Here is a 114,071-nt window from a genome sequence, read left to right as displayed (position 1 = left end):
ACGCGACGGGCGGCACGGTCCTGGTGGACGGCGTGGACGTGCGCACCCTTGCCCCCGAGACGCTGGCCACCGCCATCGGCCTCGTCCCCCAGAAGCCGTACCTCTTCTCCGGGACCGTCGCCACGAACCTGCGCTACGGCAATCCGGACGCGACCGACGAGGAGCTGTGGCACGCGCTGGACATCGCGCAGGCCCGGGACTTCGTCGCACGCATGGAGGGCGGCCTGGACGCGCCGATCGCCCAGGGCGGCGGCAACGTCTCCGGCGGGCAGCGGCAGCGTCTGGCCATCGCGCGGGCGCTGGTCCGCAAGCCGGAGATCTACCTCTTCGACGACTCCTTCTCGGCCCTCGACTACGCCACGGACGCCGCGCTGCGGGCCGCGCTCGCCCGGGAGACCGGCCGGGCCACCGTCGTCATCGTCGCCCAGCGCGTCTCCACGATCCGCGGCGCCGACCGCATCGTCGTCCTGGACGAGGGCCGGGTCGTCGGCACCGGCACCCACGCCGAACTGATGGCGGACAACGAGACCTACCGGGAGATCGTCCTGTCCCAGCTCACCGAGCAGGAGGCGGCGTGAGCAGCCAGAAGGCGCCGCAGCAGCGCGGCCCCGCGCCGGCCGCCGGGCCCGCGCGCATGATGGGCGGCCAGCCCACCGAGAAGGTCATGGACTTCAAGGGTTCCAGCCTGCGGCTGCTGCGGCAGATGAAGCCCGAGCGGGCGGTCATCTGGGTGGCGCTGGCGCTGGGCCTGCTCAGCGTCGCGCTGAACGTGGTCGCCCCCAAGGTCCTCGGCCACGCCACCGACCTGATCATGGCGGGCGTCGTCGGGCGGCAGCTCCCCGGCGGCATCAGCAAGGGCGAGGCCGTCGCCCACCTGCGGGCGCAGGGCGAGAACGGGCTGGCCGACATGCTCGGCACGATGCCGGTCGTGCCCGGCCTGGGCATCGACTTCGGCGCCGTCGGCGTGGTCCTGCTGTGGGTCTTCCTGATCTACCTCGGTGCCGCGTTCTTCGGCTTCGTACAGGCCCGGATCGCCACCCGCGTCGTGCAGCGGACCGTCTTCCGGATGCGCGAGGAGGTCGAGGAGAAGCTGGCGCGGCTGCCGCTGCGCTACTTCGACAAGCAGCCGCGCGGCGAGGTCCTCTCCCGCGCCACCAACGACATCGACAACATCGCGCAGACCCTCCAGCAGACCCTGAGCCAGATCGTCGCCTCGCTGCTGACCATCGTCGGCGTGCTGGCGATGATGTTCTGGATCTCGCCGCTGCTGGCCCTGGTCGCGCTGGTCACGGTGCCGGTCTCGATCCTCGTCGCCACCAAGGTCGGCAAGCGGGCGCAGCCCCAGTTCGTGCAGCAGTGGAAGACCACCGGCAAGCTCAATGCGCACATCGAGGAGATGTACACCGGCCACTCCCTGGTGAAGGTCTTCGGCCGCCAGAAGGAGTCCGCCGAGCTGTTCGGCAAGCAGAACGAGGCGCTGTACGAGGCGGGCTTCAAGGCCCAGTTCATCTCCGGGATCATCCAGCCCGCGATGATGTTCATCGGCAACCTGAACTACGTCCTGGTGGCCGTGGTCGGCGGTCTGCGCGTCGCCTCCGGCGCGCTGTCCATCGGCGACGTGCAGGCGTTCATCCAGTACTCCCGGCAGTTCAGCCAGCCGCTCACCCAGGTCGCCTCGATGGCCAACATGGTGCAGTCCGGTGTCGCCTCGGCGGAGCGGGTCTTCGAACTGCTGGACGCCGAGGAGCAGGCGCCGGACGACGCCCGGCCGCAGCGCCCCGAGCACGTCAGCGGCCATGTCGTCTTCGAGGACGTCTCGTTCCGCTACGAGGACGACAAACCGCTCATCGACGACCTGTCGCTGGCCGTCCACCCGGGGCAGACGGTGGCGATCGTCGGCCCGACCGGCGCCGGCAAGACCACGCTGGTCAACCTGCTGATGCGGTTCTACGAGGTGCGCGGCGGCCGGATCACCCTGGACGGCGTGGACATCCAGTCGATGACCCGTGAGGGGCTGCGCTCGCACATCGGCATGGTCCTCCAGGACACCTGGCTCTTCGGCGGGACGATAGCGGAGAACATCGCGTACGGGGCTCCCGAGGGCACCTCGATGGACAAGATCATCGAGGCGGCGAAGGCCACCCACGTGGACCGCTTCGTACGGACCCTGCCCGACGGGTACGACACCGTCATCGACGACGAGGGCGCCAACGTCTCGGTGGGCGAGAAGCAGCTCATCACCATCGCCCGGGCGTTCCTCGCCGAGCCGGCGATCCTGGTCCTGGACGAGGCCACCAGCTCGGTCGACACCCGTACCGAGGTGCTCATCCAGCACGCCATGGCGCAGTTGCGCACCGGCCGCACCAGCTTCGTGATCGCGCACCGGCTGTCCACCATCCGTGACGCGGACCTGATCCTGGTCATGGAGTCCGGCGCGATCGTGGAGCAGGGCACGCACGACGCGCTGCTGGCGGCGGACGGCGCCTACGCGAAGCTGTACGCGGCGCAGTTCGCGGAGCCGCTGGCGGAGGCGGAGTGAGCGCCCGCGGCTGAGGACCGGCCGCCGTCAGGTGTACGTACCTGCCGGCGGCCCGTACGTACACCTGACGGCGGCCCGTACCTCTCCCGGTACGGGCCGCCGCCGTGCTCACGCCGCCTGTTCCGTCACCCGTTCGGCGGCCCACGCCGCGATCCGTTCGAGGAGTTCCCGGGGCGCCGCGTTCTCCGCGTGGCCGAAGCCGGGCTCCAGCCACAGCGCGCTGGTCTCCGGGTCGGCGGCCGCGGCGAGCATCCGGGGGTGGTCCAGCGGGAAGTACGGGTCCCGGTCGCCGTGCACGACGAGCAGCGGGGTGGGTGCGATCCGGGGGACGGCTGCCACGGGGGAGAGCGGTACGGGGTCCCAGTCCTCCGGGTGGATACGGGTGCGCAGCCCCAGACGCGACACCAGGCGCCCCGTGGGCCGCGTCACCACCCAGTGCAGCCTGCGCATCGAGGCCGTACCCCGGTAGAACCACCGCGCGGGAGCACTCACCGACACCACCGTGTCGGTATGCGCATCCGTGCGCCCCTCGCGCGCCCCTCCGTAGAGCGCGGCGTGCCGCAGCACGACCGAGCCGCCCATGGAGAAGCCCACGGTCGCGACCCGGCGGTAGCCCAGGGCGCGCGCCCAGCCCACCGCCGCGGCCAGGTCCAGCACCTCGCGGTCGCCGACCGTGGAGCGCCCGCCGGACCGCCCGTGGCCGCGGAAGGAGAACGTGATCACGCCCGCACGCTGGGCGAAGACCGCGGCCGCCCGGCGCAGCGCGGGCCGCTCCAGGGCCCCGGTGAAGCCGTGCGCGAGGACGACGGCCAGGCCGTCCGCAGGGGTGTCCGAGGGGGCGCTCCGAGGCGTGTGGACGGCGTCGATCCGGACCCCGTCCGCCGTCAACAACGACGTGCGCCGGCCACTCGAAGTGATCGACGGAACACAAGATCGCGCAAAATCCGCCTCGGGTCCGGAAGTCATGTGGGCTATTCTGCTGGGCAAGAAGGATCCGGGCAGCGTTGCCCCCGGGTCCTTTTGTGCTTTCACCCACGTTCACGCGCGGATGAGCACACCGGCGCTCCACAGGGCCCTGAACGGGGCCCGGGAGCCATCCGTACGAAGCAGTGCCGCATACGCCCCCATGGCCAGGAGCGGGCATGGGAGGGGCCCCGTTCGCAGGGACCGAGGAGGAACCAGACGTAATGGGCGAGCGAAGCGTGCAGGACACAAAGGGCAGTAAACGGCCGGCCGGGACCCGGGCGGGTGATCGGCGATGAGCTCGCTGCTGCTCCTGACCAACGCCCTCCAGCCCTCGACGGAGGTGCTCCCCGCGCTCGGCCTGCTGCTGCACAGCGTGCGGGTCGCCCCGGCCGAGGGCCCGGCCCTGGTGGACACCCCCGGGGCCGACGTCATACTGATCGACGGGCGGCGCGACCTGCCGCACGTACGGTCGCTGTGCCAGTTGCTGCGGTCCACCGGACCCGGCTGTCCCCTCGTGCTGGTGGTGACCGAGGGCGGCCTGGCCGCCGTCACCGCGGACTGGGGCATCGACGACGTCCTGCTCGACACCGCGGGCCCGGCCGAGGTCGAGGCCCGGCTGCGGCTGGCCATGGGGCGCCAGCAGATCACCGTCGACGACAGCCCGATGGAGATCCGCAACGGCGACCTGTCGGTGGACGAGGCGACCTACAGCGCCAAGCTCAAGGGCCGGGTCCTGGACCTGACTTTCAAGGAGTTCGAGCTGCTCAAGTACCTGGCGCAGCACCCGGGCCGGGTCTTCACCCGCGCCCAGTTGCTCCAAGAGGTCTGGGGCTACGACTACTTCGGCGGCACCCGCACCGTGGACGTGCACGTCCGGCGGCTGCGGGCGAAGCTGGGCCCCGAGCACGAGTCGCTGATCGGTACCGTACGCAACGTCGGCTACCGCTTCGTCACGCCGGAGAAGCCCGAGCGCGCGGCGGAGGACAAGGAGCCGCAGGGCAAGCGCGGCGGCCGGGCGGCGGCGAACGGCGACGGCCCGGAGGACGGCGCGGGCGCGGGCGTGCGCCGTTCCGCGCCCTCGCACGCCGGTGCCGGGAGGGAAGCCGCCGTGGCTCGGCCTGCCAAGAGCTGAGGCCACCCGCGTAGACTGCCGCGCGTGGCCAAGGTGACGCGGGATGATGTGGCAAAACTGGCGGGTACCTCGACCGCCGTGGTGAGTTACGTCATCAACAACGGACCGAGGCCGGTCGCCCCGGCCACGCGTGAGCGGGTGCTCGCCGCGATCAAGGAGCTGGGGTACCGCCCGGACCGGGTCGCCCAGGCGATGGCGTCCCGGCGCACGGACCTCATAGGACTGATCGTGCCGGACACCCGGCAGCCGTTCTTCGCGGAGATGGCGCACGCCGTCGAGCAGGCTGCCGCCGAGCGCGGAAAGATGGTCCTGGTCGGCAACGCCGACTATCTCGACGAGCGCGAAGTGCACTATTTGCGCGCCTTTTTGGGGATGCGGGTGGCCGGGCTGATCCTGATCAGCCAGGGGCCCAGCGAGCACGCGGCGGCCGAGATCGACGCCTGGGACGCCCGGGTGGTGCTGCTGCACCGGCGGCCGGACGCCATCGACGACGTGGCCGTGATGACGGACGACGTCGGCGGCGCGCAACTGGCGACCCGGCACCTGCTGGAGCACGGCCATCCGTACGTCGCCTTCCTCGGCGGCACGGAGGAGACCCCGAAGTCCGGCGACCCGGTGACCGATCACCTGGAGGGCTGGCGCCGGGCGATGGAGGAGTCCGGAAAGTCGCTCGAAGGGCGTTATTTCCACGCGCCGTACAACCGTTACGACGCCTACCAGGTCGCCCTGGACCTGCTGTCGGGCCCGAACCGGCCGCCGGCCATCATGTGCGCCACCGACGACCAGGCGATCGGCGTCCTGCGGGCCGCCCGCGAGCTGCGCATCGACGTACCGGGCGAACTGGCCGTGGCCGGATTCGACGACGTCAAGGAAGCGGCGCTGACCGACCCGCCGCTGACCACGGTCGCCTCCGACCGGGAGGCGATGGCGCGGGCGGCGGTCGACCTGGTGCTGGACGACGGCCTGCGGGTGGTCGGTTCGCGGCGCGAGCGGCTGCGGCTGTTCCCGGCCAGGCTGGTGGTCCGGGGTTCGTGCGGCTGCGGCCCGGCCGCCGCCGGTGCGGTGCCGGCCGCCGAGCGCGCCGCCCGTAGCTGATCTTCCTTACACCGGGCATACCTACTTCTGTCGGGCCTCTCAGGGCGTTCTCAGACGGTTCTCATGGTCAGCTCGCACAGTCGGGTACATGACCGAAACCTACCGCCGCAGCGGCGACGAGACTCCTCAGTACCAGGGTTACGCCCACGGGCCGCAGGCGCAGGGCGGGACGAGCGGGACGGGCTACCCGCCCCCGCCGCCCCACCCGCCGTATGCCGCACCGCAGCCGGCGGACGGCGCCCCCGCGGGCCCCGGAGCCCCCGGCGGCACCGCCGGTTTCGGCGGCTCGGGCGACTCGGGCGGGCCGGGCGGTCCGGACGACACCGGCACCGGTGCCCCCGCGCCGCGCCGCCGGGCCCGCCGCCCCGTCGCGCTGATCGCGGCCGTGGCGCTCGCCTCCGGTCTGATCGGCGGCGGCAGCGCCGCCCTCATCGGCAGCGCCACGGACCGGCCGCAGGCCAGTACCACCACCCCGGCCGTCAACGCGGGCTCCGCCAAGAGCAGCGGAAGCGTTTCCGCGGTGGCCAAGGCCGTCACCCCCGCGATAGTCGAGATCAAGGCGCGGACGGCGAGCGGCGAGTCCACCGGCTCCGGCGTGGTCATCACCCCGGACGGCGAGATCGTCACCAACAACCACGTGGTGGCCGGCGCCTCCTCGGTCGAGGTCACCTTCAGCGACGGCACCAAGAAGCAGGCCGACGTGGTGGGCACCGACCCGGACAAGGACCTGGCCCTGATCAAGGTCAAGGGCGCCAAGAACCTCACCACCGCCTCGCTGGGCAACTCCGACAACCTGGCGGTCGGCGACGAGGTCGTGGCCATCGGCTCCCCCGAAGGGCTCACCGGCTCCGTCACCAGCGGCATCGTCTCCGCCCTCAAGCGCGACGTGACCGTCCCCAAGGACGAGGGCCGGCAGCAGCAGGAGCAGCAGGGCGGCCCCGGCTGGCCGTTCGAGTTCGGCGGCAACCAGTACAACGGCGACACCGGTCAGTCGAAGACCACGTACAAGGCCATCCAGACCGACGCGGCGCTCAACCCCGGCAACTCCGGCGGCGCGCTGATCGACATGAAGGGCCAGGTCATCGGCATCAACTCGGCCATGTACTCGCCGAGTTCCGCCCAGGGCAGCAGCTCGGCGGGGAGCGTCGGCCTCGGCTTCGCCATCCCGATCAACACCGTCAAGGCGGACCTCGCCAACCTGCGGGCGGGCGGCAGCAGCAAGAGCTGAGCCGGCGGACCCCTCCCCCTTCCCCCGCCCCGAACCGCACGCACGAGAGGACCCCCATGGCCAGCAAGATCACCGTCCCGGTGCACCGCGCCCGCCGTGCCGTCGCCGCCGTCATCGCCTGGAGCGCGGGCGAGAAGCGGCACAGCGCGGGCGTGCTGACCGTCGACCACGGCGCGGCCGCCCGTACCGGCCCCGCCGACCTGGACCTGGCCCGCGACCTGGCCGAGGCCGACGCCCGGGTGCGGCCGGCCCGCACCGGGCGCCCCGCCGAGGTCGCGGCGCCCGCCGCCCGGCCGCGCCCCCAGCGGGGCACCGCGGCGGGAACGGCCCGGCCGTCCCGGGCCGCCGCCCGGAGATGACCGGCGCGCCCGCACACCCCGGCGCCGTCCCCCGCGCACCGGGCGCCGTGCGGACCACCGACGAGACCGTGCCGCGCGACGCACCCCGGCCGCCGGCGTGCGAGGCTGACATGCTGGACCGCGGAATCCCCGGTCAGCCGCCCGCACCCACACCCGAGGTAGTCACAGCGATGAGTCCCGCCGAGTACGGTGACCAGCCCGCCCGCATCCTGATCGTCGACGACGAGCCGGCCGTCCGGGAGGCGCTGCAGCGCTCCCTCGCCTTCGAGGGCTACGGGACCGAGCAGGCCGTCGACGGACTCGACGCGGTCGAGAAGGTCGCCTCCTACGACCCCGAACTCATCGTGCTGGACGTGCTGATGCCCCGGATGGACGGCCTGACCGCCGCCCGGCGGCTGCGGGCAAGCGGCGTGACCGTACCGATCCTGATGCTGACCGCCCGCGACACGGTCGGCGACCGGGTCACCGGCCTGGACGCGGGCGCCGACGACTACCTCGTCAAACCCTTCGAACTGGACGAACTCCTGGCCCGTATCCGCGCGCTGCTGCGCCGCAGCTCATACGCGGCGGCCGCCGGCGTGCAGCCCGCCGAGGGGGAGGCGCTGACCTTCGCCGACCTGCGGATGGACCTGGCGACGCGGGAGGTGACCCGAGGCGGGCGGCAGGTCGAGCTGACCCGTACCGAGTTCACCCTGCTGGAGATGTTCCTCGCGCACCCGCGCCAGGTGCTCACCCGTGAGCAGATCCTCAAGGCCGTCTGGGGCTTCGACTTCGAACCGACCTCCAACTCCCTCGACGTGTACGTGATGTACCTGCGCCGCAAGACGGAGGCGGGCGGCGAACCGCGGCTGGTGCACACGGTGCGCGGCGTCGGGTACGTGCTGCGCTCCGAGGGCGGCGCCGAATGAGCCACCCGTCCGCCCAGGGCGGCGGGGCGTGGCGGCGCCTGAAGCAGCGCGTCGTGCACCGCTACCGGATGCTGCCGCTCCGCTCCCGGCTGGCCCTGCTCACCGCGGTCGCCGTCGCGCTGGCCGTGGCCGCCTCGGCCGCCGCCTGCTGGGTGGTGACCCGGGACCGGCTGACCGAGCAACTGGACGACGCGCTGGCCAGGCAGTCCGTACCGGCCAGCATCGTGAACGCCCTGGGCGACAAGTGCACCGGCTCGCTGCCCGGCAACGTCTGGCTGGCGGTGCCCACCGACTACACGATCCAGATCGTGACCCCCGACGGCAACGTCTGCACCTCGTGGTCGAAGACCGCCATCCCCGCGCAGAAGTCGGACGTGGAGGTGGCCAGGGGCCTGTCCGACCAGTCGATCCACACCACCCGGACCGACGACGGCACGGAGATGCGGGTCCTCACCCGCCCCTACGGAGGCCCGCTGACCGACCGGTTCGGCCCGCAGGTCGCGATCTCCGTCGCGACCCCCATGGACCCGGTCACCGGCCCCCTCAACCAGCTCGCCCTGATCCTGCTGATCGTAACCGGCGTCGGCGTCCTCGGCGCCGCCACCGCGGGCCTGTGGGTGGCCCGGACCGGCCTCAAACCCGTGGACCGGCTCACCGAAGCCGTCGAACATGTCGCCCGTACGGAGGACTTGACGATCCGCATCCCCGCCGAGGGCGAGGACGAGATCGCCCGCCTCTCGCGCTCCTTCAACTCCATGACCGCCGCGCTGGCCTCCTCCCGCGACCTCCAGCAGCAGTTGATCGCGGACGCCGGACACGAACTGCGGACGCCGCTCACCTCGCTGCGCACCAACATCGACCTGCTGGTACGCAGCGAACAGTCCGGCAGACAACTGCCCGCCGAGGACAAACAGGCACTGCTGACCTCGGTGAAGGCCCAGATGGGCGAACTGGCCGCGCTCATCGGCGACCTCCAGGAACTCTCCCGCACACCGGACGCCGCACCGGGCGGCGGAGCCTCCGTACCGGTCGCCGCGCTGCACGACATCGTGGACTCCGCCCTGCGCCGCGCCCGGCTGCGCGGCCCCTCCCTGGACATCACCGCCGAGGTGGACCCCTGGTACGTACGGGGCGAACCGGCGGCCCTGGAGCGCGCGGTGGTCAACCTGCTGGACAACGCGGTCAAGTTCAGCGCGGCGGACGGCGCCGTCGAGGTCGCGCTGCACAAGGGCGAGCTGCGGGTACGCGACCACGGCCCCGGCATCCCGGAAGAGGAACTGCCGCACGTGTTCGAACGCTTCTGGCGCTCGCCGTCCGCCCGCAGCCTGCCGGGCAGCGGCCTCGGCCTGTCGATCGTGGCCCGTACGGCCTACCAGGCGGGCGGCACCGTCGAACTGCGGGCGGCGCCGGGCGGCGGCACGGAGGCGGTACTGAGCCTGCCGGGGGCGGGGACTCCGCCGCCGGATCTGCCGGGGTCCTGAGGAGCGGGGGAGCCGCGGGGCCGGGCCGGGCGAACCCGCCCGGCCCCGTGCGCCTGCCTACTTCCCCTTGCCCTTCGCGGCGCTGCCGATCGGCAGTCCGGATCCGGCGATCCGCACACGGATGCCGTCCTTCTCCACGGAGATGTCCCGCAGCCGCACGTCACCGGGCGTGTCGGGCAGCCGGAAGGACAGCGACAGCCGGTCGGCAAGCTGCGGCTTGGTCAGCCCGGACAGCGCGCCCAGGATCTTCGGGTCGATGCCGATCTTCTGGAGCAGCCACGGGTGGTCCACCACCACATCGACCAGGTTGACCTGCATCAACTGCTCGATGAAGCGCGGCGCGCCGGTCAGCTCGTGCAGCTTCTTCTCGTTGCGCAGCGCGTCGTCGATGGCCTGCTGCGGAATGCCCAGGCGCTCCGCGATGGCCGGGACGCCCAGCAGCGACTTCACCTTGGCGGCCTGCCGGCTCACCTCGGCCGCGGCCTTGCGGGTCAGCCGCAGCCCCTCCTCCTTGCCGGTGCCGGGCCGGTAGACGGCCACGTCGGCGATGTCCAGGCGCATCTTGCTGATGTCGGTGGAGATCCCGCGGTCCCCGGCCTGCTTGATGTGCGCCTCCGCCCGTACGCGCAGTTCGTGCCCGGCGATGGGAAGCTGCCCGACCGCCCGTACGGTGTTGGGGCCCAGCTCGCTGAACCGCACCTGGGAGGCGCCCAGTTCCCGGTTCATGTCGTCGAACGACAGCAGCACGGTGCCGTTCATGGTGCCGACCGTGGCGCCGGTGAGGGAGGCGGGCAGGTCGCCGTCGAGCCGTACGTCCTTCGCGCTCGCCTCGACCTTGGCCAGCGACACCCGGTCGGCCGCCAGGTCGGGCACGGTGACGTCCACCTGGTCGAGCCGCTTGCCGAGCACCTGCGTCAGGAAGGGGAAGCCCTTGATGTCGACTTCCGGGTTGGCGTTCAGGTGGAGCGCGTTCTTGAGCTGCTCCTCGGCCTTGTGCTGCGCGTACAGCACGGCGAACCGGTCCGACAGCGCCAGGAACGCCACACACACCAGCACCGCGATCAGCAGCTTCGCCGTCCTCGACACGGCCGCGAACCGGCGGATGCCGCGCTTGCGGCCGCGGTGGTTCGGCGGTTTCCAGGCGTGCGGGTCGTCCTCGTCGGAGCGCAGGCCCAGGCCCAGCGGGTCGTCGCTGTCGTCGCGCTCGTTGAGGTACGTACGCCGGGTGAGGGGCGCGGAGCCGGTCGTCCCGTCCGCGCCGGGTTCCGGCTCGGGGTCGGCCAGGGCGGCCAGGTCCGCATACGGATTGATCTTCTCGAACCGGGCGGTGTCGTGCATGTCGCCTTCGCGACCGCCGTTACCGGTGCCGTCGCCGCTACCAGGGGCGTCCTTACCGGCCATGTGAGCTGCTGTCCGTGCTTCCGATGTGTCCGGTGTGGGGGAGGGGTCCGAGGAGGGTGAGGGTATGCGTGTGGGGATGCGCATCAGGACATCCCACCATGATGACGACCCTCGAACGCAAGTCCTACTGGCGGTAAGTGAGGTATACGCGGGCTTGTCCCGTCTGCTTGGCCGGAACCCGCCGGTGCCGTCGCCGCTGCCCGGGAATGCCCGCCGTGTTCAGGCGTTGACCAGAGTCAGCACTCCTCTGTCAGCACGCGTACCCCGCCTCCTGAAAGGGCGCAGCGATGATCGTAGTAACCGGGGCCACCGGCAACATCGGCCGGAGTCTGGTCGGGCGGCTGCTCGCGGAGGGCGCCTCCGTACGGGCCCTGACCCGCGACCCCGAGCGGGCCGGGCTGCCGTCCGGCGCCGAGACGGTACGGGCCGACCTCACCGACCCGGCCGCGCTCGACCCGGCCCTGAGCGGCGCCGACGCGCTCTTCCTCAACCTGGCCGCGGGCGGCGGCGACGCGGGCCCCGCGATCGTGGAGGCGGCGGTACGGGCCGGTGTGCGCCGGATCGTCCTGAACTCCTCGATAGCCGTCACCGACGGCCCGGAGGACGACGACAACTTCGTCTCCCGCATGCACAGCGTCGCCGAGCGCGCGGTCCGGGCCACCGGCCTGGAATGGACTTTCGTGCGCGGCGGCGCGTACGCCGCCAACGCGCTGCTGTGGGCCGAGGAGATCCGGGAGAGCGGCGTGGTGCGCGACCCGCTGCCGGACGCCGTCACCGCGCCCGTGCACGAGGACGACCTCGCCGCCGTCGCCGCGGTGGCCCTCCTGGACCGTACGGGCGCCCACAACGGCCAGGCGTACGTGGTCACCGGCCCGGAGGCCCGCACCAGGGCGGAACAGGTCGCCGACATCGGCCGCGTCCTCGGCCGCCCGACCCGGCTGGAGGTGACCCCGGCGGAGCAGGTGGCCGAGGAGCGCGCGACACCGGTCCTGCCCAAGGAAGCCCTGCTCGAACTCTTCCGCCTCTTCGCCACCACCGTCGGCACCACCCCGCCCATCACCGACACCGTGCAGCGGGTCACCGGCCACCCGGCCCGCACTTTCGAACAGTGGGCCCGGGATCACGTGGCCGACTTCCGCTGATCCGCGCGGCGGTCCGGTCATCCGCACCGGAATCCGGGCCCGGGGGCAAGCCGGAACCAGAGCGGCTTGCCCTCCTCCCCGCGCAGGTCAGAGGCGTTGTCAGTGGTGGCTGTCAGACTGCGGTCATGACTGACAACGCTGTTAAGGGACCGGCCAGTTACTTCCCGTCGATCGAGAAGAAGTACGGGCGTCCGATAGCCGAGTGGAAGGAGCTCCTGCGGGCGTCGCCGCTGAGCAAGCACATGGAGCTGGTCGGCTGGCTCAAGGGTGAGCACGGGATGGGGCACGGGCACGCCAACGCGCTGGTCGCGCACACCCTGGCGGAAGCCAAGGGGGAGTAGGGACGGGCCGGCGTCCCGTCAGAAGTCGACCCGGGTGCGGTCGTCGATGCGGGCCACCGACTCCTGGCCGAAGCGCTTCATGTAAGCGGTGCGGATCTGCTCGATCTTGGGGTTGCTGGCGCCGGACTGAGAGGTGGGGTAGAGGAGGATCAGCTCGTACGAGCGCTCGCGCTCGATCGTGCCGTGCGCGTCGCGGTACTGGCCGTAGCCGTCCTGGACGGTGAGGCCGTCCGGGAAGCGCGGCGTGACGTACTGGTCGACGAAGGCGTGGAACTCCTTGTCGGTGACCGGCGGGCCCCCGTCGGGGCGGGCGGTGCCGAACAGGAGGCTGGTCTCGATGTACGGGCGGCCTTCCGCGGTCTTCTGGGGTGTGGCGGCGACCGTGGCCGCGGGCCGGTCCTCCTCGGCCAGCGCCGCGTACGCGGTGGGGGCTCCGGCGCCCAGGAGCGCGGCGCTCAGCACGAGCGCGGCCAGGCGCAGGCGGGGGCGGGCGGGGGACGTGCGGGGGCGGGTGTCCGTCGGCATGGGCGTGCCCTTCGAGCGTCGGGAATCGGGGGAGAGATGTGCGATCGCCGAGGGTAGCCAGCTATGGAGGGCCGGCGCGCTGTTCGTTCTGGACATCCCGTCACGGGTGAGGCGTCGAACGGATGACGTACGGCCCGGCAGTAGCGCCACAGCGCCCCGCCGGGCCGTACGTGAACCCGCCGATGCCCGTTACTTGACGACCGTGATCCGGTCCGCCTTCGGCGGCGCGAGCGGCGCGGCCGCCGAGGAGTGCGCCGTCAGGTACGCGGTCAGCGCGTCCAGGTCGGACGGGCCGACGTACTTGTCCTTGCCCTCCTTGAAGGCGGTGAAGCCGTCACCGCCGCCCGCCAGGAACTCGTTCATGGCGACGCGGTAGGACTTCGCCGGGTCGATCGGCTTGCCGTCCAGCCGCACCGAGTCCTTGGCCACCCGGTTGGCGCCCGCCTTGGTCAGGTCCAGGGTGTAGGTCAGCCCCGCGGACACCTGGAGGATCTTCGGTGACGCCTCGTTCGGGCCGCTGACCTGCTGCTGGAGCGCGGTCAGGAGCTGCGCGCCGGTGAGGGTGACGACATGGGTCAGGTTGGTGAAGGGCTGCACGGTGAACGCCTCGCCGTACGTGACGACGCCGTCCCCCTCGTTCCCGGACGCCTTGTGTGCCAGGTCGGAGCGGATGCCCCCGGGGTTCATCAGGGCGAGCTGCGCGCCGCCCTTGTCCGCGGCCCGGGTGGCCTCCCACTGCGCGTCGGAGATCAGGTCACCGAGCGGCGACTCGGGGGTCGCCGCCCCGCGGCCCGGGATGTCGGCGGTGATGTAGCCGACGGGCTTGTTCGCCACCGGCGCGGCGAGCTTGTTCCAGCGCTGGATGAGCGCGGTCATGTCCGCGGCCTTGGGCTGGGTGCGGTTGACGACGTGGTTGCGCGCGGTGGCCGACTTCACCGACGTACGGACGATGTCCTTGGTGCGGCGGTCGTACGTCAGCGTCGTGTCCGTGTACAGCTTGCCGAACGAGGACGCCGAGGTGACGGTGCGCGGCATCCCGGACGGGTCCGGGATCGTGCACGCGTACGCCTGGTGGGTGTGGCCGGTGACCAGCGCGTCCACCTTCGGCGTGACCTTCTTGGCGATCTCCGCGATCGGCCCGGAGATGCCGGCGCCGGGGCCGGGGCTGTCGCAGTCGTAGTCGTACGCGGTGGAGGCGGGCATGCCGCCCTCGTGGATCAGCGCCACGATCGACTTCACGCCCTGCCGGTCCAGCTCCTTGGCGTACCGGTCGATGGTCTCGGCCTCGTCGTGGAACTTCAGGCCCTTGACGCCGTTGGCGCTGACCACGTCGGGCGTGCCCTCCAGCGTCACCCCGATGAAGCCGATCTTGACGCCCTTGTGCTTCCAGACGGTGTACGGCTTGAGGATCGGGCGGCCGGTCTTCTCGTCGGTGACGTTCGCGGCAAGGTAGGGGAAGTCCGCGCCCTTGAAGCGCTTGCCCTTCTCGTAGCAGCCCTCGGCGGGGTGGCAGCCGCCCTTCTGGAGGCGGGTCAGCTCGGCGCGGCCCTCGTCGAACTCGTGGTTGCCGACGGAGGTGACGTCCAGGCCCAGCTTGTTCATGGCCTCGATGGTGGGCTCGTCGTGGAAGAGCCCGGAGAGCAGCGGGCTGGCGCCCACCATGTCACCGGCCGCCGCGGTGACCGAGTACGGGTGCCCCTTGCGTGCCGTACGGAGCGCGTTGGCCAGGTACTCGACGCCGCCCGCCGCGATCTTCTTCTTGCTGCCGTCGGCCTGCTGCTCCTCGACCGTGCCGGCGGAGCCCTGCGGGGGCTCCAGGTTGCCGTGGAAGTCGTTGAAGGAGAGCAACTGCACGTCGACGGTGCGGGAGGCGTGGCCCCCGCCGTGGCCGTGGCCGTGGCCGTGCCCGTGTCCGGTGGGGCGGGCGTGGGCGGCGGTGGCGGTGGCGGCGGATTCGGCGCCGGCCGGTGCCGCGGCCGTGATGCCGACGGCGGCGGCGAGCGCCGCCGCTCCCACCGTCAGTCTGCGCGTGGTGCGCCGCCGCTGCGGTCTCGGTGACATGAGGAGGGTCTCCCTTGTGGGCTGGTGTCCGAGCGGACGCAGCCTACGGTCAACGCGCGTAGCGGAACAGGGGTGACAGGTGACGGACCGGTGTGCGTCGGGTGTACCGGCGCCCGGGCCGTACGCTTCGAAGCATGACTGACGCAGCACAGGACAAGAGCCGGACGGGCCGGCGGGTCGAGGTCGCGGACGAGCTGACGCCGGACGCGGCCGCCGCCGCCCTCGCGCTGATCGAGCAGGCCGCGACGGTGGACGGGCAGTCCGCCGTGTCCGAACAGGGACGGCTCCAACTGCGTGGCGGGCGACGCGAGGGCGTACGGCACCTGCTGCTGTACGTACCGGGCGGGCCGGACGACGAGGCCGGGGTGCTCGCCGGGTACGCGCAGTTGGAGGACACCGACCCCGTGGAGGCGCCCGCCGCCGAACTGGTGGTGCACCCGTCGTACCGGGGCCACGGCCACGGCCGCGCGCTGGGCACCGGACTGCTGGAGCAGTCCGGCCGCCGCCTGCGGGTGTGGGCGCACGGCGGCCACTCCGCGGCCCGCCATCTCGCCCAGACCCTCGGCATGACACTCTTCCGCGAGCTGCGGCAGATGCGCCGCCCGCTGAGCGGCCTGGAGCCGGCGGAGCCGGTGCTTCCGGAAGGCGTGTCCGTACGGACCTTCAAGCCGGGCACCGACGACGCGGCGTGGCTGGAGGCGAACGCCGCCGCCTTCGCCCACCACCCCGAGCAGGGCTCGCTGACCCAGCGGGACCTGGACGACCGCAAGGCCGAGCCGTGGTTCGACCCCAAGGGCTTCTTCCTGGCGGAGCGGGACGGCCGGCTGATCGGCTTCCACTGGACCAAGATCCACGCCGCGGAGGGCCTGGGCGAGGTGTACGTGGTCGGCGTGCGGCCGGACGCGCAGGGCGGCGGCCTCGGCAAGGCGCTCACCGCGATCGGGCTGCGGCACCTGGCGGGCCAGGGCGTACCGACGGCGATGCTCTACGTCGACGCGGACAACGTGCCCGCCGTGACCGTCTACGAGCGGCTCGGGTTCACCACGCACGAGACGGACCTGATGTACCGCACGGAGACGTGAGCACGGGGGGACGTACGTACGCCGGGACGCCGGCCCGCGGTGACGTGCGCACGCCGGTACGTCAGCATTGGGCCGGGCCGCGCGATGACGTGGACGAACAGAACACGTCATCGCCTGTCGCACAGAACCCGGCGTACTGTCCTCTCCGTTGGGACGAATAACGAACCCAACCGATCGTCTTCCGCCGCACAGTGGTCCTCGGGCGCCGCCGTTCCGTCCTCCGGTCCGGCGGCGCCGTACGCCCGCTACCCTCCCGGCTGAGTGCCCGCACCCGGGCGCGCCCGAAGGCGGCGCGCCGGCGCCTTCGGGCCGAACCGGCGGCAGACGTAGGAGAGTTCCTTGCCCTTCCATGCCGAAGAGCACATCCGGATCGTGCCGGTGGAGCGCCTGCGGCCGGGGGACCACGCCTTCGCGAGTTACGCGGACGAGGAGACGCGCTGGTCCACGATCGGCCCGTTCGCACAGACCGGCATCACCCGCGGGGAGCGGGTGCTGCTCTTCGCCGACCCCGCGGTGCCCGAAAGCACCGTGCTGGAGCGCCTGGAGGCGTACGGCCCGCCGGTCGGACCGCCGCTGGAGAGCGGCCAGTTGAAGCTGCTCACCATGGACCGGATGTGGCGGCCGCGGGAGATCTCGGTGGAACGGCAGATGGCCGGGCTGCGGCGGGAGGTCGAGGAGGCCCTGCACGAGGGGTACCCGACGGTCCGCAGCGCCATCGACATGGCCTGGGTGGCGTCCTTCGGCGCCGACATCGAACGGGTCCTGTGGCGGGAGAGCGAGGGCTGCCACTACCTGTTCACCGACGCGCACTACACCGAGATCTGCACGTACGACGAGACCCGGTTCAGCGGCGACGTACTGGACCGGGCGGCGGCCGGCCACCCCACCGCCCTGCTGAAGCGCCCCGGGACGCTGCTCGCCCTGCCGGTCGCGGAGACCGGATCCGGCACGTACGGGGTGCGGCTCGTCGGCGAGGCGGACCTGTCCACCCGTGAACCGTTCGACGACGCGCTGCGCCGCATCGCCGGCTCGGCGGAGCCGCGCGTCCTCCTGGACCTCACCGATCTGTCCTTCCTGGACGTCTACTGCGCACGGGCCGTACTGCGGCTGGCCGCCGGGGACGGCAGACCTGTCGTCGTCCGGTGCGACGGCATACACGCCCACACGTTCCTGCTTCTGGGGGCGCTCGACATCCCGCAGTTGACCGTGGAAGGCGAGTGACGCATGGGACCGACGACCCAGGGTTCCTCTGCCGGGGGGCCCCCGAAGCTGCCGGGCCCGAGCCTGCACCTCGCCACCGACCACTGCCTGGAGACCGGCTTCACCTCGGCCGACCTGCCGCGGGTGCGCGGTGTGCTCGGGGAGTACGCGGCACGCCTGGGCCTGGCCGGTAACCGCCGCAACGCCCTGCTGCTGTCCGCCAACGAACTGGCCGACAACGCGATCCGGCACGCGGGGGGAGGCGGGCTGCTGACGCTCTACCGCAGGGGGGCGCTGGTGTGCTGCCGCGTCTCCGACAGCGGGCCGGGGTTCGACGCGTCCGTCATTCCCGAACGGCCGCCCGGCCTGGCGGAGTCCACAGGCTGGGGACTGTGGACCGTACGCCGGCTCACGGACAGCCTGGAGGTCGGCCCGGGCAGTGGCCCCGGCGCGCGGGGCGCCGTCGTCACATGCTGTGTACAAGTGGTGTCCTCGGCGGGCTGACCCCAGGACGGGCCGCTGTGGGAGAGCGCGGGTCCGCCGGTGATCCGGGCGGGCCGCCGCGCGGGTGATCCCGTACGGGCACGTATCACCGTGCGGCCCAATCGCGGGACGGCCCGTATCTGCCGAACGGCGGGGGCGCACGCCGGAGCGTCCGCGCGCCCCTTTGTGCGCCCCAGGGGGCGCGCCCCCGGAAACGCAAGGCACGGGAATGTAAACACCGGGGAGTAGCGGCCCGCTTGCCTGGCCGCCACGTCCCCGTTACCGGCGATTCAACGTCGCTTGCGAGCATCGCTGGATGCAGCCCGCTGTCCCGAATGCCGCCGGCCGCCGCCTGCGCCCCGTACCGGAACCCGTACCGGCTCCGTCCGACGGGCTGACAGAGCCCCCGGCGCGGAAGAATAAGGCCATGAACCAGCAGCCCAGCGCACAGGACACGGACCGGACCGAGCCGACCACGTCCCGCACGGCGGCCCACCTGCCGCCGTCCGCGCAGCCGTCGGTGGGCTCCATCGCGGCGCACCGCCCGCACGCGGTCGCCGTGCCGGTGCCCGAGCTGGAACCCGATCTCGACGCGGACCTGGACGACTACGAGGAGACCGGCGCGGCGGGCGCCGACGGCGCGGAGCTGCCCGCCGGGCGCTTCCTGGACCGCGAGCGTAGCTGGCTGGCGTTCAACGAGCGGGTGCTGGAACTGGCCGAGGACCCGGCCACTCCGCTCCTCGAACGGGCCAACTTCCTCGCGATCTTCGCGAGCAACCTCGACGAGTTCTTCATGGTGCGCGTCGCGGGCCTGAAGCGGCGCATCGCGACCGGCGTCGCCACCCGCTCCGCCTCCGGCCTCCAGCCCCGCGAGGTGCTGGACCTCATCTGGACCCGCTCGCGCGAACTCATGGCCCGGCACGCCGCCTGCTACCAGCAGGACGTCGCCCCCGAGCTGGCCGACCAGGGCATCCACCTGATCCGCTGGCCCGAGCTGACCGAGAAGGAGCAGGCCCGGCTGTTCACCCTGTTCCGCCAGCAGATCTTCCCGGTGCTCACCCCGCTCGCCGTCGACCCGGCCCACCCGTTCCCGTACATCTCCGGCCTCTCCCTCAACCTGGCCGTCGTGGTGCGCAACCCGGTCAGCGGGCACGACCACTTCGCGCGGGTCAAGGTCCCGCCGCTGCTCTCCCGCTTCCTGGAGGCCGCGCCGCAGCGGTACGTGCCCATCGAGGACGTGATCGCCGCCCACCTGGAGGAGCTGTTCCCCGGGATGGAGGTGCGGGCGCACCACATGTTCCGGGTCACCCGCAACGAGGACCTCGAAGTCGAGGAGGACGACGCGGAGAACCTCCTCCAGGCGCTGGAGAAGGAGCTGATGCGGCGCCGCTTCGGGCCGCCGGTCCGCCTGGAGGTCGAGGAGTCCATCGACCCGGCCGTACTGGACCTGCTCGTCCAGGAGCTGAAGGTCTCCGACTCCGAGGTCTACCCGCTGCCCGGGCCGCTGGACCTGACCGGCCTGTTCGGCATCGGCGCCCTGGACCGGCCGGAACTGAAGTACCCCAAGTTCGTGGCGGGCACCCACCGCGACCTCGCCGAGGTCGAGTCGGCGTCCGCGCCCGACATCTTCGCCGCGCTGCGCGCCCGTGACGTCCTGCTGCACCACCCGTACGACTCGTTCTCCACCTCCGTCCAGGCGTTCCTGGAGCAGGCAGCCGCCGACCCGGACGTCCTCGCCATCAAGCAGACGCTGTACCGCACTTCGGGCGACTCGCCGATCGTCGACGCCCTGATAGACGCGGCGGAGTCCGGCAAGCAGGTGCTCGTCCTCGTCGAGATCAAGGCGCGTTTCGACGAGCAGGCCAACATCAAGTGGGCGCGCAAGCTGGAGGAGTCGGGCTGCCATGTCGTGTACGGGCTGGTCGGCCTCAAGACGCACTGCAAGCTGTCGCTCGTCGTCCGCCAGGAAGGCGAGATGCTGCGCCGCTACTCCCACGTGGGGACGGGGAACTACCACCCCAAGACGGCCCGGCTGTACGAGGACCTGGGGCTGCTGACCGCCGACCCGCAGGTCGGCGCGGACCTCTCCGACCTCTTCAACCGGCTCAGCGGCTACTCCCGGCGGGAGACCTACCGGCGGCTGCTGGTCGCCCCCAAGTCCCTGCGGGACGGCCTGGTGCAGCGCATCGGCAAGGAGATCGCGCACCACCGCGCCGGCCGGCCCGCCTCCGTCCGCATCAAGGTCAACTCGATGGTCGACGAGGCCGTCATCGACGCGCTGTACCGGGCCTCCCAGGCCGGTGTACCGGTCGATGTGTGGGTACGCGGCATCTGTGCCCTGCGGCCCGGCGTCGAAGGGCTCAGCGAGCACATCAGGGTACGCAGCGTGCTCGGCCGCTTCCTCGAACACTCCCGGGTGTTTGCCTTCGGCAACGGCGGCGAACCCGAGGTCTGGCTGGGCAGCGCCGACATGATGCACCGCAACCTCGACCGGCGGATCGAGGCGCTGGTACGGGTCACCGACCCGGCCCACCGCGCCGCCCTCGTCCGGCTCCTGGAGACCGGCATGTCGGACACCACCTCGTCCTGGCACCTGGGCCCGGACGGCGACTGGACCCGGCACGCGGCCGACGCGGACGGCGCGCCGCTGCGCAACGTACAGGAACTGCTCATTGACGCCCGGAGGCGCAGGCGTGGCTCAGCGACATGACTTCCCCCCGCTCCGCTACGAGCCCGCGGGGCCCGGCGGCGCGCCTGCCGCCCTGGCCGACGGACCGGCACGGCCCGGCGGTCCGTCGTACCCCGGCGGCGGCCCGTACCCGTACGGAACCGACGGCTCCGCACTGACCGGACGCACCGCCCGCGACGTCCTCGCCGCCTACCTGCACCACCGGGCGACGGACTTCCTGCGCAGCCTGCGCGCCCACGGCGAGAGCGGCCCGGACGCGGAGAGCACCCGGGAGGCGGCCCGCCAACTGCGGTCCGCCGCCCGGCGGATCGGCGGCGCGCTGCACACCTTCCGCCCGCTCACGGACGAGAGGTGGGCCGACCACCTGCGCGGCGAACTGGCCTGGCTGTCCGGCACGCTGGCCCGCGAGCACGCCGGAACGGCACGGCTGGACCGGCTGCTGGGCGCCCTCCAGCGCCTCACCGCCCACCCCGACCTCAACAGCCCCGCCCCGCCGGCCCCCGGGACACACCGGACCCCGACGCGGCCGAGGCCCTGCTGTCCGCCGGAGCCGCGCGCGCCGGCGCCCTGCTGGAACGGCAGATCACCCTCGCCCGCACCCGCGCCCACTCCGCCGCCCTCCAGGCGCTCGGCTCCTCGCGCTTCCACGCCGTCGCCGACGCCGTGGCCGTACTCGCCTCGGAGGCGCCGCTCACCCCCACGGCCGACCGGCCCGCGCCGGACGCGCTGCTCCCGCTGGCCGATCAGGCCCACCGGCGCCTCGCCGAGGCCGTCGCGGCCCTGCCGCTGGCCCGCGCGGGCCAGGCGTACAACGGTGACGCCCTCACCGCCGCCTCCCGGCAGGACGCGCCCTGGCACCAGGTACGGCTGCTGGCCCGCCTCAGCCGGTACGCCCAGGAGGTGACCGACCCCGACGACACCGACCCGCGCCTGGCGGAAGCCGGCCGCGCACTGGAACGCCACCGGGACGCAGCCGAAGCCGCCGCCGCGGCCGCCGCGGCGGCCCGCACCCCGCGCATCGCCCCCGCCACCGCCTACGCACTCGGCGTCCTGCACGCCGACCAGCGCCACGAGGCCGAAGCGGCCCGCTACGTGTTCGGCCGGGTCTGGCTCCCCGCACCCGTACCGGAGCCCGGCCCCGCGACGCGGAAGGGGTGACGGGAGCGATGTCGGTGCCCGCAAAACCCGTCCGCGCGGCCGGCTGCGTCCTGTGGCGCCGTTCCGCCACGTCCGACGGCCTGGAGATTGCCCTCGTACACCGTCCGAAGTACGACGATTGGTCGCATCCGAAGGGCAAGCTCAAGCGCGACGAGGACTGGCTGGCCGGCGCCCTCCGCGAGGTCGCCGAGGAGACCGGGATGCAGTGCCGTCCCGGCGCCCGGCTCCCCAGCACGCACTACCTCGCCAACGGCCGCCCCAAGGAAGTCCGCTACTGGGCCGCCGAGGCCACCCACGGCAGTTTCACCCCGAGTATCGAGGTGGACCGCCTCCTGTGGCTCCCGCCGGACCAGGCCCGCCGCGTCCTGACGCAGGAACGGGACCGGCAGTTGGTGGACGCGTTGCTGGGGGCGTTGCAGAGGGGGCCCGGGGTGCCTTCCTGAGCCGGCTTTTTACGGGTGGTGCGGGGTGTCCTGGGGCGCCCCGCACTTTCCATTTCAACCAGCCTCAGAAACCTTGAGTCCAGGCTTGTCAATTTTCCTTCTCCGAGCTACAACAGAAGGCAGAAGGGCATCGCACCCAGTGCCTTCGGAAGGAGATGACCCGTGATGCTCATGCGTACCGATCCGTTCCGCGAGTTCGACCGCCTCACCCAGCAGGTGTTCGGCACGACGGCGCGCCCCGCGGCACTGCCGATGGACGCCTACCGGGCCGGGGACGAATTCGTGATCCACTTCGATCTGCCGGGGGTCGACCCGGAGACGATCGACCTGGACATCGAGCGCAATGTGCTGACCGTCCGCGCCGAGCGCGCCTCCACCGCCCCCGAGGGCGCCGAGATGATCGCGAGCGAACGTACGGCGGGCAAGTTCAGCCGGCAGCTCTTCCTCGGTGACACGCTCGACAGCGACCGGGTGGACGCGGCGTACGAGAACGGCGTCCTGACCCTGCGCATCCCGGTCGCGGAACGGGCCAAGCCACGCAAGATCGAGATCGCGGGCGGGAGCTCGCGCAAGCAGCTCTCCCACTGAGGTACGGGTCCGGCCCGGCCTGCCCGACGGGGCGGCCGGGCCGGACCCTGTCGGCCGCCGCACCTCGGCGCGCCCGCCTCACACCGGCGCGACCGCCTCCCACCGCACGGTGACCTCCCCCTGCCGCCACCGCCGGGGCCCGTCGGCCAGCGGCCACGCCGTACTCAGCGCGAGCACGCTGCGCATCCACCGCTGCCGCGCGCCCAGCGAGGCGTACGGGGCGGCCGCCGCCCACGCCCGGTCGAAGTCGCGCAGGAACGCGTGCACGGGCTGGCCCGGCACATTGCGGTGGATCAGCGCCTTCGGCAGCCGTTCGGCCAGGTCGGACGGTGTTTCGAGCGCGCTTAGACGAGCCGCGAAGGTGACCGTGCGCGGCCCTTCGGGGCCCAGCGCCACCCACACGTGCCGCCGCCCGATCTCGTCGCAGGTGCCCTCCACCAGCAGCCCGTCCGGCGCCAGCCGCGCGCACAGCCGGTCCCACACGGCGGGCACCTCGTCCTCCGCGTACTGGCGCAGCACGTTCGCCGCCCGGATCAGCACCGGCGCCCGCCGCCCCGGCAGCGGCACCTCGAAGCCGCCGTGGGCGAAGGCCAGCCCCGGGCACGCGTACGGCGCCGCGGCGGCGACCCGCGCCGGGTCGATCTCGACGCCGACCACCTGGACGTCGGCCCGTACCGTACGCAGCCGCGCCAGCAGTTCCACCGCGGTCCAGGGCGCGGCGCCGTACCCGAGGTCCACGGCGACCGGGGCGGGGCCGCGGCGCAGCGCGGCGGCGTGGTGGGCGGCGATCCAGCGGTCCATGCGGCGCAGCCGGTTCGGGTTGGTGGTGCCGCGGGTCGCGTTCCCGAGGGGGCGGGAGGGCGGGGGAGAGGCGGACGAGCTGCGGACCATGACCTGACCTTATGCGCCCCGGTCCCGGCACCACCTCCACACCCACTGCCACCACCAACCCCAACCGTCCTCCCCGCCCCCCGAGGTCACGCTTTGGCAAAGTGAAGAGAGAGCGGGCTCACCGGGAAATGGATGCGCCGGGTCCGTTGTTACGGGCTTCGGAGGCGCCGCACGCCCCGGCCCAGGCCGTACCGGCTAGGAGGTAGCCCGCAGTGAGCCAATACGTGTCCAGGCTCCGCAGCCGTTCCCACGGTCCGTTCCCGGGCCGCTCCGGGCTGCGCCTGCCGGGCGCGGTCCGCCGCCCGCGCCGGGTCGCCATGCTGAGCGTGCACACCTCCCCGCTGCACCAGCCGGGCACCGGCGACGCCGGCGGCATGAACGTCTACATCGTCGAGCTGGCCAGGAAGCTCGCCTCCCTCAACATCGAGGTCGAGATCTTCACCCGGGCCACGACCGGCACCCTGCCGCCCGCCGTCGAGCTGGCCCCCGGCGTCCTCGTCCGGCACGTGGACGCGGGCCCGTACGAAGGACTGGCCAAGGAGGAGCTGCCGGCCCAGCTCTGCGCCTTCACCCACGGCGTGATGCAGGCGTGGGCGGGCCACCGCCCCGGCTACTACGACCTGGTGCACTCCCACTACTGGCTCTCCGGCCACGTCGGCTGGCTCGCCGCCGAACGCTGGGGCGTCCCGCTCGTCCACGCCATGCACACCATGGCCAAGGTCAAGAACGCCGCCCTGGCCGCGGGCGACACCCCCGAACCCGCCGCGCGCGTCATCGGCGAGACGCAGATCGTGCGCGCCGCCGACCGGCTGATCGCCAACACGGACGAGGAAGCCGCCGAGCTGATGCGGCACTACGAGGCCGGGCCGGACAAGGTCGCCGTGGTGCACCCGGGCGTCAACCTGGACCGCTTCCGCCCCTCAGGACCCGCCGCGCCCTCCACGGGCGCCCCGGTGACCGACGAGGACACCTCCGCCTCCCGCTCCGCCGCCCGCGCCCGCCTCGGCCTCCCCCAGGACGCCCTGATCCCGCTCTTCGCCGGCCGCATCCAGCCGCTCAAGGCGCCCGACATCCTGCTGCGCGCCGTCGCCGTCCTCCTCGACGAGGACCCGTCCCTGCGCTCGCGCCTGGTCGTCCCGGTGGTCGGCGGCCCCAGCGGCAGCGGCCTGGCCAAGCCCGAAGGGCTGCAGAAGCTGGCCGCCCGCCTGGGCATCGCCGACGTCGTCCGCTTCCGCCCGCCGGTCGGCCAGGAGCAGCTCGCCGACTGGTACCGCGCCGCGTCCGTCCTGGTCATGCCGTCCTACAGCGAATCCTTCGGTCTCGTTGCCATCGAGGCCCAGGCGTGCGGCACCCCGGTGATCGCCGCCGCCGTCGGCGGCCTGCCGGTGGCCGTGCACGACGGCGTCAGCGGCTTCCTCATATCCGGCCACGACCCGGCCGACTACGCCCGCGCCCTCGGCCGCTTCGCCCGCGACACCGCGCTGGCCGGCCGGATGGGCGCCGCCGCCGCCCGGCACGCCCGGTCCTTCGGCTGGGACACCGCGGCCGCCGCGACCGCCGAGGTGTACACCGCCGCGATGCAGGAACGGCGCCGTCACCTACGATCACCCCATGGCTGAAGACCGCTCCCAGGCTGAAGACCGCTCCCGGGCCGATGTCGCGGCACGGCAGGTGATCGAGGCGGCTCTCGACGAGGCCGGCCTGACGTGGGAATCGCCCGCCGACGGCACGTACGTGGTGACCCTGCCCGGCACCCGCAAGCTCGCCACGACCTGCTCCCTGATCGTCGGCAAGCACTCCCTGTCCATCAACGCCTTCGTCGTCCGCCACCCGGACGAGAACCACGAGGCCGTGCACCGCTGGCTCCTCGAACGCAACACCCGCCTGTACGGCGTCAGTTACGCGATCGACAAGCTCGGCGACATCTACCTCGTCGGCAAACTCCCCCTCGCGGCCGTCACCCCCGACGAACTCGACCGCATCCTCGGCACGGTCCTGGAGAACGCCGACGGCAGCTTCAACACCCTCCTGGAGATGGGCTTCGCCTCCGCCATCCGCAAGGAGTACGAGTGGCGGGTCGCGCGCGGCGAGTCCACCCGCAACCTCGAAGCCTTCAGCAACTTGACGCAGCGTCCGTCGGCGTAACGCCTCCGCGCGGGAGCGCCCTTGCGCGGAAACGCCCCTCCAGCAAAGCCTCCCTCACCGCACGAACCGCACCTCCGGAAAACGTCCCGACGGCCCGTCCAGCAACCCGCTGCCTCCGTCCCGCCCCCGCAGCCACCGGTCGAAGAACGCCGTCACATACGCCCGTTGCGCCGCCACCGAGCGCGCCGGCGCGACCGTACCCACCAGCTTCTCGACGGCCGCGCGGGGCAGCCCCGCCTGCCGGGCCACCTGCGGCACCATCCACTGCGCATCCGTGAAACTCGCGTGCCCGGCACCGTTCAGGGTGAGATCCAGGTGCCACCCCGTACTGCGCTCCCACACCGCCTTCCAGGACGGAACCGTACGGTGGCTGTGGCCCTCCATGCCCATCAGGAGCAGCGGTCGGTCCACCCCCTCCGTGCCGACCGTGGACGGGTTGGCGGGATCGAAGTCGTCCTGGGTGTAGCCCATCACTCCGTCAAGGTTCACCGCCGCCTTGATACGGCGGTCGTCATGCATGGCCTGCGCTGCGGTGAACCCACCACCCGAATGCCCGAGCATCCCGACCGCCCGCCAATCCAGCACCCCCCTCAACATCCGAGGCAACGCCACCCCCCGCCCCAACTCATCCAGCACAAACCGGCTGTCGGCCACCCGTACCGCCGTCAGCTTCCTCAGCAGCGCGACGATCTGTTCCGGCCGCTGGGCCTTCCCGGCCTCCTCCCGCATCCGGCTGTACTCGACCCGCCCGTCCGGGAACTGCACCCCGGGCGGCTCATACGTGTGGTCGATGCTCACGACGACGTACCCACGGGACGCCAGCTCGTCACAGAGCGTGCTGCCGAGCGTGCGCGGGTCCCCGGCGCCGGGCGAGTACAGCACCACCGGAAATCCCCGCCCGTGGTGCCGCGCGATCGGCGCGCCCAGCCGCGCATGCGTACGGGTAGCACCCCAATCGGCCACGCTCTTCGAAACGGCCTCCGAGAAGTTGCTCCATTCCTCGAACGCGGCGGCCTCCCCGGGCAGCATCTGCGGCGCCCGAGGATGCCGGCCCCCAGCCCGCGCCGGGTAGCGCACACTGACCATCAGCTCCCGGTACGGCCGCTCCGCCACCCAGGGATCACGCCGCGCGCCGTCCACCAGGTGCAGCGAGGTGACCCCCACGGGATACGCCCCGCTCGGCGCAGGCAACATCATCCGAACCGGCGCCACGCCCCTAGCTCCGGTCTGCGCACCCCGAGTACCGGCCTCCGCACCCCGAGTGCCGGCCTCCACGTCCCGGCCCTGCGCACTCCCGCCCGCCGACGCCCCCGAGACGAGCGCCGCCGCAGCGGCCACCACACCCGTAACCACACAAGCACGCCGAGTACACATCAAACCCGCCCCGTCTCTCTCCCCTGCAACCGACGCCGCCCAGCCTCCCACCTCCACTGCGGGCCGCGGCGAGGCCATGGCCGGAAGTGGATTACGCTCGAAGGCATGGCCGACGCACCGTACAAGCTGATCCTCCTTCGCCACGGCGAGAGCGAGTGGAACGCGAAGAACCTGTTCACCGGCTGGGTGGACGTCAATCTCAACGAGAAGGGCGAGAAGGAGGCGGTCCGCGGCGGTGAGCTGCTCAAGGACGCCGGCCTGCTCCCCGACGTCGTGCACACCTCCGTCCAGAAGCGCGCCATCCGCACCGCGCAGCTCGCCCTGGAGGCAGCCGACCGCCACTGGATCCCCGTCCACCGTAGCTGGCGCCTGAACGAGCGCCACTACGGAGCGCTCCAGGGCAAGGACAAGGCCCAGACGCTGGCCGAGTTCGGCGAGGAGCAGTTCATGCTCTGGCGCCGCTCGTACGACACCCCGCCGCCGGCCCTCGCGGACGACGCCGAGTTCTCCCAGATCGACGACCCGCGCTACGCGATCATCCCGAGCGAGCTGCGCCCCCGCACCGAGTGCCTCAAGGACGTCGTCGTCCGCATGCTGCCGTACTGGTACGACAGCATCGTCCCGGACCTGGCCACCGGCCGCACCGTCCTGGTCGCCGCCCACGGCAACTCGCTCCGCGCCCTGGTCAAGCACCTCGACGGCATCTCCGACGCCGACATCGCCGGCCTGAACATCCCCACCGGCATCCCCCTCTCCTACGAACTCGACGCCGACTTCCACCCGGTCAACCCGGGCGGCACCTACCTCGACCCGGACGCCGCCAAGGCCGCCATCGAGGCCGTCAAGAACCAGGGCAAGAAGAAGTAAGCCCTCGCGCGTAAGCCCTCTACCTGCGGATTCGACGCGGGTAGGGGGCTTAGCGCTGTTCCCAGGTCTGTCCCTGGGCAGCAACGGCAGCCACAGACAGGGGCGCCCCCCTCTGCCCGGTCGGCCTGCTCCACGCACAGCAGGAGGCCCCGCTCGTCACTCTGCCGAGCGGGGCCCGAAGAGCCCAACCGCGATCGCACCCCGAGCGCCCGCCGGGACGTTCGGGCGACCGTTGCCGGTGAGCCGGTGGTGGCTGCGGCCGAGAGTCAGCCGCAGCCGCCGCACTGGCAAGGCCCGCCGGACTGGCAGCCGCAGGTGCAGCTCGGGCCGCAGGCGCAGTTGGCGGGGGACGGGTCGGGGGCAGGGGAACGCGTCATGACTTGCCTCCTCGGGGAGAGGGTCATCGGAATGTCGTCCGGTGTCCATTGGATGCCCGCCCCGCGCGGCGCATCAACGGCGCGTGGTGGCACGGCGCGCCGCTGGGCGGCTCTTGGCCGGGGCGTGCGTGCCGTGCCGTGCGCGGTGGGGTGCTGCTACGCGCCCTCCACCGGGGCCGGCGGGGCGATTTCGTCCGCGTGTTCGCCGGTGACCAGGTAGACGACGCGCTTGGCGACCGAGACGGCGTGGTCGGCGAAGCGCTCGTAGTAGCGGCCGAGCAGCGTCACGTCGACAGCCGTCTCGATGCCGTGCTTCCAGCGGTCGTCCATCAGGTGCTGGAAGAGGGTGCGGTGGAGGAGGTCCATCGCGTCGTCGTCCTGCTCAAGCTGGAGGGCGAGGTCGACGTCCTTGGTGATGATGACCTCGGCGGCCTTGGCCATCAAGCGCTGCGCGAGCTGTCCCATCTCCAATATCGTCGCGTGCAGGTCCCTCGGCACGGCCGTCTCCGGGAAGCGCAACCGGGCCAGTTTGGCCACGTGCTGGGCCAGGTCGCCGGAACGTTCCAGGTCGGCGCTCATACGGAGGGAGGTGACGACTATCCGCAGGTCGGTGGCGACCGGCTGCTGGCGGGCGAGGAGGGCTATCGCGCGTGCCTCCAGGTCCCGCTGCAGGTCGTCGACCTTCTCGTCGGCGGCGATGACGGCCTCGGCCAGCTTCAGGTCCGCGTCGAGTATCGCCGTGGTGGCGCGCCCGATCGCGGAGCCGACGAGCCTGGCCATCTCGACGAGGCTCTCGCCGATCGAATCCAGCTCCTCGTGGTACGCGTCCCGCATCAGTGACCTTCTCTCGCTTCGAGTGGTGGTGTGGGGGGCCGGAATCCCCACGCTCCCACGTTCCGGCCGGAACGCGACCGGTTCTGACCTCCGGAATGAACCGGTGCCGACACCAAGGTGAACTCTGGGCGACGTATGTTCGATCAGGCCCTCGAACGGCTGGGGAACTGTCAGAGCCGACGCATAACCTGGAGTCATGAACGTGGACGCGGCCGTCGCCGCAGTGGCAGCGATCGCCGGGCTGTGCACCGGCGTCTTCGCCATGCTGGCGTTCCGCTGGAGCGAGCGGGACCAGGCCAAACCCACGCGTACCTCCCTGCACACCGAAGCCGTCCTGCCACCCGGCGTGGACACGGTCCTGTCGGTGCTGCGCTCCTCGGCCGTCGTCCTGGACGAGGCCGACGCCGTGGTCAAGGCCAGCTCGGCCGCGTACGCGCTGGGTCTGGTACGGGGCGGGAAGCTGGCCGTCGAGCCGATGCTCCAGATGGCCCGTGACACCCGCCGCGACGGTGAGATACGCCAGGTAGAGCTGGACCTGCCGCGCAGGGGGACGGGCCGGGGCGACGCCCTGGCGGTCTCGGCGCGGGTCGCGCCCCTCGGGTCGCGGCTGGTCCTGCTGCTGGTCGAGGACCTGACCGAGGCCCGGCGCATAGAGGCGGTACGACGCGACTTCGTCGCCAACGTCAGCCATGAGCTCAAGACCCCGGTCGGCGCCCTGTCCCTGCTGTCCGAGGCCGTCATGGACGCGAGTGACGATCCGGAGGCCGTCGAGCGTTTCGCGGGACGGATGCAGAACGAGGCCACCCGGCTGACCAACCTCGTCCAGGAACTGATCGACCTCTCCCGGGTGCAGAACGACGACCCGCTGGAGGACGCCGAGCCGGTCCGGGTGGACGAGCTGGTCGCCGAGGCGATCGACCGCTGCCGCCAGCAGGCGGGCAGCAAACAGATCACCATGGCCGCCGCCGGCACCGCCGACCTGCACGTCTGGGGCAACCGCGGCCAGCTCGCCGCCGCCCTCGGCAACCTCGTCGAGAACGCCGTCAACTACTCGCCGGCCCGTACCCGGGTCGGTATCGCGGGCCGCCGTGTCCAGGCACACGGCGGCGACCTCATCGAGATCGCGGTGACCGACCAGGGCATCGGGATATCGGAGAAGGACCGGGACCGCGTCTTCGAGCGGTTCTACCGCGTGGACCCGGCGCGCTCGCGCGCCACCGGCGGGACCGGCCTCGGCCTCGCCATCGTCAAGCACGTGGCCGCCTCGCACGGCGGGGAGGTCACGGTATGGAGCGCTGAGGGACAGGGCTCCACCTTCACCCTGCGTCTCCCGGAGGCCGGTGCCGTGCGCGACCGCGCCCGTCCCGCTTCCGACCCGTCGGCGGAGGGCCTCGACGAAGAGGACCGCCCGTACGAGACCTTCAACGATCCGCTCCCTGCTCACCCTGCCCCGGAGGTCCTTCCGTGACCCGAGTGCTCGTCGTCGAGGACGAGGAATCGTTCAGTGACGCCCTGTCGTACATGCTCCGCAAGGAGGGCTTCGAGGTCGCCGTCGCGGCGACCGGCCCCGACGGCCTGGACGAGTTCGAGCGCAACGGCGCCGACCTGGTCCTGCTGGACCTGATGCTGCCGGGCCTGCCCGGCACCGAGGTCTGCCGTCAACTGCGCGGCCGCTCCAACGTCCCGGTCATCATGGTGACCGCCAAGGACAGCGAGATCGACAAGGTGGTCGGCCTGGAAATAGGAGCCGACGACTACGTCACCAAGCCCTTCTCCTCCCGTGAGCTGGTCGCCCGGATCCGCGCGGTGCTGCGTCGCCGCGGGGAGCCCGAGGAGGTCACGCCGCAGGCCCTGGAGGCCGGGCCGGTCCGGATGGATGTGGACCGGCACGTCGTCACGGTCTCCGGCGGCAAGGTCGACCTGCCGCTGAAGGAGTTCGACCTCCTGGAGATGCTGCTGCGCAACGCGGGCCGGGTGCTGACCCGTATGCAGTTGATCGACCGGGTCTGGGGCGCCGACTACGTGGGGGACACCAAGACGCTGGACGTCCACGTGAAGCGCCTGCGCGCCAAGATCGAACCGGACCCGGGCGCGCCGCGGTACCTGGTCACGGTCCGCGGCCTGGGCTACAAGTTCGAGCCGTAAGGGGCGCCGGGCGTCGCGAGGCGCCCGGGGCGCGGCCGGGTGCCGCGCGGTACGGCATACGCGAGCGCCGTGCGGACCGGATCACTCCGGTCCGCACGGCGCTCGTGGTGTTGCTGGTGCCGAGGGGCAGGGCAGCGCGGCTGCGGGTACCGGCGGGGTACCCGCAGTGCTGCGGTGCGGTCCTGCTACAGGTGTCAGCGGCCGGCTTCGGGCGACTGCGACGCGCCGTTGCTCGGCGAGGCGTTCTCGCCGGCGTCGGCCGAACCGCTCGGCGTGGGCTTCCCCGACGGGCTGCCGGACGCGGAGGGGCTGCCGGACGGACGGCCCGAGCCGGACGGCGACGGGACCTCGCTCGGGCCGAAGTCCTTGAAGTAGCTCTTGGCCGGGACGACGAACGCGCGCAGGGTGACCTTCCCGGCGGCGCTGAAGTCGAAGGTCACGGACTGCGCGTCGCCGTTCTTGACGGCCCCGCGGCCGCTGTCCAGTACGGCGGAGGCGTTGTCCTTGCCGCCGATCACGACCGAGCCGCCGGCCGGGACCACGATCGCCCCGGAGCCCTTGGCGGGCGACAGCTTCGCTTCCTTGTTCGTACCGTTGACCTTGATGGACTCCAGCGTCTGGTCCTTGCTGCCGTTGTTGAACACGGTCGCGGTCACCACGGCCGGGCCCTCGGCGTCCGGCTCGGGCTGGGTGACGACGGAGGCGTTCTGGATCTTGAGGTCGCCGACGCTGGTCGCGGCGTTGTCCGGCTTGACCTGGAGCGTCTGGGCGTCGTTCCCGGCTCCGCACGCGGAGAGCGTGGCGATCGAGAGCGTGAGAACGGTGGCGGCGAGGACGCCGCGTCGAAGGCTGCGGCTCACGGCGGCGGCATCTCCTTGGACGAACTACGGCGGCCGAACTTCGAGCCCGGTCGCGGATGGGCGGCTGGACGGCCGTGCGCGGGTGCCGTACCGGCATCCGCGTAAAGCCGCCCTAAGGGTGTGTCAGCGCCGCTAGGTTACCGAGCCGTCCCCGGGCCGCCGCACCCGACCCGCCCCCAGGACGATCACACCCTCCTCACATCTCGCTCCGGCCCGCCCCGACAGGGCGGAGCGGCCCTCCGCCGTACGTCCGTTTGCCGCATCCCGTCCGCATCGTGTCCGCGGCTCGTCGTCCCTCGTCCGCCCTGCGTGCGTTCGCCGGCCGCTCCTCGTCCGCGGCGCAGGAGTTTCCCGGCCCGCCGTACGGAATGATCACGAGCCGGGTGCGGAAGAAACCCGAATATCCGGCAAGCGGTCGTTCGGATGAAGCCCGGCCGGTTTCCCCGCAGGTAAATCGGCATTCGCAGGGAATGCGCCGGGTTCCCGGAATTGATCACATGCGGCGGTCGCGCGCGGCGGCCGTCCGGTGTTCCTGAGGTGGACATCCGGTGATCAATTCGCGAAACGGCGGACACCTGCCCTCCGGAACCGAACGGAGTAGCGGAACTGCGACATCCGGATCCCGGCAAAACGGGACGTAAAGGCGCCGCCGCGAGCCCTTCCGGGGGTGTGACGTACGTGTTTCAGGCTGCGCGCGAAGCGCCTCCGACCTGCGAATTCCTGCACCCGGAGGGCCGCCGAAGCACGTTCCGGGCGCAGTTGTCAAGCCCCGAGATATGCCCTGACCTGCGAAAACGCCATTCAGAACGGCCCGTTCCCGTGTTAGCATGGATAGCCACGGAAGGGGTACCTGTCACATGACGTTCAAGGTTGGCGACACCGTGGTCTATCCCCATCACGGGGCCGCGCTGATCGAGGCCATCGAAACTCGCCAGATCAAAGGCGTGGACAAGACCTACTTGGTGCTGAAGGTCGCCCAGGGCGACTTGACTGTTCGTGTGCCAGCGGACAATGCGGAGTTCGTCGGCGTACGCGATGTGGTCGGCCAGGACGGGCTGGACCGGGTCTTCGAGGTGCTGCGCGCACCGTATGCCGAAGAGCCGACGAACTGGTCCCGTCGTTACAAGGCAAATCTGGAGAAGCTCGCTTCGGGTGACGTGATCAAGGTCGCCGAAGTGGTGCGCGACCTGTGGCGCCGTGAGCGGGAGCGCGGTCTCTCCGCCGGTGAGAAGCGCATGCTCGCCAAGGCCCGCCAGATCCTGGTGAGCGAACTCGCCCTCGCGGAGAACACCAACGAGGACAAGGCCGAGGCTCTGCTGGACGAGGTCCTCGCGTCCTGACGACGTATGAATGCCGCGGCGCCCGAGTGGCGGCCGACTCCGGCCAGGAGCGGTCAGTTGCCGGGCGCTGCGGCATATCTGCGGCGACATGTCCCTACTCGCACCGGCCTACGCCCCGGAACTCGCATCCGCGGCGCCCGCATCCCTACGCGGCGCACCCGTACGCGGCGCATCCGTACACAGCACCTGCTCGTACGGGCCGCGCACCCGCGGAAGCACTCCTGCGGAAGCCGTGCACCACTACCGAACCGTGTGATCGTTCCCCGTGGTGACCGCCCCCGTGCTCGTCCCCGAAAAGATCCGCCGTCGTGCCCGCTTGTGGCGTGCCGGGCTCGGGCAGCTGTCCCGACCGGTGTCACGGAAGGGTCCGGATCGGGGCGTCGCGCCCGGCACACTGCGGCCATACCCATGTCGGCTCGGGAAACAAACCTGTCTGCGCTAATTCCGGGGACTCCCCGGGCTTCGGAGCAACCGATGTCAGACGTATCCCCAGATTCCGCCAACCCCTCCGGTACGCCCCGGCTCCGGACCGCGGCCGTGATCCCGGCCGCCGGCCGCGGCGTACGGCTGGGCCCGGGCGCCCCCAAGGCGCTCCGCGCGCTCGGCGGCACCCCCATGCTCGTCCATGCCGTACGGGCGATGGCCGCCTCCCGCGCCGTCTCCGTCGTCGTGGTCGTCGCCCCGCCGGACGGCGCCACCGAGGTCCGCAACCTGCTGGACCAGTACCCGCTGTCCGAACGCACCGACCTGCTGGTCGTCCCCGGCGGCGACACCCGTCAGGAGTCCGTCCGCCGCGGCCTGGACGCCCTGCCCGAGGACGTCGACGTGGTGCTGGTGCACGACGCCGCCCGGCCCCTGGTCCCCGCCGAGACGGTCGACTCGGTGGTCGCCGCCGTACGGGGCGGCGCCCCGGCCGTGGTGCCGGCGCTGCCGCTCGCGGACACCGTCAAGCAGGTCGAACCGCGCACCGGCGGGCAGGCCGGCGAGCCGGAGCCCGTGGTGGCAACCCCGGAGCGGGCCCTGCTGCGCGCCGTACAGACTCCGCAAGGCTTCGATCGGGCGACCCTGGTCAAGGCGCACGAGACCGTCGCCCTTCAGGGGGACGGCGCGACCGACGACGCCGGGATGGTCGAGCAGCTCGGCGCCCCCGTCGTGGTGGTGCCGGGCCACGAGGAGGCGTTCAAGGTGACCCGGCCGCTGGACCTGATCCTCGCCGAGGCCGTACTCGCCCGCAGGAGGGCCACCGATGGCTATGTATGACCCGCGGCAGTCGCAGCCGCAGATGATGCCGCTGGTGGGCATCGGCACCGACGTGCACGCCTTCGAGAAGGGGCGCGAACTGTGGGTGGCCGGCCTGCTCTGGGACGACGCGGCGAGCGACGGGTACGGGCTCGCCGGGCACAGTGACGGCGACGTCGCCGCGCACGCCGCCTGCGACGCGCTGTTCTCGGCCGCCGGGGTCGGCGACCTCGGCGCGCACTTCGGCACGAGCCGCCCGGAGTACTCCGGGGCGTCCGGCGTGACGCTGCTGTCCGAGGCGGCCCGCATCGTACGGGCCGAGGGCTTCCTGATCGGCAACATCGCGGTGCAGGTCATCGGCGTACGCCCGAAGGTCGGCAAGCGGCGCGCCGAGGCGCAGAAGGTCCTCTCGGAGGCGGCCGGCGCCCCGGTCTCGGTGTCCGGCACGACCTCGGACGGCCTGGGCCTGACGGGCCGGGCGGAAGGGCTGGCGGCGGTGGCCACGGCGTTGGTGCTGCCGGTGGGGTAGGGGCCGGAATCCGCAGCGCGGCGGGGGCTCCACAATCGGGGACCCCGCAGCGTGGGGCTCCGTGATGCGGGGCCCCGAGGTCCCGAGGCGCGGGAACTCCCTGGCACGTACGGGAGTTGTCCGAGGTGAGAGCCAAGATGACAGGGGCATCCGTAGCGGCTGGAGGGGGGCACGGTCGGAGCGTCCGTACCGCACCGCGGTCGCTCGGGGTGAAATGTCACGCTTCTGTGTCCGTGGCCCCGGGGGTCGCGGGGCACTGTCCGGTTCGGACTACCCTTGTTGCGTGACTATTCGGCTGTACGACACCAGCGCCCGGCAGACTCGCGATTTCACCCCGCTCACGCCGGGCTGTGTCTCGATCTACCTGTGCGGCGCGACCGTACAGGCCGCCCCGCACATCGGGCACATCCGGTCGGGACTGAACTTCGACATCATGCGCCGCTGGTTCCTGCACCGCGGCTACGACGTCACGTTCATCCGGAACGTGACGGACATCGACGACAAGATCATCACGAAGGCCGTCGAGCAGGGCCGCCCGTGGTGGGCGATCGGCTACGAGAACGAGGTCGCGTTCAACACGGCCTACGACACCCTCGGCTGCCTGCGCCCCACCTACGAGCCGCGCGCCACCGGCCACATCCCCGAGATGATCGAGATGATGCGGGGCCTGATCGACCGCGGCCACGCCTACGCCGCGGACGGCAACGTCTACTTCGACGTGCGCTCCTTCCCGGGCTACCTGGAGCTGTCCCGGCACGAGCTGGACAACCTGCTCCAGCCCTCCGGTGACAACGAGACCGGCAAGCGCGACCCGCGCGACTTCGCCATGTGGAAGGCGGCCAAGCCGGGCGAGCCGAGCTGGCAGACCCCGTGGGGCCCCGGCCGCCCGGGCTGGCACCTGGAGTGCTCGGCGATGGCGCACAAGTACCTGGGCAGCGCCTTCGACATCCACGGCGGCGGCGTCGACCTGGTCTTCCCGCACCACGACAACGAGATCGCGCAGGCCAAGGCGTACGGCGACGACTTCGCCGGGTACTGGTGCCACAACGCCTGGGTCACCATGAGCGGCGAGAAGATGTCCAAGTCGCTGGGCAACTCGGTGCTGGTCTCGGAGATGGTCAAGCGCTGGCGCCCGATCGTGCTGCGCTACTACCTGGGCACCCCGCACTACCGCTCGATGATCGAGTACAGCGAGGAGGCGCTGCGCGAGGCCGAGTCCGCGTTCGCGCGGATCGAGGGCTTCGTCCAGCGTGTGGTGGAGAAGGCCGGCCCGGTGGAGCCCGCCGCCGAGGTGCCGCCGGCCTTCGCCGAGGCGATGGACGACGACCTCGGCGTGCCGCAGGCGCTCGCCGTCGTGCACACCACCGTCCGCCAGGGCAACTCCGCGCTGACGGCCGACGACAAGGAATCGGCCGTCGCCCGCCTGGCCGAGGTCCGCGCCATGCTCGGCGTGCTGGGCCTGGACCCGCTGGACGAGCAGTGGTCGGGCGGCGGCACGGACCGCGGCGAGGACCTGCACGGCGTCGTCGACTCGCTGGTCCGCCTGGTCCTGGACCAGCGCCAGGCGGCCCGCGCCCGTAAGGACTACGCGACCGCCGACGCCATCCGCGACGAGCTCCAGCAGTCCGGCCTGGCCATCGAGGACACACCGTCGGGACCGCGGTGGTCGCTGTCCTGAGGGGCCGGTCCAGAAGGCGGTCAATAGGGGGCGGCGGGACCCGGACTGCCGGCCCTGATCAGCCGGTCTTAATGGGCCGGTCTTGATCGGCCGGAGCACGGCCCGCAGGCAGTGGCCCGCAGGCACTGGCCTGCGGGTTTCCGCCCCACCGGGCGCCGGTGCCGACGGGTATCCGCCCTGGTCGGCCCCGTCCCGGCAGGCTCCGGAACCGACGGGGTCCCCGCCCCGGCGGGTGCCGGTTGGCCGTACCGGCCGTCTCCGGGCGACACTTCTTGCAGACACACAGCAGACACACATCCGTACGTACGAATCCACTCCACGTCGCGAGACGTCGAGAGCAGTGAAGAGACAGGTGACCCATGGCCGGCAACAGCCAGCGCAGGAACCGCCGCACGTCCAACAAGAAGGGTATGCAGGTCGGCAGCGGTGGCCAGCGGCGCCGGGGCCTGGAAGGCAAGGGCCCGACCCCGCCCGCGTCCGCACGCAAGGGGCATGTGAAGAACCGCATCGCCAACGCCCAGGCCAAGCAGGCGGCCCACCGGCGCCCGGCCCCCGGCGCGGCGGCGCCAAGGGCACCTCGGAGCTGGTCGTCGGCCGTAACCCGGTCTTCGAGGCGCTGCGCGACGGCGTGCCCGCGACGACGCTGTACGTGCAGCAGTTCATCGAGAACGACGAGCGGGTGCGCGAGGCGCTGCAGCTCGCCGCCGACCGCGGCAACATCAACCTGATGGAAGCGCCGCGCCCCGAGCTCGACCGGATGACCAACGGGCTCAACCACCAGGGCATGGTGCTCCAGGTGCCGCCGTACGAGTACGCGCACCCCGAGGACCTCGCGGCCGCCGCCTTCGACGACGGCGAGGACCCGCTGATCGTCGCGCTCGACGGCGTCACCGACCCGCGCAACCTGGGCGCCGTGGTGCGCTCCGTCGCCGCGTTCGGCGGGCACGGCGTGGTCGTGCCGGAGCGGCGCGCCGCCGGTATGACGGCCGGCGCGTGGAAGACCTCGGCGGGCACGGCGGCCCGTACGCCGGTCGCCCGCGCCACAAACCTGACGCGCGCCCTGGAGGGCTACCAGAAGGCGGGCATGACCGTCGTGGGCCTGGCGGCGGACGGCGAGATGGAGCTCCAGGACCTGGAGGTGCTGGACGGCCCGGTCGTCATCGTCGTCGGCAGCGAGGGCAAGGGCCTGTCGCGGCTGGTCGGCGAGACGTGCGACGTACGCGTACGCATTCCGATGCCGGGCGGCGCGGAGTCGCTGAACGCGGGTGTCGCGGCGGGCGTGGTGCTGTGGGAGGCGGCGCGGCGACGCGGGTGAGTCCGGCCCCGGGGCGGTAGGGGGCTGGGCGGTGAGGTGGTGAGGGCGCGCGGACGGGGTCTCCGGGCCGCGCGCACGCCCCTGGCGCGCCCGTCGTCCTCGCCCCCGGAGCCGAGGGCCACCGGCGTGCCCATCTCGTACGGACGTACGAAATGTCATCCGGAAGACTGTGCGGCGCCCCGCGGCGGAACCGCGCCGCCGGTGCGCCGGAGCGGCCCTGCGGAGGTCATCCGCCGGGCCGGCGGTGATCCCGCGTTTCCTTGACGGGTCTCGGACAGTTCGGGGCGGTCAAGGCAGTGTCTTAAACGCGGGTCACTCGGTTAGATGAGCGTGGACACCAGAACACCCCGCACGCCTACGGGGGGACGCTCGCCGGGCTTCGATGACGAGCCGGTGCTGAGCTCGGTCAAGGTGCCGTGCGACCCCGCGCAGGTCATTGTCAATCACGCCAGCTTCCGCGTGCAGCTCGCCGCGCCCGCCGCGAGCGGCAACGCCATGGCCGACACCGCGCGCATCCCCGTGGTCCGGGAGCCGGCGGGCGGCAGACGCCGCGCACCCGTGGTGTGGAGCGGCCGCACCGAACCGGGCGGCACCACCGCCGCCACCAGCCAACTTCTCCATGCCGTACGGATGTCGGGCCGGACCACGGTCACCGCCGACCGGAGCGACGACGTCGGCACCACGACCCAGGTCCTGCCCAGGGTCCGGCTCGACGAGGAGCAGCCCGGTACGGGCCCGGTCCCGGGGGCCGGCACGGGTGCGGGCATGGGTACGGGCACGCTCACCGGCCCCGGCGGCCCGGCCCCGGCCGTGGTCGGCCAGCAGCGCGGCCCCATGGACGCGGACACCACCCTGCTCAAGGGCGTGCGCCCGACCACCGGCGCCTACGACCACTACGACGAGGAACCGCCGTACTCGGACGAGGAGGCGGCGGCGGCGTACGAGCGGTACGGCGACCCGGCCGGGCGGCGCGGCGGCGACCCCGCGATCCGGCACGCGTACTACCCCGGCCGCCGGATGAACCTCGGCGTCGTCCTGCTGCCGCTGCGCGTCTTCCTCGGCCTCATCAGCGTGTACGCGGGCATGGGCAAGCTCTGCGACCCCGTCTACTTCGACGGCGGCGAACGCGGCTCGATGGTCAAGTGGCTCCAGTCGCTGCACCCCTGGTCGCTGGTCGCGCCGCTGCGCGACTTCGCGCTGTCGCACCCCGTGGGGGCCGGCCTGACCGTGGCCTTCCTCCAGGTCGTGGTCGGCGTGCTGACCATGTGCGGACTGTGGCAGCGGGTCGCCGCCTCGTTCGGCGCCCTGCTCTCCGCGACCCTCCTGATGACGGTGAGCTGGCGCACCGTGCCGGTCTACGACGCGCCCGACATCATCTACCTCGCCGCCTGGAGCCCGCTGCTCATCGCGGGCGCGCCCGTCTACTCGATGGACGCCCGGCTCGCCGGCGAGGCGTGGCGGCGGCTGGGCCCGCGCGTCGAGCTGTGGGACCTGCGCCGCCGGGTCCTGCGCCGAGGCGCCGTCCTGACGGCCGTGGTCGCCGGACTGACGCTGCTGGTCGGGTCGCTGCTGGGCGGAGCCGTACGGTCCGCTTCGGTACCGTCCGTACCGAAGCCCGGCGAGCCCGCGACGAACAACCTCCCCGGCTCGCCGCTGCCGCAGCAGTCCCGGCCCGGCGGCCCGAAGGCGCAGCACGGCCCCGGGCACCCCGGCAAGTCGCCGAAGCACCCCGGAAAGCCGTCGGCGGACTCCTCGCGCAAGGCGGGCGCCCCGAAGTCGAAGACCCCCTCCGCCTCGGCCCCCGGCACGGCCCGGGCCACCGGCAGCGCGAGCGGCTCGGCACCGGACTCCGGCCGCTCCTCCGGCCGTACCCCGGCGCGGCAGAACGTCCCGACGCGGGCCCCGGCGACGACGCCCCAGGCACCGTCCGTGGGCGGCACCGCCGGCGGCACCAACGGCGGCGCGAGCGAAGGCGGTTCGAGCAGCTCCAGCAGTGGCAGGGGGCGCGGGGGCACGCTGGGCGGCCTCCTGGGGTAGGTGAGGGGCTCCTGGGGCTCAGAAAGGCCCCTGGAGCCCCGTGAGGCCCTCACAGACGAACGGACCGCCCTCATGGCATCGGCCATGGGGGCGGTTCCTTGTGTGGGGTGCTGCTCGGACGCGACACCCGAATGGACAGCTCACTGGCACTGCTCAGTGGCGCTGCCCACCGATGCCGCTTAGTGATGCTGCTCAGTGACGCCGCTCGGCGGTGCCGCTCAACCCTGCTGAGACTCCAGCTCCTTGGCGGCCTCGGTGAGGTCCTTGGCGGTGTCGATGGCGCGCCAGTACGCGCCGTGCGGCAGCGGGAAGCCGGCCAGCCGCCGTTCCCGGGCCAGCCGGGGGAACGTCGTGCGTTCGTGGTCCCCGCGCGCGGGCAGCAGCCCGGTGAAGGCGGCGGAGAAGACGTACACACCGGCGTTGATCAGATAAGGCGAGGGCGGCGACTCGATGAAGTCGAGGACGTGGCCGAACTCGTCGGTCTCCACGGCGCCCCACGGAATGCGCGGCCGGGCCAGCGCGAGCGTGGCGTCGGCGCCGCGCTCATGGTGGAAGTCCGCCATCTCGCGCAGCGAGAAGCGGGTCCAGATGTCACCGTTGGTCGCGTACCAGGGCTCGTCGGGCCGGGGCAGCGAGGCGGCGGCGTACTTGAGACCGCCACCGCGACCGAGCGGTTCGGTCTCGACAACGGTCGTGACACGCAGGGGCAGTTGTGCCTTGGACAGCCAGTCCTGGAGCACCTCGGCGAGGTGGCCGCAGGAGACGACCGCGTCCGTGACGCCCTCGGCGGCCAGCCAGGCGAGCTGGTGGCCGATGATCGGGGTTCCGGTGCCGGGAATCTCGACCATCGGCTTGGGACGGTCGTCGGTGTACGGGCGGAGTCGCGAACCCTGGCCGCCGGCCAGAATCACGGCCTGCGTGGGATGCGGGTACGGGGCTGTCATGTTCGCACCCTATGCGGTGCGAGCCGGGCTCACTGGACAGAGGCGACGCCGGTGGCGAAAGAGGTGTCACAGACCGGCCGGGACCACGCCTGCGCACGGTGCGCGGCACCGCCGTACTTGGCGACCGCGGCACGGCCCAGGGCGCGCGCGATGGCCACGCAGTGCTTGGCCAGGGAGGGGCGCTTGGTGGTCTCCTCCTGGAGGTGGGTCAGCGCGACACCGGGGTTCTTCTCCTGGAGTTCCACCAGGAGCCGGTCGCGGAGCACGTCCTGCGGTGCCCGGGAGCCCGCCTTGGTGGAGGCGTTCTCGGAGGACGCGGTCAGCATCTGCGAGTCCGTACCCGGCGACGCCCACGGGACGCGGGTGACCGCGAGCGTCCCGGACAGGACGAGCACGACGGGAAGGACAAGGGCGAGGGTTCGGCCGATACGGCGGGCTGCGGAGTTCACGGGGCGATGGTAGCGAGTAGTGATGATTTGGCGACATTTAGTCACCGAATCGAGGGATCTTTTCCTCCCAAGTTCGTGCGTGATGTTGACGTACAGGCTCGAAATGACGGCTCTGCCGGGGTATTTGTCGACACGGAGCGTACGGTGACCCGGCCCGGGCGGAAAAAACGGCGGTGCCGGCCCCGAAGGACCGGCACCGCCGTGTGCGGAAGGTATGAGGCCGCCGTTCAGCCGGTGAGCCGCTCAACCACTGCGTGTGTCACCGGCTCCTCCGGCCGGCTCTGCGAGCCGACCGCCGTGTCACTCAGCGCCTCAGGGGCTCGACGTTTCGACGCCTCACCCCTCACTCAGTCACTCAGCCGCTCACCCGTCGACGTGGAGAAGACGTGCGTCTCGCCCGGCCGCGGCACGACGTGCAGCTCGGTGCCCTTCTCCGGCACCTGCCGCCCGTTGACACGTACGACCAGGTCCTTGTGCTCGTCGCCGACGACCGCGGACCCGTACACGTACCCGTCGGCGCCGAGCTCCTCGACGACGTTCACGGTGACGGCCAGGCCCGCCGGGGCGTCCGCGGCCTCCTTGGAGAGGGACTGCGCGGCGCCGCCGTTCTGCTCGACGATGTCGAAGTGCTCGGGCCGGACGCCGACGGTGACCGTACGGTCGCCCTTGTCGGCGGCCGCGGCCAGCGCCTCCCGGCTGACCGGCACGACGCTGTTGCCGAACTTCACGCCGCCGTCCGTGATCGGCACCTCGACCAGGTTCATCGCCGGCGAGCCGATGAAGCCCGCGACGAAGAGGTTGCTGGGCCGGTCGTACATGTTGCGCGGCGAGTCGACCTGCTGGAGCAGCCCGTCCTTCAGGACGGCCACCCGGTCGCCCATGGTCATGGCCTCGACCTGGTCGTGGGTGACGTACACGGTGGTGATCCCGAGGCGGCGCTGCAGCCCGGCGATCTGCGTACGCGTCTGTACGCGCAGCTTCGCGTCCAGGTTGGACAGCGGCTCGTCCATGAGGAACACCTGCGGCTCCCGGACGATCGCCCGGCCCATCGCGACCCGCTGCCGCTGACCACCGGAGAGCGCCTTCGGCTTGCGCCCCAGGTACTCGGTCAGGTCCAGGATCTTCGCCGCGTCCTCGACCTTCTGCCGGATCTCCGCCTTGTTCACGCCCGCGATCTTGAGCGCGAAGCCCATGTTGTCGGCGACGGTCATGTGCGGGTACAGCGCGTAGTTCTGGAACACCATGGCGATGTCCCGGTCCTTGGGCGGCAGATGGGTGACGTCCCGCTCCCCGATCCGGATCGCACCGTCGTTGACGTCCTCCAGCCCCGCCAGCATCCGCAGCGAGGTCGACTTCCCACATCCGGACGGCCCGACCAGGACGAGGAACTCGCCGTCCTCGATCTCGATGTCCAACTTGTCGACGGCGGGCTTCTCGGAACCCGGGTAGATCCGGGTCGCCTGGTCGTACGTGACCGTAGCCATGGTGTGTCCCTTCACCGGCAGGAACGTGCCGGACGATCCGAGTAAAAGGAGTGGTGTAGTCCACTGCTGTGGACTGTCCGTGACGGTACCCCGGCCGACGCCCGGTGTCAGTAGCCCGCGGGTCACGAAATAGCGGCGCCAGGTAGGCTGCGAGCCTGGGTACACTGCACCAGGCGTGCCTCCTTAGCTCAGCTGGTCAGAGCAACGCTCTTGTAAAGCGTAGGTCGTCGGTTCGAATCCGACAGGGGGCTCTCGGCTTGACCAGGTAAAACGCACTGAGAACGCCCCTCCGGAAGGTCTTCCGAAGGGGCGTTTTTGCTCTCTGAAGCCCGTCCGTGGACAAACCGTGGACAGCGCGTAATCCGGGGGCGGGGGAGTCGTGGTCCCGCTCTTCTGGGGCTCTACCGAGCCAGCAAGCATGGTCCGGCAGCCTGCTGGGTCTTAGAGCCGCGCCGTGTCAGTGCCTCTTGAGGGCTCTCGTGGACAGCTGAGGAAAGCCGCGCGCCCCCAAGGTCAGGGGTGAGCAGGTGAGGGCTTTCGTGGAGTCAGGTCATGTCGGGAGGACCATGCGCTGGGTGGCTATGTCCCAGCGGCATTCGGCGTAGAGGCGGTTGAGGTCGTGGTGAGCGTCCGGGTCGTCGGCGTTGCAGGGTTTGTAGCCGTCGAGTCCGTAGCGGCAGTAGAAGCCGTATTCGGCGCATTCGGTGACGCCGGGGTAGTGGCCGGTCCAGATGGTGTTGCAGACGTTCGCAGGGTGGCAAGTGTCGCGCTGGCGGCCGGTGAGGGCGCAGCGTGCGATGTCGCAGTGGTCGGCGTGGAGGGTACCGGGGGGTGTGGAGCAGGCGGGGCAGGCGGCGTTCGGGGCCGGCTGCGGGAGCGGGAGGGGGCGGTGGGTGAGGTCGCCGAGCCAGAGGTCGCGCAGCTCGCGGTTGAGCTGGTGGGTGTCGGCGACAGTGTGGAGGTTGAGGGTGCGGTGGAGGAGTTCGCGGAGAAGGGGGGTAGGTAGTTGGGCGGTGGCCCAGTGGAGGGTGAGGCCGCGGTCGGGGTGGTGTCGGGCCCATGTGGTGCGGAGGCGGGAGGATGCGGTGAGTGTCATGTCTGGTGTGTTGGCGTATCGGGTGATATGCGGGCCGTAGACTTTCAGCCATTCCTGTGCGGTTTTGACGTGGAGATTGATGAGCTCTCGCCGTGCTTTGTCCAGGTTTAGGGACGTGGTGCGGCGCATGAGGACGGTGGCACCCGATTCGGTGTCTTCCTGCCGTGTGGCGGGGGCGGTCAGTGCGTCGTCGGGGACGATGCGGAATCGGTGCCGGCGGCCGAGGAGGGTGAACTGCTCCCCGTCGGCGAGGTGCCGTACGGGGGCGTGGGGGAGGTCTCGGCGAGGTGATTGAGCTGTCGGTAGATCCATCGGCGGCGGCGTTCGACGAGGGCGGTTGCTTCGGCGTCGGTGGTGTGGTGGGGGCCGCGGACGACGATGCCGCCCGCTTTCGTGACGTCGAGGCCGAGGGTGGTGCGGTTACTGGTTCGCACGATTACGGCGGTGCCGCCGACGAGGAGGGTGCGCTGGTGCTGAGGCATGGTTCTTTCGGGCTGGCCCGGCGCCCCCCCGCCTTCTTGGCGGTTTTCTACTATGGGCGAGGGCGGGGTCGGGGGTTTGCAGTGGGCGGGGTGTGGTGATGTGCTGCGCTGGAGTTGGTCAGGCAGCGGAACTGGACGGCCGTTCGCGTGCGGAGTCGAGCACTTCGGCTTCGATGTCGCTGAGTGCGTACTTCTGGCGCTGGAGGAAGGCCAGCCAGTTGGTGGTGTCCTTGCTGACCGGGTTCCGCCACGCCTGATCGGACATGGCCTGATGCTCGTACACCGCGGCGACCTGGGCGAAGAGCAGCCTCCAGCGTCCGGTCGCTCCGATACGGGCGATGAGCGGCCCGAAGGGGTCTTCGACTCGCCGCCACGGCTCGCTGTCGTGGTTGGGGTCTTTGATCTTCAGGAAGGCCGAGATGAGGTCGGTGCGGTGGCGTGCGATGTACTGGGAGTACATGGCGGAGGTGCCGGTGATGGTGCTGAGGGTGAACTTCCAAATTTCGTCGGTCGCGTCGCCGGGCCGGGTGCACAGATTCGCGATGAACTCCTGCCGTACAGGGCGAGCTTGGCGCCAGGCCGCGTTGTAGCGGATGGTTCTGCGTCGCTTCTCCGCCATTTCCGCGGCGTCCGGTGCTGCCGTCCCGGACGCTTCAGGGCTCAGCTTGTGCTGGCAGGCTCGCCAGTCGGTGCACAGCCAAGTCACCGTGGGCTTGAACGGGTTGAGGGTGGCGGCGTGTCCGGGGCACCGGGCGTGCTGGTCGGCGGTGATGGCCGTTCCGAGGGGGGTTACCAGATCCTTGAGGGGGCGCATGGGGGTCTCGTGCCACCGCCAGTCCCAGTCCACTAGCTTGATGCCGGCGGCGGCGAGGTCCTGCTTGAGCTGGATGCGCTTGGCCTTCTCGGCCGCCTCATCCTTGAGGCACTGGAGTGCGTGGGCCCAGTGGCCGCGCGTGCCCGCGCCGTCGTTGCGGTCCCGGATCTTCGCCGCTTCGAGGCGACTGCGGGCGTTGCTGATGTGCGCGACTTCCTGGAAATCGGCCAGCTCCACCAGGTCGAAGTCGTGAGCGACCGCGGCGCTGAGATTCTTGTCGTCCAGCTTCGACGCCTTGTCGGCGGCGGTGAGCTCGGCGGCGGACAGGCCGAGCGCGCGCGCATGTCGCTCCTTGACCGCTTGGGGCAGCGGCATCAGGGACAGTTGCCGGGCGGCTTCGACGTAGTCGCGGGCGTGCGCGTCCCGGCGGTGCTTGTTCTCGATGACCGACAGGGTCAGCGCCTCGTCATCGACGCCGCGAAGGTCGTCGCGGATCAGGGCAGGAACGAGCATGTAGGCGCGGCCCTCGTCCTTGGCCTTGTCGGCGGCGATGATCGCTGCCTTGCAGCGACGCTGCCCGAAGATGATGCCGAGCTTGCCTTCGTTGTCCCCAGTCTGTGGACGCAGGAGGACCAGGCTCTGCACGCCGACCTCTTCCACGGAGGCGATCAGGGCAGGATCAGGTTCGGTTCCGTCCGGCTCGTCGTCCGAGCGGTGCTGGCGGTGGTTGTACGGGTCGACGACGAGTTCGTAGGGGTCGACCCAGGCGAAGCGTCCTTCGAAGGCGGGCTGCGCCGTGCTGGTGTCGGCGCTGTCCGGTGCGGTGAGGGTGGTCGTGGTTGTCATGGGAGGTCCCTGGTGAGAAGAGGGGCGGGCGGTGGCGCCCGCCCCTGTGCGTGCGGGTCAGGCGGCGGCCGGTACGGCCTTCGGCTTGGCCGTGCGCTTGGGCTGTGCCGCGGCGGCCTTGGGGCGTGCAGCTGTGCTGGCCTTCTTCGCCGGACGCTTCGCGGCGGGCTTCCCCGTGCCGGCCGGGGAGGGCTTCTTAGCGGCGGCCTTGGGCGCGGGCTTGGTCGGCGCGGGCTTCTTCGCGGGCGACTTCTTCACGGTGGTCTTCCTCGCGGCCGGCTCGCCGGTCGGTGCGGCGGGCGTCTCCGGCTGGGCGGACTGCTGCGGCGCGGGCTCGTCGGCGGTGGTGACGGGGATGCGGGTGCCGTCGTACCGGAGCTTCGCACGGTGGCCTTGGAAGACGGGGAAGAGTCGCAGGTGGAGGGTGTCGAGGAGGGTGTCGAGGGGTGCTTCGGCCGTGGTGAAGTGGCAGGCGGCGTTGTAGTGCGGGCCGGTCTTCTCGGGGTCGCGGGCGAACGTCTGGGCGGCGGAACCGTTCCACAGGCGGCGGATGCCGAAGGTGCGGCCGTCCTGGTGGGCGAAGTGGATGGTTTCCGGGTCGATGGAGTCGTCGGCCTTGTGCCAGCCGTCGCCGAGCTTTTCGATGATCAGGTCGGCCAGGAGGTAGAGGTCGATGAGGGAGATGTCGAAGGGGGCGGCCTCGATGGTGGTGGTGTCCTGGTCGGTGTCGGTGTCGGTGTCGGTGTTCTGGGTGGTTTCGGTGGTCATGGTGGCTGTCTCCAAGAGGTGTGGGGTTGGGGTTGCCCCTCAACCCGATAGCTAAATTCTACTATGGTTAGTGGGGGCGTCAACTGCGAAGATGCACGTCAGGCGGGGGTTAGGTCATGCACCAGCCGGAGTCGCAGCCCACATCAAAGGGCAGCTCCTCCTGCGCTGCCTCGACCGCTTCGAGCAGAGGCCGGCCGGTACGGGTCAGAAACACCGCGTCGCCCATGCCGCCCCACAGCCGCGTCTCGTTCAGCGACTCCTCCAGGCAGCAGGCACGCAGGAACAGCCCCGGACGGTCGCGACGCATCTCCTTCCAGCCCCCCAGCGACTTCAGCGGGCAGAACCAGCATGCGCTCTTCGGCGGCATCGGCAGGCCCGCGTCCGAGATGATCTGTTGGCAGTCGACCCGACGGAGCTTGAGATCGAGCAGCGGGTAGGCCAGCCGCTCGTACGGCTCAACCCGCCGGTTGGCCGCCCGCGCGATCTCATCGAGCGAGATGCCGACGGCGACCGTCGCCGGATTGCCGGATGCCGCGCCATTCGCCTTGAGCCACCTGCCCGTGACGTGGATCTTGAAATCCCGAGTGCAACCCCGCGTGCCAGGCGCGCCGTTGGGCATCCGGACGGGTATGGGCAGCGCGCGAGAGCCCTTCCGCATCATCCGCCCCCACAGCGTCTCCGTTCCGCCGGCGCGCAGTGTGCGGTGCAGGACGTGCAGGTCAAGACCGCTGGCTGCCGCGTACGGTCTCGCGACATGCCGTACATACTCCAGCGTCGCTGGATCTTCACTGTCGTCACCCACGTTCGCGAACAGCAGAGTGCGGTACGGGATCTCGCGGCGGGCAGCCAGGACCATGAGGGCAGTGCTCTGCACTCCACCGCCGTAGCTGATCACGTTCACGCGGCGCACTCCGGGGCCTGGTCGAGGAGCTGCTGCGCCTGCCGGACCGCGGCAATGAGCTTCGCCTTGCCCAGGATGGAGTCGCGGTGTTCGATCACGGATCGGGCGTGCCGGGCGGCTTCCTCGATGGCCCTGGGGTTGGCCAGGGTGTCGGCGCAGGCCACGGTGACGCGGGGGCCGAGGCCCCAGACGATGGCGTTGACGGCTGCGCAGGCGGCAGCGATCTCGTCGATATCGCACATCGACCACTGGAAGTCGGCGGGGTCCAGGCCCTTCTCGCGCAGGTTCTGTGCTGCGGCACGCAGCAGGCCGCCGCTGCCGCCGGCCGGGTCGTGAATGTGCTGGCCTGGCCGCGGGCGGCCTGCCTCGGGGGCAGCCACCAAAAAGTCCACGACTGCGCTGACGTTCACGACTTCAGCCATGGCTCCCGCGACGGAAGCCGGGGTGTGGAACTCGCCGAGTCCCTGTTGAGCGCCACGGCTCCGCAGCAGCATCATCACGGGCGAGAGCACGTCGGTCATGGAGCGCAGGTACGGGTCGGCGTACCCGGTCAGGGCGAGCAGGCCATTCTTCAGGGCCGCTTCCGTGACGGCGCGAACGGCGGATATGCGGTTCTTGTCGATGTCCGTGTCGTTCAGCCACTCGTGGAGGATGCGGGCCCGGTCGATGAGGTCGGGGCGCCGGATCCAGTGGGTGGACCAGATCTCGCGGTACATGCCGATCAGGTTTGTGTCGTTCAGGCTGAGGATCTGCGTCGCGAGATCGGGCCCGTTCGGATCTTTTTGGCCGATCAGGCTGAGGGCGGCCACGATGCCGATCGGTACGTGTGTGTGGTTGCCGCCGTGCTGTCGATGCCAAGCTCCGGCGACGGCTTCGCCGACCTGCATGGCCTGGGCATGGGGGTCGCTCGCGGGGCAGACGCTGATGGTGCGCGGACGTGCCGGTGTGCTGGGCTGCTTCTTGGCTGGCCGCGGCGCGGGTGAAGACGGAGCGGTGCTGCGGCTGGGCTTGGCGGCGAAGGTCACCGGGGCCTTGGGCTGCGGCCGCGCGGGGGCCGGCTGGAGGTCGGCGAAGAGGTCGAGCTGCTGCGTCATGAGGGTCCTGTCGGGATGGTGAGAATGCGGCGGCCCGCCCCGCGGGTGCGGGACGGGCCAGGGTCGAGGCGCTCCCCTCAACCTCCTAGCTAAATTCTACTATGTTAAGGAAGATGGTCAACTGCGGTACGGCTACGGCGAGTTATTCGCGGCCGACCCACAGCACGCCATATGGAGTGACCCGCGTGGTGAAATCCGCGTGCTCCTCAATCACTGCGGCCACCGTGGAGCAGTCGATCCGCCCGCACCGGTCCCGGTATGGCTCCAGGTCCCAGTCGGCACGCGTACCGACCGCCGAGGTGAAGAGCTGGGTGTAGTTGTTGCCGAACGCCACGACCCGATTCCGGTAGGAGTCGTGCAGGTCTCGAAGCCGGCGGCGCCACAGGGGGTTGTCGCCGGACGGTCACCAGTCGAAGTCCGGATCCGTCTCCGCCGAATCCATCAGGACGGCCCACGCCACCGCGCGCTCACGCGATCGCACGGCCGGGGTGAACGTCCAGGCGCCGAGCGCCACCCCCTTGCCGAGCGGCGGCCGCCCCTGCCGCTCCATGGGATCGGAGTGCAGCTCGTACGCCAAGCAGTGGGCCTGGCTGAACGTGCGAGCGCGCTTCGTGGAGAACAAGTAGTGCCATTGCGCGAGGCTGTCCTCGGGCCGACGAATGCACATGCGCCAAGTCCCGTACCGCCCTCGCGCAGATGGCCGGGCGTCCGCGGTGGCCGTTATCAGGCGTGCGCGCTCCATCCGTGCCGGAGTGTGCGGGGCGAGCGTGGGTGGATCGGTGATCGTCGTACGGGCCGGAGCCTTCTCTGTGCGGAGATCGCTGGGGCTGTCGGGCATGGTGTTTCTCCAATCGGGCGGTGGCCCGCCGAATCGGGCGGGCCACCGTGACAGGACCGTCCACGTAGTGCGTCTTCTACTATGGGTGGCGATGTGGTCAAATGATCGAGTCCGGTAGTCAGCCCTGGTCGAGCCAGAGCAGCCCGTAGGGCGTCTGCCGCAATGTACTCATCGCCGCCTTGCCGATGTCGGCTCGAACGTCCGCCCAGTTCACCCGGCCGAACGGATCCCGGTAGGGCTCCACGTCCCAGATGTCTTCGGGACTGGCGGAGGCGATCACGTCAGCCACGGAATTGCCGAATCCGACCACTTTCGCTTCGTTTTCCTCGATCAGCAGCCGGAGTTCCGATGGCTCGGCGGTGCCAGCATCCGCGCGGGCTGCCCAGGCCAGAGCGCATCCCCGGCATGAGGCGCTGGGCCTGAAGGTCACCTCGCAGATCACCATCTGAGTGAGGCGCTGCCCGGCTGTTCCTGCGGCTGCCGTTCGGTGCCACCGGCTCGCGGTCGCCCTGGCGGCTGCTTCGGTGCTGGCCGTACGGGAGGACAGCAGGTACGACGACGTGCCGCTGTCGCGGGTGGGTTCATGGAAGACGACGCGCCACGCACCGAGGAACGCCTCCGCCTGCTGGAGCGTGCGCTTCACCGGTCGTCTCCCCATGCTTCGGAGACCATGCGTGACAGCCACAGGCCGAAGCCGGCTGGGTCGTGCCGTATCCAGTGCTCGGAGTAGAGGGCGGCGAACGCCGCGTGCTTTTCCCGCTCGTCGCGAGTGAGCGGAACGTCCACGCGGGCGTGGTGGCGCCCGCGTGGCCAGGTCGGCCGGGTGGAGCCGGGCGCGGCGTGGTCGGCGTGCCAGTGGGTGTTGGCGCCAATCCGAAGTGGGGCTTGGAGGTGGAGTGGGATGTCCATCAGGGTGAAGTTGGCGATGCTGGTGTGGTAGGTGCCGACGGTTCCGCCGACGGCGTCTTCCGGCAGGTCGATCCATACTCGGTGGCCGTACTCCTCGCGGGGGCCGACCTCGATCACGAAGCGGTTGTAGACGATGGCGGGGCCGTCCTGGGCGTCGTACACCGCGCAGACGCGGTCACCGGGCTTGTAGGGGGCGGGGGCGGTCATGTGCTCTCTTCCGGTTCTGGTCACTTCTGGGTTGTGGTGGCGTACGCCTTGGCGGCTGCGGCGCGCTGAGCCGTAGCGGGGCATGGGTCGAGGAGGTGCTTGAGTGCGGCCAGGAGGCGGCGGGTGTCGGACTCGCGCCAGGCGCGGATGGAGATTTCGATCAGACGAGCCACGTCTTCTTCCCTGGTGGGGTGAGGGGTGCGGCAAGGGCAGGTGCTCGTCGCGTATGAGTTCAGGGCGCTGAGGGCTCGGGCGTGGTCGGACGCGGGTGCGCACTTCTGGTGGCGCTTGAGGGGCTTGGCGCGCCGCAGGTGGCTGTAGAAGCGTTCGCCCTGCCAGCCGCAGACCATGCACTGGACGGGCCACTGGACATCGGAGCCGGGGTAGCCGGAGCGGGCGGCCCAGCCGAGTTCGTCGATGCGGGCGAAGGCGACGATGGCCGAGATCAAGTTGCGCGGCGTGGGGGCGAGGGCGGCCAGGTAGAAGTCGAGGGAGCGGGCGTCCTGCCGGGTATTGCCGGGATGTATGTCGAGCTGCACGGTCAGGTGTCTCCTTGAGGTCGTGAAGGGTGAGGGGGTGTGGCACCCCCTCACCCGTTAACTAAATTCTACTACCGTTATGGGGTGGGTCAACTACGCACCGTTACGGAACTAGGAGGCGGGTGCCTTCTGGTGCTGTCGTATCTCCTCCGCAGGCATGCGGCCGGCGAGTCCGTCGTAAGGCGCCGTCCATGTCCAGCCGGGCCGGACATCCTCGGCCCGCACGAGGCCCCCGCTGGCGTGGAGGTGAAGGTGCGGGATCGTCACCGACCGGTTGTTGACCCGCAGTACCTCGTACCAAGTGCCGCGGTACTTCGCGAAGTCACCGCGCTGGAAGTCGTCTCTCGACCATCGCTTGCGCCCCTCGTGGGGGTTTCGGTGCCCCGCCTCGAAACAGGGGTGACGCGGTGGCGGGTGTACCAGCCGCTGAAGATCTCGTTGGCAGTTGGGTGATCGGTGGTCAGCCGGTACCAGGTACTGGCGGCGAGTGCGTCGACGGCCGTGATCTCGAAGGCCACGGGCAGGCCCTCGGCGTCGAGAACGTGGCGGCCATCGGCGTAACGCAACCAGACGGGGTCGCCGAGTTTCACATCTGCCTCCCGGAGCCGCCCGCGGACAGCAGTACGGCCAGGGACAGGAAGACCAGCAGGGACAGCTCGTTGTTCGCCTTGCAGGTCAGCCAGGTGCAGGCAAGGAAGGCGGGATGCACCCCGTCGCAGAACTGTTCCAGGGAGCCGCCCGGCTTGTCGGCCGTCCACTTGCGCGTGGCATCGATCAGTTCGTGGGCAAAGCGGTCCTCGTGGAACGTCCCCCGCACAGCCTGAGCGTTGCGTGCCGCCCATGAGGCCACCAGCAGCAACCGGCATCGGCGGGTGGGGGAAAGCTGTCCCCACAAGTGCAGTAGGGCACGGTGGTTGGCAAGCACGAGGTGCGGATCCGGGTGAGAGAAATCGGCCAGGAAACGGGAAGTGGTTATCAGGGTGCGGTGCAGGGATGCGTGGTCGGACACGAGTAATTCCTCTTCGGCTCGGTCAATTAGCGGTGCTTCAGTGCCGGGGAAGCGGTCGGCACCGGGGAAGGGTGAAGGGCTTGCGCTGCGCTGGTCAGTGCGTACGCCTCCGCGAAACGTTCGAGGTGGATGAGTGCGCAGACTTCGAACATCAGCGTCCAGTGGCATTCGGGCACGGTGTCCGCGAACTCTTCGTAACTGAGGTGGCGTTTGGCGCTGGTGCGCCGCGCGAAGGCCCGCTGCACGATGTGCTCCATGGCTGTGGTGGCACGGCGGACCTGCCGCGAATTCAGGTCGAGACTGCTGATCACGTCGGCAACCGCCAGCAGCGGCAGGCGTCTATGCAGCATCAGGGCGTGAAGTCCTTCCAAGAGGTGTCGGGCCGCCGGCTGCGGGTGCAACCAGCGGCGGTGTGTCAGTAGGAGGCACAGCCGAAGAGGAGCCAGGTGCTTTCACCATCCGCACGGATGGGCAGAGCCCCGGCCGGGCCCCACTTGTCGTCCACGCGCGGGTCGCATATGTCGATCAGGCCGTACGCGTGCTTCATGGCGTCGTCTTCGGTGAGCGGGACCGTATGGATGAGCGTGACCTCGTGTTTCTCGGCGATCGTTCCGGTGTAGCCACCGTGGCCGTGCTCCCCGGCGGCGTCCTCGCGTGCCTGCTTGAAAGCGGCTTCGAGGGTGGGGCCGGAGGCGGTGATGTAGAAGTCGACGGAGCCCATGTCTGCCTCTCCTTTCGGGCGAGTGGGTATGACGCGGCCCGCCCCGGCCGGCGGCGGGCCGTTGCGTGCCAGTGGTCGTCAGCGGATGTGCACGCGGGGCCGACTGGTGCGCATGACGCGGGGCAGCCGGGGGCGGAGAACGAGCACCCGGGCACCTGGGAGGAATCGGCGCCAGCGGCGAGAACGACGGTGATGGACTCTTCAAGTACGGCCCGGCGCTGACAGGGAGTGAATTGCTCGGCCCATCGCTCCATGGCCGATCCGTCGGCGCGATCCTGGCCGATCGCGTCTGCGTGCAACTGCCAGGTGTCGACCAGGTAGTTCGCGGCCAGCAGGAGCGCGGCTTCGGCCTGGCGCTCGGTGAGGCCGTAGTCGGTGGCGGTGGCCAGGACGGTCAGCGGGTCGGGCGTAGGTGCGTTCACGGGGGTCCTTTCGTTCATCAGGCGGGTTTCCCCTCCCTGTTATAACTAAATTCTACTATGCCTGTTAGGGGTGTCAATTACGGACGATCGAGCCCAGCGCCTGGAGAAGCGGCTCGTCCGGGTGTGTACCTCACCCGCCGCGCGCTTCGATCATGCGGCCGACGCGACGGAACTCTTGCCTCGTGACCGCTTGCGGATGCTCGCTGGGCCGGCGGAGCGCACCTGCGCGCGCAGTGCCACCTCCCGGCACTCCCCACACAAAGGCTCCCCCACTCGCCCGTGCCCGGCCACCCCTCCGCTAGTGCCGCAACTCCCCGCGCGGGACGGGAGCTTGCCCAATGCCGGAGCGCCCTCGGCCTTCGCGACCACCCTTCCGTTGATCCACACCCGGGCTGCGCACACGCCGTCGAACCGCCCGGCTTCCGGGCGCACCCGCTCGTAGCACCGGGAGATGAACGGGCAGGAGTCCGCACAGTTCTGCATCAGTGGAGTGCTTGCGGCGATGAGGTCGCTGGGCGAGTCGACCTGCGAAGCGTCGGGCACATAGCCATCCTTGGCGGCGCACGGTACGAGATCGATCCAGGTAGACGGCTTGGTGGGGGTGATCACGGAAATTCCTCGCGGCGTCAGAAGAGGGGCGGGTGGGCCACGGCGGCGGGCACGATGGCGTTCAGCGCGGCCGTTGAGCGCAGAGACAGAGCGGCCGAACGGCGCGACCACGAGCGGTAGAAGAGCTCGTTCCACGCTTCGGCCGTCCGGTACGGAAGGGGGCATGTCGTATATGCGGCCGCATGAGCCTGCTCGACCTCGACCGCTTGGCGCAGGGCTCCATAGCGCACAGGGGTCAGTCGCTCGGTGGCCTGGACATGCACTTCTGTCCACGACAGGCGTCCGGCGCGAGTGCCCGAAGGTGCTTGCACCTCGTACGTGAACCCAGCCGGGTCGGGGGTCCAGCAGGTTGAGGCCCCGGCATCAGGCTCGCCTTCCACGCGCCGTATCCGGCGGGGAGCTGTCGGCAGCCCGAAGTGGCGTACCGCCCACGCGGTGCGCGCGCTGGCGTCGGTGAGATCGACGAACTCCAGCAGCTCGGCCGGGGCGAAGAACCCGTGCACGGCCATCTGTCGGTCTTCGTCCCTCAGCTCCGCCGTGATTCCGGAGGGCTCTGTCTTCAGGTCGGCCCACTCTTGTGGGGTGTCCGATGCGGTTACGAAGGCGTCCACCATGTCTCCCCCTTCTCTAAAGTAGCGGCCTATTAAGCGGCCTGGTTGAGCGTTCGCTTCGGTGTTGCACCCCCTCGGGTGCGGTGTGGGCTCGCGGTGCAAGGCTGGGTGGCGCTTGCTGGGCCTATCGGGTGAGGCTCGTATTAGGTGTGGTCAATCGGTCGGCTATCAGCGCAACCGGAATAATAAACGACGGCCTATTTCATGGTCGATGTCACCCCCGCACCAGAGCCCTGGTCCACCACCTGCTGCCGCGCCCTACGCATCTCTTCGATCCGGCGCCGGGCCACCTCCGACAAGCCGTCCCCGCCCGGCCGGCGCCGAACCTCCGCCAACATGTCCTCGTTCGCCAACCGCTCAGCCCGTTTGACCCGCTCCCTCTCTGCCCGTTTCTCCGCCTCGCGCTGGGCGCGCGGACTCGTCCCGCACCCTCGGCACGAACGCCCCGGAGCATCCGGATGAGCAGCACACGCCCGACCCGGCACCTCCTTCACCGCGGCCACTGGATTCTCGTCGCCCGTGGGTACTGGCCCCCCTGCGGCGACAGCCGCGGGGGTAGGGGGAGTTCTTTCTGAAGGTGTTGGTTGTGGTTACTACTTAGAACCCCCGACGCACCCGCCTCCGGTGCACCGACCTCCGGTGCACCGACCCCCGGAAACCCGTCTTCGGTCCCCGACGGGCTCTGCGCCTCGGACTCCAGCTTCTTGGACAGCTTCCTGGACAACCGTCGTGCCTCCAGCCGCTCGTACTCTTCAGCGGCCCAGTCCTGCGCCGTGTCGTACACCTCGGTGAACCGCGAGAGCCGCCCACCCGGGCCCCGGTCGGTCACCACCCGGTAGTAACCGAGCCTCTTCAGCTCCCGCACCGCCTCCGCCACGGCCTCCCGGCCCTCTTTCCCCGCAGCCGCGATCGCCGTGATCCGCACTTCCCAGTTGTCCGGCTTCGATATCAGCCACGTCAGGATGCCCCGCGCCCGGAAACTCAGCCGCTCATCGTTCACCGCCGCGTTGGGCATCACCGTGAACCCAGAGGTCAGGTGTCGGCGCAGAATGGTCACGGAACATGCCTCCAAGGCAGCACAGGGCTCAAAAAGATCAAAGAGGGAAGGCGGGCCCCGCACGTTCGTGCGGGGCCGCTCACGAGGGCGTCAGGGGCGTCTAGAGGTGCGCGTGACGTTGATGCTGCGCGGAGTCGTCCGTCCCGCCGCGTTACGCATCGGCACCGCCACGCCGGCGCGACGGGCTACGGCCACCATGGCGCTCACGTCAGGAACCAGCGGCACCGTCAGACCGGCGTTCTCGAACTGGTCAACGAGCGCCTCCAGGTCGGGCTCCTCCTTCGGGTTGCCACCGCCCCAGCGCAGCGTGTTGTCCCCGTAGGCGCCCTCCGGCGAGTCGTCGAGCATCGCCCGAAGCACTTCCTTGCGCTTCCGGGATGTGCTCTCCCGCTCACGGTGGCGCACGTACTCAGCCAGCGCAGCCGCCCGGTCCTCGTCATCGTGTACCAAGACCGTCTGCACCGGGCTGCCCGGAGCCGCCCCTGGCCAGCACGCCGACGCCCATGGGCAGAAATCGCACAGCGTCTTCGTGGGCAAGCCCGGTCCATCGTGATCACGGGACAGTTCCTCGGGAGTGTCCGCTTCCAGCACCCGGCCCACCCACCACCGGGCCTCGTCCGCCAGCCACGGATCGAAGTCGAACTCGTCGATGTGTTCTTCGCCGGTATCCCGACACACGAAGCGAAAGCGGATCCGCTGCACGTCCACCGGCCCTATCCGGTGCAGGTACCGCTGCCCCGGCACATCCGCGAACCCGACCGTGCGCAGCAGATCGGCGTACAGCAGGACCTGCCGTACCTCGGCAGCCGTCGGCCCGTACCGCACGACGCGGTCCCACACGCGGCTCGACTTCGTCTTCACGTCCTCGACCGTCAGAACCTCGGCCGGCTGGATAGGCCGGTGCCGCTTCGGCAGCCGAGCGGCCGTCGCGGCATCCAACTGCACGACGTCGATGTGTCCGCGGATCCGGCCATCAGCGACCGTGCGTTCCACCAGCCAGCCGTACTCGGTGCGAGCAGACTCCAGCAGTCCGGCGTGGATATAGGTACCGAGGATCGCGGCCTTCTTGTCCGGCGCATCCGTGGGCGGCACCTGGTGTACGACGTATCCGGCACGGCGCTGGCACACGGTGTCGGACGCGCCGAGCTGTCGTTGCTGTGACCGGGGGCGCCGGGCGTCGACGGCGGCAGCAGCATCCCAGATCGACACCGGGGCGGGCTCGGTCAGTGTTGCAGTCACGCGGTTCTCCAAGAGGGCACGCCGAGCCCGCCCGCACGAGCGGGCCCAGCGTGAAACGAGACAGGGAAGATCAGGCGGCGGGGGCGTAGGGGGCCTCATCGAACGGATCCGGCTCCGGTTCGCCCTGTTCGTCCTGCTCGGCGAGGGCCGCAGCTCGTAGCCTGGCCGCGTCGCTGGTCGGATCTTCGATCTTCGGCGGGTTCTTCAACGCCGCTACCTGCTGGGTGATCGCATGACGGATCACGTTGACCTCGTCCCGACTCAAGGTCTTGTCTGCCCCGACCTTCTTCCACAGCTTCTGGAGCCCCGGAATTCCGTGCTTCTCGGCCGTCTCCTCCACTTCCGTGATCCACGGCTGAGCCAGGTCCCCGGTCAACTGCGGGGCCTGGCGCGGCGCCGAGTGGGGGCCGCAGCCCATGAGATCGAACACCAGCGACTCGACCGAGAAGTTCGGCATCGCCTTGGGCTTGCCCTCGCGGGGGACCTGGAACTTCAGGGAGCGGGCGCCCACCACGTAGGCGTGATCGTCTCCGCGTAGCAGCCGCACCCACACGGTGGCGTCGTACGCCAGCGACTTCTGGCCCTCGACGCGCCACGTCTTCGTGTTCGGTATGGGTTCGCCCGCGCCGTCGACGGCCTGGACTTCCTTGCCGCGCGCCAGGAGGAGCACGATGCCGGGCATGGTGCGAACGAGGTACATCACCCGGTTCCACCGTTCGGTGGCGTCGTTCCACAGGTTCATGCCCGGCTTGATCTCCGCGTCGGGGTCGAAGCGCAGCTTCTTCTGCCCGGTCTTGCTGCGCCGGCCGCGGTCCTGCGTCCAGTTCACGAGCATCCGCCACAGCAGGGAAACCGAGTCGATCACCAGCACGACGGGGGGCTCGCCTGCGGAGGCGGCGCGCTTGGCTTCGGCGTGCACGGCTTCGATCTGGCCGAGGATGTCGCGGTAGGTGCCGTTGTGCTCGATCAGCAGGTAGTCGGCCCCTGGCACGGCGGCGTACTCGTCGGCGGTGTCCTCGCCGAGCTCCAGCCAGTACGCCTGACCGGTGCGGTCGCAGCCGGTGAAGGAAGCGGCCAGAAAGCTCTTGCCCGCCTTCTCTTCACCTTCAAGCAAGATCTTCGGCCAAGGGATGGCGCCCGTCGGCTTGCGGGTGCGCAACTTCGGAACGGTAGGGGTGCTCATGCGGTAGCTCCAGTCCAAGAGGAATCAAAAGAGGCGGCCTATTTTCAGGCCGTACGAAGGCCCCGCAGCTCGAAGAGGCGCGCCCACTCGGGGTGCAGGTCGATCAGCTTGCGCACGTACCTGGAGCGGTAGTCGTTGTTCAGCTTCCATGGCTCGCCGCGGGTCGCCCTGCCGTACTGCCAGCGCAGAACCTCAAACAGCATGCCGATGCCCACGCGTTCGATCCCTTGCTGGATGCAGTCGGAGGTCAGCGCCTCCAACTGGTCCAAGATCCATGGGTTGAGCTGGTGAAACGACTCGAAGCGATCCTGGATGCTGGCGCTGCCGAGTGCCTTGGGGTGCCGCAAGGGCGCAACAGGCAGTTCCAGCTGTTCGGGAACCATACTTCCCCTCCGTTCAAAAACTGCGGCCTATTTTGCGCCATGGGGCGCACCTGATCAAACGCGCCCCTCCTTCGTTGAATAGATTCTACTATGCCTGGGGTGGGGGTCAACTCCGGAAACAGTGGCGGCGCCCGGCCAGACGCCGCCACCTGCTTTTGCCTACCGCTCCTGCAGCGCCCTCTTCGCGGCCACGCCACGCTTCGCGATGAACGAACCCGGCCCGTCGTACCGGCCCGTCCGCAACGCGTCCGCCACATCCTGCCGAAGCTGCCAAGTCGACTTCCGAGACTTCTGCATCGTCACATCGGCGGCGTCGAGCACCGTGTCCAGGAGCCACAAGCGCGAGCCCGACAGCACGTAGTCCGCCGGCGGCAGCATCCCCGTGCTCCGAGTCGCTGCCTGGGCGGCGGCCACCTCGCCGACCCCGAACAACTCTCCATACTCCTGCGTCCCCACCAAAGGAGGAAGCTCCCCCTTCTTCTTAGGGCGCGAAGTCGCCTGCTGCTCCTCCACCACCTTCTCCAGCAGACCCTCATCCAACTGGCGGCCCTTGCCTCCGGGCGGCAGCGCAACATCTACGACGAGGCCACCCGGCCAAAACGGCTTGCCGGAGACAATCGCCGCATCCTCGTACGTCAAAATCCCCGCCGGCACCCAGCGGTCACTGACCGCTGTCGGCGCGATGTTGTACACCCGCGCGATCTCTTTACGGCCAAACAGCAGCGGCTTCGCCACAACGGTCTCCCTTCCCGAACCAGAAGTAGCAGAATACGCCTAACGGAGACGCTCCCTTCGGGGTGCCCGCAGGATGCCCACGAGCGAAGTGAGGGACAAGCTGACGATGCTCCGCAGCGCCGCTGCGGATGCAACGTGTGGCCCGGCGGTACGCCATCCCTGCAGGGGCGGCCAGGAATCGGCGCTGCGCGTGTTCGCGCTTGACTGGCGCGCTTGGCGCGGATGTGGGTTGTGTGGCGCTAATAGATCAAGTTTTGCGACGTGGCGCGCCGGAGGGAAGTAGCGTCACCGGCATGAGTCGCCGATGGGGCCGAATAGCGAATCAGGACACAGTGTGTCTGCCACGCCAGAGATGCGATGAGGGGACAGGTGGCGCTGTCGAGGCGCTGCAGCAACTGCGCGTGTCGGCCCGGAGGCCGCAGCTCAGTGACAGGCGACGGGGTTGGGCCCTGGCTCTGCTGTGCTTTCTCGTGTGCTGTGGTTTGGGATTCCAGTCCTGGACGGCGTTACGGGTGACGGGGTTCGACCTTGGAATCTTCGACCAGGCGATTCGGTCCTACGCCCACTTTGAGCTGCCCAGGTCACCGATTAAGAACGTGCACCATGAGTTCCCGCCCGGATTCTCCCTCCTGGGCGATCATTTCTCCCCCGTGCTCGCGCTGCTGGCGCCGCTCTACTGGGTGTGGGACGACCCGCGCATGCTCATCATCGCGCAGGCTGGACTGTTCGCCCTCGGAGTGCCCGTGGTGCGCAGCATCGCCCGGCACTGCTTCGCAGATGCCACTCCATCCGTCGCGCGGCGAGCGGCTGATGGAGCGGGGCTGGTGTACGCGTTGGGCTGGCCGCTGCTGAACGCCTCGTATACCGGCTTCCACGAGGTGGCCTTCGCGGTGCCACTCACGCTGCTGATGCTTGAGCGGGGACTGGCCCGCCGCTACGGCCTCGCGGCACTGTGGGCGGCCCTGCTGTGCATGGTTAAAGAGGACATGGGACTGGTGGCGGGATTATTCGGCCTGGTACTGGCGATACGTGCACACCGCTCAGACCATCGCACCGGCCGGACAGTAGGTATTGCGGTGATGGCGGCCGGACCACTGATCTCTGCTGTAGTGATCACATGGTTCCTGCCAGCGATGGGCAGCCCCGCCGGCTACTACTGGTCCTACGACCGCTTAGGAGCAGGCCCGGGCGACGCCTTGCGTCACATTCTCACCGAGCCATGGGTGGTTCTTCAGGTTGCCTTCACCCCAGCCATCAAGCTGGCCATGCTGGCGTGGCTACTGGGCACGCTGGCATTGCTGCCGCTCGGTTCGTTGACGATGCTCCTGGCAGCGCCGTTACTGGCGGAACGGATCCTGTCCGACAATCCCAACCACTGGCCGGTGATCAACCACTACGACGCATTTCTGTGGCCCATCCTGATCACCGCCTCCCTGGAAACCCTGGTGCGGTTGCATCGAAGCCGACCAGCACGTCGCGGTGCCAGGGGAGGCCGGCTCTCGATGCGATGGGCAGTCGTCGCAGTGACCTTGAGCTCGGCGGCCGCGGTCTTCCTCGGCTTAGGCATCCTTGCCTACCCAGACTCATGGCGGCCCTCAGCGGACAAGCGCGCCCTAGCTGAGGCTGCTGAGCGAATTCCCGACGGTGCGACGGTCGAGGCGGACAACGTCATCGCTCCTCGACTGACGTCCCGCGCCGACGTGGTCATTGTTGATGGGATCCCGCGTGGAGCCGACTGGGTGCTGATGCGGGAGAAGGAACGCGCCTTTCCTTTTGCCGCAGTGGCCGAGCAGCGCGACCGGATCAGTCTGCTGCTGGCCCATGGATATCAGGATGTGTGGCGCCGGGACGGGGCGGTGCTGCTGCACCGCGTCCGCCCCGTACCCGTTCCTGGCATGAGCCGCCCTGGCCCCGGCAGCTCGCCAGTCCGTGAACAGGTGCCTTCAGACGTGGGGCGCAACCTGTTCCAGCGGTAGAGGACGCCCGGCCGGCGGGGGATAACAGCGGCGGGGCCGGAGAGGGGAAAGCCCGCTCCGGCCCCGCGTTGGTGCTGGGGCGCTCACGCGCCCAGGCGTTGGCCTTGGTTACCGGCTGATCTTGCCGGTCATCCAGGTGCCGCCGCTGTTCTTGTCGATCAGCTTGCCACGGCAGGCGCCCTGGCTGCCCACGGAGAAGACGTAGGTCCGCACCTGCCCCGCGGAAATGTAGAACGACCCCTCGTCACCGAACCAACGGCCGTTGTCACACACCAGGTTGAAGTCCGCGTGTGCCTTGCCGCCACGCGTCTTGTGGTAGCTGATGTTGTAACCCTTCGGATCGGCGGACAGGCACAGGCTGCCACTGCCGGTGTTGACGCAGGAGGTGCCAGCGGTAATGGCAGGTGCGGCCTGCGCCGACGGCCCGAAGGCCGCCATGGCCCCCACCATGGCAACGGTCGAAAGCCCAACGCCAGCGATACGGCGAACAATGGTCATTTGTTCCCCCTTCTCATCATGTCGCCCCCCTTGGGACGACGAGGAGGAAGCTACCAACCCGGAGTCGAGCGTCCGTGCGATTAACGGCTCCATGCTCGACGTTCCAGACGTCCCTGAAGTAAAGGTTTGAGCTCGCCCGCTCAGGGAAAACAGGCGACCTGGAAGCCACACGAGCCTCATGTTTCACTCGAATAACAGCTTCCGCCTCAACCGCTCTGGCCTCTCATGCCGACTGAGCCACTTTGGCTGCTAATAGCCCAAGCGCCGCAGTGGTCACGGTGGTTATGAGAAGTCCTGATCTCGCCCATACACGCCCCGCCCGCCGATTATGAGGGCGATCACTTCGGGAAGTTACTACTGAAGCGGAGCCGCACTTCCTATGTGCCGCAGTGAAGGCCCCACGGCTACCGCCGAAGCAGGAGAATCATGCACGGCATCACGGGCCTACCAGATAGCGCAGGCGCCGGGACCACGCTCATGACCTGGGCGTTCAAGCAGTCTCAGACGAAGCATCGGTCGCCGCCTGCGGGGCACTGAGCGGTTGGACTGACTGTCATTGCGCACTGTTAGTCTGGCAGCACCCTTTCCAAGAGGTGTAGCGAAGGCCCTGAGTCCACGGACCGGGGCCTTCGCGTTTCGCTCCGAGCCCCGGATCCATCAACATGTCCGCTGCGCTTCGCGGCCTTCCGCAAGCGGCGGGCGACCAGCGATCCCCACTCGGAAGGGAACACCCGGAGTGCGCATACGCCGAACGGGCTTCCTGAACCGCCCCACCGAAAGCCGGACGCCCCTGACGAGAGGCTTTTCGTGAATGCGACGGTCGACCAGCACTTGCCACAAGAGACCGTCACCGTCGCTGACCTCGTAGCGACCCGCCTGGTCAGGAGCTAGCCGAGCGGCAGCGGCCGCGCGATGCGCCGTGGCCACGTAGGCATCGGCGATCGACATAGAGGAGTTCCCGCCGCCGACGAGCCGGACGTAGGTGCCCACCATGTCTTCGTTCATCCGCACTGGCAGCGACGAACTGAACGACAACAGGTAGCGCCACGGAACGATGCTGTCAGCGGGCGGCAATTCCCCGCGCGCCGGAGGAAGCCACGACCGCGCCCCTTCCGGCGGCGGGTTCACCGCAAGGCCGCACCGCGCCGCCCTGTGACCGGTGCGGTACTCGAACGCGCGCAGCCCGGTCGCCCCCACCACCATCTGGTGGCACAGCCCATGCTTCGCGCTGCGGTCACGCACGCAGTACAGCCCGCGCTCGGCCGAATGCCTCCAGGTGCCGGCGACGATCAGGTGCATGGTCAGTGCCCGCAGGAGACAGGCACCGAACCAGGTATCGATGCGGTGAATGCCCGAGAAAGCACCCTTGATCGCCGGAGACACGTCCATGGTGTGCGGGGCCCTTAGGGCAGCCGCGGGTGCTTCGCACGGTTCCCAGACTGTTCCGTCCACAAGCCGCGAACGGGGGTTGAGGAGGTAGGTCACGTCACACTGCCTGCCACTTCACGGCGGCCCGGGCGGCACGGGCGGATGACTTGGCCGTCGGGCAGCAGGTCTCCGGTGTCCTCGAAGTGCACGACACCGTTGCACAACAGGCTCCAGCCCTGTTCCGGGTGGGATGCGACCAAGTGGGCGGCGTCCCGGTCGGTTGCCTCGGCCGACGGGCAGGGCGGCTGGTGCTGGCACATGAGCAGTCCTCTCACGACACGTTGACGGCCGCTACATCAGGCCGTGCCGGTTGGGGTCCGTGCAGTGGCCTTCGGTGGTGCCGCAGCCGATGCAGCCCAGCCCCTTCGACGGGAGGTCCTGGTCCTCGTTCTGGTTGTCCTGGTCGCTGGTGTTCTGCTCGGGCATCGTGTTCCTCGGGGTGGTGGTGTACGGGGAAGTGGGTGCCGCCCGGTGGGCCTGGGAGGATCGCTCCGGTGCACCGAGCGGCTGTCTCAGGCGGCCTTCTCGGGCCGGGCGGCGTGGGGCGGACCGCAGCCGTCGGCGTCCTCGTTGAGGAGGCCGTGCTGCTCACAGATGCGCATCGCCTCTATGCGGTCGTCGGCCCCCAGCTTGCTGAGCAACCGGGCTACGCCGACCTTGGCCTGGTCGTAGCTCTCGCCGTTCTTGGCAGCGATCTCGTTCAACGTCAGGCCGTCGGCCACGTCCCGCAACAGACCCTGTTCGTCGCGAGTCAGCGCGGGGGCCTCGCCTTCGGCCGTGCCGGGATGCACGTACCGGAGGCGGAAGGCGACGCGGGCCAGCGTCGCCCGGTGCCCCCGGACGCCGAGCTTGTGGCGCAGCATGACCAGATAGGTGCGCACGCTCGTCGGGGCCACACAGAGCACGTCGGCGATTTGCTTGTTGGACTTGCCTTGCGCAACGAGGGTGAGCATCTGCTTCTCCCGGGCAGTGACGTGCGCGGGATCGACCGGGGGCGGAGTCATCGGCTCCTTCTCCTTCGAGCGTGTCGGACACCGGTGCGTGACGGCGCGGGCCCGGGACGCGCGCCGGTGGTGGGGGAGGGGCGTGGGGCCCAGGCCGACTCGATGGTGCAGCCAGCCAGGGTGGCCACGAGCTGGGACGCCAGCACCCAGCGCACGTCCGGGGCGTCGTAGAGCCGGGTCACCCCTGTAGCCGGGACGGGCAGGGGCCGGCCGGGGAGGTAGAGCCGTCCGAAGATGCCGTCGAGGAGCGGTTCGCGCACACGCACGGTGACCCAGTTGTCCCGCAGGTGCGGGCACTGCTCGGTGACCTTCTCCACGCAGCCGCCACGGCAGACGGGCGGGTGGGCAGTCAGCTCCCCTTCCGGCCAGTCCGGCCGGTCGGCGCGGCCGTCTTCCAGCAGCCACAAGAGGCCCTGCTCATTGCGGTCGGCCGGCTGGCGGCATGCCTGGCAGCGCAGGCGCCGCATCGCGTACCGCTGCCGCACCGAGTGCACCTTGGAGAACAGCGGGATTCCCCCGCCCTGGTGCACCTGGCGCCGGACCCACAGCACACCGTGCCGGTCCCGGTCGTGCAGATGCTCATCCGCGAAGGCGATCCCGTCCCCGCCACGGGCGGGGACGACGGGGGCGGGGAGTTCGTGCTCGGCGCTCCAGCGGGTGACGTACGGGACGAGGCCCGGCGGCCAGGGAACGCCGGTGCCTGGTGCTGCTGGTGCGATTGCCGGGATGGTCATGGGCGGCTCGTTCTCTGTCCTTGAAGGAGTACGGGGCTCAAGACGTGCGGGTTCACAGGCCGACGCGCCGCAGCCACGCCTCGGGCTGGGTGATCTCTTCGGCGGTCGGCACCAGGCTCAGGTCGTGCCAGACCTTGTTGAACCGCGCGACGTCACCGAGTCCGGCCATGGCCGCGGCGACGAACCGCGCCCCGTCGTCCCGGGGGTCCAGGGCAGCCCCAGGCGGTTCCGCCGCGGTCGTGGTGTGTTGCTGTGCGTGGCGGTCCTGCGCGCGGATGATTCGCAGGTGCAGCCGGTAGCGCCACGAGCGACGTAAGACGTTCGCGGCCGGCGGCCCGCCGAATGTCTCGCTGGTGTAGCGGCGTTCGGCCCATTCGGCGTGCCCCTCGAACAAGGCGGGCACCGCCCGGTCGTCGCAGGCGTAGCGGCGCACCGACAGGCGGGGCGGTACGACCGCGCCCTGACTGGTGAGGATCTGCCCGTGATGAACGCACTCGTGCACCAGAAACCGGTGCAGGGCCAGGCGATCAGGCCGTAGCCCGGTGTGGTGCAAAGCCCGCGGCGCGATGAGCGTCTGCGGGCGCCCGCCCGGATCGGTCAGCGTCATGCCTTCCTGCAGCGGCCAGGTCCACGCCGCCTTCCTGCGCCAGGACGCCACTTTCTGCGCGGCTTCTGCCCGCTCCCGCTCGTAGACCTCGGAACCGGCGAACGCTTGCTGCACGCCGCGCTCGACGTAGGCCACCACCTCCTTCCGCCAGACGCGGGGCGTCACCAGCCGGAAGGTGACCGTGGGCGTGGCCAGGCCGGTGATCTCCTCCAGCCGCGGCGCCGCCTCAGCCAGCACCTGCCGCACCAGCCGGGCCAGCCTGCCGGACCAGCCGGTTTCATCGCGGACGTTCACTTCGATGCCGCTCACGACGCGTCCCCCGGAGTGCGAAGGGGCCCCGGGGCGGTGGAGGGCAGGGGTGCGCTGGCGAACAGCGGCACGGATATCGTCCCGGCGGGGGTGCGCTCTATACGCACCCGCCCGAGGTACTGCCGGGCTGGCACCGGGCGGCACGCCGACCACAACAGGACGGGGGTGGCTAGGCGCCTAGCCGTAAGTAGGTGGGAAGTCATGTCTTCTTTCGAGGCGAGGGAATGGATGGGGTGGGCCCCTTCGCCGGGGCAGGCATGGACCACGGGGCCCGGCGAAGGGGCTGCACTAGAGGCCGGAGATCCGGCCGGCGTCAAGCACGCAGGACGGTGACCAGCTCGCCCAGGCCGTACAGAGACGGCAGACACACCACGGCCGTCAGCACGGCCGCGCCCGGGTGCCGCCGCAGCAGCCCAGCGGCGCGGCGCGCACAGCCCGCGCGCCGACGGTGGGCCCGAGGCGGTGCCGGGGGCCGGGGGGCGACCGGCCCGGTGCGGCGCCGGGGCAGGCGCGCGGTGACGGCGGGCGGGGCCGGGCAGCGGTTCAAAGCGTCGGGGCCCGCCCGCAGGTAGCGCACCTGCTGCTGGAGCACTTCCGCCAGATGCACCATGTGCAGCGTCGGACCCATCGGACCGGGCGGCGTCTCCTGCTGCACATGCCGGGCCCGCGCGAGCAGCAGCCGCAGCACCTGCGGCGCCTCGTCAGCGGCCTGGTCCCTCAGAAGGACCGTCACCTCCCTGAGGTGCTTCTTCAGCCCGGCGATGCGGCGGTGCACCTCGGCGTCCGCCAACAGTGGCGAGTCCGTCATCAACACCGCGTCGGCCGCATGGGCAGCCGCGCGGATGATGTCGCTGTCACGCCCAGCCTTAAGGCAGACCAACGCCCGCTCTAACTCCTCGACACCCCAAGGGCGTTGCGGTGGCCACGTGCTGTGCGCCGTTTTCCTCATCAACGGCGGACGCGTGCCTTCGAAGGCGGGGGCCGTGGCTCTAGCGGGGGAAAACATGTGCGCTCCAAGGTAAGGAAGCGGCTGTAGTGGCATACGCTGCGGCGAGTTCGGCGGAGCGCCGGCGGGTGAGCGGCACACGGGACTCAGGGGCATCGTGAACGCCTTTCGAACACTGCACCGCGGTGTACGGAAGCCTCGCGAAGAGCCTTCGATGCCAACGCGGTACGCGCCAGTTGTGGGAGCGACGCAGGTTTGATGCGTTGCCCGGAGCCCGCTCGACCCGGTAGACGTTCACCGTCGCGAGTACAAGGACAGCGGCCGCACGGTCATCACCAGCGGTGATGCCGGGCCAAGCGGGTAGACAGAATCCCGCTCAGGCGCCCAACACCGCCATCTCACGCGGGTATCACTTCACCGCTCACTGAGGTGCTGCCCGCGCACGGTGGTGTCGCCTGAGTATCACCTGGCGCCAAGCAGTTGCGCCTGCGGGACATTAGGGAAAAGTGACGTGGACGACGGTCAGGCTCCGAGTCCCGTCGAGCCGAAAGGAGTGCACGTGGCCCCGCAAGCTGCTCCCACCTTGCTCAAGCGTCTGGTGGACGACGCCCACCAGACCTACGAGGTCTTCGCGCAGGACTACCAGGAGGCCGCGAGGGAAGTCGCAGCGCAACGACAGGATCGACGCATCGCCACAGCAACCGTCTCCGAAATCACCTTTCGCCGCTGGACATCGGGAAAGGTGCAGACCCTCCCCCAACACCCCGCTCCCTTGATCCTGGAGCACATGTACGGGCACCCGGCGCGGTCCCTATTCCAACCGGCCCCCGAAGCCTCCTTGCGGGCCCTCGCCGTCTCCACGATCGAAGAAAGCGAACTCGACATGACCGCTCGCGACGCTGCCGCTCACGCGGAGGACGCCGCCTCCCTCACGGTGCCGGACATATCGCTCGACCGGCTGCACGACGCGATCCTCGACATCGCCCGCACCTACAACAGCACCTCCCCACCCGAAGTGCACCGCAAGGCCAAGGAACTGCTCCTCGACGCGCAGGACAAGCTCGAACGCACCCAGATACTGCGCCAGCGAGAGCAGCTCTACCTCACCGCCGGACAGGCTGCGGCCATGCTCTCCGCCGTCTGCTTCGACCTCGGCGCCCTGCAACCGGCCGTCCAGCACTCGCGCACGGCGATCCTCTACGGCCAGATCATCGAGCACGGCCCGCTGCAGGCATACGCCCACGGCGCCCTCGCCTTCCTCGCCTACTGGAGCGGACGCCCCTCCGACGCCCTCAACCTCGTGCATACCGCACAGGGCTTCGGAGGGCTGGGCGCCACCGCCCGCTCCCGCCTCGCCGTCATCCAAGCCCGCGCCCACGCCCACCTCGGCGACCGCGAGCAAGCCGTCCGGGCCGTACGCGACTCCCTCGACACCCACCACAGCGATCGCGATGAGCTCCACGACGACATCGGTGGGGAATTCGGCTTCACACCCGAGCGCCTGGCCATGAGCAACGCCACCACCTTCCTGCTCGTCGGCGACGCCACCGGGGCCGAAGAAGCCGCCACCCACGCTCTGCGCCTGCTCGATGAGCGCCCCGACGGCGCACGGCCGATGCTCATCTCCTCACAAGCCTCCACCGACCTTGCCCGCGCCCGCCTCCTGCGCCGCGAACTCGATGGTGCCTGCGAGGCCCTGGAGCCAGTCTTCGACGTGCCCCGCGACTGGCGCGGTGCCGGTGTCCTCGAACGCCTCGCCGCCGCCCGCGCCCAGCTCACCCACCCGGACTTTCGCACCGCAGCCCAAGCCTCCGACCTCGGTGAGCGCATCGAGGAGTTCTCGGCGGTGTCCGTCTCACGCAACCTGGGTGGATCAGTGCACCTCGCCCTCGACACCTGACGCGGACCAACCATCGAAAGCCGCCAGGAGGTGCCGCTCCCGGGCCGCGTCGAGGCCATGCTCTGCAGCCCGCGAGTGCGCCACCGGCACACCCCCTTCGCGCAGCCACCGCCACGTCGCCTCCACCGTCTCCGCCAGCGGCCGGCACACCAACCCGGCCGCCTGCGCCCCCTGCGAGTCGATGTTCCACACCCCCGCGTGGGTCCGCCACAACGGAAGCTCCGTCCACTGCTCCACGCCCGCTTCGAGCAGGAAGGCATCCGGTACCCAGGACAGCTTGCCGCGACGCCCGGTCACCTCAAGGCACGCCTCCAGGAAGCCGCCCATCGTCTCGCGACCGATCGGCGCCACCACGTTGTATGCCCCGCCCACTGACGCCGCCCCCTGCTCCAGGGCGAACACCGCGACATCGCGCACATCCACCGGCTGAATGCTCTTACCCGGCTTCCCCGGCGCCAGGATGCGCCCACCACGCTCGGCCCGGCGCAGCCACCAGGGCAGGCGCCCCACATATTCGCCCGGTCCCAAAATGACGCCCGGCCGCAGCAGCACCGACCGCTTCTCCCCGAACGTCTCCAGCACCGCCCGCTCGGCTCCGGCCTTCTGCCGCCCGTAATACCAGTCCGGACCATCCCAGCCCTCGGGCAGCCGCCCGTACTCGGCGTCCGCATCCGGCGGCCCGTCCAGCAGCTCCGACTGCTCGGTCAGCGGCTCACTGGGCCATCCCCGGTAGGCGTTGACCGTCGAGATGTACACGTACCGCTCGGCGACGGGCTGAAGCGTGCGGGCGCCGGCCAGGACGTCGCGCGGCGGCAGCGCCGAGGACGACGTGTCCACCACCACATCCCACGGCCCGTACGATGCCAGGGTCGACAGGTCCTCCGGATCTGTCCGGTCACCGTGCAGCGCCTGAACCCCCGACACGTCCGGGCCAGAACGCCCACGGTTGAAGGTGCTCACCTCCCACCCGCGCCGCAGCGCCTCCTCGGCTACAGCCCGGCCCAGAAACCACGTCCCGCCCATAATGAGAATGCGCATGGACAGATCGTGCCCTCCAGGAGCCGGACCCCGCCATCTTCGACGCACGCTGCACACTGCTCCGTCTGGCCCTTGGCAGATAGCATCCGCGGCATGTACCCGGTGACTCGCCACAGCTCACGCCTCAAACTGCGCGAGCTGACCGCCGACGACGTGGACGCCGTGCACGCCATCTACGGCGACCCGGCGGCCACCGAACACCTCAGCTTCACCCCGCGTACGCGCGACGAGGTCGGCGGCATCGTCGCCCGGGGCATCGCCGCAGCCACCGCTACCCGGCGGCATGAGTACGTTCTCGCTGTCGTCACGCAGGGGGACGACGGCGACCTCATCGGCATCACCCGTCTGGCCAGCGACCCCCACCAGCAAAAGGCCGCCACCATGGGCTTCGCCCTGCGGCCCGTCGCCTGGGGTGTCGGCTACGGCCGGGAGACCGTACGGCTGACCCTAGACCTGGCCTTCGCCGAACTCGGCCTGCACCGCGTGTGGGCGGCACGGGCCCCGCTCAACGAGGCTTCCGCCAAGACCCTCCTCGCGGTCGGCATGGTCGAAGAAGGGCGCATCCGCGGGCACGTCTACGTCCGGGAAACGTGGCGCGACTCCATCACGTACGGGATCCTCAAGGACGAATGGGCAGCTCAAAATGAGCCCGGTAGGAGGGCGTTGCAGGCGGCCTGCCCCATCGGACTCACGAGAGACGCCCTCACCGTGACCTCAGCTCACACCGTCCCGCGCCATCGCCGGATCATCGACGTCCACCTCCTGCTGATCCGCGACAGCCGGGTCCTGCTCAGCCTGCGCCAAGGCGGTTACGCCTCCGGACAATGGCAGGTCCCCTCCGGCCACCTCGAAGCAGACGAACCCACCGACCACGGCACCGTCCGCGAAGGATGGGAAGAGATCGGCGTACGCGTCGACCCCGACCACCTCGAACTCGCCCACGTCATCGACCACCGCGCCCCCGGAGAAGACCCCCGCTTCGGCATCTTCTACCGGGCCCACACCTGGGATGGCGAACCGTACAACGCCGAACCGAACAAATGCGGCGGCATCTCCTGGTTCCCCCTCAACGATGTGCCCGTCAGCACCGTGCCGTACCACGCGGCCGCTCTGCATCACATCTCCGCCGGACGTATTAGCAGCAAATATGGCTGGGGAGCGGAGGGTGCCTGACCATTCAGCGGGCGCATTACACGGAACGCTGAACGGTGGTTGGCGCTGAGGTGGACACGCTTGCCCACTACGGTTAGATATGCACCGCTTTGTTGTCCTGTGGGTATCTTGACGGTTGCGAAGCCATGGAAGCTGCCGGGAGGAAGCACATGTCCAGCCCAGGGTTCGACTCACCGCAACACCGCATCTTCGCGATGCTGGACGTGGACGGTGACGGCGCCATCACCCATGCGGAATACCTCGGACGGGTCGACCGTGTGGCCTCGGCCATGGACCGCCCCGCTGACCACCCGGTGGTCGTCGGCGCGCGGGCTGCCCACGAGGCGGTCTTCGATGACATGGACGCCGACCACGATGGCCGCGTGACCTTCGAGGAGTACCGCACGTGGGTGGGGCACGAGGCGTTCGAACGCTCCTGCCGGCCCGCGCTGGGGTCCTTGTTCGACATCGCCGACACCGACGCCGACGGGCGCCTTGACCGCGACGAGTTCGTCCGACTGCGTACAGCGGCGGGCAATGGAGGACCCGGCACCGGTGCGGCCTTCGACGCCCTCGACACCGATCGCGACGGACTGGTCGACCGTGACACCTACCTCGCGGGCATCCACGACTTCGTCACCACCGGCACCTCCCCGATGGCCGCGGCATACGGCACTGGTCGGCGTTCGGAAGCCGTTCCCGAGCCAGCACGGAACTGATCAGCTTCAGCCGGGGGCGATGCCCACTGATTGCTATGCCGTCCGCCTTGGGCTGGCCGATGGCGTACACGCTGAGCGACACACCGATGGCCCCAGTGTTGTTGCTCCCGCTTCACCGTCCACGTGGTCGTGGCCGACGGAACCCGCTACTGCTCTGGCGATGCCATCACGCGGGCTCCGCCTCTCAGTCGCCACCCAGATCCGGCCGCCGACGGGTGCGACACATGATGCAAGGCCCTCTTCTCAAACTGAGAAGGGGGCCTTGCGCGGCATACCTACTCGGTGCCGACTGCTGGTTGCGATGACCCGCCAGAGTGGGCCTTGGTGGTCTTGGCGTCCTCGATCCGCTGGACTGCTTCGCCCGTACCGAGGATGGCGGCGCTCAGGGCGAGGATCAGTTCGGTCGGCAGGCCGGGGACGTAGTAGGCGACCAGGGCGAGGGCGGCTGCGGCGATGGCGTACAGCCGTGTGCTGTGGGTGTGGATGAAGGTGAGCAAGGGTTCAGTTTCCGTAGGCGAGTCGGTGCAGCAGCTCCCAGCCGCGGCGGCCGATGGCCGGGTCGTCGGGCTGGCCGGTGGTGAACAGGTTGTGCTTGCGGTTGAAGCCGGCTACGGCCTTCTGCGTCTGCGGCCCGTAGTTGTCCGAGAGCGGCACCGAGGGGTCGAGCCAGCCGGTGTCCTTCAGGGCCTGCTGAAGGCCGCGTGCGGACGGCGAACTGTGGTTCGGTGCGAGGCCGGCGGGGAACGGCGGCGGGCTGTACGAGCCGCCGCCACCGGAGGGCGTACCGGTGCCGGGGAGCTTGAGCTGCTGGCCGGGCTTGATCACGTACGGGGCCGGGATGCCGTTCGCCTGCGCGATGGCCTTCCAGTTGATCTTCAGCTTGGCGCCGATGCCCGACAGGGTCTCGCCCGGCCGGACCGTGTACGTCGAAGCCGTCGTCCCGCCGGTGCTGGAGCCGCCACCGGTCGGCCGCCCCTTCAGGCGCGCCGCGATCCGCGAGCGCAGGTCGCCCATGCCGAAGCCCTTCGGATCGACCTTGCCGGGCTGCCACTCCCGGTGGCCGATCACCGACCCGGCGCCCCAGCCGTGCACCCGGCACACCGCAGTCGCCGCCCGCTCGATCGTCTCCAGCTGCACGTCCGGCCACGGATCAGCGCCGTCGCCGAGGTTTTCGCACTCGAACCCGTAGAAATGCGTGTTGCCGTCGGTGTCGGCCTGGTCGGCCGCGGGCAGCGGCCGTTCAGCGATCACGGCACGCAGCACGTCACCGTCCCCGCGGCCGGCGTGGTTGGCGCGGCCGTTACCAATCAGGTAGACCGTGCCGTCCTTCGCGATCACCCCGTGGCACAGCGGCCCCGGCAGGCCCGCGTATCCGTTCTCGCAGATGCTGACCGTGTTGCTGGTGCCGGACGTAACGGTGTGGTGGATCACCACCCCGTTCACCGGGCCCCACGGCCCCTTCCCATTGCGATTGTGCGTCCGCCAGCCCGGACGCTCCACCACCTTCACACCCTCTGCCCGCAGGGCAGTCACCAGACGGTCAGGGCTCATCGGTGTCGCCAACTCGGCGCTCACTATCTCCCCGCGCCCGAAAACTCACCCCTCGGTCGGCTACGACGCCGACCCGTGCGACGCGAGCCAGAGCTGCAACGTCATCACCAGCAGCGGAGAGACGAACGAACTGATCACCAGGCGACGGGTCGCAGCCGCCTGCGCCTGATCTTCGCGCCGCTGCTGGGCACCGCGCTCGACCACCTGCTCGTGCTCACTCCGCAGAGACGCCAGGCCGGCCTCCACCTGCCCGATGCGCTGCTCGACCACCCGCTGATCCGCCCGGTACACGTCCTCGGTCACCACGTGATCGAGGCGGGCGGCGAGCTGGGCGAGGTCACCGCGCAGGTCCTCACGCAACTGCGAGACGGCACGGTGCAGCTCCCACAGCGTGGGCTCGGCACCCGGCGGCACAGACACCGCAATCACTCCCGGCAGCCCCACGCCTGATCACGATCGTACGGTGGTCAACGAGGTGAGGCGCCGTCTTCCGGACGGGCAAGTGCGTGCGCGCCGATTTCCGTTTAGCGAGTGCGTACGCAATAGCTATGTGGGAGGCTCACGCCACCGGTAAGTCAACTGTGTACGTCAGTTACGCGAAGTCGTACTTGACATCCACACAGTGATCAGCAGCCTCGGGAGGGCGCCGAAGCGTCCTCCCGAGGTGGAACGCTGACCGGTCCGCTGAGCGGCTGGCGGCCCCCGATGACCTCACCATCGGGGACGCCAGCTACAGCATGGTGTCGACGAGCTTGGCTGCCACTGCGGAGACCAGTGCTCCAATAACGATCAGTGCCAGTTCACGTCGGCCGAGCCGGTTGACCAGGTTCCCTAAGCGGTGACGCATGTCCACCTCCGATGTTCGTCCCGGACCCGGTGTCCGGGTGCACGAGTGAACGGGGGCAGCGCGTGCTGTCACACGGTGCGGAGCCTACGGTGAACGGTCGGCATCGAAGCAGAGAATCAGGAAATCGGCATTCAGGTGGCGCGGCAGGTGACGCCGTCGAAGCCGATCCAGGAAGCCCGGCTGCCGACCATGGGGTACAGCCGTAGTGAGCCGTCGGTGTTGATGTCCAAGCGGATGACGGTCCCGCCGGCGGACAAGGGGACCAGCACACGGCGGACTCCGGTAGGCCAGTATCCATCGGGCAGGGTAGCGATCTGGCGTCCGCTGCGGATCTCAGTGTCAGTGAGGTTGGCGTACCCGCACAGTTCGAGCGTGCCCGTTGCCGTGATCCGTACTTGTGGAGCCTGGGAACCCGCGATGACGCTGGACCCGAGGACGAGCAGCTTCCAGTCGGTGGCCGGGCGGGTGACCCAGCCTTCGACGGCGAGCGCACCTGGGCCCATGGTGACGGTGGTGTCACCGTCGGCAGAGGCGGTGCGGACCGTGAACTCGGCCCCGCTGGCCTCGACGAAGGTACGGGCGGGGAGCCCGCGTTCGTTGCCGGGGGCTTCTGGGCCGTCACTCACGCTGATGCGGAACAACGCGGTGTCGGTTGGGCCTCTACCGCTCGTGCCGTAGACGGAGACGTTGCCCGTTTCTCTGTTCAGGCTGGTCGAGGCGGTCAGGTCGAAAGCACCGCCGTGCTCGTGGAGCTGGGGTGAGTGCAGGTGCAGGGCAGAGGTGTCGGGCAGGTTCCAACGGTCGATCTGCACGGCGGGGGCGGTCAGTTCCACGGTCGGGTAGCTTGTGCCGTCCGACTTGGTGCTGGCCCGCAGCGCGCCGGGGGCTTTCTCCAGGTCGGAGGCGGAGTGCAGCAGTACCGAGGGGATCTGTTCCAGCGGCGCGGGCGGGGTGGGGGTGACGACGATCCGGCTGCCGGTGGTGCCGGTACGGACGGTGCTGCCGGTGACGATCGCGCCGTCGATGCGACCGCCGACGATGTGCTTGCCGGTGATGGCGTCGGCCGCCAGGCTCTCCGCGGTGACCGCCCCGGCCTGGATGTCAGCGGCCGCTGCCTGCCGGGGTGTGCCCTCGACGGCCGTGGTGGCGGGCCCGGCGACTCCGGCCAGGGTGCGCGCTCGCAGCTTGACCCACCACGTGGTGTAGGGGAGGGGAACGGTGACGGAGCCGCCCTGGGCGGTTTCGATGGTGTCGCGCAGCGTGCCCTGCGACGGCTCGAAGCCGGCGTCCGGCCCGACGTGCACCTCGACGCGGGCGAAGTCCAGCGGGGCCGCCGCCCCGTCGGCGAAGGCGCCGTCCCACGTGACGGTCAGCGCGGCCAGCGCCGGGGCAACGGTCGGCGGCGCCGGGGGCGGAGGCGGGGGGCCGTTGACGACGGTGACGCCGCTGGTGCCGTCGGGCTGCTGGCCGACCAGCGCGCGCAGCGAGCCGTGTTCGTCGTAGACCTGGACGGCACCGCCTTCGATCGAGGCGTTGGTCAGGCGCGGGGAGCGGATGACGGCGCGCAGCATCCGTTCTATCTGGGTGATGCGGGTGCCGAGGTCGGCAGGCACAGCAGGGTCTCCTTGGACGGGTGGGTCAGGCGGCGGTGGCGTAGTGGAAGGTGTCGGCGCGGCGCAGGTCGAGGGTCGCCGTCTCGCCGGTTTCGGTGTCGGGGTGCAGAGTCCAGCCGGTGATGCGGCACCAGCCGGACCAGTCGCCCCACTCGTCGCGGACGGTGACCTGCACGTCGTCCCCGACCTGGAAGCTGCCGAAGGGGGCGGCGGGGTGGTTGCGGACGGTGATCTGCTCGACTTCGCCCATCTGCTGGCGCCAGACGCGTTCGGCCTTCGCGCGCTGCGCGAGGACGTCCTTGCCGCGCACGTCCGGCAGCTCCAGGACATGTTCGAGGCGCAGGCGGCCGTTGCGGACGGCGTCGATGGCGCGCTGCTGGGCTCGGCCTTCCCCGCTGCCAGTGGCGATGACGACTTGGGCGTACTCGTCGGCGCTGTAGGTGACCGGCGGCCGGTCGGTGATGTTCAGGCCGCTGGCGAACATCAGGTCGCGGCGCCGGGTGCCGAGCCGGGGGTAGCCGAGCCGGACCCGCCGTACCGGCCGGCCGTCGGCACCCCACCAGGTGGTGCACGCGTAGTCCGGCGAGTCGGCCGCTTTCACCAGGTCATCGATCTGGTCGCCGAGGACGGGGGTTTCCCACCAGCGCGAATGCCACGGCTCCGCGGGCGTCCCCACGGTCCCCTTCGACTCGGTGGGATCGACGGTGATACCGAGATCCCCGTCCGGGACGGACTGGGCGTAGGTGATGATGTCGCGGATGATCTGGCACGGGTCGCCGTGCACGTACGGGCCTCGGCCGCCGAGTTCGCCGTCGAGGTCGTGGCGGCGCTGGAAGTACGACGTCCACCCGGCGGCTTCGATCTTCAGCTCGTCGCCCTCGGGTACGACCTGCCACACGAGCCCGCCCCAGCGCAGATACCCGTCGCTCTCGACGTAGAGCATGACCGTGCCGGGGGTGGCGAGCTGGGGAACGAGCCCAGCCAGATGCGGTTTCAGGGAGGCGCGCAGATGCCCAGGGCCGTTCAGCTCCTCGCCGAACTCGACCCCGGTCAGAGGCAGATGCTGGCTGAGCCACTGCCCGGTCAGGGCGTGCTGGGTCAGGTAGCGGTAGCCCATCACATGGGGCCTTCTTCGAAGGCGACCTCGCCGATGGCGGTCGTGGCGACGTCGGCCTGCAAGTAGCCGTTGACGCCATCGGCGCGGGCCACCCGGTGCTCCAGCCACTGGGGCGTTCCGCGCAGCGACTCCGGTATCGCCAGGGTGTCGGCGCTGATCAGGTGCAGCCGCTCGGAGTAGTCGCCGCCCGGCCACGCCGAGTCGATCACCACGGACTGCCCGACCACCGGCCCGAGCTGGAAGGCCGTGCCGCCGTAGATGGTGCCACCGATCAACTGGATGCCGGCCAGGGTCATCTTGACGCGGGCCCGCACCGCCCAGTGCGGCACCGCCACCTGCCACCGGGCGATGCGCGGCCATACGGCCCACTTGTAGCCGGTACCCTTGTAGTTGTCGTCGCTGGTCGGGGACGCGGTGAAGATGTGCGCTTCGCTGCGCGGATTGGCGACGCTGCGCAGATCGGTGATCATGGCGGCGGTGACCGTGGCCGTGCTGGCGGGCAGGTCGAGACGGGCCAGAGCGATACCGGTGACGCCGTCCGGCACCTTTGTGGCGGCGGGCGACACGTTGGGGATCACCTCGAAGGTGTTGATCGTGTCCTTGGCCGGGTCGAGGCCGCCCTCGTACTCGGGATCGGTCACCCGCAGCACGAGCAGGTCCGAGCGCGGCGTGGCGCCGGTCGGAGCGACCGGGACGGTGGCGGTCCCGATGTTGTAGGCGGTGTAGGAGCCCTGCCAGGCGTTGGCTCGTCCGCGGATGACCCCGGAGCCGTTGCCGACCTCCACGCCAGGGCCGGGCGTGGGCAGCGGCCTGACCTTCAGGTCGGCGCCTTCGGTGATGCCCTCTCCGCCTCTGGACAGGTCGCGGATCATCATGCGGAACGTCTGGGCGGAGTGGCTGGCGCCGTCGACGAGCAGCGGGGCCTGGGCGAGCGTCATCGGTGGTACGTGTCCTTGTTCAGAGTGCTGTGAAGGCGTCGCGCCAGGCGACGGTCAGGCGGGCGGTGGCGGTCGGGTCGGCGGCGGTCCAGCGGATTTCGGAGCGGCCGGGCGGCAGGGTGAAGGTGTCCAGCCGGTCAGGGACCGCGACGATGCCGCCGTTGTCGCGCACAGCCATGGCTTGGCCGGGGCGGGTGTCCACCCGCACCCATTGGCCGGCGCCGAGCACCACCGGCAGCCGCAGCGTTCGGCCGGTCTCGACATGGGTGATGGCGGGGTTGGCGCACGGCCCGTACACGGTCAGCACCGGGGGCGCATCGCGGTCGCCACCGTTGGTGACCCAGCCGGGCCGGTGCTGCCCGGTGGCCGTGCCGCTGGTGACCTTGATGGGGGCCTGCACGGGGGCGGTGAAGCCGCCACCGGACAGCCAGCCCAGCCGCAGCGCGACCTGCTGCTCGATATCGGCGTAGTAGCGCGGATCGGTAGCCAGGAACTCCACGTCCAACGGAACCCAGCCGTGGGCCGCGTCCGCCCACGTCGGGTCGACCTTCGCCAACCGCCCGAACAGGACGCGCACCGGGGAGCCGGGCCACTTGAGGCGCAGCGGCATCACCGCCCCACCGCTGAGGCGTAGCCGCGGCTCGTCGGCCGCCCGCTGGAGGTCGGCGACGATCTGGCGCGCTGCGGCCGGGTCGCCGGGCGTCTTGACCGCACAGTCGATGCGGACGGTGCGCGGTTCGTAGAAGTCCGGGGACGGCCAGGCCCCGTCGGCGCCGGGCCGGGGAACCGGTTCACCGCGCACTGCGGGTCGGCCGAGCCCTTCGATCTCCGCGACGGGCACGCGCGTGCCGTGGCCGATCACGACGCCACCGAACTCCAGCTGCCAGTCCTTCAGCTCCGGGGCGCTCATCGCAGGGAACCTCCGCGCTTGGCCCGGCGCATCTGGTACGCGACCACGTCGGCGATGTCGTTCGCTGACGATGTGCTCTGGCGCACGTGGATGGTCTGGCTGCCGATCGCCGGGGCCTGGTGGACGATCACCACCCGGGCGCGGCCGGCGGCGGCATCGACCAGGCGGCGCGGCGCCAGGTCGTAGCCGAACCGGTCAGCGGTGCGTGCCAGGACAGCCGTGGCCCGGCCGCGTTTGGCAGCCGCATGCGGGATATAGGACTCGCCGCCGGTGGACCGTTCCGCGAACTTGATCAGCCCATTCGGCGACGGCGAGGAGTAGATGCCCGGCGCCCACATGCCGCCGTCCGCATAAGCTCGCCCGGCGTTCGCCTTCACCAGGTCGGACAGGAAACGGTCCGCCTTGCCGGTGCCGCGGATCTGGTTCGTGGAGAGGTTGGCGACCTCGATCAGCCGGTCCTCCTCCAGCCCCGCCAGCTCGGCGACCGCGTGCAGCCCGCGGCCCTTCGCCAGCGAGCTGATGATCTTCACCAGGTCGGTGAGCTGGTCACCGTCGAGTACCTTCGTCGCATCCTTGGCGGCCTGGTTGGCCTGCCGTGCCTTGGTGTTGTCCTTGACGGCCTGCGCGGCGAGGGCTTCGGCGTTGGCGTCACCCTGCTGCGCCAGGCGCGTTGCCAGGTCGCCGTAGCCACTGCCCACCAGGCGGGCCAGGTTGTTCTGGAAAGCCGTGGCGTCCTTGACCGCGCCCGCGAGCTGGCCGGTGTAGTCGGCCAGCGACGACCGCGCCGCCCCGGCGAGCTGCCGCAACTGGGCAGCCATGTCGTTGATGTACCGGTTGGAGCCGCGGGCCATCTTCCGTGTCAGGGCGATGCCGTCCTCGCCCATGTCTTCCAGTGCCTTGGCCACCTCCGACCCCGCGCGCCGCACCACCGTCGCCAGGTCACTGCGCCACGCCTGGGCGGTGCGTACGGAGGAGTGCAGGTTGCGCTCGAACAGGCCGAGGTCGAAGTGCTCGTCGCCGTGCTTGTCCTTGCGCTGCGACTTCGAGACCACGTCGGAGACGGTCAGGCCGGTGCTGCCCACCGGCTGGTACGACCAGTCCGACAGCCCGCCGGCTGCATGGTAGGTGACGGTGCCGCCGAAGCGGTTGGCCACCTGCTCCAAGATCGTCTTCGACCGGGCCCGCTTGGAGGAGGCGAAAGGGATGTACGCCTCGCCGAAAGTCTCGTCCTCCGCCCATACGCGCCATTCGCCGCCCTGGGCGATCTGTGCGACGTGGTTCTCGCGCGTACCGCCGTCGGCGTAGGTGACGATGCCGCCGTCTGCCTGCTTCATCAGCGGTACACCGTTGACCTGCGGGCCGATGTAGCGGGTCTGCACATAGTTGGTGATGGTGCGCCCGCTGAGGTTGTTGATCGCCTGCTGGATCGCGGACACGCTGGAGGTGGCCGGGCCGGTGGGCACCGTGATCGTGACGGTCTTGCTGCCCGGCACGTCGGTGACCTTGAAGCCGAGGGCTTCGAGCTGCGCACGTGCCTCTCCGGTCGGGGCCGCGACCGTGACCGTCTTGCCGCCCGGCACCCCCGCCACTGCCTGCCGGACCGCGTCCAGACTCGTGATCGTCGCCTGCGTCGACGAGGAAACGGCAACGTGCTTCGCGCCGGGCGTCGCGGCCAGCTTGCTGATCAGCGCGTCCAGGCTGGTGCGCGCGGCAACGGTCGGCGCGGTCACCTGGACCGTACGGTCCTTGAGATCCTTGATCTTGAAGCCGAGGCTGGTCAGCTTCTCCCGGGCCTCGTTGTCCAGGCTGGAGACGGTGATCGTCTTCCGGTCCGGGGTGGCCTTCAGGGTCTGCTGGACGGCCAGGAGCTGCGCCATGACCGGCTCCATGCCGGCGGTCTGCAGCAGGATGGACACGTTCGCGGGCACCAGGCCCGCCGCGTCCGCGAGCTTCGCGGCCTGCTCGGCGGTCAGCCCGTAGCCCTCGGCGGTGGCGATCGCCGAAGCGCGGGCCTTGGCCATCTCCGCCTGCGCGGCCTTCAGCGACTCCGGCACGCTCTTGCCCTGCGACTGCGCGAACTCGTACGCGGCCTGCGCCGCGTCGGCGGAGTTGGTGGACAGGCCCTGGAGGGTGTCGTAGAGCTTCTGGCCGTTGCGGGTGACCGTGGACAGCGAACCGTCCACATTCAGCAGCGCATCGCGGTAGCCGTCCGCCTCATCCACGCCGCCCTTGAGCGAGTCCTTCGCATCCGAGACCGCCTTGTTCAGCCGGGCCTCGGCGGCCGACAGGTTCACCGACCCGCCGGCCAGAACGTTGAGGGCGTCGTGCAGGGCGCGGGCCCGGCTGTCGGCGTCCGAGGTGGTGTCGGACAGACGCCGCATCGCATCGGAGAACTTCCCGAACGGGCCCAGCGCCGCACTCGCCCCCGAACCGCTGCGCCCAGTCGCATCGGCCAGGTCCCGGGCGTCCTTCGCGGCCTGGCTCATCTCGCCCTTGACCGAACCGAGCGCCTTGGCCGCGTCATAGGCGACCTGCCCCTTCTCCGAGTACGTGCGAAACGCGCCCGCCGCCGTGTACTGCATGTCACTGTTGGCGCTCGCGGTCAGCCGCAGACTGCGCTCCAGCGCCTCCAGCCCGCCGTTCTGCCCCAGGTAGGCGTCGGTCAGCTGCCGCACGCTCACCCCGGCGCCGCGCATCACATCGACCAGGCGGCTTTTGCCGTCGAACACCTTGGTGTCCATGACCGACTGCGCGGCCGTCGCCCGCACGCTGTCGGTGATCGCCCCGTTCGACTCCCGCAACGCCTGCGTCAGAGTGCTGATGCGCTGCTGGTGCTCGGCCGCCTCCTGCGCGGCCTGCTGCTGCCGGTCGGCCAGCATCGACAGCCCCACACCGGCACCGGCGATCGCCACACCGAACGGCCCGCCCAGCGCCCCCATCAGGCCACGCGCCGCACCGCCGAGCCCAGCCCCAAGCGAGCGGGCCAGACCAGAAGCCGGACCGTTGGCGGAACGGAACGCCGACGCCATCCGGCCCACGACCGGCACCCGGTTCTCCAGCACGGCGAACGCCGCACCCATGCGGCCGATCTCCCGGCCATTCGCGGCGGCGAGCTGCTGCTGCTCCCGCATCTGCGCCCCGGCCGACCGGAACGCCCCGACCACCGGACCGGTCACGGTCCGGGCCAGGTTCTGCATCATCGGCGTGACCCGGCGCGCCAGCAGCATCGCGGCGATCGCAGTCTGCACCGGGCCCGGCAGCGCCGCGAAGCCGTGCACCAGCGCGGCAATGACGCGTCCGATGGGCACCAGAACGCCGGACAGCACCCCGAAGCCGCGGCTGGCCAGGTTCGCGGCCGTGACAACCATGTCCAACGCCGACGCGCCGCCGCCCGCCTCGCTCGCCACGTCGCTGATGGCCTCGGCGACGGGAGAGGCGGCCTCGCCGATGTTGTGCAGCACCCGCAGGCCCGCACGGCCGACATTGACCAGGATGTTCAGGCCGGCGGCGACGGTATCGAGGGCGAGGTCCTTGATCGGCTTGCCGAGCCCGGAGAACGAGTCCGTCAGCTCATCGACCTCGTCGGAGGCGGCCTTGGCCAGCCCGGGCCGGGCCAGGGTGTACAGGTCGTGCAGGTAGTCCAGGCCGGACGCGATGTGCGGTGTGGCGGCGCCGAGCCCGGCCGTCAGCAGCCGGGTAACCTTCTCCAGCCCCGGCGCCGCCGAGGTGTAGAGCACCTGCCCCGTGTTGGACCACTGCGTCTTGAGCTGGCTGACCGCACCCGACAGGCCCTTGGTCTGGGAGGCGGCGATCTCACCGGCCGCGCCCGTACGGGCGATGGCCGTGTGCATCTGGTCGAAGGACGCAGCACCCTGGTGGGCCAGGGCCGCCGCACCGGCCAGCGCGGGCTTGCCCACCACCGCGGAGGCCGCGGCGAGGAAGTCCTTCTGGGACATGCGGTGCTGGGCCTTCTCCAAGCCCTCAATTACCGTCCGCAGGCCCTTGAAGTTGCCCTGCGAGTCCCACGCTTCGATATTCAGCTCGGCCAGGCCCCGCCTCGCGGCCGCGGTCGGCTTGGCGAGGTTGGTGAGCATCCCGCGCAGGGACGTTCCTGCTTTGGAGCCGAGGATGCCCGAGCGGGCCAGCATCGCCACCGCCGCCGAGCAGTCCTCGATCGAGATGCCCAGCTGCGCGGCGACGGGGCCGGTGTAGGACATCGCGTAGTAGATGTCCTGCAGCCCGCCCGAGGCGGCGTTCGCCGACGCGGCCAGAACGTCGGCGGCCCGTCCGGCGTTGTTCGATGACAGACCGAACTGGTCCATCACGTCACCCAGGTAGCGGGCGGCGTCGGCCGCGGACAGGTTGTCGGCGGCGGCGAGCTGCATCGCGGCCCGGGCGTTGGCCAGCGACGAGGTGGAGGTCTGACCGGCCTTGGCCAGCTCCAGCATCGCCTCCGCGGCCTTGGCCGCCGACGTGCCCGGCAGTGTCAGGTCCGCACCGAGTTCCCGGGCCTTGGCCGCGGCCTGGACCATCTCGGTCCCGGAGGCGCCGGTGACCGCGCCCCACTTGTTGATGGACCGCTGGTACTCGTTGCCCTCCTTGGCGATCTCCGCCAGCCCGGCGACGATGCCGCCGCCGACGACGAGGCCGCGAAGGTGGTGCAGCTCCCGGCGGGCGGAGAGCACGCCGTGCCGCAGGCGGCTCATCGACGCGTGCCCGTCCGCGCCGACCCGCCGCAGCCCGGCCCCGGCCTCGTGGGAGGAGCGGCCCACCGACCGCAGGCCGGCGACAGCGGCCCGGCTGCCGCCGTCGATGCGGCCCAGGCCGCTGCGCAGGGCGTCGGTGTCGCGCCGCAGGTCCCGCGTCGCGCGGGACGCCTGGCGCACCTGCGAGAGCAGATGCGCCGCATCAGCGCGCATCTGCACGCTGAGCGTGTAGTTCGACACCGGGCGGCGCCCTAACTCCCCGCGCCCTGCCCTTCACCTTGGTGGCGCCCCAACGCGCCCAAGGCGTCCTGCTACTGCTACTGCTACTGCTACTGCTGCTGGTGGTGGTGCTGTTCGCGCGGCACCAGACCGATGCGCACCCCGTAGCCGTCGGGCCGTCCGGCACCTGGTCCTGCTCCGTGGCGATCAGCTCACAGCCCACGCACCGCACCGTGGTGCTCACGTACGCGTACCGGTCACCGCCCTGCTCCTCGTCCCACTCCGCGGCCCGCGTGCCGCACTGCTCACACACGCTGCGCCGGTACGCCTCGAACGCCAGTGCCTTGGCCCGGTCCGTCTGGGACCAGCGGCCGTCCCCGGCGCCGAGAAAGAAGGAATGCGGAATCCGGTAGCGGTCGCACAGCTCCAGCTCCGCCCGAAGCTGCGCGTCCGCAATCAGTCTTTTCCCAGCTCCTCCGTACTGGCCCGGCTGATCTGCTGGGCCTGCCACGCCGCCGCGAACAGCGCGTTCGCCTCACCCGCCGGCCACGAGTCCAGCAGCTCCTGGGCGTCCTGTTCGGACAGGCCCTCGACCGCCGTCCCGGACTCGTCCCGCTCGATGTGGGCAGCGGCGACCAGCGCGGCGGGGAACGTCTCGGGATTCCAGGCGTCACCGTCCTCGGCCTGCTGCTCCGTCGGCGGGAACCGCCGGATCAGCCCGTCCAGCACCGGACGCGGCAGCGCCCGGAACGTCAGCGACAGCGACGCCGCCTCGTACGCGGCCTTCGCCTCCTTCAGCTCCACCTCAGCGCGCTCGACCTCGGCCGGGTCGGCGCCCGTCTCAGCGTCGGCCATGCGCAGCCGCGCGGCCTCCAGCTTCGCCTGGTCGAAACGTTTCTTCGCGGCCAGGTCGTCACACAGTCGCAGCGTGTACTCGGGAAGCTGGCGCGCCCGGAGCCGGGCGAGCTTGCGCGCCCAGTGCGCGTCGCGGGCGACCGCCTCAGCGGGCGGGGCAGTGGGGGAGGGGGAGGTGCCGGGCATGGAGAACTCCAGGAGAACGGGGCCCGGCCGGGCCGCAGGCTGGCGCCGAGGAGGTGGTGGAACGCCGCTGCGCGTGCGCCCGGCCGGGGGCGGGAGGGGCCGAGTTACTTGTCGAACTTCGGCGGCGGCGGGGTATCGGCGGCCGGGACCTCGGCGTCCTGCGTCGGCTTCTCCGTGATCGAGAAGCTGACCGTGAACTTGGCGGCCTCGTTGTCAGTCGAGTAGTTCGGGGACCGGGAGCCGATCCGGACAGGGAAGACGTCCATGGACCGGTTGCCGGGCACATCGCCCTTGCGGAGGAACACCACCCAGCCCGTCGCGTCCTTGGTGAGCAACTGCTCGATCGCGTCACTGACCTTGTCCTCGTAGAACCCCAGCGAGGAGTCGTCGGCCTTGTCGCTGCCGGGGATGCTGCTCTCGAACGTGCTGCCCAGGTCAGGGGTTTCGATGGGCTGGTTGGCGAGCGTCCACCCGTCGATGGACGCGATGGCGTTCGTCAGATCCGTGCCGGCCGTCAGCTCCGGGCGGGTGGGCACGTTGCCCTCGTCGGCGACCTTCTCCAGCCACAGGACGCGGGTGACGCCCCGGCGGCTGTACTTCTTGACCTGCAAGGCTTGCTGTCCGATTCCGGGACGGCAGCCAAACGTGCAATGGTGGGATGGCCCCGCCCCTCGACGTCGTGTCGGGGAACCGGCCCATCCCGAAACCCGGGTGGGCGTCCGCGCAGTGCCTCCGCGGTGAGGGCACGACCAGCTCAGCGATGCCGAACGCCGAATCGCGCGCTGATCACGATACTGCGCCCAACCGAACGGCTTTGTGCGCACGGGACGGCACTTCCAGACGAACGGCCGACGCCAGAGCCTCTACCGACCACTGCGCCCGCCTGGCGGCACAGCACACACGTGAATACTGATCGGGCCGAGATGCCACAACCGCCCGCGCGTTTGCCTGTGTTCACGTAGCCTGACGCTCAGGCAGCAACGAATCGTGCCTACCTCACTCCCTCACTCCAAGCAGTCCAGTCAGATGGAGATGAGGAGGCAGAGCATGACCGGCAAGCACCGGCGTGGTCGAGGGGCGTTGCTGGTGTGGTTGCGGAGAATCAGTCGCGGTTTAGTCAAGGTACTCAAGGCAGTGGGCCCGCTTATCGGCCTGCTGATCTCGATCTTCCGTGACTCTCCTAACGACTGATCCCCCGCGGTGAAGAGGCGGCGAGGGTGCAGATCCCGGGAAGGTTAGGCACTCTCGTCAGCCTCAATCGCGCGCTAACGCAATGTCTCTTATGACTCTACAGACCACCCAAGCACTCCGCAGTGCTTCGGGAGGACGCTGTACGTTTTTCCATCTCAAGCGAACCGGGTCGGACGCTCACCCGCTGGCAGTCAGACAGAACCGCTGCGGGTAGCTGACGACGGCCGCAGCCGGACCCGCGTCGTCGGTTCCGGCGTCGCCCCTGAGTTCGCGCGCCCACACGTCGGCACCTGGCACGTCGATCGGCCAGCGCCAGCCGCCGGTCGCGGTGCGTTCAAGGACCGCACGTCGCACTCGGTCGGCCATCCACTCCGCTTGGTCCGTACGGGCGGCGACGGCCGACACCTGGTACAGAAGTTCCGAATCCTCTGACGCGTCGGCCAGGGGAGCCCCGCCGACGGGGCCGCCTTGCGGGTACAGCACCAGGTACGGCATCTCAGCCGGCTGACCTTCGACGAGCGGCAGCTTCCCGAGCCCGCATGGCCTGCCGGTCGCCTCGGTCAGTGTGCGGCGGAAGGCTTCGGAGACGGCGGCGCGGTCGATCATTCGTCGTCTCCCGAGGAGCCTCTGCCGGTGGTTTCGACGGGCAGGGCGCCGTACCGGCACAGCCCGACGGTGTCCCAGTCCGGCACGCCCGGAGTGGTGATCACGGACAGGGCGCGTTCGCCGTCCTCGTCCAGGAGTTCGGCGATGACGACGGCGCGGGCGAGCAGCCCCAGCTCCCAGTCGCCGAAGACCTCCGCCAAGGCCGCCTCGACCTCTTCGGCCAGTTCGTTCACAGCGACCTCTTCACCGCGTCGTTCAACTCCCGCACGAGGACAGGCCCGGCTTGGGCGACGGCCGGTCCCAGGTGCGGGAAGGGCGGCTGCGCGTAGTGCCGGCCGAGGCTGTCGGCGCCGACGAACCCGAACGCCAGCCGACGCGCCTGCGGCGCGCTGGTGCCCACCTCGGCGACGACCACTGGGCCGGCGGCCTGGACGTCGGCGCGCCAGGAGGCCCGATACTTGCCGGTGATCACGCGTGGGCCTGGCCGTCCGGAGGCGTTGTGCTGCACTTGCTCGACCAGCGCCTGGGAGCGGTGCCGCATTACGGCGTGCATCGCGGCCACCGTCTGGGCGGCTCCTCGTTCCAGGGCGGCGGCCAGCGCCGTGGGGTCGGTGAACGCGCCGCCGCTCATGCGTCGGCCTTGCGGTTGTGCTCCTCCAGCCACACGGTGCGTAGCACCGGAACCGAGGACACCTCGCCGAGCGCGGCGACCCGGTACGTACGACCGGCGGCCTGCTCGTCACGAGCCTCGACCATCTCCACCATGTCGCCCTCCCGCAGTTCGGGCGCATCGAGCGGCAGCAGCAGCCGGTACCCGGCCCGCACCTCTTCGACCCACGCACCTTCGTGGCCACCCTTGCTGCGGATCCGCTCCTGGTGCCCGTACAACCCGGCCTTGCCCGAGTGCACCACCAGCGGAGGAGCAGGCATGAGGGCGCCTGTGGCGGGATCGAGAACGTCCTCGCCGACCTCGCGGGTGACAAGCACGGTGTCCGGCATCAGGCGCCGCTCGGCGAACCGGGCGACACCGTGCAGATCAAGCACTCAGCGCCCACTCCCGAAGTTGCGCCAGCATCCCGCGTGTCAGCTCCCCCGGCCCACCGTCGAGATCATCGCGGCCGAGTGCGGCTTCATCGAGCTTGCGCCAGTCCACCGCATCCAGGAACCCGGCCACGACGTGCCGCACATCCGCTGGCTCGACCACCACGTCGGCCAGGCCCTCGAACCGCACCCCGTTCCAGCCCTTGGCCACGTACAGCGTCACCTGGGGCTCCTCGTCCACGGTCTGCGTGATCCGGTACGCCTCCACCGACGACGCGACATCGTGGCCGTCCACCTCGATGACGGCGGGCCGCTCGGGTGCGGCGGATATACGGACGCGGTGGTGCTGATCAGACGTGCTCATGATTCGGAGCCTAGGTGTGCGAAGGCGACGCTTGGCCTGCTGGTTCGGTGGGGTCGTTGGGTAGCTGTATGGCCTCGATCTCACTGTCGTGCAGCAGCGCGTCGATGAGGGGGCGGGGCCCGGAGACCTTGGTGGCCCACAGGTCGTAGTCGGTGCACAGCATCCAGGAGCGGTCGGCGGCCCACAGGTTGGACGGGCTGAAATCGATCTCGGGGTTGTCGTAGAGCAGCTTGGCGTCACCGAGGCGGCCGGCGCGCACGTGCAGGTTCTCGAAGTCGCAGCCCGCCGTCAGCGGGTTGTAGTAGGCAAAGCAGGCAGTGTCCGCGCCGTCCGGGCTGTGCTCGATAAGGAGGGCGATCAGCTTGTCCCAGGTCTCGCGGTCCATGCTGCCTTCGGTCGGCGGGATGATGCTCAGTGGCCAGCTGCCATCCTTGGTGGCCGAAGGGAAGCAGCGGTAGCAGGACAGCAGCCCCTCGGGGACGATCGGGTCACCGGTGCGGCGCGCGAGGGCCGCCCAGCGCAGGCGCCGCCAGCCGGGGCCCGGGTGCTCGGCGCGGCCCAGCCCTCCACCGGTGGCGACCGACTCGGCGTCGAGGTTGATGCCCGCCACGACGTGCGGCTCGATGCTTCCGTCAGCCAGCCGAGCCTGGTGGTACTCGTGGTGTGTCATGTCCGCCGGGCCCTGCTTGTGCTCGTACATGGCGTTGAGGACCCAGGCGGCGTCGGGCATCGCCGGCGGCATGAAGCCGATCACGCCGTCCCCGCACAGCTCATGGAGCCAGTCGGTCGCAGCGGACGGAGCATGCGGCCATCGCTCAGTCACACAAGTGGATATCTCGGGCATACGCCCATGGTCCCATCTGATGCCCTGGCGCCTCGACCGTCCGCACCGCCGCGGTATGCCGTCTTGGTGGAAGAACCTGGCCAGGCCGGGCAGAGGCGAGTGGGACTGAACAAGCACCGGATGGCCCAGCCTGGCCGACGGGCCTGCGGGAACCCGCCAAGGGCACCGGTCGGCGAAGGCCATCATGCTCGGGAAGCGTACGGTGCCGGGAGTTCAGCCCACGGGGCGGCGTGCCCAGCCGCCGCCCCGCTGCCCGTTCATCCCCTACGCACTGTCCGGGTGAGGTGTGCTGGCCGACGGCTGCAGTCGGGACGAGAACGGCGCCCGGTGCTGCTTTCGCCGGGAGCCTGATGGTGCCCAGCGCGTGGCGGTCCGGGCAGGAGCCGCTTCGCTGTCCGATGTGTCCGATGTGTCCGATGTGCGCCGCGCCGCGTCGCCACAAGTATTTCCGGGTTGTACGTGTGGAGGGCGGCGTTCGGGTCAGGAGAGCTGTAGTGCTTCGGAACCGCAGGCACCCCGTCCAGAGGGGCCAGCCTGCCGTCTTCCGGTCAGTGGCCGCTCATCCGTGAACCGCCCGTCAGGATCAAGGAGAGTCGCGATGGCCACCACCATCAGCGCGCGCCCTCAGCAGCGGCCTTACTCCGACCCGGATACCACCGAAGCGTTCCAGGTGCTGGTCACGCTGCCGGACGGGCCCGGGAAGGAGCGGCTGCGCCAGCGTGTGATCACCGCCTGGCTGCCGCTGGCGCATCGCCAGGCCGCTCGGCTGCGCGAGCGGGGGGAGCAGCTCGACGATCTTCAGCAGGTCGCGGCCCTCGGCCTGGTGAGGGCAGTCGACCGCTTCGACCCCGAACGGGCCGTTGCTTTCGAGCAGTTCGCCATTCCCACCATCACGGGCGAGCTCAAGCGGCACTTCCGTGACTACACCTGGGATGTGCACGTGCCCCGGCGTACGCAGGAGCTGCGCAACAAGGTCCGCAAGGCCGTACGGGAGCTGAGTACGACGCTGGACGGCCGGTCGCCGACCGTAGCGCAGATCGCCGAGCACGCCCGGCTTGCGGAGGAGGACGTGGTGCGGGGGCTGGAGGCGCTGGAGAGCTACCGGTCGCTGTCGCTGGACGTGGCCCTGGACCGCGGCGGCGACAACGACGACTACACCCTCCTGGACACCCTTGGCTCGGCCGACGGCCGCTTCGGCCTGATCGAGGACCGGGAGGCGGTCAAGCCCGCCCTGGCCCGGCTGCCGGAGCGTGAACGCCGCATCCTGTACTGGCGGTTCTTCGAGGACATGACGCAGAGCGCCATCGCCGCCGAGCTGGGCGTGTCCCAGATGCACGTCTCGCGGCTGCTCACCCGGGCCCTGGCCCGGGTGCGGACCGAGGTCGAGCAGAATGAAGTCGGGCAGGACGAAGGGCGTGGAGACAGGGCCGCGGCGTGATCGGCGGGTTCTTCGGTTTGGGCGCGGAGGGTGCGGCTACCCGTTCTGTACCTTGATCGGTAGATGCCCGGCGGCCCGGTCGGGGCATGTGCGCCGGGGCCGGCTGGCAGGCCCCGGTGGGCGGTCGCCGCCGTTCAGACCTCGTGCGGCAGCGATACGGGCAGCCCGCTTCGGCTCGGCTGCCTGCGGCTCTCCCGCTGACGCCGGGCTTCGGGCCCGGGCGGCTTCGCCCGGGCCCGAAGCGCCATCCGGTGAAGCACCTGGGGCACGACAGCGATGCGACGCGAGTTCGGCTGCTCATCCTGCGGTGCGCGGCCGGAGTCGGTGGACCAGCGTGTGCTCGTCGATGGCCGTTGCCGTTGGTGAGCGTCGCCGTCATGGTTGCCTCCACGACCACCCGCTCGCCGGCGGCGTGGAACCGGTGGAAGGTGACGGTGACGTCACGCGCGAACAGACGGGGGAGGTCGTCGGCGAAAAAGCGCACGATCGCCTTCCTGCCGACCATGTGGTGGGTCGTCTTGAGCGCGACGGCAGTGGCGTTGTCCGGAGGAGAGAGCCGTTCGGCGTCCTCGGTGAGGACCGCGGCGGTCCGGCCAGGGTCACCGCTGGCGATCGCCTGGAAGCCGTTCTGGATGATGCTGCTTGTATGAGCCCACGGTCACCGTGAGCGCGTGCCAGTGTCTTGGACACATGTTCCGGCCGGTCTTGTCCTAGCAAGGGGGGATGCGCTCCACCGTGTACGAGCGTGAAGCGGTGGCCAGGTGGCACGTCGCCAGGCCGCCGCGGCCCAGCCGGACAGCCGGCGTCAGCCTGGCCGGGTTCGGCGACCGGAGCCCGGGCCCCGTCGACCTGCCGGTGATCCCGCACCCGGCCGTCACCCTGATCGTCGAATGCGGCGGCGGTCCGCTCGTCGTGAGCGACGCCACCGGCCGGCAACAGCGTGGAAGTTTCGTGGCCGGGCTCGCACCTGGTGCAGTCCGCATGCGGGGTGAGGACGTCACGTGCGTCGAGGTGCACCTGTCTCCACTGGTTGCGTACGCCGTGCTGGGGGTCTGTCCGGCGGAGCTGGACCGTAGCGTGCTCGCCCTTGAGGACTTGTGGGGCCGGGATGCGGAACGGCTGCGGGAACAACTGGACGCTGCCGCGTCGTGGGACGACCGCTTCTCCTTGACCGAGGCCCTGCTCGCCCGTCGAAGCGGGACAGGGCCGCCGGCGGACCCGGAGGTGGCCCGGGCCTGGGACCGGATCTCCGTCAGCCGCGGCCGGGTCAGGGTCGCGGATCTGGCGGCCGAGGCCGGCTGGAGCCGCAGACGCCTGTGGTCCCGCTTCCGGTCACAGATCGGCCTGCCTCCCAAGCACGCTGCGATGCTGGTCCGTTTCCGCCATGCCGCCCACCGCTTGGCCGCGGGCGGCAGCGCAGCCCGGGTCGCGGCGGAGTGCGGCTACGCCGACCAGTCCCACCTGCACCGGGAGATCACGGCGTTCACCGGCATGACCCCGACGGCCCTGGCCGGTGACCCAGGGCTGGCGGTGGACGACATCGCCTGGGCGCAACACCGCGTCGACGAGACGGGCTGACTCCCGGCCCGCGCACCGTTCACTACGAACACAGGGGGCGTCCCACGGAACGCATCCGCGTTCCCTTACCGGCTACGGCCCGTGAACGTGGAACCGGCTGTACGCGGGGAAGGGGAGCTGGCCACGGTCAACGGTTTCGGCTCGGCCACCGTTGTCGGGGCTGCCGGGCGCGGCGGTGGACAGAGACGCTCACGGCCCGCGGCTTCGTAGGAAATCCGGTATGCGCACCGCATGCACTCCTCGTGGACCACGACGCCGTCGTGCAGGCGGGCGCGGTGGTGCTGCGGTGCGCATCCGTGCGTGGCCATGGTCGGGAGCATGTCTTCCCCTCCTGCCGCACTGCGGCCGGACCGGTCACAGGCCGGGGGCACGGACATTCTGCCGGTGCCGGATGACGGGGCCAAGGCCCGGGAACCGGCCGCTCCAGGCGGTCCTGCCTCTCCACAGCAGGGCGGTGCGCCGCGGCCCCTCGGCCGCGGCGCACCTGGATGTCCGGAGGGCCGTGGCGGGCGGCCCCGGAGCCGCGTTCAGCGGCGGCCCCAGTGCTTGGTGTCGACGAGGTGGCGGTGGTCGTTGCGCAGGGTGGCGGTGTCGCGGCGGTTGTCCCAGACGTAGTTGCGGCGGTCCTGGTAGACGTCGCGCCAGGTGTCACGCCCGTGGCCGGTGTGCACGCGCACCTCCTGGCGGCCGTTCAGGCGCAGGTTGTTGAAGCGGTAGGTCTTGTGGGTGCTGCGGCTGGTCAGCGTCCAGCCCTTGAGGTTGACCGGGCGGTGGCCGGTGTTCTTGACGGTGACCCACTCGCCGTTCAGGGACCGGTTGGAGCCGTCGTCGCGGCCGGGGCTGTCGGCCTGTACCGCGCCGATGACGACGGGGGAGCGGTGGGGGGCCGGGAGGGTGTGCGCGCCGGTGGCGGCGGCGGGCAGGGCCGCGGTGACGGCCAGGGCAGCCGAGCCGAGTGCGACGGCCGCGAGACGGACGGAACGGGACATGACAAACCTCCTGCGGACAGCCCCGCTGAGGCGGGGCCGGTAGGACGAGATGCCCGGAGCTGCCGGGTGGACCTCACTGTGGGCTAGTCCCGCAGGCGGTGGTTGAAGGTGGGACGGCCCGTTACAGGACTCGGACATTTGCACAACCCATCTGTGCCCGCAGTGCACGCCCCCGCGCCCAGACGTCGATCACGCGCCCCCGGCACGCTGCACCGCGCACGCTACTGACCTGGTGGTTTGCTGGGGATGGATTTCTGGAGGGTGGCATCTCGTACGGGCGTGCTCGCGCGGCGTCGACCGCTGCGAACGCGTGTCCATGCCCAATGAAACCCGTCAGGGGCAGTGGGTGGGAAGAAGAACCGTTCAGGCAGCGGTGGCCCGGGAAGCTGTGCGTTTCCTATCAGCGGGACGATCGTTCAATCCGATGCGACGCGCTCAGCACCCTGTCCGTTTCTGTCATGGCTCCCAAGGGGAGCGGGTGAACCGGGCGTTCGCCGCTTCGGCGGCGCTCCTCGGTCCAGGGGCTGGGCGATATCCCTTCGGGATGCGGGCACCTGGCCGACGCCAGGTGCCCGGTTCGTCATCTTCGAAAGATGAAGGACCACACGTGCAACCTCTCGTGAAACACAGCGTGCTGGTCGCCGCGACGGCGACCGCAATACTGGCCGGCACGACGGCGGGCGCGCACGCCGACTCCGGCGCCGCGGGACGCACCGCGGCCTCCCCCGGCGTGCTCGCCGGCAACCTGCTCCAGGCCCCGGCCCATGTGCCGGTGAACGTGTGCGGCAACACCGTCAACGTCATCGGCCTGCTCAACCCCGCCTTCAACAACCACTGCGCCAACCCCGGCAGCCACCACCACCCGCCCGGCCACAAGCCACCGGGACACAAGCCACCGGGACACAAGCCCCCTGGGCACAAGCCGCCGGGCAACCACCAGCCTCCCGGCGAAAAGCCGCCGGGCCACAAGCCGCCAGGTCACAAGCCGCCAGGTCACAAGCCCCCTGGGCACAAGCCGCCGGGCAACCACCAGCCTCCCGGCGAAAAGCCGCCGGGCCACAAGCCGCCAGGTCACAAGCCGCCAGGTCACAAGCCCCCTGGGTACAAGCCGCCGGGCAACCACCAGCCTCCCGGCGAAAAGCCGCCGGGCCACAAGCCGCCAGGTCACAAGCCGCCAGGTCACAAGCCCCCTGGGTACAAGCCGCCGGGCAACCACCAGCCTCCCGGCGAAAAGCCGCCGGGTCACAAGCCGCCCGGCCACAAGCCCCCTGGTCACAAGCCGCCGGGCAACCATCAGCCTCCTGGCGAAGAGCCGCCGGGTCACAAGCCGCCGGGCCACAAGCCCCCTGGGCACAAGCCGCCCGGCCACCAGCCTCCTGGCGAAAAGCCGCCGGGACATAAGCCTCCGGGTAATCACCAGCCGCCTGGTCAGCAGTCTCCCGGCCATCGGCCGCCGGGGCATGAGGTCCCCGGCTCTTCGGGGGCGGGGCATCGGCCGCCGGCCGATGTCGCCGGAGACGTGGACTCCCGAAACCCGTCGGCCGCATCTCCGGCCGGCGGCAAGGGCCGGGTGTCCGGGGCCGTCCAGGCCGCGCAGGGCCCGGCGCTGGCGCGCACCGGCAGCGATCACCTCGGTGCCGCGGCTGCCATGAGCGGTGCGCTGCTGCTCGGTGGTGTGGCACTGGTGCGCCGCAGCCGCACCTCGCGCACCTGACGTCCGCCTCTTCGGCATTGCGTGACCAGTCGCACCTGGCGGCTCCCGAACCGGGGGCCGCCAGTCGGGTACTCCGGCTCGGGCGCGGCGGTTGGCGGGCACGGGGCGAGGGGGCGGTGGACGTCTCGCCCCCGCCCCCAACGGTGCGCCGTGTTCCACCGGCTGTCCCTTCGTGGTCCGGGCGGTCTTCTGGACGGAGCAACGAAGTGCCACGACGTCCGGTCACGTACCGTTGCGGTTCCTTCACCCGATGGTCACGGTCGGTGGTGTCACAGCTCCGGTGGCGGTGGTTCGGCGAAGAGGGCGCTGCGTCCGGCCGGCAGTTCCACGTGGTGCCAGACGCGGCCGTCTTCGGCCAGCGCGCGGAGCGCGGCAGTGCTGTCGGTGAAGACGGGCAGCAGCGGACCGGTACCCGTCCGTTCGATGACCTTGCGTACGGCGGGGCAGGGCCCGGCGAGCAGCAGCTGGCCGTCGGCCGCGTGCAGGCGCATCGCCTTGCGGACCAGCACGGCCAGAGCATCGATGCTCAGCCGCTGTACCGCCGTCACATCGACGATCACGGTGGGCACCGTCGCGCGGCACCGGATGACCGAAGCCAGGCAGCTGACCGTCTCGCACGATCCGTCAGGAAGAGACAGCAGGTGGTACTGGGCAGGCCCGGTGACCGTCATGGAAGCCTCGTATCCGCAGTATGGGACGCCCCGGGCCCAGGAGCGCGCAGCCCCCACGGCACAACGCGCCAACCGTGCCACTGACATACCCGGCCACCCCGGCGCCACTCTGCCTCGCCGGCACCAAGACCCCTACGCCTGCCTTCCGCCACCGGTAGCCGTCGGGTGAGGATGCCCGGCGCCCGCAGCGCAGCCGAAGCCCTGTACTCGCCACCACCCCCAGTTCGAAGTGGGTGACCAAAAAGTCACAAGAGAACGGCAGTTGCGGTCAGATAGCGATCGAACTGGGTCGGAAGCGCGCATTCCTTTGAACAAGAAACTTTTTGCTCCGGCGGTATCCGTGCGGTCCGTAAGGTGGCGCCCACCGACGGCAGAACACGTGTCGCAGGCGCCCCCTCTTCCCGCAAGGAGCTGGCCCACTTGAGCACCCGCACCCCCATGCCACAGGGGAACTGCCGCACGGTACGGCCGACCGGCGAACTCGACCTGTCGACAGCACCGGCGCTACGCGACCTGCTCCGAGGAAACGATGCGGCACCCGCGGCCCGCCTCATCGCCGACCTCACAGCCGTGACCTTCATGGACACCAGCGCCCTGACCGAACTCGAAACCGCCCACTGCCGCAGCGAGGCCGCCGGCGGCTGGCTGCGCCTGGTCTACCACCAGCCCACCATCGGCCGGCTCCTGCGCCTGACCGGACTGACCCGGCGCTTTCCCCGCTACGCCACCACCCAGGACGCCTGCGCCAACCGTCCGGCCCAGGCCATAACCGTCCGGCCCGCTGCCGCACCCGCAGGACCGGTCGCCTACACCAACGGCCATTTGATCTCCGCCTGGACCAGAGCCCCGGCAGGGCGCCCACCGCGGCCACGGTCGGCCGGTGACCGACAGGGAGAACGGCCAAAACCCGCATGACCGAGCAAAAGAGGCCGCTGTGAGAACAGCCTCCGCCCTGGCCTGGCCGGTAGGGAGGTGCCTTCGGCCGGGGGCCGCAGGCAGCGTGACCGGTGGTCCGGCAGGAGCTGTCCGCACAGCTCCGGTACTACCGCCACGGGCCCCGACCGCGAGCGGTTGACTTGCCGACCGTAACGATGAGCTCCGAGTATGCCTGCAGCGCCGGGGACACGGGGCCAGGGCGATGGTGCTGCCGGCGAGTCCCGGCAACACCGGGTGCCTGGCGGCGTGAGCCTCGAGGCGTCTCTGTCATGGGCACCGATGCTCATTGTCTCGCCCCGGTGCCCGTGACCAGGACTGCACCGGCCGTGGAGGGGAGCTGAACGCGAGCGGTGCCTCCTGCCCTCCACTCTCCTCGCCCCGCAGGCCCACGACCGGCCTGCACGGCGGATTTCCCCTACGCCGTTTCGGCTCCGTCGCCATCCTCAGCGCGCACGGGGCTGCTGGCACGAAGGCACGGTGTGTCCGGACGGGATCCGCGCGTTCGCGGCGAACACGCGGTGCCGTCCGTCCCTTCGCCGCACCGGGGCGTTCCTGCTCCCCTCGGGCCGGGCTGCCTGACACAACTGTCGACCGGGTAGTCACCGCGCGCTGTTTGAGCAGTTCGTCCGGCAAGCGTTGGGCGGGGCCTCCGGCTCGCTGCCGATGGCTATGTGGTGTGGTGCGGGAGGCGTTTGTTGTTCGCATTCGGACGGCGGTTGTGGGCTCGGGATGCGCGGAATGCCGGTGAGATGTGAAGTCGCTCGTGTGCGTGAACGGCAGGGTGAAGGTCCGGTCTGCACCGGAGGGTGAAGGCAGAGCTGGTGTATCCCTCCGAGCGCCGGCACCGACTGGACACGGGAGCCTGCCGGCATGGGGAAGGCGCCGTGTGGCTGGTTCACGCTCCCGCAAGGGAGTAGCGTGACGATAGGTCAGCCCTCGTCCGGGTGGTATTCCACCCAGACCCCGTAGTGTGCTTCCGGCCCCGGTTGCTGGCACTGTCCCGACCGGAGGCTGCCATGCCCAGTTCGTCCTTCCCCCTGCCGGATCCGGCCTCGTCGAACGGGCCGCCTGGGCTGCCGCGCGAGGCGCGGATCACCGCCGCGCTGATCGACCTGGCCGACACCCTGGTCGACGACTTCGACCCGGCCGAATTCCTCTACCGCGTCGCCGAACACTGCATGGACCTGCTCGACATCGGCGACGCCGGCGTGATGCTCGCCGTGCCCGGCGGTCCGCTGCGCCTGGTCGCCGCCTCCTCCGAACGCGTACGCCTGGTCGAACTCTTCGAACTCGACGCCAGCGAAGGCCCCTGCTGCACCGCCTTCGACCAGGCCGTCCCCGTCGACCACACCCTCAACGCCACACCCTCACCGCGCTGGCCGCGCTTCAGCACCCGCGCGCACAGTGCTGGTTACACCTCCGTGCACGCCACCCCGATCCGGCTGCGCGGCGACACCATCGGCGTGCTCAACCTCTTCCGCCGCGTCCCCGGTTCGCTGCCGGCAGCCGACCGGCACCTGGCCCGCGCCCTGGCGGACGCCACCGCCATCTCCCTGCTCCAGCAGAGCACCCTCGACCAGCACCGCACCGTCCGCGCCCAGCTCGAAAAAGCCCTGGACACCCGCACCATCATCGAACAGGCCAAAGGCTTTCTGACCGCCCGCCACGAAACCGACCTGGACACGGCCTTCCACCGCCTGCGCGCCCACGCCCGCCACCACCACCTGCGCCTGGTCGACCTCGCCCGCGACATCGTCGACGGCACCACCACCCTGCCGCCCCCGGACACCGACAAGACCCCCACCCCCCCCTGAAACCTGAGCCCCAACATGGGCCCGAGCTACACGAGTCCGGCTGCCCGGCCGGGCACGGCGGCCATGCCGGATCGCCACATACAGCTTGACCTTGGGCATCGATATGCGCATCCAGACCCTCAACGGGAGCAGCACACCCAACGTCCCACCGCAAGGACCCAACTGCCGTCAAGTCTCGGCCGTAGCACCCCTCGCAACACGAGGACGCTCCCCACACCCAGCGGCAGGCGCCTCTGCTGGTCACCTGCATAGCCACTGCCCGGGTTCATTCCCGCCGGGGTGTGTCCCGGCTGCTGAGGATGTCCTGCGCCAGGGCGGGCAGGGGGCGTGCGGTGGTGAAGGCGATGGCGCGCAGGCGGGCGAAGGCGTCGGTGACGGAGGTGTCGAGCAGGTCGGCCAGCAGCCCGCTGGCCCGGTAGGTGGTCTCCCAGTGCGCGGCCAGGGTTTCGGCGGGCTCCCATGGCAGGGCCTCGCCGGCGGCGAGGCGGGGCAGGCAGAAGTCGGCGATGGCGCCCGCGGTCACCTCCAGGGCCGCGGTGGTGTGGGCCAGGACCGTCGCGTCCAGGCGGTGCGGCCGGTAGCGCAGGCACTGTGCGGTGCCGAGGATGTGGGAGCCGAGGGCGAGGGGGAAGGCGTAGACGGCGGCGACGTGTGCGGCTTCCTCGTGCAGGCGCGGCGCGAAGAAGGGGTAGGGCATCGGCCGGGTGCGCAGGTCCGGGTAGAGGACCGGTCGGCCGGTGGCTGCCGCCTCGGTGCCGGGGCCTTCGCCGGTCTCGAACTGGACCTCTTCCAGGCGCAGCGCCGCCGGGCCGCAGGCGCCCAGCAGCTGGCGGCACTCCCGGCTGGTGAACAGGCACAGGGCCACCTCGTCCACCGGCAGACCTTGGCGCAGCGCCGTGCACAGCCGCCGGGGCAGTTGGGCGTGGTCGTGCGGGCGGGCGGCGGCGTGCACCAGGCGCACCGCATCAAAGCCGGGCTTCATGTGCTGGTTGTCCTTGTCTCGGCGAACACCGGGTAAGTCATGTGCCGCGCGCGCACGACAGGGTGTGCTCCGGGCCGAACCGGTGCTCGCCGTGCGCCTCCGGGAGGCCGCCGGTGTCGGCCTCGGCCTCTGGCGGTGCCCGTGCCGGGCAGGTCGGGGCACCGCCGGGACGCAGGTGTCGGGCGAGTTGGCGGGGATCGGGCCGGACCTGGCTGACAGGCCGTGGCAAGCTGCCCTTAAAGCTCCCCGCGGAGGAGCCGAAGGTCGCCGCCGAAGACCGGCAGTGACCGGGCGCGAGACCGGAACCCCCCGCCCGCTCTCGCGCCCCTTGCCTTCCCCGGCACGCCTCGACGGCGCTTCCGCCAGCGCGGCGGTGCACGCACGAGGCTGCGGGCTAGGCTGCGGCGAGTGTGGCGCGGACGGTCTTGCCGCCGCCGGGATCGTCGAGGACGGTCAGGTCCGTCGACAGCGCGTCGACGAGAAACAGGCCGCGGCCGCCCTCGTCGTCCGCGGTGGCCGGACGGGCCTGGGGGTGTGCCGGGTCGTCGTCGTGGACTTCGATGCTCAGAAACCCGCCCCCGCCGCACAGGCGCAGACGGCAGTCGCTGCGAGCATGGCGGGTGGCGTTGGAGACCAGCTCGGTGACCACCAGCTGAGCGGCGTCCGTATCGACCAGGTAACAAGCTGACCCGGGTCGGTCCAGGTATAAGCCGGTCAGGCGCCGGGCCCAGGACGCGGAGCGCGCAGCGGGCGGCAGCAGGTACTCGGCCCGCAGGACGCGCTGAAGAGGGGAAAGCATCTGCATGGCCGGCTCCCGGTGTCGTGGTCCTGCCGTACGAGTGCCCCACCCCGCCACGAACACCCGCCCACCCCGCACCCGCCAACGGCGCCGAAGGCGAAAGGTCACCCGCACGCCGGGGCGTATGCACCGGCGTGCGGAGGCCGGGACGGGTGCTGACGGGCAGTCCGATCGCGTGGCCCGGTCAGCGGCGCAGCGACCACCGTGCTCCTGATGACGTCTTCCTTGGAGCGGGCCGGGGCCCGGCCTGTGAAGACGGCGGACACTGGGCTGTCGTCGGCACGGCTGAACTGGGTGAGGCCGCCTTGCCGACTGAAGCTGAAGTTCAGCTAGACGCTGTGCGTCCGAAGCGCCTTGTGGGCATGGCCGGTGGGGCAGGCGGCGACGCTGTCCGCGACGCGGACGCCCATCAGCCCGAGTCTGTCCGGCGCATCGGCGCCTCCTTGGCTGCCGTAGCGTGAGCGGTATCCATCCATCCGAGCTGCTGGCTGCTCTCGGACCCAGCTCCGCCCCGACTCCGGGCGGAGCTGTTCAACGTGGCCGTGTGATCAACTTGGCCCTGGCCCGTGACGTACAGACGGGGCAGACTGCCCGCATGGGTCGAAATATGAGCCAAAGGGCTGAGAGGCCGCCCATGGTGCCGTGCTGGTTAACCTGGTCGGGCGCCAACCCGACCGTCTCGTTTGAGCGCGGAAGCGGTAGTCGGAAGAGACTCGTCTTCCCGAGGGACTTCGTGCACCTACGGCGGATCCCGCGTGTCCTTCAGGCAGGGCAGGCCATCCAGCTTTATGTGTCCGAAGGGCGAGTGGCCTTCCACGCAGAGCAGGGACGCCTCGTGTCGGTTCGAGTCCCAGCGGACCCGGGCTGGCACCGGCGGTGGGAGGCGGCATACGAGCGCGCGCTGACCTGGACCAGCCTGAAGCGACGCCGTAGGCTCAGCGAGACCTGCGCGACGCCTCGGTCGTCAGATGGGTACGAGGAGCGTTTTCCCTCACGGAGTGTGCGCGCCGTATCGGGCGGCCTTCCGACACTGGGACGGCGTGCGAGGTAGGAACTTTCCGGCGTATTGGAAGCCGGGCGCCCAGGGGCATTGGCCATTTTCTCATGTGACCGTTGGGCCCTTCTGGAGCGGCACGGCGCGCTCATCATCGTCTGAGGCGAACTGGGCACGCTGAATCTCGTACATGTCCCGAAACCTGCCGTCCGGGACCGTAGCCGGGTCCATCAGCTCAGCGAACGTGCCGGACTCGGCTACCCGGCCGTCTTCCATGAGGTAGATGAGGTCGGCGGAGCGTACGGAGTGCAGGCGGTGGGTGATGAGGACGACGGTCTGTCCGCCGGCGGCGAGGGCCCGGATTCTGGTGAACGCCTGCTGTTCGGCTTTGGCGTCGAGCGCGGCGGTCGGCTCGTCGACCACGAGGATCTGCCCGGCTCGGAAGTGGGCGCGGGCGATCCCGAGCTTCTGCCACTGCCCGCCGGAGAGGCTGTGGCCGTCCTGGTAGCCGCGGGCCAGCAGGGTGTCCCAGCCGCGTGGCAGGTCCTCGATCAGGTCCTCGGCGTCCGCGTGCCGGACCCCGGCGGTGAGCCGTTCTTCGGTCGGGTCCGCGTCGGTGCGGCCGATCGCGACGTTCATGCGGGCGGTGAGCGGCCAGTGGTAGAAGTCCTGGGAGACGTTGGCGATGCGGGAGAACCAGGCTTGCCGGTCGATCTCGCTCGTGGGTACGCCGCCGACCAGGACCTGGCCCTCGTCGGGAAGGTAGAGGCCGGCGAGGAGCTTGGCGGAGGTGGACTTGCCGGAACCGTTCTCCCCGACCAAAGCCACCGTCGCACCGGCCGGGATATGCAGGTCCACGCCGTCGAGCGCGGGTTTGTTGTCCTTGCCCGGATAGGTGAAGGACATCTTCTCGAAGCGGACCCCGTCGACGTGCTCGGGTACGGGCGGCCCGTGGTGGGGATGGCGCGTCGGTCGGCCTCGTCCTGAATGTGCTCCAGGTCCCCGACGAACAGGCTCTCTTCGTTGAGGTAGTTGATCTGTCGGACGAGGCTGGTCAGGGAGCTGGTGGCGGTGCGAATCGCAATGATGGCGGTGCCGCCCACCGGAATCCGACGGGTTCCAGGAATCTCGAAGCCAGTGACTCACGAACCCGAGGGGTGCTGTCTCGCAGGGGTCAGCGTTGCCCTCGGGTTCGATTGCAGCCCGCCGCGAGCACAGGGGGCCTGGGGAGGGGGTGAGCGAGACCTGTACGGCTTTGGCCCGGTCAAGTTCTCTCTGCCCGAAGGGCCGCCGTGTCATCGGCCCGGCGGCAGGTGCTCTTGGCATCGGTGTGGCCCAGAGCCGTGTGCCTCCGGCCTCGGGGAACCGAGGCGGATGCAGTGGTCCGGGGTGCCACCATCGCGGACCAGGCGCTCAGCCGGCGCGGGCTGTTCGGTCAAGCGTTGTGTTGTCTAGCGTGTTGCCTGCAGCAAGACCTTCTGGTCGTCGCCGACGTGGACGGTGATATCCAGGAGGCGGCCGTGCCAGTTGGTGAATCTTCGGACATAGGCTCTCCCGGGCATGAGATGCGCCGGTTCCGGAGGCGTAGGTGGCCAGTCCTCGAACGCGGGCCGGGTGCCGTGGTTGAGGAAGCGGCCGGGCAGGGTGAGGACGTGGACGCGGGTGCGGTGGCTGGTGCTGGCGGGGTGCAGGATGAGTGCGGCGTCGAAGCCGCCGCTGCGGGTGTGGTCTTCGCCGCGGGCTCGCCCGGAGCCAGCGCAGGCGAGTGACGTGCTCGGCACTGTGTGCCGAACCAGTTCCGGCGGGACTTCAGCGGCATCCGCCCGAGAAATTCCTGAAGGAGGCGTTTCGGGACGTGTGCTGGCCACGGTCCAATACGTCTTTTGCGGGCGGATAGTTCCTGTGAGGCAGCAGGCTCTGGCGCAGGCGGGTCAGAGCCTGGTCGGCGCGCCAGGAATGCAAACAAGCGTAGAAGGCGAGGAATCTGTGCCAGTGCGTGCAGGCGGCGTCTAAATTTTTTAGGCGTAAATGAATATCGGCGGTGTGCGCATGGGAGAGGGCGAGGGATCGGTGATCGCCGGGATCTCGATGACGCGTCGAGGACTGCAGGGCTGCGAGGGCCTGGGCGTGCTGTCCCAGTGTTCGGAGGACGGCAGCTCGTTGGTAATGCAGAGCGGCGAGAGGATAGGTGTTGAAGGAACCGGTTGACGCAGCAGGCTGTTCGTGCTGGTTTTCCGCCGCCTGCATGAGTTCGCGTGCGCGCGGGGGTTGTCGGTCGTGTGCGGCTATCAAGGCTTGTTGAATGAGGATGAATGAGGTCAGCGCGGTGGGGCTGGTGGATTCGGCGGTGCGGGCAGAGTTCTCGGCCAGGACCCGGGCGTGGTGGAGGTGGCCGAGCCGGAGCGCCTGGGCGCTCATGGTGCGCAGGGTGATGGCGTAGGTCTTTCGGCACCCCGCGTGGTGGGCGAGGTTCAGTGTCAGGGTGAAGTAGCGGTGAGCCAGGTGGTGGTGGCCGGCGTCGTCGGTCATGACCGCGAGGTGGTGGGTGAGTTGGGCGGTGCAGGTGAGGAGCCGGGTTTGCTCAGGGCGGTCGGCGCGCTGGGTGAGCAGGGTGCAGATGTCGTCGGCGAGGTAGGCGGCCAGGGCGGTGCGGGCGCAGCGTCCGCCGTGGCGCTGGGTCAGGTCGGTGAACGTTTGCAAGAGCGCCTGTGGAGCGGCGGTGTCGTCGGCGCTGCTGGGCTTGGTGTGCTGGGGTAGCGGGCGCGCGAATGCGGTGGGAGCGGTGTGTGCTGTGGGGTTCAGGGTATAGGCGGCGCGCTGCAAGTCGGTGCGGTGCACGGGGTCGATGTCACTGCGAGCGAGTGTGAGCAGCTGCTGCACGGGTGAGCGGTGGTCTGCCTGGGGTGGTGACTGAGCGGCTTCGTGGGCGGTGAGCTGGGCGAGGCCGGTGTCGTGGGAGCTGACGGGGCGGCCGATGCGTCGGGTGAAGGCTTGTGCTGCCAGGGCTGGTACGGGGGCAGGAGGCCGGGATCCGCGGCGCCAGTGAGCGACGGACGCGCGGGAGTAGTTCAGTTGCAGACCTTGTGCAGCGGCCAGGGCGTTGACGGCTCGGGCCAGGGCGGCGTCGGACCAGCCGGCTTCGGTTAGCAGCGCGGTCAGGCGGGGGTTGGATCCGGTAGTCGTCACGTCGCCTCCCTGCCGACCGGGCTGTTCACAAGGCCACAAGCGTTGTCCGTGTGACGCGGGTCCGCACGTTAGGTCTTTCGGCGGTGGGTGAGTCGTAAGCCCATACCCGCCGCCGTCGGCCGTCTGTCCCGATGCGCGGCCGGAACGGAAGCCTTCCGCGGGGCAGTGCAGCACACCGTGGGCGCCGGGCTACGGGCCGGGCCCCGTGGGGTGCCGCCGTGCGCGGGGGCTTACGACCTTGTCGAACGCACGTGGTGGCGCCAGAAGCCGTACGGGTGCAGGTCTGCGGCTCTGCGGACCGGAGCTCAGGTGCGCGGCAGCGGCGGGTGCAACGAAGGCATCGACGGCTAGCGAGGAGAGGCAGTGAGCGCAGTGATACCCAGGCACGATGAGGCGGCCGGTCCGGCGGAGCCGGTGGCGGTGGTCGGGGCGGGCTGCCGACTGCCCGGCGGGGTGGCGAGTCTGGCCGGTCTGTGGCGGCTGCTGGAGGCGGAGCGGGAAGCCGTCATCGAGGTGCCGCCGGGCCGCTGGGACACCCGCCGACTGCACGCCGAGCTGCCGCCGAACACGGTAGAGCGTATCCGCCGTGGCGGTTTCCTGACGGAGGACATCACCGCGTTCGACCCGGACTTCTTCGGGATCAGCGGGCCGGAGGCACGCTGGCTGGATCCGCAGCACCGGTTGTTGCTGGAGGTCGCCTGGGAGGCATGCGAGCACGCCGGCATTCCCGTGGAGGCGCTGCGGGGCACGACCACCGGGGTGTTCACCGGTATGTACGTGCCGGATCACCTGGTGCGTTCGCACCGCACGCCGCAGGAGACCGGCCCGTACTGGATGACCGGTGCGATGCACGGGGTCGGGGCGGGCCGGCTGTCGTTCTTGATGGATCTGCACGGTCCCAGCCTGGCGGTGGACACGGCCTGTTCGTCCTCGCTGGTGGCGCTGCATCTGGCGTGTCAGAGTCTGCGGGCGCGGGAGTGTGATGCGGCGCTGGCCGCCGGGGCGTCGGTGGTCCTCAGTCCGGAAGCGATGATCTCCGAGGCCCGGTGGGACATGTTCTCGCCCACCGGCCACTGTCACTCCTTCGATGCTGCGGCGGACGGCTACGTGCGTGCCGAGGGCTGCGGCGTGGTGCTGCTCAAACGCCTCCAGGACGCGGTGCGCGACGGCGACCGCATCCTGGCGGTCGTGCGTGGCTCGGCGGTCAACCAGGACGGCCGCTCGGTGAGGCTCACGGCCCCCTCGCAGCAGGCGCAACAGCGGGTGGGGGAAGCTGCGCTGGCCCGGTCTGGGGCGGATCCGGGGCAGGTGGGCATGGTGGAGGCCCACGGCGCGGGCACTGCGGTGGGTGATCCCATCGAGTTCGCGGCCCTGAATGCGGTCTACGGCCCTGGTCCGGGGCGGTGTGCGCTGGGGTCGCTGAAGTCCAATATCGGGCACACCGAGCCGGCATCGGGCATCGCCGGTCTGCTGAAGACCATCGTGTGCCTGCAGCACGGCCGCGTCCCGGCCACGCTGCACTTTCAGCGGTGGAACCCGCAGATCGACGCCGACGGTTCCCGGTTGTTCGTCCCCACCCGGTGCCAGTCCTGGCCGGTCGAGGCCGGGCCCCGGCTGGCGGCGGTGACCTCCTACGGCGTGGGCGGCACCAACGCGCACGTCATCGTCGAGCAGGCCCCGGCCCTCGCTTCCTCACCGGTCACGGGACCGGCCGCCTTGTCACGGAAGGCGGCAGCGCGGGCGCACGGAGAAGGGTCCGCGGCGGTGGCGCAGCCTACGTTTTTGCTCAGTGGCGGCTCCGGGGCGGCGCTGCGGGCCGCGTCCGGCCGGCTGGCGGAGTGGCTGGAGGACGAGGGGGCCCGGGTGCCGCTGCGTGATGTCGCGCACACGCTGGCGGTGCGCCGCTCGCACGCCCAGCAGCGGCTCGGCGTGGTGGCCGGTGGCCGCAACGCTCTGGTGGAGCGGCTGCGCGCGCACGCCACCGGTCAGCCGGCGCCGGGTCTGGTGGACGGCAAGGTGGGGAAGGTGGGCGCCGGTGCGGTGTTCGTCTACTCCGGCCACGGCTCCCAGTGGGCGGGTATGGGGCAGCGCCTGCTGGCGCACAGTGCGCCCTTCGCCGCGGCGATCGACGAACTGGAGCCGCTGCTGCAGGCGGAGGGCGGCTTCTCCCTGCGCAAGGTGCTGGCCGCGCCGGAGGTGGTGAGCGGGGTGGACCGCGTCCAGCCGGTGATCTTCGCGTATCAGATCGCGCTGACCGCGCTGTGGCAGGCCCACGGGGTGCAGCCGGCCGCGGTGATCGGGCATTCCATGGGCGAGGTGGCCGCCGTGGTCGTCGCCGGGGGCCTGAGCCTGGCCGACGGCGTGCGCGTGATCTGCCGCCGGGCCCGGCTGCTCAAGCGCACCGCCGGGCGCGGTGCCATGGCGTCCGTCCAGCTCGGCGCGGCCGAGGTGGAAGCAGAGCTGCGGCGTGCCGGGGCGGATGCGGTTTCGGTGGCGGTGGTGGCCGCCCCGCACAACACGGTCGTCTCCGGTGACGCCGGACAGGTCGGCGATCTGCTGCGGATGTGGGAGGAGCGCGGCGTCGGCGTTGCGCGCGTGCGCGTCGATGTCGCCTCGCACTCGGCGCAAATGGACCCCGTCCTCGACGATCTGCGGACGGCTCTGCGGGAGGTGACGCCCCGTACGCCCAAGCTGCACTTCTACAGCACGGTGCTCGACGACCCGCGCGCCGACGCCGCGTTCGACGCCGCCTACTGGTGCGCCAACCAGCGCCGCCCGGTGCTGTTCTCCTCCGCCATCACCACAGCCGCAGGCGACGGCCACGGCCTGTTCCTGGAGGTCAACGCGCACCCGCTGCTGACCCGCGCGGTCGAGGCGACGCTGGCCGGCGCCGGCAACACCCACGCCAGGACTGTGCCGGCCCTGCAGCGCGACGAGGACGAGTGCCTGACCTTCGCCACCCGCCTCGCGGCCGCGCACTGCGCCGGATTCCCGGTGCCATGGCAGCGCCTGCTCGAAGCCGGGCAGCTGGCCGATGTCCCACCCACCGCCTTCGAACGCCGGCCCCATCGGGTCGAGCCGTCCACGCTGACGCAGGGCTCTCCCGAGCGGCCCCACCCGCTGCTGGGAGAGCATGTCGCAGACCCGCAGGACGACGGGCGCCATCTGTGGCAGGGCGCCGTGGGTATTGGCCGCATGCCCTGGCTGGCCGACCACCGGCTGGAGGGCCTCGCGGTGCTGCCCGCCGCCTGCTACTGCGAGATGGCCCTGGCCGCCGCCGACACCGTCTTTCCCGGCTCGCCGGGACGGGCCGAGGTCTGCGACATCGACTTCCAGCTCATGCTGCCCGTCGAGGAGCACGACACTCCCGTCACCGTGATCTGCGAGCCCGCCGACGAACACCGCGCCGACTGGCAGATGCGCTCCCGCCCGGCGGACGAGCCCTGGCAGCGCCACAGCACCGCCCACCTCACCTGCGACACACCACCGTCCCCGGAGCCGGCGAACCTGGCCGGGCTGCGCGCCCGGTACCGGCGGCCGGCGGACCTCGCCCCGCTCAGGGACCGCTGGCACACCGCTCACGGTCTGCAGTACGGCCCCGGCTGCCAGAGCCTGACGGCCCTCAACCTCCCGCAGCAGGGCACGGCCGGCGCCCTGGCCGAAGTGACGGTGCCCGATGCGGCCCGGCCCGGCGCGGCCTCCTACCGATGGCATCCGGTGCTGCTGGACGCCGGCCTGCAGGCGATGCTCGCCCTGTGGCACCACGCCACCGACGTGGACGACGGACACACCTTCCCCCGCGGTATCGGCCGGCTGCGCACCTACGCAGACACCACGCGGGCCCGCTGGTGCCACGTCCGGCTCGACGCCGCCCGACCGCGCGAGGCCACCGGCAGCTTCCAGCTGCTGGACGAGAGCGGGGCCGTCCTCGCCGAAGCCGAGGACGTACGGTTCGCGCACGGCGCCCCGCCACCGGCGCAGGAGCGTTTCAACGCGCCGCTGCTGCAGCAGCGGTGGGAGCCGGTCCCGCTGGCCGCCGACACTAAAGCCGGTGGCAGCTGGCTGCTGGTCAGCAGCGACGCCGACGATCCGCCGGCCGCCGCCTTCGCCCACGCCCTCGAAACCCGCGGCGCCACCGTCCATCGTCTGGCGGCCCCACCGCCGGCGCCCGCGCCGCACCGCCTTTTCGGCACGTTCCTGAGCCAGGCGGACGGCGGCCTCGACGGCATCATCGTGTGGCTGCCGTCGCCGCGGCCGGTGCCCAACGCGCTGGGCGCCGAGCACGCCCTGCAGCACGTCGCGCACGTCGTGCAGAGCCTGAAGGCACTGGCCGAGCACGCAGAAGACGCCCGGCCCCGCCTGACGGTGATCACGCGTGCCGCCCAGTGGGTCCGGCCCGACGACCGCCCGCACCTGGACCAGGCCGGCGTGCGCGGCCTGCTGCGCGTCCTGACCTACGAACACCCGGAACTGCTGCCCACCCTCATCGACGCCGACGGTGCCACCACCGCGGCGCATCTGGCGGACGAGGTGCTGGCCGGGCCCGAAGAGCGCGCCGACGAAGTCGCCTGGCGCGGCGCCACCCGCTACCTCGCGCGCCTGACCCACGCCCCGCTGGAGGCGCACGAGCGGCGGTACACCGACTGCCGCTTCGAGACGCACACCTTGACGGTGCGCTGCCGCCAGGCCCACGACGTCAGCACCGCGGAGCTGGTGCGCGGGGCCCGGCGCAGCCCCGGCCCCGGGCAGGTGCAGATCCGCGTACAGGCCACCGGCACCGCGCTCCCTGCACCCGCGGGCGAACAGCCCGGACCGGACGCTGTGGAGTGCGCGGGCACGGTCAGCGCCGTGGGCCCCGACGTGCACACGGTGCGCACCGGACAGCAGGTGATCGCCGTCCTGGAACCCGCGGAGATGAGCAACTACGCCCTCGCCCGCGCCGACTGGGTGCTGCCCCTGCCCGACGGGATGCGGCCCGCCGAGGCCGCCTGCCTGCCGCTGCCCTGCCTGACCGCCTGGTACGGCCTGCGGCACCTGGCCCGCCTCGAACCCCGCGAGCACGTCCTGGTCCATGACGCCGGGCACGGCGCCGGGCTGGCCGCCGTGCACATCGCCCGCGCCCGCAAGGCCACCGTCTGGGCCACCGCCGCCACCGCGGCCCAGCGCCGCTACCTGAACGGCATCGGCGTCTCCTGCCTTCCGTCCCCGGGCGCGCACGGCTTCGCCGACGCAGCCCGGCACGCCGCGGGAACGGCCGGGTTCCAGGTCATCTTCACCGGCTCTGCCCTTACCGCGCAGGCGCTGCGGGCCTGCCTGGATGCGCTCGCCGCCGCCGGCCGCCTCGTGGCCGCCGTCACCCCTGCCGGGGCGGAGGCGATACGGCTGGCGTGGACGGCATTCGGCAAGGGCATCACCGTGAGCACGTTCGACTCCCGCCAGCTGCTGACCGGCGCCCCCGAAACCGTCGCCGGCGTTCTGGCCGAGGTCGGACCGGCTTTGGCCCGCGGCGACCTGCCGGCCTGGCCGTGCACCGTCTACCCGGTCACCGACGCCGCCACGGCGCTGCGCGCCGCCCCCGAGGGCCGGCACACCGGCTCCCTGGCGCTGGCCTGGCCCGGCGCCGGAGCGGTCACCGCCGTCACCCCGCCGACCGAGGTGCCGGTCGTCCGCGCCGACGCCAGCTATGTGATCACCGGCGGGCTGGGCGGCCTGGGGATGCTGGTGTGCCGCTGGCTGGCCGGGCACGGCGCGGGCACCGTCGTCGTCAACAGCCGCTCGGCCCCGTCCGCCGAGACCGCCGAGGTCCTGGACGAGCTGCGCTGCGCGGGCACCCGCATCGAGGTGGTGCGCGGCGACATCGCCGCTCCCGGCACCGCGGAGAACCTGGTGCACGCGGCCGAAGCCGGCGGGATGCCGCTGCGCGGAGTGGTGCACGCCGCCATGGACCTCAAGGACGCCACCGCGACGGGTATCGACGCACAGCTGCTGGAGAAGGTCTGGCGCCCCAAGGCCCACGGAGCATGGCGGCTGCACGAGGCCACCGGTGCCCGCGAACTGGACTGGTGGGTGCTCTTCTCCTCCTTCACCTCCACCGTCGGCTCGCCCGGCCAGGGCGCCTACGCCGCCGCCAACGCCTGGCTGGACGAATTCGCCTCCTGGCGCCGGGCCCAGAACCTGCCCGCCACCGCGATCAACTGGGGCCCCTGGGCCGAGGTCGGGCGCGGCGCGCAGACCCGGGCCCGCGGCTTCGACATGATCACCCCTGAGGAGGGCATCGCGGCCCTGGAGCACCTGCTGCGCCACGACCGCCAGCGCACGGCCTACATCGCCTTGCACCCGCACGACTGGCTGGCCGCCTACCCGGCCACCGCCTCCTCGCCCTTCTTCCAGCCGCTGATCACGCCCCACAACGACACCGAGGCGCCCGGCGACCTGCTGGAAGACCTCACCCGCGCCGAACAGACCCAGCGCCTGGAACGCCTGCAGGACCACATCATCGGCGAGCTCGCCGACGTGCTCAGCCGCGACGCCAAACGCATCGACCCGGGCGCCTCCTTGGTCTCCCTGGGCCTGGACTCGCTGCTGACCATCGAACTGCGCAACCGGCTCCAGCGCACGCTGCGCTGCGACATCCCGCGCACGGCCCTGTGGACCAAACCCACCCTGACCGCCCTGGCCGAGGACCTGCTCGACCGTCTCGCGCTGCCGCAGAAGGGATGAAGCACATGCCCCACACCACCGAAGCCCTGCTGGAAGGCGGGCCGGACCACCTCGCCGGACGCCGCGCGGTGCCCCAGGACGACCACGGCACCGACCTGAAGATCCCCCACCTCAACCGCTACGAGCACTACGCCTTCGCCGGCACCCGCCAGGACACCGACGGCGCCACCGTGCCGGTCTTCCGCTGGACCCACCACACCTTCATCGCCGAGTAACCGCCCCCGCGCCGGGCGGCCCGGCAGGCGCCGCCCGGCCTCGTCACCAGGAGCATCATGACTTCTTCCTCTCCGTCCCCGGCACTGGCCGGCGCCAGGATCCTGCTCACCGGCGCCTCCTGCGGCATCGGCCAGGCCACCGCCCAGGCCCTCGCCGAAGCCGGAGCCGACCTCGCCCTCAACGGCCGCCACGCCGAAGGACTCCAGGACGTGGCCGCACAGGTCGTCGCCGAAGGCCGCGGTGCCCACCTGCTCCCGGGCGACCTCCGCGATCCCGGCGCGCCTGCGCGGCTGGTCGAGGCCGCCGCTACGAGCCTCGGAGGGCTCGACGCCCTGATCCACATCGCCGGGGCCTACACGGCCGACGCCGCCGGTCAGTTCCGGATGGCCCCCCTGCTGCGCAGCCGAGACGAGGACTGGTCGGCAGCCCTGGCCGTCAACTTCACCGCGGCCCTGCAGCTGTGCCGAAGCGCCCACCCCCACCTGGTCCGATCCCCACAGCCTTCCGTGCTGCTGATGTCCTCCGCCGTGGGCCTGATGGGCGCACCGGCCGGCGAGGCGTACGCCATGACCAAGGCCGCGCAAGTCTCGCTCGTGCGCAGCTTGGCCGTGGCCTGGGGGCCACAACACATCCGCGTCAACGCCGTGTGCCCCGGCATCGTGGACACCGGCGCCTTCGAAACGCTCGAAGGCGACGAGGAACTGTCCCACTGGCTGCTCAGCCGCACCCCGCTGGGCCGGTGGGCCAGCGTGCACGACGTCGCCCAGGCCGTGCTGTTCCTGACCTGCCCGGCGGCCGGCTTCATCACCGGACAGGCCCTCGCGGTCGACGGCGGCATGTCGGTGCCCGGCAGCGGATTCACCGCTCCGGACATCCCCGCCTTCCGCGAGCGCGGCCAGGCCGATGAGAGCAGCACACCGGCTGCCGCGCACTGACCAGCACAGCCGCATCCCTCCATGGCAGACCCGTCACTGAGGAGAATTCAGATGGCCAAGAAGAAAGTCACCGCGGGCATGGTCGTCGACCAGGTGCTCGACTACGGCAAGGACGCCGCCAAAGCGGCTCTCGACGCCGTCACCGGCAGCCGCAAGCGGCAGACGAACCAGAAGACCGACAAGCAGCAACACCAGGACCTCAGCGCCCTGACCGCGGAAATCCGTCACCTGGCACAGCACATCTCGGCTCCTGGCACGGGCCCGAAGCCCGGGGCCGCCGCGCCGGACAGCCGGCCGGACGGCACCTGACCCGAGCGCCCCGCAGCGAAGTGAAGGAGGACTGCATGCCGCCGGGACGCACGCGCCGTACGGCCCGAATCCTCACCCGGTCCCTGTACGGGGAAGCCGTCCGGGCCGTGCGGGCGCGTTCCGGCAGCAGCTCACGGGTCCCGGCGCACGCCCGACAGCAACAGCGGGCGCACACCATCCGGGCCACCCTGGAGGAACTGGGCCCGCTGTACGTCAAGGTGGGCCAGATCCTCGCCACCCGGCCCGACCTGGTGCCAGAGCATGTCCGCGAGGAACTCGCCCAGCTCAACGACGAGGCCACCGCAGAGCCCTTCGCCGCCTTCGAACCGATCCTGGACGAGGAGCTCGGTCCTGACTGGCGCCGCCGGTACCCCTGCCTCCGCACCGGCGAGCCCCTGGGCGCGGCCTCGCTCGCCCAGGTCTACAAGGCCACCACCACCGACGGCACCCCGTGCGTCATCAAGATCCAGCGCCCCGGCGCACGGGCCGCCGTGGAAGCCGACATGAAGGTCCTGCGCCGGGCCGCCCGCGCCCTGGGCACGGCCGCTCCCCGCCTCAAGGAAGTCGTCAACCCCCAGGCCGTGCTGGAAGCCCTGTTCACCGTCATGCAGCCCGAGCTGGACTTCACCCGCGAAGCCACGAACATGAAAGCCGCCCGCAAAGCCGCCAAACGCTTCAAACGGCTATCGGTGCCCAAAGTGATCGAAGCCACGCCCCGCGTCCTGGTGCAGACCTTCGCCGACGGCGTCCCCATCAACAAGATCAAACCCCACACCCTGACCCGCAAACAGCGCACCGCACTGGCACACGACCTGATCACCTTCATGCTGCGGTCCTACTTCGTCCAGCGCACCTTCCACGCCGACCCCCACCCGGGCAACATCCTCGTCAGCGAGGCCGGCACCGCACATCTGATCGACTGGGGCATGGTCGGCAAAATCGACCGCAACACCAGCACCGCCTTCCTGGGGGCCTTTCTCGCCCTCGCACACAACGACGGGGCGGGCATGGCCCGGCAGTGGATCAACCTCGGATCGGCGACTGCCTGGAGCGATGTCGCGGGCTTCATCAGCGATGTGTCCGCTGCTGTGCCGCACTGGGCCGACGCCTCCCTCGACGAGCTCAACTTCGGCGTCGCCCTCACCGCGGTCCTGCGCTACTCCACCAGCCGGGGTATCCAGGTCACCCCGCTCGTCTCCGTCGTCGGCAAATCCGTGGCCAACATCGAAGGCTCGGTGCGCTGCATCTGCCCCGACATCAAGCTGTCCCAGGCCCTGCATGAGGCACTGCGCGACATTCTGCGGGACCTGCTGAGCGAAGTGCTCAGCACCGAGCAGGTCGCACGGGCGGTCATCGAGGGACTCACCGCCGTCGCGAAGACACCCACCCAGATGCAGGCACTGCTCGGTGACCTGGCCGCACGGCAATTCACCGTGCAGTCCCGCACCAACCTCGGTGTCCCCAAAGGGAAACAGCCGCTGCCGCACCCCACATCCCGCTCGGTGCTCACCACCGGCTTGACGGCCGCAGCGGCCGTCGCCCTGACCCGCAACCGCATCCGCCGAAGAACCTGAACCCCGTAGCCGCGCCCCGCCTGCACCGGCAAGAGCAGACAGCGTCCGGCACAGGGCCTTCCCTGCGCGCCGCCGCCTCACCGCACACCGAGACACGAGGAGACATCATGACCACGACCACCGCG

The 114,071-nt window shown here is 70.6% G+C and carries 105 protein-coding genes, 1 tRNA gene and 4 pseudogenes (2 of these 110 running past the window's edge); 46 read left to right on the top strand and 64 right to left on the bottom strand.

Annotated features, from left to right (window positions below):
* Together EJG53_RS17365 and EJG53_RS17360 are read left to right on the top strand one after the other, a co-directional pair.
* Nucleotides 1-578, top strand: the final stretch of a protein-coding gene (locus tag EJG53_RS17365) for an ABC transporter ATP-binding protein (protein ID WP_125045621.1). The gene continues 1,156 nt to the left of window position 1, outside the view; only the last 578 of its 1,734 coding nucleotides appear in the window; the start codon falls outside the window, past its left edge; it ends in the stop codon at nt 576-578.
* 59 nt (nt 579-637) lie between these two features.
* Complete coding sequence (locus tag EJG53_RS17360; protein ID WP_241269391.1) at nt 638-2,539, top strand: ABC transporter ATP-binding protein; 1,902 nt, start codon at nt 638-640, stop codon at nt 2,537-2,539.
* A 108-nt stretch (nt 2,540-2,647) separates the two neighbouring features.
* Here EJG53_RS17360 and EJG53_RS17355 read toward each other — a convergent pair whose 3' ends face one another.
* Complete coding sequence (locus tag EJG53_RS17355; RefSeq protein ID WP_125045619.1) at nt 2,648-3,505, bottom strand: alpha/beta hydrolase; 858 nt, start codon at nt 3,503-3,505, stop codon at nt 2,648-2,650.
* A 292-nt stretch (nt 3,506-3,797) separates the two neighbouring features.
* Between EJG53_RS17355 and EJG53_RS17350 the strand changes: the two genes are divergently transcribed.
* The 6 genes from EJG53_RS17350 to EJG53_RS17325 all read left to right on the top strand — a co-directional run bounded on the left by EJG53_RS17350 (nt 3,798) and on the right by EJG53_RS17325 (nt 9,708).
* A complete protein-coding gene (locus EJG53_RS17350; protein ID WP_031004935.1) occupies nt 3,798-4,637 on the top strand; it encodes a response regulator transcription factor in 840 nt (279 codons plus the stop codon).
* Between the two features lie 24 nt (nt 4,638-4,661).
* Nucleotides 4,662-5,732, top strand: a complete 1,071-nt coding sequence (locus EJG53_RS17345) for a LacI family DNA-binding transcriptional regulator (RefSeq protein ID WP_125045618.1) — start codon at nt 4,662-4,664, stop codon at nt 5,730-5,732.
* A gap of 88 nt (nt 5,733-5,820) precedes the next feature.
* Complete coding sequence (locus EJG53_RS17340) at nt 5,821-6,960, top strand: S1C family serine protease (protein WP_125045617.1); 1,140 nt, start codon at nt 5,821-5,823, stop codon at nt 6,958-6,960.
* A gap of 56 nt (nt 6,961-7,016) precedes the next feature.
* Nucleotides 7,017-7,319: a hypothetical protein gene (locus EJG53_RS17335; RefSeq protein WP_125045616.1), complete on the top strand. Its 303-nt coding sequence runs from the start codon at nt 7,017-7,019 to the stop codon at nt 7,317-7,319.
* Between the two features lie 170 nt (nt 7,320-7,489).
* Nucleotides 7,490-8,227: a response regulator transcription factor gene (locus tag EJG53_RS17330; RefSeq protein WP_125045615.1), complete on the top strand. Its 738-nt coding sequence runs from the start codon at nt 7,490-7,492 to the stop codon at nt 8,225-8,227.
* Nucleotides 8,224-9,708, top strand: a complete 1,485-nt coding sequence (locus EJG53_RS17325; RefSeq protein WP_125045614.1) for a sensor histidine kinase — start codon at nt 8,224-8,226, stop codon at nt 9,706-9,708. The genes EJG53_RS17330 and EJG53_RS17325 overlap by 4 nt, the downstream gene beginning before the upstream one ends.
* A gap of 57 nt (nt 9,709-9,765) precedes the next feature.
* Here the strand turns inward: EJG53_RS17325 and EJG53_RS17320 are convergent, their stop codons facing one another.
* Nucleotides 9,766-11,193: an LmeA family phospholipid-binding protein gene (locus tag EJG53_RS17320; protein ID WP_125045613.1), complete on the bottom strand. Its 1,428-nt coding sequence runs from the start codon at nt 11,191-11,193 to the stop codon at nt 9,766-9,768.
* Between the two features lie 203 nt (nt 11,194-11,396).
* Between EJG53_RS17320 and EJG53_RS17315 the strand changes: the two genes are divergently transcribed.
* Nucleotides 11,397-12,251 (top strand): SDR family oxidoreductase, encoded by an 855-nt coding sequence (locus tag EJG53_RS17315; protein ID WP_125045612.1) that lies wholly within the window; start codon nt 11,397-11,399, stop codon nt 12,249-12,251.
* 125 nt (nt 12,252-12,376) lie between these two features.
* Complete coding sequence (locus tag EJG53_RS17310) at nt 12,377-12,592, top strand: DUF4287 domain-containing protein (RefSeq protein ID WP_125045611.1); 216 nt, start codon at nt 12,377-12,379, stop codon at nt 12,590-12,592.
* Nucleotides 12,593-12,610: 18 nt separating this feature from the next.
* On the opposite strand, the gene EJG53_RS17305 is transcribed toward EJG53_RS17310, so the two are convergent.
* Both EJG53_RS17305 and EJG53_RS17300 read right to left on the bottom strand, forming a co-directional pair.
* Complete coding sequence (locus tag EJG53_RS17305) at nt 12,611-13,117, bottom strand: DUF3574 domain-containing protein (protein WP_125045610.1); 507 nt, start codon at nt 13,115-13,117, stop codon at nt 12,611-12,613.
* 189 nt (nt 13,118-13,306) lie between these two features.
* Nucleotides 13,307-15,178: a bifunctional metallophosphatase/5'-nucleotidase gene (locus tag EJG53_RS17300; RefSeq protein WP_125045609.1), complete on the bottom strand. Its 1,872-nt coding sequence runs from the start codon at nt 15,176-15,178 to the stop codon at nt 13,307-13,309.
* A gap of 134 nt (nt 15,179-15,312) precedes the next feature.
* On the opposite strand from EJG53_RS17300, the gene mshD reads away from it, so the two are divergent.
* The 7 genes and pseudogenes from mshD (at nt 15,313) to EJG53_RS17265 (ending at nt 22,821) form a co-directional block, all read left to right on the top strand.
* Complete coding sequence (gene mshD / locus EJG53_RS17295) at nt 15,313-16,260, top strand: mycothiol synthase (RefSeq protein ID WP_125045608.1); 948 nt, start codon at nt 15,313-15,315, stop codon at nt 16,258-16,260.
* A gap of 339 nt (nt 16,261-16,599) precedes the next feature.
* Nucleotides 16,600-17,481 carry an MEDS domain-containing protein gene (locus tag EJG53_RS17290; protein ID WP_125045607.1) on the top strand — a complete coding sequence of 294 codons (882 nt, stop codon included), beginning with the start codon at nt 16,600-16,602 and terminating at the stop codon, nt 17,479-17,481.
* A 3-nt stretch (nt 17,482-17,484) separates the two neighbouring features.
* Complete coding sequence (locus EJG53_RS17285; protein WP_125045606.1) at nt 17,485-17,964, top strand: ATP-binding protein; 480 nt, start codon at nt 17,485-17,487, stop codon at nt 17,962-17,964.
* Nucleotides 17,965-18,370: 406 nt separating this feature from the next.
* A complete protein-coding gene (locus EJG53_RS17280) occupies nt 18,371-20,653 on the top strand; it encodes an RNA degradosome polyphosphate kinase (protein WP_125045605.1) in 2,283 nt (760 codons plus the stop codon).
* 133 nt (nt 20,654-20,786) lie between these two features.
* Nucleotides 20,787-21,790, top strand: a pseudogene (locus EJG53_RS17275) (CHAD domain-containing protein).
* A gap of 8 nt (nt 21,791-21,798) precedes the next feature.
* The gene (locus EJG53_RS17270; protein WP_125045604.1) at nt 21,799-22,233 is read left to right on the top strand and encodes an NUDIX hydrolase; all 435 of its coding nucleotides are present in this window, start codon (nt 21,799-21,801) and stop codon (nt 22,231-22,233) included.
* A gap of 165 nt (nt 22,234-22,398) precedes the next feature.
* Nucleotides 22,399-22,821, top strand: coding sequence for an Hsp20/alpha crystallin family protein (locus EJG53_RS17265; RefSeq protein WP_125049417.1), 423 nt, complete (start codon nt 22,399-22,401; stop codon nt 22,819-22,821).
* 78 nt (nt 22,822-22,899) lie between these two features.
* Here EJG53_RS17265 and EJG53_RS17260 read toward each other — a convergent pair whose 3' ends face one another.
* Nucleotides 22,900-23,712 carry a hypothetical protein gene (locus EJG53_RS17260; protein WP_031004896.1) on the bottom strand — a complete coding sequence of 271 codons (813 nt, stop codon included), beginning with the start codon at nt 23,710-23,712 and terminating at the stop codon, nt 22,900-22,902.
* A gap of 212 nt (nt 23,713-23,924) precedes the next feature.
* On the opposite strand from EJG53_RS17260, the gene mshA reads away from it, so the two are divergent.
* The gene (gene mshA / locus EJG53_RS17255) at nt 23,925-25,331 is read left to right on the top strand and encodes a D-inositol-3-phosphate glycosyltransferase (RefSeq protein WP_125045603.1); all 1,407 of its coding nucleotides are present in this window, start codon (nt 23,925-23,927) and stop codon (nt 25,329-25,331) included.
* On the top strand, nt 25,324-25,857 hold the full coding sequence (locus EJG53_RS17250) for a type III secretion system chaperone family protein (RefSeq protein WP_125045602.1): 534 nt from the start codon (nt 25,324-25,326) through the stop codon (nt 25,855-25,857). Before mshA ends, EJG53_RS17250 begins: the two co-directional genes overlap by 8 nt.
* A 54-nt stretch (nt 25,858-25,911) precedes the next feature.
* On the opposite strand, the gene EJG53_RS17245 is transcribed toward EJG53_RS17250, so the two are convergent.
* Nucleotides 25,912-27,231 carry an alpha/beta hydrolase family protein gene (locus EJG53_RS17245; RefSeq protein WP_125045601.1) on the bottom strand — a complete coding sequence of 440 codons (1,320 nt, stop codon included), beginning with the start codon at nt 27,229-27,231 and terminating at the stop codon, nt 25,912-25,914.
* A gap of 105 nt (nt 27,232-27,336) precedes the next feature.
* On the opposite strand from EJG53_RS17245, the gene EJG53_RS17240 reads away from it, so the two are divergent.
* Nucleotides 27,337-28,098: a phosphoglyceromutase gene (locus tag EJG53_RS17240; protein WP_031004888.1), complete on the top strand. Its 762-nt coding sequence runs from the start codon at nt 27,337-27,339 to the stop codon at nt 28,096-28,098.
* A gap of 533 nt (nt 28,099-28,631) precedes the next feature.
* Here the strand turns inward: EJG53_RS17240 and phoU are convergent.
* Nucleotides 28,632-29,309 carry a phosphate signaling complex protein PhoU gene (gene phoU, locus EJG53_RS17235; RefSeq protein WP_031004884.1) on the bottom strand — a complete coding sequence of 226 codons (678 nt, stop codon included), beginning with the start codon at nt 29,307-29,309 and terminating at the stop codon, nt 28,632-28,634.
* Nucleotides 29,310-29,505: 196 nt separating this feature from the next.
* Between phoU and EJG53_RS17230 the strand changes: the two genes are divergently transcribed.
* Together EJG53_RS17230 and EJG53_RS17225 are read left to right on the top strand one after the other, a co-directional pair.
* Nucleotides 29,506-30,777 carry a sensor histidine kinase gene (locus tag EJG53_RS17230; protein WP_125045600.1) on the top strand — a complete coding sequence of 424 codons (1,272 nt, stop codon included), beginning with the start codon at nt 29,506-29,508 and terminating at the stop codon, nt 30,775-30,777.
* Nucleotides 30,774-31,454, top strand: a complete 681-nt coding sequence (locus EJG53_RS17225) for a response regulator transcription factor (RefSeq protein WP_018540121.1) — start codon at nt 30,774-30,776, stop codon at nt 31,452-31,454. The genes EJG53_RS17230 and EJG53_RS17225 overlap by 4 nt, the downstream gene beginning before the upstream one ends.
* Before the next feature lie 194 nt (nt 31,455-31,648).
* On the opposite strand, the gene EJG53_RS17220 is transcribed toward EJG53_RS17225, so the two are convergent.
* Nucleotides 31,649-32,314 carry a copper chaperone PCu(A)C gene (locus EJG53_RS17220; RefSeq protein WP_125045599.1) on the bottom strand — a complete coding sequence of 222 codons (666 nt, stop codon included), beginning with the start codon at nt 32,312-32,314 and terminating at the stop codon, nt 31,649-31,651.
* A gap of 857 nt (nt 32,315-33,171) precedes the next feature.
* On the opposite strand from EJG53_RS17220, the gene EJG53_RS17210 reads away from it, so the two are divergent.
* From EJG53_RS17210 to EJG53_RS17185, 6 genes and pseudogenes are all read left to right on the top strand, one after another.
* Entirely contained in the window at nt 33,172-33,654 is a 483-nt protein-coding gene (locus tag EJG53_RS17210; protein ID WP_003953493.1) for a CarD family transcriptional regulator, read from the top strand.
* Nucleotides 33,655-34,128: 474 nt separating this feature from the next.
* Nucleotides 34,129-34,914 carry a 2-C-methyl-D-erythritol 4-phosphate cytidylyltransferase gene (gene ispD / locus EJG53_RS17205; protein ID WP_125045598.1) on the top strand — a complete coding sequence of 262 codons (786 nt, stop codon included), beginning with the start codon at nt 34,129-34,131 and terminating at the stop codon, nt 34,912-34,914.
* Nucleotides 34,901-35,422, top strand: a complete 522-nt coding sequence (ispF, locus tag EJG53_RS17200; protein ID WP_371858696.1) for a 2-C-methyl-D-erythritol 2,4-cyclodiphosphate synthase — start codon at nt 34,901-34,903, stop codon at nt 35,420-35,422. The genes ispD and ispF overlap by 14 nt, the downstream gene beginning before the upstream one ends.
* Before the next feature lie 283 nt (nt 35,423-35,705).
* Nucleotides 35,706-37,100 carry a cysteine--tRNA ligase gene (gene cysS / locus EJG53_RS17195; protein ID WP_125045597.1) on the top strand — a complete coding sequence of 465 codons (1,395 nt, stop codon included), beginning with the start codon at nt 35,706-35,708 and terminating at the stop codon, nt 37,098-37,100.
* Between the two features lie 359 nt (nt 37,101-37,459).
* Nucleotides 37,460-38,415 (top strand): annotated as a pseudogene (rlmB, locus tag EJG53_RS17190) (23S rRNA (guanosine(2251)-2'-O)-methyltransferase RlmB).
* Nucleotides 38,416-38,739: 324 nt separating this feature from the next.
* The gene (locus tag EJG53_RS17185) at nt 38,740-40,452 is read left to right on the top strand and encodes a DoxX family protein (RefSeq protein ID WP_125045596.1); all 1,713 of its coding nucleotides are present in this window, start codon (nt 38,740-38,742) and stop codon (nt 40,450-40,452) included.
* Between the two features lie 218 nt (nt 40,453-40,670).
* On the opposite strand, the gene EJG53_RS17180 is transcribed toward EJG53_RS17185, so the two are convergent.
* The 3 genes from EJG53_RS17180 to EJG53_RS17170 all read right to left on the bottom strand — a co-directional run bounded on the left by EJG53_RS17180 (nt 40,671) and on the right by EJG53_RS17170 (nt 43,329).
* The gene (locus EJG53_RS17180; protein ID WP_125045595.1) at nt 40,671-41,396 is read right to left on the bottom strand and encodes a nucleotidyltransferase family protein; all 726 of its coding nucleotides are present in this window, start codon (nt 41,394-41,396) and stop codon (nt 40,671-40,673) included.
* 29 nt (nt 41,397-41,425) lie between these two features.
* Entirely contained in the window at nt 41,426-41,845 is a 420-nt protein-coding gene (locus EJG53_RS17175) for a hypothetical protein (protein WP_031004864.1), read from the bottom strand.
* A 347-nt stretch (nt 41,846-42,192) separates the two neighbouring features.
* On the bottom strand, nt 42,193-43,329 hold the full coding sequence (locus EJG53_RS17170) for an ABC transporter ATP-binding protein (RefSeq protein WP_031004861.1): 1,137 nt from the start codon (nt 43,327-43,329) through the stop codon (nt 42,193-42,195).
* A 177-nt stretch (nt 43,330-43,506) separates the two neighbouring features.
* Here EJG53_RS17170 and EJG53_RS17165 point away from each other — a divergent pair.
* A tRNA-Thr gene (locus EJG53_RS17165) sits at nt 43,507-43,580 on the top strand.
* Between the two features lie 299 nt (nt 43,581-43,879).
* Here EJG53_RS17165 and EJG53_RS42540 read toward each other — a convergent pair.
* From EJG53_RS42540 to EJG53_RS17060, 19 genes are all read right to left on the bottom strand, one after another.
* Nucleotides 43,880-44,737, bottom strand: coding sequence for a YgjP-like metallopeptidase domain-containing protein (locus EJG53_RS42540; protein ID WP_125045594.1), 858 nt, complete (start codon nt 44,735-44,737; stop codon nt 43,880-43,882).
* 288 nt (nt 44,738-45,025) lie between these two features.
* On the bottom strand, nt 45,026-46,567 hold the full coding sequence (locus EJG53_RS17150) for a ParB/RepB/Spo0J family partition protein (protein WP_125045592.1): 1,542 nt from the start codon (nt 46,565-46,567) through the stop codon (nt 45,026-45,028).
* Between the two features lie 57 nt (nt 46,568-46,624).
* Nucleotides 46,625-47,335: a hypothetical protein gene (locus EJG53_RS43365; RefSeq protein ID WP_154806378.1), complete on the bottom strand. Its 711-nt coding sequence runs from the start codon at nt 47,333-47,335 to the stop codon at nt 46,625-46,627.
* Between the two features lie 109 nt (nt 47,336-47,444).
* Nucleotides 47,445-48,236: an adenine nucleotide alpha hydrolase family protein gene (locus EJG53_RS17135; RefSeq protein ID WP_125045589.1), complete on the bottom strand. Its 792-nt coding sequence runs from the start codon at nt 48,234-48,236 to the stop codon at nt 47,445-47,447.
* Complete coding sequence (locus tag EJG53_RS17130) at nt 48,233-49,330, bottom strand: N-6 DNA methylase (RefSeq protein WP_125045588.1); 1,098 nt, start codon at nt 49,328-49,330, stop codon at nt 48,233-48,235. The genes EJG53_RS17135 and EJG53_RS17130 overlap by 4 nt, the downstream gene beginning before the upstream one ends.
* Before the next feature lie 142 nt (nt 49,331-49,472).
* The gene (locus EJG53_RS17125; RefSeq protein WP_125045587.1) at nt 49,473-49,664 is read right to left on the bottom strand and encodes a hypothetical protein; all 192 of its coding nucleotides are present in this window, start codon (nt 49,662-49,664) and stop codon (nt 49,473-49,475) included.
* Between the two features lie 69 nt (nt 49,665-49,733).
* Nucleotides 49,734-49,997: a hypothetical protein gene (locus tag EJG53_RS17120; RefSeq protein ID WP_125045586.1), complete on the bottom strand. Its 264-nt coding sequence runs from the start codon at nt 49,995-49,997 to the stop codon at nt 49,734-49,736.
* A gap of 289 nt (nt 49,998-50,286) precedes the next feature.
* Nucleotides 50,287-50,811, bottom strand: a complete 525-nt coding sequence (locus EJG53_RS17115) for a hypothetical protein (protein ID WP_125045585.1) — start codon at nt 50,809-50,811, stop codon at nt 50,287-50,289.
* On the bottom strand, nt 50,808-51,284 hold the full coding sequence (locus EJG53_RS17110) for a hypothetical protein (protein WP_125045584.1): 477 nt from the start codon (nt 51,282-51,284) through the stop codon (nt 50,808-50,810). Before EJG53_RS17110 ends, EJG53_RS17115 begins: the two co-directional genes overlap by 4 nt.
* Before the next feature lie 20 nt (nt 51,285-51,304).
* Complete coding sequence (locus tag EJG53_RS17105) at nt 51,305-51,823, bottom strand: hypothetical protein (RefSeq protein ID WP_125045583.1); 519 nt, start codon at nt 51,821-51,823, stop codon at nt 51,305-51,307.
* A 586-nt stretch (nt 51,824-52,409) separates the two neighbouring features.
* Complete coding sequence (locus EJG53_RS17100) at nt 52,410-52,640, bottom strand: hypothetical protein (protein WP_125045582.1); 231 nt, start codon at nt 52,638-52,640, stop codon at nt 52,410-52,412.
* A gap of 218 nt (nt 52,641-52,858) precedes the next feature.
* Nucleotides 52,859-53,182: a hypothetical protein gene (locus tag EJG53_RS17095; protein WP_125045581.1), complete on the bottom strand. Its 324-nt coding sequence runs from the start codon at nt 53,180-53,182 to the stop codon at nt 52,859-52,861.
* A gap of 65 nt (nt 53,183-53,247) precedes the next feature.
* The gene (locus EJG53_RS17090; protein ID WP_125045580.1) at nt 53,248-53,553 is read right to left on the bottom strand and encodes a hypothetical protein; all 306 of its coding nucleotides are present in this window, start codon (nt 53,551-53,553) and stop codon (nt 53,248-53,250) included.
* A 1,048-nt stretch (nt 53,554-54,601) separates the two neighbouring features.
* On the bottom strand, nt 54,602-55,198 hold the full coding sequence (locus EJG53_RS17085; RefSeq protein ID WP_125045579.1) for a hypothetical protein: 597 nt from the start codon (nt 55,196-55,198) through the stop codon (nt 54,602-54,604).
* A 487-nt stretch (nt 55,199-55,685) separates the two neighbouring features.
* Nucleotides 55,686-56,252, bottom strand: a complete 567-nt coding sequence (locus EJG53_RS17080; protein WP_125045578.1) for a hypothetical protein — start codon at nt 56,250-56,252, stop codon at nt 55,686-55,688.
* A gap of 90 nt (nt 56,253-56,342) precedes the next feature.
* Nucleotides 56,343-57,491, bottom strand: coding sequence for a PD-(D/E)XK nuclease family protein (locus EJG53_RS17075; RefSeq protein ID WP_244955184.1), 1,149 nt, complete (start codon nt 57,489-57,491; stop codon nt 56,343-56,345).
* Nucleotides 57,492-57,561: 70 nt separating this feature from the next.
* Nucleotides 57,562-58,674, bottom strand: a complete 1,113-nt coding sequence (locus EJG53_RS17070; protein WP_125045576.1) for an AAA family ATPase — start codon at nt 58,672-58,674, stop codon at nt 57,562-57,564.
* A gap of 44 nt (nt 58,675-58,718) precedes the next feature.
* Entirely contained in the window at nt 58,719-59,057 is a 339-nt protein-coding gene (locus tag EJG53_RS17065; protein ID WP_125045575.1) for a hypothetical protein, read from the bottom strand.
* A 159-nt stretch (nt 59,058-59,216) separates the two neighbouring features.
* Nucleotides 59,217-59,792 (bottom strand): hypothetical protein, encoded by a 576-nt coding sequence (locus EJG53_RS17060; RefSeq protein ID WP_125045574.1) that lies wholly within the window; start codon nt 59,790-59,792, stop codon nt 59,217-59,219.
* 512 nt (nt 59,793-60,304) lie between these two features.
* Here EJG53_RS17060 and EJG53_RS17055 point away from each other — a divergent pair.
* Nucleotides 60,305-61,768, top strand: a complete 1,464-nt coding sequence (locus tag EJG53_RS17055) for a DUF2079 domain-containing protein (RefSeq protein WP_244955183.1) — start codon at nt 60,305-60,307, stop codon at nt 61,766-61,768.
* 108 nt (nt 61,769-61,876) lie between these two features.
* Here EJG53_RS17055 and EJG53_RS17050 read toward each other — a convergent pair whose 3' ends face one another.
* From EJG53_RS17050 to EJG53_RS17020, 8 genes are all read right to left on the bottom strand, one after another.
* Nucleotides 61,877-62,266, bottom strand: a complete 390-nt coding sequence (locus EJG53_RS17050) for a hypothetical protein (RefSeq protein ID WP_125045572.1) — start codon at nt 62,264-62,266, stop codon at nt 61,877-61,879.
* A gap of 657 nt (nt 62,267-62,923) precedes the next feature.
* Nucleotides 62,924-63,655 (bottom strand): hypothetical protein, encoded by a 732-nt coding sequence (locus EJG53_RS17045; protein ID WP_125045571.1) that lies wholly within the window; start codon nt 63,653-63,655, stop codon nt 62,924-62,926.
* A gap of 92 nt (nt 63,656-63,747) precedes the next feature.
* Entirely contained in the window at nt 63,748-63,954 is a 207-nt protein-coding gene (locus tag EJG53_RS17040; protein ID WP_125045570.1) for a DUF5999 family protein, read from the bottom strand.
* Between the two features lie 31 nt (nt 63,955-63,985).
* Nucleotides 63,986-64,120, bottom strand: a complete 135-nt coding sequence (locus EJG53_RS43360; RefSeq protein ID WP_280526775.1) for a hypothetical protein — start codon at nt 64,118-64,120, stop codon at nt 63,986-63,988.
* An 86-nt stretch (nt 64,121-64,206) separates the two neighbouring features.
* Entirely contained in the window at nt 64,207-64,698 is a 492-nt protein-coding gene (locus EJG53_RS17035; RefSeq protein ID WP_125045569.1) for a LuxR C-terminal-related transcriptional regulator, read from the bottom strand.
* Entirely contained in the window at nt 64,695-65,432 is a 738-nt protein-coding gene (locus EJG53_RS41520) for a hypothetical protein (protein WP_174856419.1), read from the bottom strand. Before EJG53_RS41520 ends, EJG53_RS17035 begins: the two co-directional genes overlap by 4 nt.
* 52 nt (nt 65,433-65,484) lie before the next feature.
* Nucleotides 65,485-66,348 carry a hypothetical protein gene (locus EJG53_RS17025; RefSeq protein WP_125045568.1) on the bottom strand — a complete coding sequence of 288 codons (864 nt, stop codon included), beginning with the start codon at nt 66,346-66,348 and terminating at the stop codon, nt 65,485-65,487.
* Between the two features lie 313 nt (nt 66,349-66,661).
* Complete coding sequence (locus EJG53_RS17020; RefSeq protein WP_125045567.1) at nt 66,662-67,156, bottom strand: hypothetical protein; 495 nt, start codon at nt 67,154-67,156, stop codon at nt 66,662-66,664.
* Nucleotides 67,157-67,853: 697 nt separating this feature from the next.
* Here EJG53_RS17020 and EJG53_RS17015 point away from each other — a divergent pair.
* Nucleotides 67,854-69,194 carry a hypothetical protein gene (locus EJG53_RS17015; RefSeq protein ID WP_125045566.1) on the top strand — a complete coding sequence of 447 codons (1,341 nt, stop codon included), beginning with the start codon at nt 67,854-67,856 and terminating at the stop codon, nt 69,192-69,194.
* On the opposite strand, the gene EJG53_RS17010 is transcribed toward EJG53_RS17015, so the two are convergent.
* Nucleotides 69,168-70,232: an NAD-dependent epimerase/dehydratase family protein gene (locus tag EJG53_RS17010; RefSeq protein WP_125045565.1), complete on the bottom strand. Its 1,065-nt coding sequence runs from the start codon at nt 70,230-70,232 to the stop codon at nt 69,168-69,170. The two genes, EJG53_RS17015 and EJG53_RS17010, sit on opposite strands and share 27 nt — an antisense overlap.
* A 93-nt stretch (nt 70,233-70,325) precedes the next feature.
* Between EJG53_RS17010 and EJG53_RS43620 the strand changes: the two genes are divergently transcribed.
* Both EJG53_RS43620 and EJG53_RS17000 read left to right on the top strand, forming a co-directional pair.
* Entirely contained in the window at nt 70,326-71,405 is a 1,080-nt protein-coding gene (locus EJG53_RS43620; protein ID WP_218041921.1) for a GNAT family N-acetyltransferase, read from the top strand.
* Nucleotides 71,406-71,554: 149 nt separating this feature from the next.
* Nucleotides 71,555-72,103: an EF-hand domain-containing protein gene (locus tag EJG53_RS17000; RefSeq protein WP_125045564.1), complete on the top strand. Its 549-nt coding sequence runs from the start codon at nt 71,555-71,557 to the stop codon at nt 72,101-72,103.
* Nucleotides 72,104-72,378: 275 nt separating this feature from the next.
* Here the strand turns inward: EJG53_RS17000 and EJG53_RS16995 are convergent, their stop codons facing one another.
* From EJG53_RS16995 to EJG53_RS16950, 11 genes and pseudogenes are all read right to left on the bottom strand, one after another.
* Nucleotides 72,379-72,600, bottom strand: a complete 222-nt coding sequence (locus tag EJG53_RS16995; RefSeq protein ID WP_125045563.1) for a hypothetical protein — start codon at nt 72,598-72,600, stop codon at nt 72,379-72,381.
* A gap of 4 nt (nt 72,601-72,604) precedes the next feature.
* Entirely contained in the window at nt 72,605-72,928 is a 324-nt protein-coding gene (locus tag EJG53_RS44175; protein WP_413790173.1) for a peptidoglycan-binding domain-containing protein, read from the bottom strand.
* Nucleotides 72,929-72,988: 60 nt separating this feature from the next.
* Nucleotides 72,989-73,666 (bottom strand): annotated as a pseudogene (locus tag EJG53_RS16990) (N-acetylmuramoyl-L-alanine amidase); the annotation flags it as partial.
* 48 nt (nt 73,667-73,714) lie between these two features.
* Nucleotides 73,715-74,074, bottom strand: a complete 360-nt coding sequence (locus tag EJG53_RS16985; RefSeq protein WP_125045562.1) for a hypothetical protein — start codon at nt 74,072-74,074, stop codon at nt 73,715-73,717.
* 558 nt (nt 74,075-74,632) lie between these two features.
* Nucleotides 74,633-76,114, bottom strand: coding sequence for a hypothetical protein (locus tag EJG53_RS16980; protein ID WP_125045561.1), 1,482 nt, complete (start codon nt 76,112-76,114; stop codon nt 74,633-74,635).
* A gap of 25 nt (nt 76,115-76,139) precedes the next feature.
* Nucleotides 76,140-77,231 (bottom strand): hypothetical protein, encoded by a 1,092-nt coding sequence (locus EJG53_RS16975; protein ID WP_125045560.1) that lies wholly within the window; start codon nt 77,229-77,231, stop codon nt 76,140-76,142.
* Nucleotides 77,231-78,169: a hypothetical protein gene (locus EJG53_RS16970; RefSeq protein ID WP_125045559.1), complete on the bottom strand. Its 939-nt coding sequence runs from the start codon at nt 78,167-78,169 to the stop codon at nt 77,231-77,233. The genes EJG53_RS16975 and EJG53_RS16970 overlap by 1 nt, the downstream gene beginning before the upstream one ends.
* Before the next feature lie 19 nt (nt 78,170-78,188).
* Nucleotides 78,189-79,079: a phage tail family protein gene (locus tag EJG53_RS16965; protein WP_125045558.1), complete on the bottom strand. Its 891-nt coding sequence runs from the start codon at nt 79,077-79,079 to the stop codon at nt 78,189-78,191.
* A complete protein-coding gene (locus EJG53_RS16960; RefSeq protein ID WP_125045557.1) occupies nt 79,076-84,025 on the bottom strand; it encodes a phage tail tape measure protein in 4,950 nt (1,649 codons plus the stop codon). The genes EJG53_RS16965 and EJG53_RS16960 overlap by 4 nt, the downstream gene beginning before the upstream one ends.
* A 435-nt stretch (nt 84,026-84,460) precedes the next feature.
* Nucleotides 84,461-85,045 carry a hypothetical protein gene (locus EJG53_RS16955; protein ID WP_125045556.1) on the bottom strand — a complete coding sequence of 195 codons (585 nt, stop codon included), beginning with the start codon at nt 85,043-85,045 and terminating at the stop codon, nt 84,461-84,463.
* Between the two features lie 104 nt (nt 85,046-85,149).
* Nucleotides 85,150-85,656, bottom strand: a complete 507-nt coding sequence (locus EJG53_RS16950) for a phage tail tube protein (protein ID WP_125045555.1) — start codon at nt 85,654-85,656, stop codon at nt 85,150-85,152.
* A 436-nt stretch (nt 85,657-86,092) separates the two neighbouring features.
* Here EJG53_RS16950 and EJG53_RS40640 point away from each other — a divergent pair, with 436 nt between their 5' ends.
* Nucleotides 86,093-86,236, top strand: coding sequence for a hypothetical protein (locus EJG53_RS40640; protein ID WP_154806377.1), 144 nt, complete (start codon nt 86,093-86,095; stop codon nt 86,234-86,236).
* Between the two features lie 177 nt (nt 86,237-86,413).
* On the opposite strand, the gene EJG53_RS16945 is transcribed toward EJG53_RS40640, so the two are convergent.
* Genes EJG53_RS16945 through EJG53_RS16920 form a run of 6 tightly spaced genes read right to left on the bottom strand, consistent with a single transcriptional unit; the run spans nt 86,414 to nt 89,070 of the window.
* Entirely contained in the window at nt 86,414-86,842 is a 429-nt protein-coding gene (locus tag EJG53_RS16945; protein WP_125045554.1) for a hypothetical protein, read from the bottom strand.
* Complete coding sequence (locus EJG53_RS16940) at nt 86,839-87,075, bottom strand: hypothetical protein (RefSeq protein WP_125045553.1); 237 nt, start codon at nt 87,073-87,075, stop codon at nt 86,839-86,841. Before EJG53_RS16940 ends, EJG53_RS16945 begins: the two co-directional genes overlap by 4 nt.
* Nucleotides 87,072-87,473, bottom strand: coding sequence for a hypothetical protein (locus EJG53_RS16935; protein ID WP_125045552.1), 402 nt, complete (start codon nt 87,471-87,473; stop codon nt 87,072-87,074). The genes EJG53_RS16940 and EJG53_RS16935 overlap by 4 nt, the downstream gene beginning before the upstream one ends.
* Nucleotides 87,470-87,886, bottom strand: coding sequence for a DUF6093 family protein (locus EJG53_RS16930; RefSeq protein ID WP_125045551.1), 417 nt, complete (start codon nt 87,884-87,886; stop codon nt 87,470-87,472). Before EJG53_RS16930 ends, EJG53_RS16935 begins: the two co-directional genes overlap by 4 nt.
* Nucleotides 87,879-88,247, bottom strand: a complete 369-nt coding sequence (locus EJG53_RS16925) for a hypothetical protein (RefSeq protein ID WP_125045550.1) — start codon at nt 88,245-88,247, stop codon at nt 87,879-87,881. Before EJG53_RS16925 ends, EJG53_RS16930 begins: the two co-directional genes overlap by 8 nt.
* A gap of 10 nt (nt 88,248-88,257) precedes the next feature.
* Nucleotides 88,258-89,070 (bottom strand): hypothetical protein, encoded by an 813-nt coding sequence (locus EJG53_RS16920; RefSeq protein WP_244955182.1) that lies wholly within the window; start codon nt 89,068-89,070, stop codon nt 88,258-88,260.
* A 619-nt stretch (nt 89,071-89,689) separates the two neighbouring features.
* Between EJG53_RS16920 and EJG53_RS16915 the strand changes: the two genes are divergently transcribed.
* Nucleotides 89,690-90,529, top strand: a complete 840-nt coding sequence (locus EJG53_RS16915) for a SigB/SigF/SigG family RNA polymerase sigma factor (RefSeq protein WP_125045548.1) — start codon at nt 89,690-89,692, stop codon at nt 90,527-90,529.
* On the opposite strand, the gene EJG53_RS16910 is transcribed toward EJG53_RS16915, so the two are convergent.
* Nucleotides 90,441-91,142, bottom strand: coding sequence for a nuclear transport factor 2 family protein (locus EJG53_RS16910; RefSeq protein ID WP_244955638.1), 702 nt, complete (start codon nt 91,140-91,142; stop codon nt 90,441-90,443). The genes EJG53_RS16915 and EJG53_RS16910 overlap by 89 nt on opposite strands.
* Before the next feature lie 110 nt (nt 91,143-91,252).
* Between EJG53_RS16910 and EJG53_RS16905 the strand changes: the two genes are divergently transcribed.
* Nucleotides 91,253-92,107: a helix-turn-helix domain-containing protein gene (locus EJG53_RS16905; protein WP_125045547.1), complete on the top strand. Its 855-nt coding sequence runs from the start codon at nt 91,253-91,255 to the stop codon at nt 92,105-92,107.
* Between the two features lie 527 nt (nt 92,108-92,634).
* Here the strand turns inward: EJG53_RS16905 and EJG53_RS16900 are convergent.
* Nucleotides 92,635-93,096 carry a lamin tail domain-containing protein gene (locus tag EJG53_RS16900; protein ID WP_125045546.1) on the bottom strand — a complete coding sequence of 154 codons (462 nt, stop codon included), beginning with the start codon at nt 93,094-93,096 and terminating at the stop codon, nt 92,635-92,637.
* A 316-nt stretch (nt 93,097-93,412) separates the two neighbouring features.
* On the opposite strand from EJG53_RS16900, the pseudogene EJG53_RS43895 reads away from it, so the two are divergent.
* Both EJG53_RS43895 and EJG53_RS42515 read left to right on the top strand, forming a co-directional pair.
* Nucleotides 93,413-93,880: pseudogene (locus EJG53_RS43895) on the top strand (chaplin); the annotation flags it as partial.
* Nucleotides 93,881-94,615: 735 nt separating this feature from the next.
* Nucleotides 94,616-94,810: a hypothetical protein gene (locus EJG53_RS42515; RefSeq protein ID WP_244955180.1), complete on the top strand. Its 195-nt coding sequence runs from the start codon at nt 94,616-94,618 to the stop codon at nt 94,808-94,810.
* Nucleotides 94,811-95,079: 269 nt separating this feature from the next.
* Here EJG53_RS42515 and EJG53_RS16890 read toward each other — a convergent pair whose 3' ends face one another.
* Entirely contained in the window at nt 95,080-95,481 is a 402-nt protein-coding gene (locus EJG53_RS16890; protein WP_125045544.1) for an STAS domain-containing protein, read from the bottom strand.
* 420 nt (nt 95,482-95,901) lie between these two features.
* On the opposite strand from EJG53_RS16890, the gene EJG53_RS16885 reads away from it, so the two are divergent.
* The gene (locus EJG53_RS16885) at nt 95,902-96,396 is read left to right on the top strand and encodes an STAS domain-containing protein (RefSeq protein WP_125045543.1); all 495 of its coding nucleotides are present in this window, start codon (nt 95,902-95,904) and stop codon (nt 96,394-96,396) included.
* A gap of 1,037 nt (nt 96,397-97,433) precedes the next feature.
* Complete coding sequence (locus tag EJG53_RS16880; RefSeq protein ID WP_125045542.1) at nt 97,434-98,231, top strand: GAF and ANTAR domain-containing protein; 798 nt, start codon at nt 97,434-97,436, stop codon at nt 98,229-98,231.
* A gap of 265 nt (nt 98,232-98,496) precedes the next feature.
* On the opposite strand, the gene EJG53_RS16875 is transcribed toward EJG53_RS16880, so the two are convergent.
* From EJG53_RS16875 to EJG53_RS16855, 5 genes are all read right to left on the bottom strand, one after another.
* Nucleotides 98,497-99,213: a GAF domain-containing protein gene (locus tag EJG53_RS16875; RefSeq protein ID WP_244955179.1), complete on the bottom strand. Its 717-nt coding sequence runs from the start codon at nt 99,211-99,213 to the stop codon at nt 98,497-98,499.
* 394 nt (nt 99,214-99,607) lie between these two features.
* A complete protein-coding gene (locus tag EJG53_RS16870; protein WP_244955178.1) occupies nt 99,608-100,018 on the bottom strand; it encodes an ATP-binding protein in 411 nt (136 codons plus the stop codon).
* A 1,096-nt stretch (nt 100,019-101,114) separates the two neighbouring features.
* Nucleotides 101,115-101,912 (bottom strand): ATP-binding cassette domain-containing protein, encoded by a 798-nt coding sequence (locus EJG53_RS16865; protein ID WP_244955177.1) that lies wholly within the window; start codon nt 101,910-101,912, stop codon nt 101,115-101,117.
* A gap of 545 nt (nt 101,913-102,457) precedes the next feature.
* Nucleotides 102,458-102,787 (bottom strand): hypothetical protein, encoded by a 330-nt coding sequence (locus EJG53_RS16860; RefSeq protein ID WP_125045541.1) that lies wholly within the window; start codon nt 102,785-102,787, stop codon nt 102,458-102,460.
* A gap of 28 nt (nt 102,788-102,815) precedes the next feature.
* Nucleotides 102,816-104,192, bottom strand: coding sequence for a hypothetical protein (locus EJG53_RS16855; protein ID WP_125045540.1), 1,377 nt, complete (start codon nt 104,190-104,192; stop codon nt 102,816-102,818).
* A 363-nt stretch (nt 104,193-104,555) separates the two neighbouring features.
* On the opposite strand from EJG53_RS16855, the gene EJG53_RS16850 reads away from it, so the two are divergent.
* From EJG53_RS16850 to EJG53_RS16825, 6 genes are all read left to right on the top strand, one after another.
* The gene (locus EJG53_RS16850; protein ID WP_125045539.1) at nt 104,556-110,912 is read left to right on the top strand and encodes a type I polyketide synthase; all 6,357 of its coding nucleotides are present in this window, start codon (nt 104,556-104,558) and stop codon (nt 110,910-110,912) included.
* 5 nt (nt 110,913-110,917) lie between these two features.
* Nucleotides 110,918-111,127, top strand: a complete 210-nt coding sequence (locus EJG53_RS16845) for a DUF5988 family protein (protein WP_244955176.1) — start codon at nt 110,918-110,920, stop codon at nt 111,125-111,127.
* 57 nt (nt 111,128-111,184) lie between these two features.
* Complete coding sequence (locus EJG53_RS16840) at nt 111,185-112,063, top strand: SDR family NAD(P)-dependent oxidoreductase (RefSeq protein ID WP_125045538.1); 879 nt, start codon at nt 111,185-111,187, stop codon at nt 112,061-112,063.
* Nucleotides 112,064-112,114: 51 nt separating this feature from the next.
* Nucleotides 112,115-112,372 (top strand): hypothetical protein, encoded by a 258-nt coding sequence (locus tag EJG53_RS16835; RefSeq protein WP_125045537.1) that lies wholly within the window; start codon nt 112,115-112,117, stop codon nt 112,370-112,372.
* A gap of 35 nt (nt 112,373-112,407) precedes the next feature.
* Complete coding sequence (locus tag EJG53_RS16830) at nt 112,408-113,946, top strand: ABC1 kinase family protein (RefSeq protein ID WP_125045536.1); 1,539 nt, start codon at nt 112,408-112,410, stop codon at nt 113,944-113,946.
* A 107-nt stretch (nt 113,947-114,053) separates the two neighbouring features.
* Nucleotides 114,054-114,071 carry the start of a wax ester/triacylglycerol synthase domain-containing protein gene (locus EJG53_RS16825; RefSeq protein WP_125045535.1) on the top strand. 1,341 nt of this gene lie beyond the right edge of the window, so 18 of the gene's 1,359 nt are visible here — the first part of the coding sequence; its start codon is at nt 114,054-114,056; its stop codon lies beyond the right edge, outside the window.

Source organism: Streptomyces chrestomyceticus JCM 4735, from assembly GCF_003865135.1.
GTDB lineage: Bacteria > Actinomycetota > Actinomycetes > Streptomycetales > Streptomycetaceae > Streptomyces > Streptomyces chrestomyceticus.
This window is presented reverse-complemented; position numbering and strand designations above follow the sequence as displayed.

Coding starts and splice junctions, on each gene's coding strand:
- EJG53_RS16915 (WP_125045548.1), top strand. CDS start 89,690: ATGGCCACCACCATCAGCGCGCGCCCTCAGCAGCGGCCTTACTCCGAC.
- EJG53_RS17185 (WP_125045596.1), top strand. CDS start 38,740: ATGAGCGTGGACACCAGAACACCCCGCACGCCTACGGGGGGACGCTCG.
- EJG53_RS17340 (WP_125045617.1), top strand. CDS start 5,821: ATGACCGAAACCTACCGCCGCAGCGGCGACGAGACTCCTCAGTACCAG.
- mshD (WP_125045608.1), top strand. CDS start 15,313: ATGACTGACGCAGCACAGGACAAGAGCCGGACGGGCCGGCGGGTCGAG.
- EJG53_RS17210 (WP_003953493.1), top strand. CDS start 33,172: ATGACGTTCAAGGTTGGCGACACCGTGGTCTATCCCCATCACGGGGCC.
- EJG53_RS43365 (WP_154806378.1), bottom strand. CDS start 47,335: ATGACCACCGAAACCACCCAGAACACCGACACCGACACCGACACCGAC.
- EJG53_RS17325 (WP_125045614.1), top strand. CDS start 8,224: ATGAGCCACCCGTCCGCCCAGGGCGGCGGGGCGTGGCGGCGCCTGAAG.
- EJG53_RS17320 (WP_125045613.1), bottom strand. CDS start 11,193: ATGCGCATCCCCACACGCATACCCTCACCCTCCTCGGACCCCTCCCCC.
- EJG53_RS17260 (WP_031004896.1), bottom strand. CDS start 23,712: ATGGTCCGCAGCTCGTCCGCCTCTCCCCCGCCCTCCCGCCCCCTCGGG.
- EJG53_RS17095 (WP_125045581.1), bottom strand. CDS start 53,182: ATGCTGCATAGACGCCTGCCGCTGCTGGCGGTTGCCGACGTGATCAGC.
- EJG53_RS17020 (WP_125045567.1), bottom strand. CDS start 67,156: ATGACGGACTCGCCACTGTTGGCGGACGCCGAGGTGCACCGCCGCATC.
- EJG53_RS17010 (WP_125045565.1), bottom strand. CDS start 70,232: ATGCGCATTCTCATTATGGGCGGGACGTGGTTTCTGGGCCGGGCTGTA.
- EJG53_RS17315 (WP_125045612.1), top strand. CDS start 11,397: ATGATCGTAGTAACCGGGGCCACCGGCAACATCGGCCGGAGTCTGGTC.
- EJG53_RS17265 (WP_125049417.1), top strand. CDS start 22,399: ATGCTCATGCGTACCGATCCGTTCCGCGAGTTCGACCGCCTCACCCAG.
- EJG53_RS16925 (WP_125045550.1), bottom strand. CDS start 88,247: ATGAGCACGTCTGATCAGCACCACCGCGTCCGTATATCCGCCGCACCC.
- EJG53_RS16870 (WP_244955178.1), bottom strand. CDS start 100,018: ATGCAGATGCTTTCCCCTCTTCAGCGCGTCCTGCGGGCCGAGTACCTG.
- phoU (WP_031004884.1), bottom strand. CDS start 29,309: ATGCGGGACGCGTACCACGAGGAGCTGGATTCGATCGGCGAGAGCCTC.
- EJG53_RS17090 (WP_125045580.1), bottom strand. CDS start 53,553: ATGGGCTCCGTCGACTTCTACATCACCGCCTCCGGCCCCACCCTCGAA.
- EJG53_RS17310 (WP_125045611.1), top strand. CDS start 12,377: ATGACTGACAACGCTGTTAAGGGACCGGCCAGTTACTTCCCGTCGATC.
- EJG53_RS17245 (WP_125045601.1), bottom strand. CDS start 27,231: ATGTGTACTCGGCGTGCTTGTGTGGTTACGGGTGTGGTGGCCGCTGCG.
- EJG53_RS42540 (WP_125045594.1), bottom strand. CDS start 44,737: ATGGATCTACCGACAGCTCAATCACCTCGCCGAGACCTCCCCCACGCC.
- ispD (WP_125045598.1), top strand. CDS start 34,129: ATGTCAGACGTATCCCCAGATTCCGCCAACCCCTCCGGTACGCCCCGG.
- EJG53_RS16955 (WP_125045556.1), bottom strand. CDS start 85,045: ATGCCCGGCACCTCCCCCTCCCCCACTGCCCCGCCCGCTGAGGCGGTC.
- EJG53_RS40640 (WP_154806377.1), top strand. CDS start 86,093: ATGACCGGCAAGCACCGGCGTGGTCGAGGGGCGTTGCTGGTGTGGTTG.
- EJG53_RS16900 (WP_125045546.1), bottom strand. CDS start 93,096: ATGTCCCGTTCCGTCCGTCTCGCGGCCGTCGCACTCGGCTCGGCTGCC.
- EJG53_RS17360 (WP_241269391.1), top strand. CDS start 638: ATGGGCGGCCAGCCCACCGAGAAGGTCATGGACTTCAAGGGTTCCAGC.
- EJG53_RS17070 (WP_125045576.1), bottom strand. CDS start 58,674: ATGAGCACCCCTACCGTTCCGAAGTTGCGCACCCGCAAGCCGACGGGC.
- EJG53_RS17240 (WP_031004888.1), top strand. CDS start 27,337: ATGGCCGACGCACCGTACAAGCTGATCCTCCTTCGCCACGGCGAGAGC.
- EJG53_RS16945 (WP_125045554.1), bottom strand. CDS start 86,842: ATGATCGACCGCGCCGCCGTCTCCGAAGCCTTCCGCCGCACACTGACC.
- EJG53_RS17050 (WP_125045572.1), bottom strand. CDS start 62,266: ATGACCATTGTTCGCCGTATCGCTGGCGTTGGGCTTTCGACCGTTGCC.
- EJG53_RS17130 (WP_125045588.1), bottom strand. CDS start 49,330: ATGACGCAGCAGCTCGACCTCTTCGCCGACCTCCAGCCGGCCCCCGCG.
- EJG53_RS17250 (WP_125045602.1), top strand. CDS start 25,324: ATGGCTGAAGACCGCTCCCAGGCTGAAGACCGCTCCCGGGCCGATGTC.
- EJG53_RS16905 (WP_125045547.1), top strand. CDS start 91,253: ATGCGCTCCACCGTGTACGAGCGTGAAGCGGTGGCCAGGTGGCACGTC.
- EJG53_RS17150 (WP_125045592.1), bottom strand. CDS start 46,567: ATGACAACCACGACCACCCTCACCGCACCGGACAGCGCCGACACCAGC.
- EJG53_RS16865 (WP_244955177.1), bottom strand. CDS start 101,912: ATGTCCTTCACCTATCCGGGCAAGGACAACAAACCCGCGCTCGACGGC.
- EJG53_RS17335 (WP_125045616.1), top strand. CDS start 7,017: ATGGCCAGCAAGATCACCGTCCCGGTGCACCGCGCCCGCCGTGCCGTC.
- EJG53_RS17305 (WP_125045610.1), bottom strand. CDS start 13,117: ATGCCGACGGACACCCGCCCCCGCACGTCCCCCGCCCGCCCCCGCCTG.
- EJG53_RS16835 (WP_125045537.1), top strand. CDS start 112,115: ATGGCCAAGAAGAAAGTCACCGCGGGCATGGTCGTCGACCAGGTGCTC.
- EJG53_RS16880 (WP_125045542.1), top strand. CDS start 97,434: ATGCCCAGTTCGTCCTTCCCCCTGCCGGATCCGGCCTCGTCGAACGGG.
- EJG53_RS17355 (WP_125045619.1), bottom strand. CDS start 3,505: ATGACTTCCGGACCCGAGGCGGATTTTGCGCGATCTTGTGTTCCGTCG.
- ispF (WP_371858696.1), top strand. CDS start 34,901: ATGGCTATGTATGACCCGCGGCAGTCGCAGCCGCAGATGATGCCGCTG.
- EJG53_RS17270 (WP_125045604.1), top strand. CDS start 21,799: ATGTCGGTGCCCGCAAAACCCGTCCGCGCGGCCGGCTGCGTCCTGTGG.
- EJG53_RS17065 (WP_125045575.1), bottom strand. CDS start 59,057: ATGGTTCCCGAACAGCTGGAACTGCCTGTTGCGCCCTTGCGGCACCCC.
- EJG53_RS17110 (WP_125045584.1), bottom strand. CDS start 51,284: ATGACCGCCCCCGCCCCCTACAAGCCCGGTGACCGCGTCTGCGCGGTG.
- EJG53_RS17045 (WP_125045571.1), bottom strand. CDS start 63,655: ATGGACGTGTCTCCGGCGATCAAGGGTGCTTTCTCGGGCATTCACCGC.
- EJG53_RS16975 (WP_125045560.1), bottom strand. CDS start 77,231: ATGGGCTACCGCTACCTGACCCAGCACGCCCTGACCGGGCAGTGGCTC.
- EJG53_RS16830 (WP_125045536.1), top strand. CDS start 112,408: ATGCCGCCGGGACGCACGCGCCGTACGGCCCGAATCCTCACCCGGTCC.
- EJG53_RS43360 (WP_280526775.1), bottom strand. CDS start 64,120: ATGCCCGAGCAGAACACCAGCGACCAGGACAACCAGAACGAGGACCAG.
- EJG53_RS16965 (WP_125045558.1), bottom strand. CDS start 79,079: ATGAGCGCCCCGGAGCTGAAGGACTGGCAGCTGGAGTTCGGTGGCGTC.
- EJG53_RS17000 (WP_125045564.1), top strand. CDS start 71,555: ATGTCCAGCCCAGGGTTCGACTCACCGCAACACCGCATCTTCGCGATG.
- EJG53_RS17085 (WP_125045579.1), bottom strand. CDS start 55,198: ATGGTGGACGCCTTCGTAACCGCATCGGACACCCCACAAGAGTGGGCC.
- EJG53_RS17285 (WP_125045606.1), top strand. CDS start 17,485: ATGGGACCGACGACCCAGGGTTCCTCTGCCGGGGGGCCCCCGAAGCTG.
- EJG53_RS16845 (WP_244955176.1), top strand. CDS start 110,918: ATGCCCCACACCACCGAAGCCCTGCTGGAAGGCGGGCCGGACCACCTC.
- EJG53_RS41520 (WP_174856419.1), bottom strand. CDS start 65,432: ATGACCATCCCGGCAATCGCACCAGCAGCACCAGGCACCGGCGTTCCC.
- EJG53_RS16935 (WP_125045552.1), bottom strand. CDS start 87,473: ATGAGCGGCGGCGCGTTCACCGACCCCACGGCGCTGGCCGCCGCCCTG.
- EJG53_RS43620 (WP_218041921.1), top strand. CDS start 70,326: ATGTACCCGGTGACTCGCCACAGCTCACGCCTCAAACTGCGCGAGCTG.
- EJG53_RS17040 (WP_125045570.1), bottom strand. CDS start 63,954: ATGTGCCAGCACCAGCCGCCCTGCCCGTCGGCCGAGGCAACCGACCGG.
- EJG53_RS17120 (WP_125045586.1), bottom strand. CDS start 49,997: ATGTGCATTCGTCGGCCCGAGGACAGCCTCGCGCAATGGCACTACTTG.
- EJG53_RS16875 (WP_244955179.1), bottom strand. CDS start 99,213: ATGAAGCCCGGCTTTGATGCGGTGCGCCTGGTGCACGCCGCCGCCCGC.
- EJG53_RS17300 (WP_125045609.1), bottom strand. CDS start 15,178: ATGTCACCGAGACCGCAGCGGCGGCGCACCACGCGCAGACTGACGGTG.
- EJG53_RS16840 (WP_125045538.1), top strand. CDS start 111,185: ATGACTTCTTCCTCTCCGTCCCCGGCACTGGCCGGCGCCAGGATCCTG.
- EJG53_RS17330 (WP_125045615.1), top strand. CDS start 7,490: ATGAGTCCCGCCGAGTACGGTGACCAGCCCGCCCGCATCCTGATCGTC.
- EJG53_RS16970 (WP_125045559.1), bottom strand. CDS start 78,169: ATGACGCTCGCCCAGGCCCCGCTGCTCGTCGACGGCGCCAGCCACTCC.
- EJG53_RS17280 (WP_125045605.1), top strand. CDS start 18,371: ATGAACCAGCAGCCCAGCGCACAGGACACGGACCGGACCGAGCCGACC.
- EJG53_RS17230 (WP_125045600.1), top strand. CDS start 29,506: ATGAACGTGGACGCGGCCGTCGCCGCAGTGGCAGCGATCGCCGGGCTG.
- EJG53_RS17350 (WP_031004935.1), top strand. CDS start 3,798: ATGAGCTCGCTGCTGCTCCTGACCAACGCCCTCCAGCCCTCGACGGAG.
- EJG53_RS17035 (WP_125045569.1), bottom strand. CDS start 64,698: ATGACTCCGCCCCCGGTCGATCCCGCGCACGTCACTGCCCGGGAGAAG.
- EJG53_RS17180 (WP_125045595.1), bottom strand. CDS start 41,396: ATGACAGCCCCGTACCCGCATCCCACGCAGGCCGTGATTCTGGCCGGC.
- EJG53_RS16890 (WP_125045544.1), bottom strand. CDS start 95,481: ATGACGGTCACCGGGCCTGCCCAGTACCACCTGCTGTCTCTTCCTGAC.
- EJG53_RS17170 (WP_031004861.1), bottom strand. CDS start 43,329: ATGGCTACGGTCACGTACGACCAGGCGACCCGGATCTACCCGGGTTCC.